Source organism: Achromobacter sp. Root565, assembly GCF_001427425.1.
Taxonomy (GTDB): Bacteria; Pseudomonadota; Gammaproteobacteria; order Burkholderiales; family Burkholderiaceae_B; genus Achromobacter; species Achromobacter spanius_D.
Map to the genome: position 1 here is coordinate 42,242 of NZ_LMGO01000001.1, position 115,343 is coordinate 157,584.

General features: G+C 67.3%; 98 protein-coding genes (1 of these 98 cut by a window edge). 55 read left to right on the plus strand and 43 right to left on the minus strand.

Features of this window, described 5'->3' with window-relative positions; all coding sequences use genetic code 11:
* Window positions 1–502: 502 nt before the first annotated feature.
* The gene (locus ASD71_RS00235) at window positions 503–1,030 is read right to left on the minus strand and encodes an MgtC/SapB family protein (RefSeq protein ID WP_056558329.1); all 528 of its coding nucleotides are present in this window, start codon (window positions 1,028–1,030) and stop codon (window positions 503–505) included.
* Window positions 1,031–1,356: 326 nt separating this feature from the next.
* Here ASD71_RS00235 and ASD71_RS00240 point away from each other — a divergent pair, with 326 nt between their 5' ends.
* The gene (locus ASD71_RS00240; protein ID WP_056566159.1) at window positions 1,357–2,139 is read left to right on the plus strand and encodes an SDR family oxidoreductase; all 783 of its coding nucleotides are present in this window, start codon (window positions 1,357–1,359) and stop codon (window positions 2,137–2,139) included.
* Window positions 2,140–2,240: 101 nt separating this feature from the next.
* On the opposite strand, the gene ASD71_RS00245 is transcribed toward ASD71_RS00240, so the two are convergent.
* Window positions 2,241–2,933 (minus strand): HAD family phosphatase, encoded by a 693-nt coding sequence (locus tag ASD71_RS00245; protein WP_056566162.1) that lies wholly within the window; start codon window positions 2,931–2,933, stop codon window positions 2,241–2,243.
* A gap of 174 nt (window positions 2,934–3,107) precedes the next feature.
* Here ASD71_RS00245 and ASD71_RS00250 point away from each other — a divergent pair, with 174 nt between their 5' ends.
* Window positions 3,108–3,752: a 2OG-Fe(II) oxygenase gene (locus ASD71_RS00250; protein WP_056566165.1), complete on the plus strand. Its 645-nt coding sequence runs from the start codon at window positions 3,108–3,110 to the stop codon at window positions 3,750–3,752.
* A gap of 24 nt (window positions 3,753–3,776) precedes the next feature.
* Here ASD71_RS00250 and ASD71_RS00255 read toward each other — a convergent pair whose 3' ends face one another.
* A complete protein-coding gene (locus tag ASD71_RS00255; RefSeq protein WP_056558332.1) occupies window positions 3,777–4,760 on the minus strand; it encodes a tripartite tricarboxylate transporter substrate binding protein in 984 nt (327 codons plus the stop codon).
* Between the two features lie 89 nt (window positions 4,761–4,849).
* On the opposite strand from ASD71_RS00255, the gene acnA reads away from it, so the two are divergent.
* The 3 genes from acnA to ASD71_RS00270 are packed head-to-tail and all read left to right on the plus strand — an operon-like array spanning window position 4,850 to window position 9,473.
* Window positions 4,850–7,480, plus strand: a complete 2,631-nt coding sequence (acnA, locus tag ASD71_RS00260; RefSeq protein WP_056558335.1) for an aconitate hydratase AcnA — start codon at window positions 4,850–4,852, stop codon at window positions 7,478–7,480.
* On the plus strand, window positions 7,477–8,373 hold the full coding sequence (locus ASD71_RS00265; RefSeq protein WP_056558339.1) for a GntR family transcriptional regulator: 897 nt from the start codon (window positions 7,477–7,479) through the stop codon (window positions 8,371–8,373). Before acnA ends, ASD71_RS00265 begins: the two co-directional genes overlap by 4 nt.
* A 50-nt stretch (window positions 8,374–8,423) precedes the next feature.
* Window positions 8,424–9,473, plus strand: coding sequence for a lactonase family protein (locus ASD71_RS00270; protein WP_056558342.1), 1,050 nt, complete (start codon window positions 8,424–8,426; stop codon window positions 9,471–9,473).
* Here ASD71_RS00270 and ASD71_RS00275 read toward each other — a convergent pair.
* From ASD71_RS00275 to ASD71_RS00285, 3 genes are all read right to left on the minus strand, one after another.
* Entirely contained in the window at window positions 9,470–11,929 is a 2,460-nt protein-coding gene (locus ASD71_RS00275) for a TonB-dependent receptor (RefSeq protein ID WP_056558345.1), read from the minus strand. The genes ASD71_RS00270 and ASD71_RS00275 overlap by 4 nt on opposite strands.
* A 94-nt stretch (window positions 11,930–12,023) precedes the next feature.
* Window positions 12,024–12,995: a FecR domain-containing protein gene (locus ASD71_RS00280; protein ID WP_056558349.1), complete on the minus strand. Its 972-nt coding sequence runs from the start codon at window positions 12,993–12,995 to the stop codon at window positions 12,024–12,026.
* Window positions 12,992–13,510, minus strand: a complete 519-nt coding sequence (locus tag ASD71_RS00285; protein WP_304438787.1) for a sigma-70 family RNA polymerase sigma factor — start codon at window positions 13,508–13,510, stop codon at window positions 12,992–12,994. Before ASD71_RS00285 ends, ASD71_RS00280 begins: the two co-directional genes overlap by 4 nt.
* Window positions 13,511–13,651: 141 nt before the next feature.
* On the opposite strand from ASD71_RS00285, the gene ASD71_RS00290 reads away from it, so the two are divergent.
* On the plus strand, window positions 13,652–15,295 hold the full coding sequence (locus tag ASD71_RS00290; protein ID WP_056566169.1) for an ATP-binding protein: 1,644 nt from the start codon (window positions 13,652–13,654) through the stop codon (window positions 15,293–15,295).
* Window positions 15,296–15,313: 18 nt separating this feature from the next.
* Here ASD71_RS00290 and ASD71_RS00295 read toward each other — a convergent pair whose 3' ends face one another.
* The 5 genes from ASD71_RS00295 to ASD71_RS00315 all read right to left on the minus strand — a co-directional run bounded on the left by ASD71_RS00295 (window position 15,314) and on the right by ASD71_RS00315 (window position 20,259).
* Window positions 15,314–15,661, minus strand: coding sequence for a hypothetical protein (locus ASD71_RS00295; RefSeq protein ID WP_056558356.1), 348 nt, complete (start codon window positions 15,659–15,661; stop codon window positions 15,314–15,316).
* Window positions 15,662–15,732: 71 nt separating this feature from the next.
* Entirely contained in the window at window positions 15,733–18,204 is a 2,472-nt protein-coding gene (locus tag ASD71_RS00300; protein ID WP_082578729.1) for a TonB-dependent receptor, read from the minus strand.
* A 164-nt stretch (window positions 18,205–18,368) separates the two neighbouring features.
* Complete coding sequence (locus ASD71_RS00305; RefSeq protein ID WP_056558359.1) at window positions 18,369–19,370, minus strand: FecR domain-containing protein; 1,002 nt, start codon at window positions 19,368–19,370, stop codon at window positions 18,369–18,371.
* Window positions 19,371–19,381: 11 nt separating this feature from the next.
* On the minus strand, window positions 19,382–19,858 hold the full coding sequence (locus tag ASD71_RS00310) for a sigma-70 family RNA polymerase sigma factor (RefSeq protein ID WP_235511986.1): 477 nt from the start codon (window positions 19,856–19,858) through the stop codon (window positions 19,382–19,384).
* A gap of 158 nt (window positions 19,859–20,016) precedes the next feature.
* On the minus strand, window positions 20,017–20,259 hold the full coding sequence (locus ASD71_RS00315; RefSeq protein WP_056558365.1) for a hypothetical protein: 243 nt from the start codon (window positions 20,257–20,259) through the stop codon (window positions 20,017–20,019).
* Between the two features lie 258 nt (window positions 20,260–20,517).
* On the opposite strand from ASD71_RS00315, the gene ASD71_RS00320 reads away from it, so the two are divergent.
* Window positions 20,518–22,623, plus strand: a complete 2,106-nt coding sequence (locus ASD71_RS00320) for a PTS sugar transporter subunit IIC/EAL domain-containing protein (protein WP_056558368.1) — start codon at window positions 20,518–20,520, stop codon at window positions 22,621–22,623.
* On the opposite strand, the gene ASD71_RS00325 is transcribed toward ASD71_RS00320, so the two are convergent.
* Both ASD71_RS00325 and ASD71_RS00330 read right to left on the minus strand, forming a co-directional pair.
* The gene (locus ASD71_RS00325; protein ID WP_056558371.1) at window positions 22,616–23,518 is read right to left on the minus strand and encodes a prohibitin family protein; all 903 of its coding nucleotides are present in this window, start codon (window positions 23,516–23,518) and stop codon (window positions 22,616–22,618) included. The genes ASD71_RS00320 and ASD71_RS00325 overlap by 8 nt on opposite strands.
* A gap of 244 nt (window positions 23,519–23,762) precedes the next feature.
* The gene (locus ASD71_RS00330) at window positions 23,763–24,398 is read right to left on the minus strand and encodes a DUF4375 domain-containing protein (protein WP_056566175.1); all 636 of its coding nucleotides are present in this window, start codon (window positions 24,396–24,398) and stop codon (window positions 23,763–23,765) included.
* A 194-nt stretch (window positions 24,399–24,592) separates the two neighbouring features.
* Here ASD71_RS00330 and ASD71_RS00335 point away from each other — a divergent pair, with 194 nt between their 5' ends.
* Window positions 24,593–25,657 (plus strand): M4 family metallopeptidase, encoded by a 1,065-nt coding sequence (locus ASD71_RS00335; RefSeq protein ID WP_056558373.1) that lies wholly within the window; start codon window positions 24,593–24,595, stop codon window positions 25,655–25,657.
* On the plus strand, window positions 25,654–25,986 hold the full coding sequence (locus tag ASD71_RS00340; RefSeq protein ID WP_056558376.1) for a protealysin inhibitor emfourin: 333 nt from the start codon (window positions 25,654–25,656) through the stop codon (window positions 25,984–25,986). Before ASD71_RS00335 ends, ASD71_RS00340 begins: the two co-directional genes overlap by 4 nt.
* Here ASD71_RS00340 and ASD71_RS00345 read toward each other — a convergent pair.
* The gene (locus ASD71_RS00345; protein WP_304438788.1) at window positions 25,907–27,199 is read right to left on the minus strand and encodes an MFS transporter; all 1,293 of its coding nucleotides are present in this window, start codon (window positions 27,197–27,199) and stop codon (window positions 25,907–25,909) included. The two genes, ASD71_RS00340 and ASD71_RS00345, sit on opposite strands and share 80 nt — an antisense overlap.
* A 142-nt stretch (window positions 27,200–27,341) precedes the next feature.
* Between ASD71_RS00345 and ASD71_RS00350 the strand changes: the two genes are divergently transcribed.
* Window positions 27,342–28,148 carry a helix-turn-helix domain-containing protein gene (locus ASD71_RS00350; RefSeq protein WP_056558383.1) on the plus strand — a complete coding sequence of 269 codons (807 nt, stop codon included), beginning with the start codon at window positions 27,342–27,344 and terminating at the stop codon, window positions 28,146–28,148.
* Window positions 28,149–28,168: 20 nt separating this feature from the next.
* On the opposite strand, the gene tam is transcribed toward ASD71_RS00350, so the two are convergent.
* Together tam and ASD71_RS00360 are read right to left on the minus strand one after the other, a co-directional pair.
* Window positions 28,169–28,942, minus strand: coding sequence for a trans-aconitate 2-methyltransferase (gene tam / locus ASD71_RS00355; RefSeq protein WP_056558386.1), 774 nt, complete (start codon window positions 28,940–28,942; stop codon window positions 28,169–28,171).
* A gap of 199 nt (window positions 28,943–29,141) precedes the next feature.
* Window positions 29,142–30,128, minus strand: coding sequence for a TerC family protein (locus ASD71_RS00360; protein ID WP_056566177.1), 987 nt, complete (start codon window positions 30,126–30,128; stop codon window positions 29,142–29,144).
* 108 nt (window positions 30,129–30,236) lie between these two features.
* On the opposite strand from ASD71_RS00360, the gene ASD71_RS00365 reads away from it, so the two are divergent.
* The 3 genes from ASD71_RS00365 (at window position 30,237) to ASD71_RS00375 (ending at window position 32,327) form a co-directional block, all read left to right on the plus strand.
* On the plus strand, window positions 30,237–31,130 hold the full coding sequence (locus tag ASD71_RS00365) for a LysR family transcriptional regulator (RefSeq protein ID WP_056558389.1): 894 nt from the start codon (window positions 30,237–30,239) through the stop codon (window positions 31,128–31,130).
* 86 nt (window positions 31,131–31,216) lie between these two features.
* Entirely contained in the window at window positions 31,217–31,615 is a 399-nt protein-coding gene (locus tag ASD71_RS00370) for a hypothetical protein (RefSeq protein WP_056558392.1), read from the plus strand.
* A gap of 52 nt (window positions 31,616–31,667) precedes the next feature.
* Window positions 31,668–32,327, plus strand: coding sequence for a hypothetical protein (locus ASD71_RS00375; RefSeq protein ID WP_056558395.1), 660 nt, complete (start codon window positions 31,668–31,670; stop codon window positions 32,325–32,327).
* A 73-nt stretch (window positions 32,328–32,400) separates the two neighbouring features.
* On the opposite strand, the gene ASD71_RS00380 is transcribed toward ASD71_RS00375, so the two are convergent.
* From ASD71_RS00380 to ASD71_RS00395, 4 genes are all read right to left on the minus strand, one after another.
* The gene (locus tag ASD71_RS00380; protein WP_056558398.1) at window positions 32,401–32,802 is read right to left on the minus strand and encodes a hypothetical protein; all 402 of its coding nucleotides are present in this window, start codon (window positions 32,800–32,802) and stop codon (window positions 32,401–32,403) included.
* Window positions 32,803–32,928: 126 nt separating this feature from the next.
* Entirely contained in the window at window positions 32,929–35,298 is a 2,370-nt protein-coding gene (locus tag ASD71_RS00385) for a TonB-dependent siderophore receptor (RefSeq protein ID WP_056558401.1), read from the minus strand.
* Window positions 35,299–35,524: 226 nt separating this feature from the next.
* The gene (locus ASD71_RS00390) at window positions 35,525–36,526 is read right to left on the minus strand and encodes a FecR family protein (RefSeq protein WP_235511987.1); all 1,002 of its coding nucleotides are present in this window, start codon (window positions 36,524–36,526) and stop codon (window positions 35,525–35,527) included.
* The gene (locus ASD71_RS00395) at window positions 36,513–37,067 is read right to left on the minus strand and encodes an RNA polymerase sigma factor (protein WP_235511988.1); all 555 of its coding nucleotides are present in this window, start codon (window positions 37,065–37,067) and stop codon (window positions 36,513–36,515) included. Before ASD71_RS00395 ends, ASD71_RS00390 begins: the two co-directional genes overlap by 14 nt.
* A gap of 77 nt (window positions 37,068–37,144) precedes the next feature.
* Here ASD71_RS00395 and ASD71_RS00400 point away from each other — a divergent pair, with 77 nt between their 5' ends.
* Both ASD71_RS00400 and ASD71_RS00405 read left to right on the plus strand, forming a co-directional pair.
* Window positions 37,145–37,723, plus strand: coding sequence for a YdcF family protein (locus ASD71_RS00400; protein ID WP_056558407.1), 579 nt, complete (start codon window positions 37,145–37,147; stop codon window positions 37,721–37,723).
* Between the two features lie 40 nt (window positions 37,724–37,763).
* Window positions 37,764–38,807: a histone deacetylase family protein gene (locus ASD71_RS00405; protein ID WP_056558411.1), complete on the plus strand. Its 1,044-nt coding sequence runs from the start codon at window positions 37,764–37,766 to the stop codon at window positions 38,805–38,807.
* A 577-nt stretch (window positions 38,808–39,384) separates the two neighbouring features.
* Here the strand turns inward: ASD71_RS00405 and ASD71_RS00410 are convergent.
* Window positions 39,385–40,719, minus strand: a complete 1,335-nt coding sequence (locus ASD71_RS00410; RefSeq protein WP_056566183.1) for an MFS transporter — start codon at window positions 40,717–40,719, stop codon at window positions 39,385–39,387.
* 221 nt (window positions 40,720–40,940) lie between these two features.
* On the opposite strand from ASD71_RS00410, the gene cyoA reads away from it, so the two are divergent.
* From cyoA to ASD71_RS00435, 5 genes are all read left to right on the plus strand, one after another.
* Window positions 40,941–41,984 (plus strand): ubiquinol oxidase subunit II, encoded by a 1,044-nt coding sequence (gene cyoA / locus ASD71_RS00415; protein ID WP_056558414.1) that lies wholly within the window; start codon window positions 40,941–40,943, stop codon window positions 41,982–41,984.
* Between the two features lie 63 nt (window positions 41,985–42,047).
* Complete coding sequence (gene cyoB / locus ASD71_RS00420) at window positions 42,048–44,051, plus strand: cytochrome o ubiquinol oxidase subunit I (protein ID WP_056558417.1); 2,004 nt, start codon at window positions 42,048–42,050, stop codon at window positions 44,049–44,051.
* Window positions 44,044–44,685 (plus strand): cytochrome o ubiquinol oxidase subunit III, encoded by a 642-nt coding sequence (cyoC, locus tag ASD71_RS00425; RefSeq protein WP_056558421.1) that lies wholly within the window; start codon window positions 44,044–44,046, stop codon window positions 44,683–44,685. The genes cyoB and cyoC overlap by 8 nt, the downstream gene beginning before the upstream one ends.
* Window positions 44,682–45,107, plus strand: a complete 426-nt coding sequence (gene cyoD / locus ASD71_RS00430) for a cytochrome o ubiquinol oxidase subunit IV (RefSeq protein WP_056558423.1) — start codon at window positions 44,682–44,684, stop codon at window positions 45,105–45,107. The genes cyoC and cyoD overlap by 4 nt, the downstream gene beginning before the upstream one ends.
* Entirely contained in the window at window positions 45,107–45,886 is a 780-nt protein-coding gene (locus tag ASD71_RS00435; RefSeq protein WP_056558426.1) for an SURF1 family protein, read from the plus strand. The genes cyoD and ASD71_RS00435 overlap by 1 nt, the downstream gene beginning before the upstream one ends.
* A 288-nt stretch (window positions 45,887–46,174) precedes the next feature.
* Here ASD71_RS00435 and ASD71_RS00440 read toward each other — a convergent pair whose 3' ends face one another.
* The 3 genes from ASD71_RS00440 to ASD71_RS00450 form a co-directional block, all read right to left on the minus strand.
* Window positions 46,175–47,875 (minus strand): nicotinate phosphoribosyltransferase, encoded by a 1,701-nt coding sequence (locus ASD71_RS00440; protein ID WP_056558430.1) that lies wholly within the window; start codon window positions 47,873–47,875, stop codon window positions 46,175–46,177.
* Between the two features lie 47 nt (window positions 47,876–47,922).
* Window positions 47,923–48,768: a ribose-phosphate diphosphokinase gene (gene prs, locus ASD71_RS00445; RefSeq protein ID WP_056558434.1), complete on the minus strand. Its 846-nt coding sequence runs from the start codon at window positions 48,766–48,768 to the stop codon at window positions 47,923–47,925.
* Window positions 48,769–48,870: 102 nt separating this feature from the next.
* On the minus strand, window positions 48,871–49,524 hold the full coding sequence (locus ASD71_RS00450) for an NUDIX domain-containing protein (RefSeq protein WP_056558437.1): 654 nt from the start codon (window positions 49,522–49,524) through the stop codon (window positions 48,871–48,873).
* 255 nt (window positions 49,525–49,779) lie between these two features.
* Here ASD71_RS00450 and ASD71_RS00455 point away from each other — a divergent pair, with 255 nt between their 5' ends.
* Window positions 49,780–50,886 (plus strand): porin, encoded by a 1,107-nt coding sequence (locus tag ASD71_RS00455; RefSeq protein ID WP_056558441.1) that lies wholly within the window; start codon window positions 49,780–49,782, stop codon window positions 50,884–50,886.
* A 53-nt stretch (window positions 50,887–50,939) separates the two neighbouring features.
* Here the strand turns inward: ASD71_RS00455 and ASD71_RS00460 are convergent, their stop codons facing one another.
* Window positions 50,940–51,623, minus strand: a complete 684-nt coding sequence (locus ASD71_RS00460; protein WP_082578731.1) for an ankyrin repeat domain-containing protein — start codon at window positions 51,621–51,623, stop codon at window positions 50,940–50,942.
* A 196-nt stretch (window positions 51,624–51,819) separates the two neighbouring features.
* On the opposite strand from ASD71_RS00460, the gene ASD71_RS00465 reads away from it, so the two are divergent.
* Entirely contained in the window at window positions 51,820–53,154 is a 1,335-nt protein-coding gene (locus ASD71_RS00465) for a ParB/Srx family N-terminal domain-containing protein (RefSeq protein WP_056558445.1), read from the plus strand.
* Between the two features lie 50 nt (window positions 53,155–53,204).
* Here the strand turns inward: ASD71_RS00465 and ASD71_RS00470 are convergent, their stop codons facing one another.
* Window positions 53,205–53,579, minus strand: coding sequence for a hypothetical protein (locus tag ASD71_RS00470; protein ID WP_056558448.1), 375 nt, complete (start codon window positions 53,577–53,579; stop codon window positions 53,205–53,207).
* A gap of 171 nt (window positions 53,580–53,750) precedes the next feature.
* Here ASD71_RS00470 and gvpU point away from each other — a divergent pair, with 171 nt between their 5' ends.
* Together gvpU and ASD71_RS00480 are read left to right on the plus strand one after the other, a co-directional pair.
* Window positions 53,751–54,197 carry a gas vesicle accessory protein GvpU gene (gene gvpU, locus ASD71_RS28155; RefSeq protein WP_200949347.1) on the plus strand — a complete coding sequence of 149 codons (447 nt, stop codon included), beginning with the start codon at window positions 53,751–53,753 and terminating at the stop codon, window positions 54,195–54,197.
* Window positions 54,198–54,202: 5 nt separating this feature from the next.
* Window positions 54,203–54,898, plus strand: coding sequence for a pentapeptide repeat-containing protein (locus ASD71_RS00480; RefSeq protein ID WP_056558451.1), 696 nt, complete (start codon window positions 54,203–54,205; stop codon window positions 54,896–54,898).
* 22 nt (window positions 54,899–54,920) lie between these two features.
* Here the strand turns inward: ASD71_RS00480 and ASD71_RS00485 are convergent, their stop codons facing one another.
* Entirely contained in the window at window positions 54,921–55,655 is a 735-nt protein-coding gene (locus ASD71_RS00485) for a DNA-3-methyladenine glycosylase I (protein ID WP_082578732.1), read from the minus strand.
* A complete protein-coding gene (locus tag ASD71_RS00490) occupies window positions 55,652–56,056 on the minus strand; it encodes a lysozyme inhibitor LprI family protein (protein ID WP_056558453.1) in 405 nt (134 codons plus the stop codon). Before ASD71_RS00490 ends, ASD71_RS00485 begins: the two co-directional genes overlap by 4 nt.
* Before the next feature lie 114 nt (window positions 56,057–56,170).
* On the opposite strand from ASD71_RS00490, the gene ASD71_RS00495 reads away from it, so the two are divergent.
* Complete coding sequence (locus ASD71_RS00495; protein WP_056566194.1) at window positions 56,171–56,992, plus strand: metallophosphoesterase; 822 nt, start codon at window positions 56,171–56,173, stop codon at window positions 56,990–56,992.
* Between the two features lie 514 nt (window positions 56,993–57,506).
* Here ASD71_RS00495 and ASD71_RS27380 read toward each other — a convergent pair.
* The 5 genes from ASD71_RS27380 to ASD71_RS00515 all read right to left on the minus strand — a co-directional run bounded on the left by ASD71_RS27380 (window position 57,507) and on the right by ASD71_RS00515 (window position 64,178).
* Window positions 57,507–58,583: a PAAR domain-containing protein gene (locus ASD71_RS27380; RefSeq protein WP_082578733.1), complete on the minus strand. Its 1,077-nt coding sequence runs from the start codon at window positions 58,581–58,583 to the stop codon at window positions 57,507–57,509.
* Window positions 58,584–58,867: 284 nt separating this feature from the next.
* Window positions 58,868–59,917: an NADP(H)-dependent aldo-keto reductase gene (locus tag ASD71_RS00500; protein ID WP_056566197.1), complete on the minus strand. Its 1,050-nt coding sequence runs from the start codon at window positions 59,915–59,917 to the stop codon at window positions 58,868–58,870.
* Between the two features lie 113 nt (window positions 59,918–60,030).
* Window positions 60,031–62,475 carry a TonB-dependent receptor gene (locus ASD71_RS00505; protein WP_235511989.1) on the minus strand — a complete coding sequence of 815 codons (2,445 nt, stop codon included), beginning with the start codon at window positions 62,473–62,475 and terminating at the stop codon, window positions 60,031–60,033.
* 220 nt (window positions 62,476–62,695) lie between these two features.
* Window positions 62,696–63,682 (minus strand): FecR domain-containing protein, encoded by a 987-nt coding sequence (locus tag ASD71_RS00510; protein ID WP_056558455.1) that lies wholly within the window; start codon window positions 63,680–63,682, stop codon window positions 62,696–62,698.
* A complete protein-coding gene (locus ASD71_RS00515) occupies window positions 63,669–64,178 on the minus strand; it encodes an RNA polymerase sigma factor (RefSeq protein ID WP_056566203.1) in 510 nt (169 codons plus the stop codon). Before ASD71_RS00515 ends, ASD71_RS00510 begins: the two co-directional genes overlap by 14 nt.
* Window positions 64,179–64,348: 170 nt before the next feature.
* Here ASD71_RS00515 and ASD71_RS00520 point away from each other — a divergent pair, with 170 nt between their 5' ends.
* Window positions 64,349–65,131 carry a hypothetical protein gene (locus tag ASD71_RS00520; protein WP_056558457.1) on the plus strand — a complete coding sequence of 261 codons (783 nt, stop codon included), beginning with the start codon at window positions 64,349–64,351 and terminating at the stop codon, window positions 65,129–65,131.
* A 26-nt stretch (window positions 65,132–65,157) separates the two neighbouring features.
* Here the strand turns inward: ASD71_RS00520 and ASD71_RS00525 are convergent, their stop codons facing one another.
* A complete protein-coding gene (locus ASD71_RS00525; RefSeq protein WP_056558459.1) occupies window positions 65,158–65,607 on the minus strand; it encodes a GNAT family N-acetyltransferase in 450 nt (149 codons plus the stop codon).
* A 6-nt stretch (window positions 65,608–65,613) separates the two neighbouring features.
* Complete coding sequence (gene uvrA, locus ASD71_RS00530) at window positions 65,614–68,250, minus strand: excinuclease ABC subunit UvrA (protein WP_056558462.1); 2,637 nt, start codon at window positions 68,248–68,250, stop codon at window positions 65,614–65,616.
* A 334-nt stretch (window positions 68,251–68,584) separates the two neighbouring features.
* Here uvrA and ASD71_RS00535 point away from each other — a divergent pair, with 334 nt between their 5' ends.
* From ASD71_RS00535 to ASD71_RS00545, 3 genes are all read left to right on the plus strand, one after another.
* Window positions 68,585–70,174 carry an FAD-dependent monooxygenase gene (locus tag ASD71_RS00535; protein WP_056558464.1) on the plus strand — a complete coding sequence of 530 codons (1,590 nt, stop codon included), beginning with the start codon at window positions 68,585–68,587 and terminating at the stop codon, window positions 70,172–70,174.
* 87 nt (window positions 70,175–70,261) lie between these two features.
* On the plus strand, window positions 70,262–70,723 hold the full coding sequence (locus ASD71_RS00540) for an SRPBCC family protein (protein ID WP_056558468.1): 462 nt from the start codon (window positions 70,262–70,264) through the stop codon (window positions 70,721–70,723).
* Window positions 70,724–70,886: 163 nt separating this feature from the next.
* Window positions 70,887–71,675, plus strand: a complete 789-nt coding sequence (locus ASD71_RS00545; RefSeq protein ID WP_056558471.1) for a hypothetical protein — start codon at window positions 70,887–70,889, stop codon at window positions 71,673–71,675.
* A 144-nt stretch (window positions 71,676–71,819) separates the two neighbouring features.
* Here ASD71_RS00545 and ASD71_RS00550 read toward each other — a convergent pair whose 3' ends face one another.
* A complete protein-coding gene (locus ASD71_RS00550) occupies window positions 71,820–72,584 on the minus strand; it encodes a class II aldolase/adducin family protein (RefSeq protein WP_056558474.1) in 765 nt (254 codons plus the stop codon).
* Window positions 72,585–72,751: 167 nt separating this feature from the next.
* Between ASD71_RS00550 and ASD71_RS00555 the strand changes: the two genes are divergently transcribed.
* From ASD71_RS00555 to ASD71_RS00570, 4 genes are all read left to right on the plus strand, one after another.
* A complete protein-coding gene (locus ASD71_RS00555) occupies window positions 72,752–73,411 on the plus strand; it encodes a glutathione S-transferase family protein (protein WP_056558477.1) in 660 nt (219 codons plus the stop codon).
* Between the two features lie 102 nt (window positions 73,412–73,513).
* Window positions 73,514–75,241 carry an alpha/beta-hydrolase family protein gene (locus tag ASD71_RS00560; RefSeq protein ID WP_235511990.1) on the plus strand — a complete coding sequence of 576 codons (1,728 nt, stop codon included), beginning with the start codon at window positions 73,514–73,516 and terminating at the stop codon, window positions 75,239–75,241.
* A gap of 18 nt (window positions 75,242–75,259) precedes the next feature.
* A complete protein-coding gene (locus tag ASD71_RS00565) occupies window positions 75,260–75,988 on the plus strand; it encodes a hypothetical protein (protein ID WP_056558483.1) in 729 nt (242 codons plus the stop codon).
* 55 nt (window positions 75,989–76,043) lie between these two features.
* Entirely contained in the window at window positions 76,044–77,231 is a 1,188-nt protein-coding gene (locus ASD71_RS00570; protein ID WP_082578734.1) for a hypothetical protein, read from the plus strand.
* A 74-nt stretch (window positions 77,232–77,305) separates the two neighbouring features.
* On the opposite strand, the gene ASD71_RS00575 is transcribed toward ASD71_RS00570, so the two are convergent.
* The gene (locus ASD71_RS00575; RefSeq protein WP_235511991.1) at window positions 77,306–79,879 is read right to left on the minus strand and encodes a carbohydrate-binding family V/XII; all 2,574 of its coding nucleotides are present in this window, start codon (window positions 79,877–79,879) and stop codon (window positions 77,306–77,308) included.
* Window positions 79,880–80,340: 461 nt separating this feature from the next.
* On the opposite strand from ASD71_RS00575, the gene ASD71_RS00580 reads away from it, so the two are divergent.
* The 19 genes from ASD71_RS00580 (at window position 80,341) to ASD71_RS00670 (ending at window position 103,849) form a co-directional block, all read left to right on the plus strand.
* A complete protein-coding gene (locus ASD71_RS00580) occupies window positions 80,341–82,623 on the plus strand; it encodes a phage tail sheath subtilisin-like domain-containing protein (protein WP_056558484.1) in 2,283 nt (760 codons plus the stop codon).
* A 67-nt stretch (window positions 82,624–82,690) separates the two neighbouring features.
* Window positions 82,691–83,215, plus strand: coding sequence for a phage tail protein (locus ASD71_RS00585; protein ID WP_056566211.1), 525 nt, complete (start codon window positions 82,691–82,693; stop codon window positions 83,213–83,215).
* A gap of 12 nt (window positions 83,216–83,227) precedes the next feature.
* Window positions 83,228–83,953 (plus strand): hypothetical protein, encoded by a 726-nt coding sequence (locus tag ASD71_RS00590; RefSeq protein ID WP_056558487.1) that lies wholly within the window; start codon window positions 83,228–83,230, stop codon window positions 83,951–83,953.
* Window positions 83,950–84,756, plus strand: a complete 807-nt coding sequence (locus ASD71_RS00595; RefSeq protein WP_056558490.1) for a hypothetical protein — start codon at window positions 83,950–83,952, stop codon at window positions 84,754–84,756. Before ASD71_RS00590 ends, ASD71_RS00595 begins: the two co-directional genes overlap by 4 nt.
* On the plus strand, window positions 84,753–86,045 hold the full coding sequence (locus ASD71_RS00600) for a DUF4255 domain-containing protein (RefSeq protein ID WP_056558493.1): 1,293 nt from the start codon (window positions 84,753–84,755) through the stop codon (window positions 86,043–86,045). Before ASD71_RS00595 ends, ASD71_RS00600 begins: the two co-directional genes overlap by 4 nt.
* Complete coding sequence (locus tag ASD71_RS00605) at window positions 86,042–87,985, plus strand: ATP-binding protein (protein WP_056558496.1); 1,944 nt, start codon at window positions 86,042–86,044, stop codon at window positions 87,983–87,985. Before ASD71_RS00600 ends, ASD71_RS00605 begins: the two co-directional genes overlap by 4 nt.
* Complete coding sequence (locus tag ASD71_RS00610) at window positions 87,982–88,224, plus strand: hypothetical protein (RefSeq protein WP_156395049.1); 243 nt, start codon at window positions 87,982–87,984, stop codon at window positions 88,222–88,224. The genes ASD71_RS00605 and ASD71_RS00610 overlap by 4 nt, the downstream gene beginning before the upstream one ends.
* Before the next feature lie 8 nt (window positions 88,225–88,232).
* Complete coding sequence (locus tag ASD71_RS00615; protein WP_082578735.1) at window positions 88,233–89,378, plus strand: DUF4157 domain-containing protein; 1,146 nt, start codon at window positions 88,233–88,235, stop codon at window positions 89,376–89,378.
* An 8-nt stretch (window positions 89,379–89,386) separates the two neighbouring features.
* Window positions 89,387–89,656, plus strand: a complete 270-nt coding sequence (locus ASD71_RS00620) for a hypothetical protein (protein WP_056558503.1) — start codon at window positions 89,387–89,389, stop codon at window positions 89,654–89,656.
* Complete coding sequence (locus ASD71_RS00625; protein WP_056558507.1) at window positions 89,653–90,306, plus strand: hypothetical protein; 654 nt, start codon at window positions 89,653–89,655, stop codon at window positions 90,304–90,306. Before ASD71_RS00620 ends, ASD71_RS00625 begins: the two co-directional genes overlap by 4 nt.
* The gene (locus ASD71_RS00630; protein WP_056558509.1) at window positions 90,303–90,644 is read left to right on the plus strand and encodes a hypothetical protein; all 342 of its coding nucleotides are present in this window, start codon (window positions 90,303–90,305) and stop codon (window positions 90,642–90,644) included. Before ASD71_RS00625 ends, ASD71_RS00630 begins: the two co-directional genes overlap by 4 nt.
* Window positions 90,637–91,764, plus strand: coding sequence for a hypothetical protein (locus ASD71_RS00635; protein ID WP_056558512.1), 1,128 nt, complete (start codon window positions 90,637–90,639; stop codon window positions 91,762–91,764). Before ASD71_RS00630 ends, ASD71_RS00635 begins: the two co-directional genes overlap by 8 nt.
* Complete coding sequence (locus ASD71_RS00640; protein WP_056558514.1) at window positions 91,761–92,276, plus strand: phage baseplate assembly protein V; 516 nt, start codon at window positions 91,761–91,763, stop codon at window positions 92,274–92,276. Before ASD71_RS00635 ends, ASD71_RS00640 begins: the two co-directional genes overlap by 4 nt.
* 13 nt (window positions 92,277–92,289) lie before the next feature.
* Entirely contained in the window at window positions 92,290–92,613 is a 324-nt protein-coding gene (locus ASD71_RS00645; protein ID WP_056558517.1) for a hypothetical protein, read from the plus strand.
* Between the two features lie 12 nt (window positions 92,614–92,625).
* Window positions 92,626–92,988 (plus strand): GPW/gp25 family protein, encoded by a 363-nt coding sequence (locus ASD71_RS00650; protein WP_056558520.1) that lies wholly within the window; start codon window positions 92,626–92,628, stop codon window positions 92,986–92,988.
* The gene (locus ASD71_RS00655; RefSeq protein WP_056558523.1) at window positions 92,985–95,441 is read left to right on the plus strand and encodes a hypothetical protein; all 2,457 of its coding nucleotides are present in this window, start codon (window positions 92,985–92,987) and stop codon (window positions 95,439–95,441) included. Before ASD71_RS00650 ends, ASD71_RS00655 begins: the two co-directional genes overlap by 4 nt.
* Window positions 95,438–98,599 (plus strand): putative baseplate assembly protein, encoded by a 3,162-nt coding sequence (locus tag ASD71_RS00660; protein WP_056558525.1) that lies wholly within the window; start codon window positions 95,438–95,440, stop codon window positions 98,597–98,599. Before ASD71_RS00655 ends, ASD71_RS00660 begins: the two co-directional genes overlap by 4 nt.
* Window positions 98,596–100,698, plus strand: a complete 2,103-nt coding sequence (locus ASD71_RS00665; RefSeq protein ID WP_056558528.1) for a phage tail protein — start codon at window positions 98,596–98,598, stop codon at window positions 100,696–100,698. The genes ASD71_RS00660 and ASD71_RS00665 overlap by 4 nt, the downstream gene beginning before the upstream one ends.
* Window positions 100,699–100,723: 25 nt before the next feature.
* The gene (locus tag ASD71_RS00670) at window positions 100,724–103,849 is read left to right on the plus strand and encodes a DUF6519 domain-containing protein (protein ID WP_056558530.1); all 3,126 of its coding nucleotides are present in this window, start codon (window positions 100,724–100,726) and stop codon (window positions 103,847–103,849) included.
* Window positions 103,850–103,860: 11 nt separating this feature from the next.
* On the opposite strand, the gene ASD71_RS00675 is transcribed toward ASD71_RS00670, so the two are convergent.
* A complete protein-coding gene (locus tag ASD71_RS00675; protein WP_162253539.1) occupies window positions 103,861–105,252 on the minus strand; it encodes a YadA C-terminal domain-containing protein in 1,392 nt (463 codons plus the stop codon).
* A 491-nt stretch (window positions 105,253–105,743) separates the two neighbouring features.
* On the opposite strand from ASD71_RS00675, the gene ASD71_RS00680 reads away from it, so the two are divergent.
* Both ASD71_RS00680 and ASD71_RS00685 read left to right on the plus strand, forming a co-directional pair.
* Window positions 105,744–106,964, plus strand: coding sequence for an MFS transporter (locus tag ASD71_RS00680; protein WP_056558534.1), 1,221 nt, complete (start codon window positions 105,744–105,746; stop codon window positions 106,962–106,964).
* Window positions 106,965–107,308: 344 nt separating this feature from the next.
* Window positions 107,309–109,390 carry a PIG-L family deacetylase gene (locus tag ASD71_RS00685; protein WP_056558537.1) on the plus strand — a complete coding sequence of 694 codons (2,082 nt, stop codon included), beginning with the start codon at window positions 107,309–107,311 and terminating at the stop codon, window positions 109,388–109,390.
* A 34-nt stretch (window positions 109,391–109,424) separates the two neighbouring features.
* Here ASD71_RS00685 and ASD71_RS00690 read toward each other — a convergent pair whose 3' ends face one another.
* Entirely contained in the window at window positions 109,425–110,216 is a 792-nt protein-coding gene (locus tag ASD71_RS00690) for an enoyl-CoA hydratase (protein WP_056558539.1), read from the minus strand.
* Between the two features lie 145 nt (window positions 110,217–110,361).
* Between ASD71_RS00690 and ASD71_RS00695 the strand changes: the two genes are divergently transcribed.
* A complete protein-coding gene (locus ASD71_RS00695; RefSeq protein WP_056558541.1) occupies window positions 110,362–110,976 on the plus strand; it encodes an ATP-binding cassette domain-containing protein in 615 nt (204 codons plus the stop codon).
* Window positions 110,977–110,997: 21 nt separating this feature from the next.
* On the opposite strand, the gene ASD71_RS00700 is transcribed toward ASD71_RS00695, so the two are convergent.
* The 4 genes from ASD71_RS00700 to ASD71_RS00715 all read right to left on the minus strand — a co-directional run.
* Window positions 110,998–111,774 (minus strand): hypothetical protein, encoded by a 777-nt coding sequence (locus ASD71_RS00700; protein ID WP_056558544.1) that lies wholly within the window; start codon window positions 111,772–111,774, stop codon window positions 110,998–111,000.
* 85 nt (window positions 111,775–111,859) lie between these two features.
* Window positions 111,860–113,314: a DUF1254 domain-containing protein gene (locus ASD71_RS00705; RefSeq protein WP_056558547.1), complete on the minus strand. Its 1,455-nt coding sequence runs from the start codon at window positions 113,312–113,314 to the stop codon at window positions 111,860–111,862.
* Between the two features lie 481 nt (window positions 113,315–113,795).
* Window positions 113,796–114,845: a hypothetical protein gene (locus ASD71_RS00710; protein WP_056558549.1), complete on the minus strand. Its 1,050-nt coding sequence runs from the start codon at window positions 114,843–114,845 to the stop codon at window positions 113,796–113,798.
* 201 nt (window positions 114,846–115,046) lie between these two features.
* Window positions 115,047–115,343, minus strand: the 3' portion of a protein-coding gene (locus tag ASD71_RS00715; protein ID WP_056566214.1) for a DUF6389 family protein. 153 nt of this gene lie beyond the right edge of the window; the window shows 297 of its 450 coding nt (coding positions 154–450); its start codon lies off the right edge, out of view; the stop codon is at window positions 115,047–115,049.

Here is a 115,343-nt window from a genome sequence, read left to right on the forward strand (position 1 = left end):
TGTCAGACACCTGCGCCGCACAGCACGCGGCGAGCGCACGCTGGTCCGGTGTCTGACACCCGCTGAGACACCGCCGCAGACCGAAGAGCATCTCCCTAGGGTGTCAGACACCTGCGCCGCACAGGACGCCGCGAGCGCACGCTGGTCCGGTGTCTGACACCCGCTGAGACGCCGCCGCAAACCGGAGAGCATCTCCCCAGGATGTCAGACACCTGCGCCGCACAGCACGCGGCGAGCGCACGCTGGTCCGGTGTCTGACACCCGCTGAGACACCGCCGCARACCGAAGAGCATCTCCCTAGGGGGTCAGACACCTGCGCCGCACAGGACGCCGCGAGCGCACGCTGGTCCGGTGTCTGACACCCGCTGAGACGCCGCCGNCACCTGCGCCGCACAGCACGCGGCGAGCGCACGCTGGTCCGGTGTCTGACACCCGCTGAGACACCGCCGCAAACCGGAGAGCATCTCCCCAGGGTGTCAGACACCGGAACAGCGTGCGCTGACTACGGTGACCCCTTGTCGTCCGTCGAGATCACGCGCTTTTCCTGGCTTGCGGAAATGCGCGCCTCGACGCGGCGCAGCACGGCCAGCACGAAGAGCGCCATCAAGGTGCTGACCACGGCAGTGGCCTCGCGGCCCATGCCGGCCGCCACGCCGATGGCGGCGGTCATCCAGATGCTGGCCGATGTCGTCAGCCCGTGGATTTCGCGCTCGGCGCCCAGCTTGATAATGGCGCCCGCCCCCAGAAAGCCGATGCCCGCGATCACGCCTTGCAGCACGCGGCTCAGGTCGCCGACTTCCATGCCGCCCTGCAACGGCACCAGCACGAAAATGGCCGCGCCCAGCGCCACCAGCATGTGCGTGCGCAGCCCGGCCGCCTTGCCGCTACGTTCCCGTTCGTAACCCAGCAGGCCGCCCAAGAGGACGGCCATGCTTAAGCGCAGCACGATGCGCGTAGCCTCTGCCACGTCGGGAATATCGGCAAATTCAGTACGCACCGCCGTCCAGATTTCCAGCCAGATTTGCGACATCGACGAGTCCTTGGAACCGAGGAGAGAACGAGCATAGCAGGCCGGCACGCGGACGCGGCACACCTGCAACGCCGGTGTCTGACACCCTTGAGGCACCCGTGCGATATGCGCAGGTGTCTGACACCCTTGAGGCACCCGTGCAATATGAAGCCGATCTCACCTGGGTGTCAGACACCTTCGGAGACACCTTCGGAGACACCTTCGGAGACACCTTCAGCACGCCGTCCGGTCTTCAAAAATTCTTCGTCAGGTCCCACACCGCCGCGCATCCGGTTTACAACGTCTGCAAGGCCGCGCCGATCGGCGCGCATCGACAGGAGCGCTACATGGATCTGGAGCTGGCGGGTAAACGCGTACTCATCACGGGTGCCTCCAAGGGCATCGGCCTGGCGTGCGCCATCGCGTTCGCGCGGGAAGGCGCCGAGCCGATACTGGTTGCGCGCGACGACGCCGCATTGCATGGCGCCACCGCCGCCATCCGCGAGCAAACGGGACGGCAGGCGGGCGCGGTCACGCTGGATCTGGCGCAGCCTGGCGCGGCCGAACGTCTGTGCAAGGAGACGGGGCCCGTCGACATCCTGGTGAACAATGCGGGCGCCGTGCCGGGCGGTGCGCTGGATCAGGTGCAGGACGAACGCTGGCGCGCGGGCTGGGAATTGAAGGTGCATGGCTACATCAGCCTGGCGCGCCACTGCTATCCGGCGATGCGCGATGCAGGGTCGGGCGTCATCGCCAACATCATCGGCATGGCGGGCTCGGCGCCGCGCGCGGATTACATCTGCGGCGCGGCGGCCAACGCCTCGCTCATCGCGTTTACGCGCGCGCTGGGCGGCGAATCGCCGCGCCACGGCGTGCGGGTGTTCGGCGTCAATCCGTCGCGCACGCGTACCGACCGCGTGCTGACGCTGGCACGGCAACGCGCGCAGGCGCGCTGGGGCGACGAATCGCGCTGGCAGGAAACGCTGTCGGATCTGCCCTTCGGGCGGCTGATGGAACCGGGCGAGGTGGCCGACATGATCGTCTTTGGCGCCTCGCCGCGCGCGGGTTATTTGAGCGGCACCGTGATCGATCTGGACGGCGGCGAACAATACGCCACGCACGGCCGCTGACGGCCGGCGCGGCGGCTGCACATCGGGTGGCGGCCGGCCTGGCCGCACATCAAACGGTGGCCGCGAGCCACCACGTCAGCCGGCGGCCGCGCACCCCCACGTTAAACGGCAGCCGCCCGCCAACCCGAAAGCAGCGCCGGCAATTCCCGCATGTCGGTGAACACGTGCGACACGCCCACGTTGCGCAGCGCCTGGGCGCCGCTGTGGCCCGGTTCGCCCGGGCTGTAGCCGAACACGGTGGCGCCGGCGGCCACGCCCGCTGTTGCGCCGGTGACCGTATCCTCGACGATCGCGCAACGCGCCGGATCCACGCCCAGCGCCTGCGCGGCCGCCAGGTACACGTCCGGGAACGGCTTGCTGCGCGGCATTTCGTGACCACTGAAGACACGGCCCTCGAAGCAGTCTGCAATGCCCACCTTGGCCAGTTGCAGCTCGACCTTGCGGCAGTCCGCGCCCGACGCCACGGCGATGCGTCCGCCCAGCGCTTCGTGCAGCGCGCGCACGGCATCGGGCGCGCCGGGGATTTCGACGAGATCGCGGTCCAGCGCATCGTTGCGGCGCTGGCGGAACTGGTCGAACCACGCTTGATCGATCGTGGCGCCGGTGCGCGCCTCGATCAGCGGCAGCTCGTCCTTGACCGCCTTACCGGTGAAGATCAGCATCGTCTCGGCGTGCGTGATGCCCCAGCCCAATTCGTTGAGCATCTCGGTCAGCACGCGGCTGGTGATGGGTTCGGAATCGACCAGGACGCCATCGCAATCGAACAGCACGGCGTCAAAGGGAAAATCAGTCATTGCGGGCAGCGGGGGAGTGTCGATGAAGCGGGTAAGCATACTGCACGGCAACTGACCGCCGGCTGGCGCGGCCCTGCGGACAGCAAACGGCGGAGTGCCGGGGCGCGCCGGCGTGGCTAAGCTGTGGATTTGTACGACGACGACCGCATCCAAGACACGCCCACGCCCAAGACCATGACCACGCCCGCCTCTCGCCCGCTAGACCAATACGACTGGATACGCATCGCGCAAGATCTGAACGCGCAGGGCTGGGCGCTGCTGCCCGCGCTCTACGCGCCGGCTGACGCACGCACGCTGGCAGGGCTGCAAGTCCTGCCCGATCCCTTACTGCCACCGCTGGCCAGCCTGCGCGCCGATCTCTACGCGCGCCTGCTGCCGGTGGCGCGCGCCTGGGCAAGCGCCCTGGACGTGGATGTCTCCTACCCGGACGATCTGCCCGCCTACATCCGGCAGAACCGCCAATCAGGTCAAACGCGCAGCCTCTCCACGATCCAGCGCCTGCACGCATCCGGCTACCAGCCGCTGCTGCAGCATGCCGACGGCGCCAGGGTGTTTCCGTTGCGGCTGACCGTGCTGCTGTCCGAGCCCGGCGTGGACTTTACGGGCGGCGAACTCGTCATGACCGAGCAGCGTCCGCGCATGCAGTCGCGCCCGATGGTGTTGCCGCTGGGCCTGGGCGATGGGGCGGTGATCGCAACGTCGCACCGCCCCGTATCGGGCGCGCAGGGCATCTACCGCGTCACGGAACGCCAGGCAATCAGCCGTGTGCGCAGCGGTGAACGCGTCGGCCTTGATTTGATGCTGCACGACTCGCCATAGCGCCCACCCGCCGCGCAACTCGTATCAGTTCTCCGCCGTGATGTTGCCGTCGGCCACGACCTTGGCAAAGACCGCCGTCTGGGCCTTGATGAACGCGCGGAATTCATCCTGGCTCATCGGCTGCACTTCACCGCCCAGCTCGCGAATGCTGGCCACGAATTTCTCGTCCTTCAGGCTGCGGTCGATGGCGGCGGCCAGCTTCTGCTGCACGTCCGGCGGCGTATTGGCCGGCACGAACACGCCAAACCAGTTTTCCAACGCGTAGTCCTTGAGCGGCGCGTACTCGGCCAGCGCGGGAATGTCGGGTGCGAACGACGCGCGCTTCGCGGACGTCACCGCCAGCGGCTTGACCTTGCCGCTCTTGATGAACGGCAAGGCCCCCGCCAGGCTGACGAACGTGAGGTCCACGCTGCCGGCCGCCACGTCCACCAGTTGCGCTGCGGCGCCCTTGTACGGCACGTGGACCATCTTGATGCCCGCCAGCGACTGCAGCAGCTCGCCGTTCAGGTGCTGCGGGTTGCCCACGCCGCTGGTCGCGTACGTCAGCTTGTCGGGATGCGCGCGGCCATACGCCACCAGCTGCTCGACATTCGCAACCGGCAGCTTGGGATTGGCGACCAGCACGTTCGGCACGCGGGCAATCAGCGCGACCGGCGCCAGATCCTTTTCCGGCTGGTACTGCATCTTGCTCTTGAAGACGAGCGGATTGATGGCCGTCTCGCCGGCCGATCCCAGCAGCAGCGTCGCGCCGTCCGGCGCGGAACGCACGACCGCCGTCGCACCCAGCATGCCGCTGGCGCCCGGCTTGTTCTCCACCACCACGCCCTGCGGCAGTTCGCTGCGCAGACGCTCGGCCAGCAGCCGGCCCATGCCGTCCACGCCGCCGCCCGCGGCAAAAGGCACGATCAGGGTGATGGGGCGGTTTGCCGGCAGGTCGGCGGCGTGGAGCGGGGTTGAGGCGGCAAGCGCCAGGGCCGCGGCGGCGGCCAGGGTACGAATGGGGGGCATGGTCTGTCTCCGATATGGCCTTGCGTCGATGCGCGGCCGGGTTTTTCCTTAATTGCATTTTATGCAGGCAATATGCAAAACTGGCAGCTATGGAAAACACCAATGCCCCGCTGCACTGCGCACACTTCACCCTGAACGGCGTGCCGTACACCTGCCTGGACCTGCCCGCCGAATACGGCGCGGACTACTTCCGGCTGCCGGTCGTGCTGCGCCTGCTGCTGGAGAACGCGCTGCGCAACATGCAGGGCGCCGAGCGCGACGCCGCCGTCGCCGCGCTGTTCGGCTGGCTGGCGCACGGCACCAGCGAATCCGAGATCGCCTTCCAGCCGGGCCGCGTGCTGATGCACGACACCACCAGCACGCCCGCCTTGGTCGACATTGCCGCCATGCGCGACGCGCTGGCCGAGGCCGGCGTCGATCCATCGGTGTTGAATCCCGTGCTGCCGGTGGACGTGTCGGTGGACCACTCGCTGGCCGTCGAGGCCTATGCGCGCGCCGATGCGGCGCAAGCCAATCTGGACCTGGAACTGCGGCGCAACGCCGAGCGCTACCGCTTTCTTCGCTGGGCTTCCAAGGCGCTGTCGAACGTGCGCATCCACCCGCCCGGCACCGGCATCATGCACACGATCAATCTGGAGCAACTGGCCACGGTGGTCTGCCAGCAGCCGGGTCCCGCCGGCACGGCCCTGTATCCCGACATGATGATCGGCACCGACAGCCATACGCCGATGATCAACGGCATCGGCGTGCTGGGCTGGGGCGTGGGCGGCCTGGAAGCGCAGACGGTCATGTTCGGCATGCCGACGATGCTGCGCATTCCCGACGTGATCGGCGTGCGGCTGACGGGCGCGCTCCGGCCCGGCGTCACGGCCACGGACCTGGCCTTGACCGTCACCCAGCGCCTGCGCGCCATCCACGTCTCCGGCGAGTTCGTTGAATTCTTCGGACCGGGCGTAGCCACGCTGCCCGCCGGCAGCCGCTGCGTCGTGGCCAACATGGCGCCCGAGTACGGCGCGACCACGGGCTACTTCCCCATCGACGGTGAGACGCTGGCCTACCTGCGCCAGACGGGCCGTCCTGAAGATCACATCGCGCGCGTGGATGCCTACGCGCGGTGCACCGGCATCGCGCTGGATCCGGACGCCGAACCCCGCTATACCCGAGTGGTGAACATCGCGCTGGATGCCGTGCAGATGCACGTCGCCGGCCCCAAGCGCCCGCAGGATCTGCATCCCTACGGACAGACGCGCGAGATTCTCGCGTCGATGGAATTCACGCCGCGCGCGCACACACCCCTTCCCCGCCACGCCATCGCCATCGCCGCGATCACCAGTTGCACCAACACGTCCGATCCGCGCCTGTTGACGGCCGCCGGGCTGCTAGCCCGCAAGGCCCGACAGGCCGGACTGCGGCCGCCGCACTGGGTCAAGACCTCGCTGGGACCCGGCTCGCCCGCCGCCGCCGAATACCTGGCGCGCGCCGGTCTGCTGGACGACCTGGCCGCGGTGGGCTTTGATATCGTCGGCTACGGTTGCACCACCTGCATCGGCAATTCCGGCCCGCTGCCTCCGGTGGTGCGCGACGCCCTGGCCGAGGGCGCCATACACCCGGTGGCGGTGCTGTCCGGCAACCGCAATTTCACGGGCCGGATCCATCCCGATCTGGACCTGGGCTTTCTGATGTCGCCGCCGCTGGTCATCGCCTTTGCACTTGCAGGCGACGCGGAAAGAGACCTGAGCCGCGAGCCGGTCCAGGTGACGTCCGATGGCCGAGCCGTGCACCTGTCCGAGCTATGGCCGACGGAAGCGGAGATCGACGCCGCGCTGGCCGCCGGGCAGCGACCCGACGACTATCGCGCCGCGTTCAAGATCGCCAGCGCGAACCCCGCCTGGCAGGCCCTGCAATCGCCCGCGTCGGCGCGGTTTCCGTGGGACGCCGCGTCCACCGCGTTGCGCCGCCCACCTTTTGCCAGCACCGAGGCCGGCAGCCAACTGGGCCGCTACACCGCGTATCCGCTGCTGGTCGTGGGCGACGACGTCACAACAGACCACCTGTCGCCCGCCAGCGCCATCCCGCCCGACAGCCTGATTGCGGACTTCCTGGTCGAACGCGGCGACGACCGCAACGACCTGAACGTGTTCGCATCGCGCCGCGGCAACTGGGAAGTCATGATGCGCGCCGCGTTCTACAGCAAGAGCCTGTCCAATCTGCTCTGTCCCGCTGCCCCCGTCGGCCATACGTTGCACGCGCCCAGCGGCCGGCTCGAACCCATCTGGGACGCCGCCGCGCATTACGCCAAGGCGTCGCAGCCCGTCGTGCTGGTGGCGGGCGCGCGCTTCGGCACCGGTTCGTCGCGCGACTGGGCGGCCAAGGGCCAGCGCCTGCTCGGAATTCGCGCGGTGCTGGCGGTCAGCTTCGAACGCATTCACCGGTCGAATCTGATCGGCATGGGCATCCTGCCGCTGCGCCTGCCCGACGGGGTTACGCCCGCGACCCTGCAGCTGCAACCGGGCGACAGGATCGAGATCGACGCCGAGGCCGCCACGCTGACGCCCCGTGCCGCCATCCCCGTGCGCATCCTGCGCGCCGATGGCCAGGCCGAGCCGCTGACCGCCACCGCCGCCGTCGAGACCCGGCTGGAGATACGCCTATTGCAGATGGGCGGCGTCATTCCCGCTATTCTGTCGGACACCATTTCATCGGCCGTCCGCCACCCATGAGCGCGCAAACCAATACCGTCACGAAGATTCTGGACCTCATCAAGGAAGACCGTCTGCAGGAGGGCGCGCACCTGCGCGCGCAAAAGATCGCCGACCGCCTGCGGCTGTCGCGCTCGCCGGTCAACGAAGCGCTGGGCATCCTGGAGCAACACGGCGTGGTGGCGCGCAAGCCCAACCGCGGGTACTTCCTGCTGCGCGACTTTGACGTCGCGGGCGAGGCCCCCACCGATATCGCGCCCCCATCGGCGGACGACATCGTCACGCAGACGTACTTTGCGCTTGCCGATGAACTGCTGCGCGGTGAACTGCCGATGCAGTGCAGCGAAGCGCTGCTGCGCACGCGCTACGCGCTGACCAATGCGCAGACCCAAGCGCTGCTGGGCCGCATTTCGCAAGAAGGCTGGGCACAGCGCCGGCCTGGTTACGGCTGGGAATTCTCGTCCATGATGACGACGCCCGACAGCCTGCTGCAGTCCTACCGGCTGCGCCTGGCGCTGGAGCCGGCGGCGCTGCGCGAGCCCGGATTTCGCATCGAAAAATCCGTGCTGGCGCGCTGCCGCGCCGCAGAAATGCACCTGCTGAACGGCGGCATCGCCACCGACACCGCCGACCAGCTCCACGATCGCGGCGTGCGCTTTCATGAATCGCTGGTGGAAGCCTCCGGCAATCCGTTTTTCATCGACACGATCAAGCGCGTCAACCGCGTGCGCCGCCTGCTGTCCTACCGCTCGATGCAGGACCGCAGCCGATACACGCAGCATTGCGACCAGCACCTGGCCATCCTGGATCTGCTGGAACGCGAACGCAACGACGAAGCGGCCGACGCGCTTTCCGCGCACCTGCGCAGCACGCTCGACAACCTGGCCCGCATCAGCGGCATCCTGACTTCGTAGGGCCGCGCGTGGCGCGGCTGTTTTCAACTGGCAGAAAAGAGGCTCGCGCCATGTATGTCTATATCGGCTCCCGGACCACCCGGGAACGCAATGCCCGCGGCGAGGGCATCAGCGTGTTCGACTACGCGCCCGAAACGGGAACGCTGACGCTCAAGCAGATCGTGGGGGGTCTGCACAATCCGTCGTATCTGCTGCCGCACCCGTCGCTGCCGATCCTGTACACCGTGCACGGCGACAGCAGCGAGGTCAGCGCGCTGCGCCGCGACCCGCGCGACGGCACGCTGACGCTCTGGCACATGCAGGACTGCCAGGGCCGCAACCCCGTCCATCTGGCGCTGGGGCCATCGGCGCGCTACCTGATGGTGTCCAACCACCTGACCGGCGCGCTGGCGGTGCTGCCCGTGGCGGCGGACGGCGCGCTGCAAGCCGTGTCGCAGACGGTGCCGCTGGCCGGCGAGCCGGGGCCGCACCGCAAGGAGCAGCCGTTTTCCAAGCCGCACTTCAACGTGCTCGACCCGTCGGGCCAGTATGTCGCGGTGCCGGACAAGGGGCTGGACCGGGTGTTTCTGTATCCCGCCGACGCGCACGGCATTGGCGCGCAGCCTGCCAGCGTCGCGGCCGCACGCGAAGGCGCGGGGCCGCGCCATGCGGTCTTTCATCCGTCAGGAAAATGGCTGTATGTCGTCAACGAACTGGACAACACCGTCACGGTCTATGACGTGGACGCGGGCGCGCTGCGCCCTTCACAGGTGCTGCCCACCCTGCCCGACACCTATACCGGCAACAGCCGCGCCGCCGGCATTGCGCTGGACCCCGATGGCCTGCACCTGTACGCGTCAAATCGGGGTGACGACAGCATCGCAGTGTTTCGGGTGGACGTCGCAACTGGCCGTCTGACCCTCGTGCAGCACGCCCACACGCACGGCAAGACACCACGCTTTTTCACGCTGTCGCCCGACGGCCGCTTTGTCTTCACGCTGAACGAAGACAGCGACACGCTGCAGCGGTTTCGTGTCGATCCGGCCAGCGGCACGCTGGCGCACGACGGCTATGCGCTGCCCGTCGGCAGCCCGGTGTGCATGGTGTTTGCCAGCCGTTAAAAGTCCATCGTCGCCGACAGCATGACGGTGCGCGGCACGCCCTGCGAGATCGTGCCGTACGACGCCACACCGGACCAATAGGCGCGATTGAACACATTGACGACGTTGGCGCGCAGCGTGACGTCCCGGCCCTGAACCTTTAGGGCATAGCGCGCGCCCAGGTCGAACGTCGTCCACGACGGCACGGACTGCGTGTTGGCCTGGTTGATGTATTCGCGACCGGTGTAGACCATGCCGCCCGTCAACGTCAGCCCGGTCACCCACGGCGTGTCCCACTCGGCGCCCAGGTTGACGGCGACGGTCGGCACGCCCACGGGCCGGTTGCCCTGCGTGGCCGCGCTGTTGGTGCGCGTCAGCTCGCCATCCAGGAACGTCACGCCCCCCAACAGGCGCAGACCGCGCATCGGTTCGCCGGACACGTTCAATTCCAGCCCGCGGTTGCGCTGCTCGCTATCGGCGGCGTACACCCCGTTCGTGAGCTGCCCGCTGGGCTTGGTGATCTCGAAGGCGCTCAGCGTCACCATCGCGCTGTCCAGCTCGACCTTGACGCCCACTTCCTTCTGCTTGGCCTTGTACGGCTTGAAGACCTCTCCCGCGTTGGTGGCGGTGGCGGGCGCCACGTCGCCCTTGCTCAGGCCCTCGATGTAGTTGGCGTAGAGCGAGACGTTGTGCCAGGGCTTGATGACCAGGCCCGCCAGCGGCGTGGTCGCGCTTTCGTCGTAGCTGACGGTCCGCACGCCCGTGGCGCCGTTGAAGTTGCGCGATTCGATGCGCTGGTGGCGCAGGCCCAGCGTCAACTGCGCGCGCTCGTCCAGGATGCTGAGCGTGTCGGCCAGCGCCAGTCCGGACAGGTCGGACGACGACACCTTGGGTACGTTGGCGGGCGCGGGAATGTGCTGTTCGGGACGCGTGATCGGGCGGTAGATGTTGGACGTGAGCGGTGTGCCGTTCACGCTGGCCTGCAGGTTGCGGTCGCTGTACAGGCTGCCCATGACGCTGATCGCGTGGCGCACCGGCCCCGTGTCCAGCTTGGCGCGCAACCCGGCGTTGTAGGTGCTGCGGTTGACCTGAAAACGGAAGTTGTTGGGCGTCACCACGGTGTCGCCGGCCTCGTTCACGATGGTGGGCGTCTGGTCCGACAGGCGCGACACGGTGGTGTCCGAGCCGCCGGCGTCCGCGAACACCGTCAGGCGGTCGCTGATGTCGTATTCCACGCGCAGCAGCGCCGATTGGCCGTCAGACTTCCACCAGCCCCACGGCTGCGTGGCGTTGCGGCGGCCGTCCGCGGCGCGCGGCACGGCAATGCCCGGCGCCACCAGGAATGGCCGCGTCGGGGCGTCGATCTTCTCGTGCTGCGTCAACAGGTCCAGCGAGGCGCGCAGCCGTTCGCCCTGGTAATCCAGGGACAGCGCGCCGATGGTCGTACGCGATTTCATGTTGTCCAGCGGCGTATCGCCCTGCCGCTGCATGCCGTTGACCCGCACGCCCCATTCGCCCGCGTCGCCAAACCGGCGGCTCAGGTCGACCCGGGCGCCGAACTGCGAGTCGCCGACGTAGTCGGCCGACACGCGGGTCAAGTCCTCGGGCAGCGAGCGCTTGGGCACCATGTTGATGACGCCGCCCACCCCGCTGTTGGGCGACATGCCGTACAGCAGCGCGGCCGGCCCCTTCAGCACTTCCACGCGCTCGATGTAGTCGGTGAAGACGTGATAGTTGGGCGCGACGCCATACACGCCATCAAAGGCGATTTCGCCGAGGTTGCCTTCGCCGATGGGAAAGCCGCGGATGTAGAACGAATCGGTCACGCCGCCGATCTGGCCGGTAAAGCGCACGGACGGCTCCACAGTCAGCGCATCGGCCAGGGTAACGGCCTGGCGGTTCGCCAGCAATTCCGACGTGTAGCTGGTGACATTGAACGGCGCGTCCATCACGTCGCGGTTGCCCAATAGACCCATCCGCGCGCCGCGAGCCACCTGGCCGCCCGCGAACTCGGCCGGCAACGCCGAGGGGCTGACGCCTGCCCCGTCCACCGTCACGGCGGGCAGCACGGTGGTCTCGCCAGCGGCTGCCGGCAGCTTGCGCAGCGAATACGCGCCGCCGCCCTGTTCGGCCAGCGCACCGGACCCCGACAGCAGCCGCGCGAACCCTTCCCGCACGGTGTAGTCGCCCTGCAGGCCGTCGCTGTGATGGCCCGCCACCAGGGCGGGATCAAACGACAGCGGCACGCCCGCACTGGCGGCAAACTGCGCCAGCACGTCGCCCAGGGGTCCCGGCGCAATGGCGTAGGACTTGCGCGGCGCGGCGCTGGCGGTCTCGGCCGCGAACGTGGGCGCCGGCATTCCCGAGGCCGCGAGTAGCGCCAGCCCCAGGCCGGCGGCCCGGACCAGCGACGCCGCGGGCGACAGGACGGCAATGCCGCGCGGCAGGCGGGGCGATCGGGAGAGTCGGGAAACCATGAAACGATCCTTCGTGGGTAGGGGTGGCGCGCATGTCGCGGCGGTTCACCCGGTACACCGGACGAAGCGGAAAAAAGTGTCAGCCGATCGGAGATTAATTTGTAACGGCGGCGCGCGGCGCAATCGTCGTCCACCACGGGGTCACGCGGCTCACCCGAACCGGCAGCGTCTTTTGCAGCAGACGCAGACTGGCTTCGATGTCGTTCAACGGAAACGCCCCCGACACGCGTAGCTCGGCCACGGCGGGATCGCAACGCAGCACACCGTGGCGATAGCGGCCCAGTTCATCCACCAGATCGGCCAGCCGCCAGTTGCGCGCGGCCAGCATGCCGTCCGCCCACGACGCCGCCAACGAATCCGCCGGGACCCGCGCCGCGGCCCCGCTGGCCGTGAAGACGGTCTGCTCGCCCGCCGCCAGCACCAGGGCGCTGGCGTCCGCCCGGGCCGGCCGGACCTCGACCGCGCCTTCGTAAACCGCCACCCGGACGCTGGCCCCTTCGTCGCGGACCATGAATCGCGTGCCCAGCGCCCGCAGCACGCCCTGCGTCGTCTGCACCAGGAACGGGCGCGGCGCCGGCGCGGGATCGCGTCCCGTCGTCAGCAGGATTTCGCCCGCGCGCAGCCACAGCACGCGTTGCGTCGGGGTGTAGTCGACGTCCACGGCGCTGGCCGTGTTCAGCACCAGTTGCGTGCCATCGGCCAGTTCGACGCGGCGCTGCTCGCCGGTCGCCGTGCGCAGGTCCGCGCGCCATTCTCGCCAGGGCAGCTCGCGCACGCCCAGCCAGGCGGCCGGTCCCAGCACCAGCAACCCCGCCAGCGCGCGCACGGCCTGGCGGCGTCCGGTGCGGTCTGCCTGCCGCAGCGCTTGCCTGCCAATCCGCGGCGGCACCTGGCCAAAACCGCGCAGCATCGCCTCGGCGCGTTGCCAGGCGGCTTCATGATCGGCGCTGCGCGCCCGCCAACGGGCCAGCGCCGCGCGATCCGCCGCCGACAACGTCTCGGACTGCAGACGCACCAGCCAGCCGGCCGCTTCGTGGAGGATGGCGGGGTCAATGGCCGCGTTCACGCGTCCGCCTGATAGGCGAGCAGGCACGCGGCAAAGGCAGCCTGCATATGGCGCTTGACGGTCGACAGCGACACGCGCAGCTTGCGCGCGATCTCGTCATAGCCCATGCCGTCGAACTGCGACAGCAGAAACACCTCGCGTGTGCGGACGGGCAGCGAACGCAGCGCGGCGTCGATGGCGTGCAGCGTTTCCAGGATCAGGGCGCGCGCTTCCGGCGACGGGGCTTCAGCCTCGGGCACGTGTGCCACGGCCGCCAGGTAGGCGTCTTCCACCGCGCGGCGGCGCCAATGGTCCGCCACCAGGCCCTTGGCGATGTGGGTCAGCAGCGCGCGCGGCTCGGCGCCGGTCTCTTCGCGGCGCCGGCCCGCCATCAGCCGCACGAAGGTGTCGTGCGCCAGATCCGCGGCGTCGAAGGAACTGCCCAGCTTCTTGCGCAGCCACATCGAGAGCCAACCGTGGTGCTCGCGATAAAGCTGGGTGACGTTGTCGGCGGATGGGGATAGCGGCGCAGGCAAGGCGCACCTCGGCATATATGCAAATAGGAATTGTTTTTATTCTATACGAGCCGCCTGTCCGCGCGCACGCGCCCAGGCGCTGGGATAGAATCGGTCACATCCCCCGCCCCCCTATCGAGCGCCATGCAGAACGACCCGTCCATGCCTCTGTTCCTTGCCAGCGGCGGGGAAATGGGCGCACGAGTCAGCCGCCACGACTGGTCGGCCACGCCGCTCGGTCCCATCGCTTGCTGGCCCGCCTCGTTGCGCATTGCCGCGAGCATGGTGCTGTCATCCCGGTTCCCGTCCTGTCTGGTCTGGGGGCCCGAACTCATCTCGATCTACAACGATACGTTCGTACCCATCCTGGGCGCCAAGCCTGACGCGCTGGGCCGCCCGTTCGATGAGATCTGGCGCGAAGCCTGGTCGCTGATCGGCCCGTTCGCCGAACGCGCCTACGCCGGCGAGGCTACCTTCATCGAGGACTATCCGCTCGTCGTCCACCGATCCGGCCGCGCCGAGATGGCCAACTTCACGTTCTGCTATAGCCCCGTGCGCGATGAAAACGGCGATGTCGTCGGCATGATCGACACCGTCATTGATACCACCGCGCGGGTCGGCGCCGAAAAGGCGCAGGCCGACGCGCTGCGCCTGACCGAAGATGCCTTGCGCCAAAGCCAGAAGATGGAAGCCATCGGCCAACTGACGGGCGGCGTCGCGCATGACTTCAACAATCTGCTGACGGGCATCTCCGGCAGCCTGGATTTTTTGTCGCAGCGCCTCGCGCAGGGGCGGACCGATGACCTCGGCCGTCATATCGCGGTCGCAAAAAGCGGCGCCGACAAGGCGGCCGTCCTGACGCGCCGCCTGCTGAACTTTTCGCGCCGCCATCCGCTGGAGCGCAAGGCGGTGGACATCAATGATGTCATCGCCGACATGGAGGCGCTGATCGCGCGCAGCGCCGGATCGGCGGTCACGCTGGACTTGGACTGCGCCGCCGGGTTGTGGCCGGTCTGGGTAGACGCGCACCAGCTTGAAAATGCGCTGCTGAACCTGTGCCTGAATGCACGCGACGCGCTGTCCGCCAGCGGCACGCTGCGCATCGCGACATGCAACGTGACCCTGGACGCCGAGATCGCGCGCGAGCGCGGTCTGCAACCGGGGGACCACGTGCGGCTGCGCGTGTCCGACACAGGGTGCGGCATGTCGCCCGAAACGATACGCCGCATGTTCGAACCCTTCTACACCACCAAGCCGGCCGAGCGCGGCACCGGCCTGGGACTTGCGCTGGTTCACAACTTCGTCCGTCAATCCGGCGGACATATCCAGGTGCGCTCGCAACCGGACCGGGGCACGGATATCGACCTCTACTTTCCGCGCCATGGCAGCGCCCGCATCGAGGTCGCCGCCGACACGGCATCAGCCCTGCCGCCGCGGGCCCTGCAGGGCGGGACGGTGCTGCTGGCCGAGGACGATCCGGCCGTGCGCGAAGTCACCGCCGAACTGCTGAAGGAAATCGGCTTCGACGTGATCGAAGCGACGGACGGCGCCAGCGCGCTCAAGCATCTGACCACACAGGACCGGATCGACCTATTGGTCTGTGACCTGGCCTTGCCGGGCGGCGTGAACGGGCGGCGGGTGGCGGAGACCGGCAGGATATTGCGGCCGGGAATGAAGGTGCTGTTCATCACGGGCTACGGCGAAAGCGCCGAGGGTGACAACGCGCCGGCGGCAGGTACGCCCGTGTTGCAGAAGCCATTCACGCTTGATGACCTGGCGAGCCAGGTGCATGCGCTGATGCGCTGAAACGCGGCCGGCGGGTACTCACGCGGACGGCAGGCGCCGGGTCGTGCGGATCCAGAACAGCCCCGCCCCCGACAGCAGCATGGCGAACAGCAGATACGCAAAGCAGATCAGCAGGCCGAAAAAATAATAGCGGTCATAGACGCTGGCCGCCCACCACGCCACGCCGCCATACACCGCCATGACGATGAACGGCAGCCACAGCACCGCCACGCCGGCGCGGCGCCAGCCCGGGGTGTTCAAGCGCGGAAAGCGATGCGGCCGGGCGCGCAGAAGCAAAGCCAGCGCCGACAGCGCCGGCAGCACAAAGGCCAGCACCGCCAGCACCAGCAGGCCGGCATCCAGGAACGTCGCCACGGACTCGCGCAAAATCAGCTCCTTGCACGGCGCGCACGGGTGGCGCCGTCCCGGACGTTATACACGAGCCCCCGCGCGCGTCCTTACAGCTTGGGCGCGTAGCGCACGGTCAGCATCACATTGCGAGGCTCGCCGTAGTAGTTGTTGCTGGACAGCGTGTTGTACGAAGGCACGTAGTACTTCTTGTCGAACACGTTGTTTACGTTCAGCCCGAAGCTCAGTTCCGGCGTGGCCTGGTAACCCACCCGCGCGTTCCAGATCGTGAATCCCGCCAGCTTGAATTCGCGGTCCGAGCTGATCGTCGACGTCTGCGTATTCACGCCGGCGCCCACGCTCAGGCGGTTCCACGTGCCCGGCAGCCTGTAGTTGGCCCACAGGCGCAGCATGTGCTTGGGCGTCCAGGTGTTGAAGACCTTGCCCTGGTTGTCCGGATCTTCCAGGAACTTGGTGGTGTTGTAGGCGTAGCCGGCATACAGCTCCAGCCCCTTGACCACCTCGCCGGAAATCTCGGCCTCGACGCCCTGGCTGCGGACCTTGCCGGCCGCGCGCGAGCAGTACCAGCCGTTGCAGGCGAACCCGGCGTCGTAATCGTTGACCGCACGGTTCTTGTGGTCGTAGCGGAACAAGGCAAGCAGCGTATTGACCCGGCCGTCCGCCAGTTCACCCTTCACGCCGACCTCGTAGTTGTTGCCCTCGATCGGCTTGAGCAGGCTGCCCGACACCGTGCGCTCGGTCTGCGGTTCAAACACCGTGGTGTAGCTGCCATACACCGACCAGTTGTCCGTCAGCGAATACACGATGCCGGCGTACGGAATGAACTTGCCCGAGGTCGACGACGTCGTGGTATCGCCTCCGCCGCTGTAGCTGTAGTCGAACCAGCCGACGCGGCCGCCGCCGATCAGCGCCAGGGATTGCGTGGGCTTGACGCGCCACGTGCCGTAGATGCCCTTCTGCCGGATGTCGTAGGCGCTGCGCGAATCGTAGCCGCTGGCGGCGACGATGGAATCGATGTCCTGCCACGGACGGTGATGGTCCAGATCGAAGATATTGCCGCCACTCTCCCACGAGCGGGTGAACCGGTCATTCGTCGTGAGCTTGGAGTAGTTGGCGCCGATCACCACTTCCTGCGCCATGCCCCAGGCGTTGAAGTCACCCGCCACCGACATGTCCATGCCGCGCTGGCGGCTCGTGAAGTCCACGCCGAAATTGCCGTAGTCCATTCCGCTGCCGTCACGCTGCACGGGTCCGGTGACGCGCTGGTGCACCGTCGTGTTGTCTTCGTCCATCGCCACGCCGGCAAGCCGGAAGCGCCACGAGGAATTGAAGCGATGCGTGACGTCGGCGTTGAAGATGGTCTGGTCGTTGGTGGCCCGGTTCCAGGTCGAGCCGGTGAACGTCGAGCGCGGCAGGTCCAGGCTGCCCCCATCTTCATAACGGGGATAGCCGACGAACATGGGCCGCGACCGGCTGTACCGGTTGCTGACACCCAGGCCCACCGTCGTGTTCTCGGTAATGTCGTAGTCCAGCGCAGCATACAGGTTGCGCGTCTTGTCCCACACGTAGTCGATGTACGAATGGCTGCGGTCTTCATCCAGCACCACGCGCCCGCGCAGCGTGCCCGATTCGTTGAGCGGGCCGCCTGCATCCAGCGTCAAGCCATAGTGATCCCACGAGCCCACCTTGCCCGTCACGACCACCGACGGTTCCGTGCCGCCGCGCTTGCGCACCAGGTTGATCGCGCCGCCGGGGCTGCCCGCGCCTTGCAGCAGGCCCGCCGCGCCGCGCAGGATCTCCACGCGGTCATAGAACACCAGCGAATCCTGTTCCCAGTTGCCCAGGCTGTAGCTGTTGCGCAGCAGGGACACGCCGTCGTATTGCAGCAGATCCACGGGGAAGCCGCGCGAATTGATCGCGACGCCGGCGCCCACGCCCTGCACGCCGACCATGCCCGCGGTGTTGTTGACGGCGTCGGGCAGGCTGGTCATGTCCTGGTCGTCCATCCGCTGCCGCGTCAGCACGGTGATGGATTGCGGAATGTCTTTGAGCGCCTGCGCCGTCTTGCCGATGGTGACCGCCGGCGACGTGTAAGAACCCGTGCCGTCCGTCGTGGTGTTGTAGGTGCCCGTCACCGTCACGGGCGCCAGCGTCGCGGCCGCCTCGGCCGGCGCCTGCCGCAGGCGATAGCCGCCCTCGGCGCGCGCAACCGCTTGCAGGCCCGTGCCTGCCAGCAGGCGCTCGAGCGCGGCGTCCACGGCGTACGTGCCCGTCAGTCCCCGCGTCGTGGCACCGGCCGTCAGGCCGGGATCGGACGCCACCATCACGCCCGCCTGCACGCCAAACGTGCCCAGCGCCGCGCTCAAAGGACCCGCGGGAATGCTGAACGCAACGGCACGCGGCGCCTGGCCCTGAGCCTGGGCATGCACCGCCACCGGCGCCAGGACGGCAACCGCGGCAAGCGGCGCGGAACGCCGCAATGCGGCGCTCAGCGCCGTGCGGCGCAGGGGGAGACGGACAAGCGCCGCAGCGCTCGCGGCGCGGACAGGACGAGGTGACATGAAAGGGTTCCCAGGCTCATGAAAAGTCGGCGCAGCCTCGACATACCGGGCTGCTTTCCTTACATGAAGCGCGAGATCGGGATATCCGCCGTTGCTGTTACAAAAAAGCCGGCGATGAAGGAACTGCGACTCGCCGAGGGATGAGAATCACAGGGCAACGCGGTTCACACGTGGCTCACCGTCACCCAGTAGCGGGTGTAGCGGCGCACCTGCACCGGCAGGATTTCTTCAAGCATGGCCAGCACCTTGTCGGTGTCGCCCAGCGGGAACGCTCCCACCACGCGCAGCCCGGCGGCCGCGTCCGTGCAATGCAGCAGGCCCGGGCGGTAGCGGCCCAGTTCGTTCAGGAAGGCCGACATGGGCATCTCGTCCGCGATCAGCATGCGGTCCAGCCAGGCGGACACGCCGGGTTCCAGCGTCCCCGCCGCAAAGCTGCCGCCCGCGGTGAATTCCGCCTGTTCGCCGGCCCGCACGCGCCGCGGCGCCGTGTCCGGCGCCAAGCCGCGCACGTCCACCGCGCCTTCCAGCACCGCCACCCGCATGCGTCCGGCCTCCAGATCGCGCACCAGAAAGCGCGTGCCCACCGGCGTCACCACGCCCCCGCGCGTGCGCACGCTGAACGGCCGGCCGTTGGCATCGCGCGCCGTCGCGATCAGGATCTCACCTTGCAGCAGCACGAGTTCGCGCTGGCTCGCGGTATAGCGCAGATCCACCGCGGTGCCGGCGTTCAATTCGACCTGCGTGCCATCCGGCAGCGTCACTGACCGGCGTTCGCCCGTGCCGGTGCGCAGGTCCGCCGACAAGCGGCGGATCGCGTCGCGCTCGCCCACGGCCCAGGCGCCCAGACCGACACCAACGGCGGCGAACATCAGGCGCATTGCGGTACGGCGGGATTGGATCAGCGGCGCCTGCAGCAAGGTGCGCGACGCCACCGACGGCCCCGCCTGCGCCACGCCCGCCGCCACGTCGCGCGTCAATGCGCCCAGCCGTTGCCATGCCAGTTCGTGGGAAGGTTCCGCCCGCCGCCAGCGCTCGAAACGATCGCGGTCGGCGGGGCTGGCGTCTTCGCGCAGACGCGCCCACCAGTCCGCGGCCTGCCGGATCACTTTGGGATCGATGGCGCCGGCCTCGGGCGCGTGGGGCCGCAGCAGCTTGGCGTTGTCCATATATCCGGGGATCAGCCGTAGACGGCCGTGTAGCAGTGCACCAGCGCGCGCGCCAGCGACTTCTGAACGGCGTTGGGCGTCAGGCCCAACTGCTGGCCGATCTCGGCATACGACAGGCCGTCGATCTGCGCCATCAGGAAGATCCGGCGGCTGGTCATCGGCAAGGCGTCCAGCAGTTCGCAGACTTCCGCAAGCGCCTCCAGGATCAGCGCGCGGGCCTCGACCGAGGGTTCGACCGCCACGGGCTGCAGCGACAGCGTCTCGGCGTAGGCGGCTTCCAACGCGGCGCGGCGCGCCCGGCCGATCAGCAACCGGGTGGCGATGGTGCGCAGGTAGGCGCGCGGTTCATTGAGCGGTTCGCGGACATTGGCGCGGATCAGGCGCTCGAACGTGTCGTGCGCCAGGTCGGCCGCATCCGACGCATTGCCCAGCTTGCGGTGCAACACGCCCCGCAGCCATTGATGATGGGCCTGATAAACGGACTGCACCTCTGCACGAGAGGCAAATGAGGAGGATGGCATGGCGGTGCGGCCCGGCGTCGCCGCCTGAGAGCAAGACGAGATGAAAATGATTCGCAATTATAGATGCGGTTTCCGTCTTTGCAAGGCTCTGCCCCACACGCCAGCCGTCTGGCGGCGTGGCGCCGCTAGTAGTCCATCGGGATGTGGCTCTGCGCGGCGCGTATCTCCTGTATATGGCGTTCGGCTTCCTGGCGTTCGACGGCGGGGGGCAGCGCGCGCCAGCTCACCAGGTTGCCCGGCGTCTTCAAGGGCATCCAGCCCAGTACGCTATACAGCGAAATCGCGGTGCTGCCGGTATCGAGCCGCGTCTCGTAATAACCCTGGCGGTCCGGCACGGTGTCGCCGGGCGTCCAATCCAAATGAGGCATCCAGGTCTCCTCCTGGTGAAGCTTATGTGCAAGGACGCGCTGTCCTCGCAGGGTGGATCACACCGATCGTATAGCGTCCGGTCCCGCTTGTCCCCTGTCAAAAAGACCGAGTTTCCTATTCTTGACAGAGGGGAATCCCTAGGCAGCCAACACGTTTTTGCATTGCTAAAGCCCAAACACAGGCGCTAGCATGCGGCAACGGATTTTTACCCCCGGACAGACACGAATCGCCCGGGCCCCTTGCGTCACACGACGGCCATGCCGAAATCGATCTTTCCGCAGTACCCAAGAGATCGGCTGGCCGCCCTGGCAAGCGCCAATTCCCTGCGCGCCATCCGCGAAGGCCTGCTGTGGGCCATGCCATGCCTGCTGGTCTCCGCCTTGTTCCTGGTGCTGTCGGTCTGCGCGCGGCTGCTCGGCCTGCCCGACGGCATCGCCGACCTGCTGGCCGGTCTGCACCGCGCACTGTCGGGCGTCATGCCGCTGCTGACCGGCACGGCCATCGGCTACATGTTGTCGATCCGCCACCGGCTTCCGCACCTGCCCACCGCGCTGCTGTGCCTGTGCTTTGTCGTCATCGCCGAAACCCTGCTGGCGCCCTACCCCCGCGCGGCCTCCACGCTTACCTTGTTCATCGCGATCGCCGCGCCGATCGCGGCCGTGCCGACGATGGCCTGGCTGCACCGGCGCCGCTGGACGCAACTGGCGCCTGACGGACTGATCGGCGAAAACGTCCGCGACTCGCTGAACATGATCGTGCCGGGCTTGCTGACGGCCGGCCTGGTGATGGCGGCGCTGTCGGCCGCGTTGCGCATCCCCGCGGTGGCGCAGGTCGACATTCCGCTGAGCCTCGCGTCGCTGGACAGCCCCTACACGTCCGGCGCGCTGGTGGCCGCGCTCAATTCCCTGTTCTGGTTCTTCGGCATACACGGCGCGCAGGCCATGGCGCCCATCATGGACGTGATGGACCAGGCGACCCGGCTCAACGCCACGAGCGTGGCCGCGGGCTACGAAGGCGTCTACGCGCTGAACGGCACGCTGCTGGGCGCCTTCGTCTTCATTGGCGGTTCGGGCGCGACATTGTCGCTGGTGGTGGCCATCCTGCTGTTTTCGCGCAGCGATTCGCTGCGGGTGCTGGCCCTGGCCAGCATTCCGGTGTCGCTGCTGAACGTCAACGAGATCCTGCTGTTCGGCCTGCCGCTCATCCTGAATCCCCGCCTGTTGCTGCCCTTCGTGCTGACGCCCGTGGTCAACGTGCTGATTGCGCTGGCCGTGGTGCAGCTTGACTGGCTGACCCCCGCCACCGTGGCGCTGCCCTTGACGTCGCCCGTGCTGTTCAACGCGTACCTGGGCGCCGGCGAGCACCTGGCGGGGATCGTGCTGCAGTGCGCGCTGGTCGCGCTGGGCGCCTGCATCTATGTGCCCTTCCTGATCGCGCTGGAGCGCCAGCGCCAGGCCGACGCCACGGTGTACTTCAAGTCGCTGGACACCACCTTTCCGCAGTTGCAGGAAGAATCCCTGCTGTATGCGCATGACCCCGTCGCGTCCACCTACGCCACGCGGGCGCGCCGCCAGGCCGAGGTCGCGCGCATCCGCGCCATCAGCGAATACGATTTCTACCTGGAGTTCCAGCCGCAGGTCTCGCTGCGCACGGGCCTATGCACCGGCTGCGAGGCCCTGCTGCGCGCCACCGGCCCTGAAGGCACGCAGCAGGCGCCGCTGGAATTCTTGCGCTGGCTGGCGCGGGCAGACCTGATGCGTGAAGTCGATCTCTGGGTGGCGCGGCAGGCCGTGCTGCAATGCCTGGCGTGGCACGCGCAAGGCTTTACGATGCCGATGACCATCAACATCACGAGCGGCACATTGACGTCGCCGGCCTTTCTGGACCGGTTGATCAAGGTGCTGGCGCAGGCGCAGGGCCAGGTCTCGGTCGAGCTCACGGAAGACGCGCTGGTCGAGGACGCCGACGCATTGCACACGGCGTTTGACCGCCTGCATGGCATCGGCGCGCGCATCTATATCGACGATTTCGGCACGGGGTATTCGGCGCTGAGCTATCTGCACCAGTTCCAGATCGACGCCGTCAAGATCGACCGCAGCTTCGTGATGGCGCAGAGCCACGACCGCGGCGCGCTGGTGATGAGCGGCCTGCTGCGATTCTGCGAGGCGCTGAACCTGCAGATCATCGTCGAGGGCGTGGAAACCGAGGGGCAGTTGTCCGCGCTGGCGTCCAGCGCGGAGATCGTCGTGCAGGGCTGGTATTACAGCAAGGCGGTGTCCGGAGAACACATCGTGGACTTCGCGCGCCGGCGGCGGGAGCTCTCCGCCCTGCCGGCGCATCCTGCCAGCGCGGCCGCTATTTGATGCCGATGAACGGCAGCGCGGCACCCGGCACTTGGGTGGACGGCAGCACGCCATCCCACTTTTCCACAGCGTTCAGGCTGACCAGATTGGTGTTGGCGGCCAGCGCCTCGGCCTTGGCGCGGATCGACGCCGCTTCCGCCTCGCCGCGCATGCGGATGCCATCGGCTTCCGCGGTGAACTGCTGACGGCGCGCATCGGCTTCGGCCTTGGCCTTGACCACCTGGATCTCAGCGGTGATCATCGCCGTTTCCTTTTGCTGACGCGTCGTCTCGATCTGCACCTGCGCCAGCATGCGCTGTTCGATCGAATGCTCGTAAGCCTGCGAAAAACCCACCTCTTCGATCTGCACACCCACCACCTGCACCGGCGCGCCTTCCATCGTCTTGAGCACGGCGTTGTTCACGTCCAGGCCCAGCTTCTGGCGTTCCTGAATGGCGCGCACGGCCGTGTACTGGCCAAACACGTTCTTCACCGCGTCCGGCGTCTTGCGTTCCAGCACACGCATTTGCAAGTTGGCGATGGTGCCGTACTCGGAATAGAGCTCGGCCACGTGCTCGGACGGCACGCGGTACGTGACCGACACGCGCAGCGTCGCGGGCTGCTGGTCGTAGCTGTAGGCCTCAAGCTTTTCGAACACGAAGGTGTGGTCGCGCACGGACACCGTCATCACGTTGTCGATGAAGGGCGTCTTGAAATCCAGGCCGGGTTCAGCCACGCGCACGAGCTTGCCGTTGCGCAGCACCACGCCGCGTTCGCCTTGATCCACCTGAAACCACGATCCGAAGGCGATGAACAGGATCAGCAGGAAGATGAGTGCGGTGCCAACGGCGAATTTCAGGTTGCGCGGCTTGACCGCGCCGATCGTCTTGACCATCTGGATATCTGTCGGCTTCATCTTCACTTCCAATCCCTGTCTGTTCTTTTGCGTTTACGGTCCGAGAGCACCGCAGCGATGCCGCGCGCGAGCAGATAGGCGATCACCGCCGCCCCCACCAAGATCAGGAAATACCGCATCGAGCGTCCCCCCCGGGAAAGAAGGACGGGATTCTATCCCGCAGCAGGCGCGCCGCCGCAGGCGTGTATCGACGTAATGTGGCGATACGTTTCTGAAAGTTTCTGTGGCGGAGATCGAGACGGACTTACGCGCCGTACCACCGCAATCCCAGCCGCGACAGCGAGTCCGGATATTCCCAGAATGCGTGGTCCAGCGCCTCCATCTGTTCCTGCTCTTCCTCGGTCATCGCGCCGTAGATGTCGTTGAGCTGGACCACCTCGGGCGAGGCCTCGAAACGGTCGATCAGTCCGCGCATGCGCGACAGCACATCCAGCATGTGCACGGCGCCGATCTTGCGCAGCGCCTGCAACGCCAACTGGCAGGTCTGGTCGCCCCAATTGCACAGAAACTGCATGAAGCCGCCATTATTGATGTCGGCCTCCATGCGCCACAAGGCCACCAGTTCCTGGTCGGTTTCCGACAGCCGGTCGAGCTTCCATTCCGCAGCTTGGAGCGTCGCCATGGCTTGCTCGTAGCGCAGATCCCACAGCAGATCGTGCACGTTCAGCATGCCTTCCGGCACGGGTGCGGCCAGCGCGGGCCACACGACGCCATGCCCATCGTCCACGAGCTGCCATTGCGCGCGCGCCTCGGGTGCCGCCTCGTGCAGGCGGATGTGCCGCCGGATTGGCTCCTTGACCTCGCGGCCGTCGGCAAGCGTCAACAGCACGTGCGTATCGGTCAACGACAGGGAAGTGATGCGGTAATCGGGAGTAGGCATGCAGCGGTCCGGCAAAACGGGAAAGCGCAAGACGCTACCGGATCGGCGCGGCGCTGTCGAGCCGCGCCCGTCGTCGCAGCGCATTGCGCCGCATCCTGCGCGGCGCATCCTGTTACCGCACGCCGTCCACCCATCTGCTACGTTAACCAGGCACGCGCCGGGGTCCCCTCCGGCGCCCTTGCCGGAGACCGACCATGCCCCGCCCTTCCGAGTCCGCTCCATTGATCGGAGTGGTCCCGCCGTACATGCTGGACCGGCTTGCGCAGCACACCGATGCGCGCGTCAGCATGCCCGCCGTCAAAACGATGATCATCGATCAGCAGCAACGCAGCCTGCGCGAGATGGCCGAGCAGCCGCCGCGCGCAACGCTCGCGCCGACGCGCCAGATGGCGCCGGCCGGCACGCCCGACCGCGCCGTGCATGACGCGGGCAACAGCACGTCGCTGCCCGGCAAACTGGTGCGGGCCGAAGGCGCGCGGCCCAGCGGCGATGCCGCGGTCGACGAGGCCTACGCGCACCTGGGTTCGACCTACAAGCTTTTCTGGAACGTCTACAAGCGCCACTCCATCGACGCGCACGGCCTGCCGCTGATCGGCACGGTGCACTACGGCGAGGACTACGAAAACGCCTTCTGGAACGGCGCGCAGATGGTGTTTGGCGATGGCGACGGCGAAATCTTCAACCGCTTCACGGTCGCTGTCGACATCATCGGCCATGAGCTCACGCACGGCGTGATCGACACCGAAGCGGCCCTGCTCTATCAGGGCCAATCGGGCGCGCTGAACGAATCGCTGTGCGACGTGTTCGGCGCGCTGGTCAAGCAGTATTCGCTGGGGCAGACCGCCCGGCAGGCGGACTGGCTGGTGGGCCAGGGCCTCTTCACGGAAAAGGTGCGGGCGCGCGCGCTGCGCTCCATGGCCGCGCCGGGCACCGCGTACGACGATCCAGTACTGGGCAAGGACCCGCAGCCCGCGCACATGCGCGATTACGTCGATACGCCGCGCGACAACGGCGGCGTGCACATCAACTCAGGCATTCCCAACCGCGCGTTCCATCTGGCCGCCACGGCGCTGGACGGCAATGCATGGAACGGCGCCGGCCAGGTCTGGTACGACACACTGTGCGACAAGCGTCTGCGTCACGACGCCGGGTTCAAGGATTTTGCGGGCCTGACGATTGAGATCGCGGGCGAGAAGCACGAGGCGGCCGTGCGGCGCGCCATCGAAGAGGCCTGGAAGGCCGTGGGAGTGCTGCCATGATTGAACTGCCCTCGCTCGATCTCGCCCAACTGGTGCGCCTGACCCGCGAGGGCGGCCTGGCGTATCTACCCGGCCTGGCGCAGCCGCGCCACATCGACATGACCGCCTGCCCGCCGGGCGTGCGGCAGGAAGTGTGCGAAGCGCTGCTGCATGCCGCGCCCAAGGCCGTGTCCTGCGGGCCGGATGCGCGCGGCGACCAGCGCTATTTCCACGTTGAAGTGGAGTTCGCAGGCGCGCACGCGCCGCGGATCACTTTTGACGTGCCCGAAGCGGATGCGCCGCAGACGCTGGTGCAGCTGTGGAAGCGCCAGGCCGGCCAATCTGAATAGCGCGCCCGGCGTACAGCCCGGCCAGCGCCATCAGCGCGCACAACGCGGCGCACACGCCCAGCGCGACGCCCCAGCCGCCCAGCGCGTCATGCACGCTGCCCACCAGCGTGGGGCCCGTCGCAGCGAACAGATACCCCACACACTGCGCCATGCCCGACAGGGCCGCCGCCTGTTGCGCGTGGCTGGCGCGCAGTCCGACAAACGCCAGGCCCAGGATGATGCCCGCGCCGGTGCCCAACCCCAGGAACGCGATCCACACCACGCCCCATGCGGGCGCGGCGATCAGCCCCATGAACGCCACGAACGACGCGCCCGCCGCGCAGAACGCCGCCGCGCGCTGGTCCTTCAACCGGCGCAGCAACGGCGCCAGAAACAGCGCGGGCGCCGCGGACGCCAATTGCATGAAGCCGTGCAGCGATCCCGCGCGCTCGGCCGAGAAACCCGCGTCTTGCAGGATGGCGGGCAGCCAGCTCACCGCCACATAGAACACGAACGAATTGATGCCCAGGTACGCCGTGACCTGCCAGGCCAGCGGCGAGCGCCACAGACGCACGCCGTGCGGCGCATGCGCGGTGGTGGCGGCGGGCGGCGTATGGTTGCCAAGCTGCGGCAGCCACAGCAAGAGGCCGAGCAGCGGCAAGGCCAGCATGCACAGCGTCGAAAACCGCCATCCGCCCAGTTGAAAGCCGGCCAACGGCAGGTCGGCCAGCGGAATTGCAATGGCCGACGCCAGCCCGGCTGCCAGGCCCATCGTCAGCACATAAGCCGACGTCAAGCCCGCCAGGCGTTGCGGAAAATCGCGCTTGAGCAGGCTGGGCAGCAGCACGTTGCCCAGCGCAATGCCCGCGCCGATGATGGCCGTGCCCGCGTACAAGCCCACGGCGCCGCCCAGCACGCGGATCCCGATCCCGCCGGCAATCAGCAGCAGCGCCGCAAACAGCGTGCGTTCCAGCCCGAACCTGCGGGCCAGTCCGGCGGCAAACAGCGACACCACGGCAAAGGCCAGCAGCGGCAACGTGATGAGCATTCCCGCAGCCGCCGACGACAGACCCAGCTCGGCGCGGATGAGGCCGATGAGCGGCGGCACGCCGGTGAACGGCGCGCGCAGGGCCATCGCGATGCAGAGGATGCCAAGGATCAGCAGCGCGGGGCGGCTGGCTGTGGGGTGGCTGAATGTGGGGTGGCTTGGCATCGGGTGGCGGGAGGCTTGCATGGGGTCAGCGTGGAAATTCTTCAGGCATGGAGGCCCTATTCGATCCCGCCAGCTTACGCATCGGCCGCTTTACCGAATTTCGAGATAATGACAAACTCTCTCGCAATCCGGCCAACTATGCCCTGCTCCCCGGCCGACGCCCATGCGCACGCCCGACACGCCCCCCGCCCCTTTTGATCCCGATAGCCCCACGCAATGGGCATTCGCCATGCCCGTGCACGCGGCCGAGCGGGACAACGAATCGCCCACGCATCAGCATCAAATGGGCCAGCTCGTCCTGGCGCTGCGCGGCGGGGTCACATGCTCGGTGGCGCAGGGCCTGTGGATGGTGCCGCCGCAGTGCGCCGTCTGGATTCCCGGCGGCGTGCCGCACAGCAATCGCGTCACCGCCAATGGCCGCGTGTGCTTCCTGTTCGTGCCGGCCGACGCACCGCGCCTGCCCACGGCTTGCTGCACGCTGTCGATCACCCCGCTGGTGCGTGAGCTGGTCGTGCACCTGGCCCACCTGACGCCCGACGAGGCCGCGGCAGGCGCCAACCGCAAGCTGGCCGACGTGCTGCTGGACCAGTTGTCGCACATGCCCGCCGAGCAGCTGCACCTGCCGATCTCCGACCATCCGCGCCTGCGCGAAATCGCCGGCGCGCTGAACGCGGATCCCGCCGACCGCAGCACCGTCGCGCAGTGGGGCAAGCGCGTCGCCATGAGCGAACGCACGCTGGCGCGGCTGGTGCAGCAGGAGGTCGGCATGAGCTTCGGCCGCTGGCGCCAGCAGTTGCACATCATCCTGGCGCTGCAGCGGCTGTCGGCGGGCGTGTCGGTGCAACGCACGGCGGAGGACCTGGGCTATGAGTCGGTCAGCGCCTTCATCACCATGTTCAAGAAAACGCTGGGCAAGACGCCCGCGCGTTACTTTGCGGACAAGACCGACGGGCAGGCGGGCGTGCAGTAAGGGGGCCAGGCGTTGCGCCACTACGCCTGTTTGGCGCTCGCCACGATGAAAAGCCGCGGAAACGGCAGCAGCACCGTGCCGTCCGCCAGCGCGGGATAGGCCGCTTCGATCAGCGACTGATAGCGCGCCAGAAAGCCCGCCTGCTCATCGGCGTCAAGCTTGTCCAGATACGGCCGCAGCGCCGTGCCCTTGAACCATTCCACCACTGCCGCGGCGCCTGCCAGCGGATGGTGATAGGTCGTGCGCCACACATCCAGCGTGCCGCAATGCGGCTTGAGCAATTCGTAGTACCACGCCGCGCTGTGCCGCGGCGGATGCTTCACGCCGCCGGTCTTGGCAGCCCAGGGCGCCTCGCCGGCCACCTGCCGGGCAAGACGGTGCGCGGGCTCTTCCAGGTTGTCCGGCGTCTGCACCGCCAAGCTGCCGCCGGGCGCCAGCTTGGCCACCAGCGCCGGGTACAGCGTGGCGTGGTCGGGCACCCACTGCAGCGCGGCATTGGCCAGGATCACGTCGAAGGCCTGCGGCGGATTCCAGCTGGCGATGTCGGCCAGTTCGAACGACAGCGACGGCATGCGCTTGCGAGCGGCGTCGATCATGTCCTGCGAACTGTCCATGCCTGAAATCTCCGCATCCGGATAGCGGCTGGCCAGCACTTCGGTGGAATTGCCCGGCCCGCAACCCAGGTCCACGGCGTGCTTGACCACCAGGTTGGGCAGCGCCGCCACCAGGTCCCGCACCGGACGCGTGCGTTCGTTTTCAAAAGCGGAATACTGCTTGGCGGACCAGGTGTTCATGATCGTTCCTTGGTTTCGACTGACTGGCGCTGAGTGGCGCTGACTGGCCACTCATTAGCCGCCGACTGTACGCCTGGCCCTCTCCTCTGACAAATCCACAAAGCCGCAATCTGCCATATCCCGCGCATATGGCGCCCCACAAAGAAAAACCCGCCCGCCGGATTTGCCGGCGGGCGGGTTTGCAGGGCGGGAAGCCTGATTACTGAGGCTTCAGCTCATCCGTGCGGGTCTTCCACAGCGAGAACAGCACGCCGCCAAGGATCAGGCTGAAGGTCACGCCCAGCGAGATCGCGGGAGGCACCTTGCCGATGAAGCCGACCAGGAAGATCTTCGTGCCGATGAACACCAGGACCAGAGCCAGGGCGTACTTCAGGTAATGGAAGCGGTGGATCATCGCCGCCAGGGCAAAGTACAACGCACGCAGGCCCAGGATCGCAAAGATGTTGCTCGTGTACACGATGAACGGGTCGGTCGTGATGGCGAAGATTGCCGGCACCGAGTCCACGGCAAACACCAGGTCGACGAACTCGATCAGCACCAGGGCCAGCAGCAGCGGCGTCGCATAACGCACCTTCTTGGACGTCGCCGGATCGGTCTCGGTCACCATGAACGCGTTGCCGCGCAAGCCGTCCGTGACACGCATGTGACGCTTCAGGAACTTCAGGATCGGGTTGGTCGCGATGTCAGGCGTCTGGTCCGCAATCATCCACATCTTGACGCCCGTGAACACCAGGAACAAGCCGAACAGATACAGCAGCCAGCCGAAATTGCTGACCAGCGCGGCGCCCAGGCCGATCATCGTGGCGCGCAGCACGATCACGCCCAGGATGCCCCAGAACAGCACACGGTGCTGGTACTGGCGCGGAATCGCAAAGAAGCTGAAGATCAGCGCGATCACGAACACGTTGTCCATGGACAGCGATTTCTCGATCATGAAGCCCGTGTAATAGGCCATGCCGCTCTCGGCGCCCATGTTCCACCAGACCCAGCCACCGAACAACACGGCGGCGGAAATGTAGCCGGCGGAAAGCAGCAGGCTTTCACGCACGCCGATCTCGCGGTCTTCCTTGTGCAGCACACCCAGGTCAAAGGCCAGCAGGCTGACGACGATGCTGATGAAGAGCAGCCAGCTCCAGGTTGGCGTGCCGAGGAAATCGGCATTGAAGAAGGTGATCAAAGTGTCCATGATTGCCCCGCTAGATTCGAAGGTGCCCATGATCCGGATCCGGCGCAAATGGAGAAATCAGCCTGAAAGTGAGTTAAGGTTCGAAAAAACCGAAGTGAGCCGACACCCATGCTGAACTACCGCCACCTGTACTACTTCTGGATGGTCGCCAAAGAGGGCGGGTTTTCCCGCGCCGCCGAGCGCCTGGACATGGCCATCCAGACCATCAGCGCGCAGGTCCGCGAACTGGAAAAGAACCTGGGACATCAGCTGCTCAAGCCGGCCGGCCGCGGCGTGACGCTGACCGATGCCGGCGAAGCGGCTTTCGCCCGCGCCGAAGAAATCTTCCAGATCGGGCAGGTTTTGCCACAGGAAGTGCGCGCCGCCGCCACCAAGCCCGTCGTGCGCCTGTCCGTGGGCCTGTCGGACGGCATCTCCAAGCTGGCGGCACACGCTTTGCTGGGGCCCGTGCTGCACACGCCCGATCTGCATTTGACCTGTCATGAAGGTGAAGTCGAGGAGCTGCTGGGCGAGTTGGCGCGGCATCACCTTGATCTCGTGCTGGCCGGCCAGGGCGCCCCCGCCAACCCCAACCTGCGGCTTACCAGCGACCGTCTGGTGTCGTCGCCGGTGGACTGGTACGGCCCGGCCAAGCTGGTGCGCAAATCGGACACGCTGGACTTTCCGGGCTGTCTGGCGCGCCTGCCGGTGCTGCTGCCCACCGGCCACTCGGTGCTGCGCCAGACGCTGGACCGCTGGTTCGCCGAACAGGTCGTCTATCCGAACGTGGTCGGCGAGTTCGAGGACAGCGCGCTCATGTCGGTGTTTGCGGCGCGGGGCCTGGGCGTGTTTCCCCTCAGCCGGCTGGGCGGGGACGATGTCGCCCTGCTGCGCGGCCTGCGTCCGCTGGCGCGCTGCGACGACGTGCACGAGGAAATCCATGCCATCCGCAACCGCCGCGGCCAGCATCACCCCCTGGTCCGGCAGATCCTCGCACAGGCGAAAACTTCGGTTTTATCTTAATGTTTGTCACATCCACTCTGGTTTTTCAGAAATAGAATCCCCGGTATCGTGGCCGTTCTTTTTGAGTCATCGGAGTACCTAATCAAATGAAGAAAATCATCTGGCTCGTTTTTGCCGTTCTTGCGGCGCTCTGGACCGGGCTGGTGGCGCTGACCCTGCAACTGACCGACTGGGTGCTGGTCACCATCGCCACGGCGCAGGTGCCCGGCACCGCCATCGACACCTCGCAATGGGTGGCGCCGGCCTGGGCGGCGCCGTGGGTTGACCCGGCATGGCTGCAATCGCTGCAAGGGGGCCTGGTCTGGGCCGCGCAAGGCCTGAACCAGGTCCTGCCCTTTGCCGGCAGCCTGGGTTCGCTGATCACCGTGCTGGGCTGGATCTGCTGGGGCTTCATCATGGCGGGCCTGCTGGTGCTTGCGCTGATCCTGCACTGGCTGGCGGGCAAGCGCGAGCAGCAGGCGGCCCCGGGCCGTCAAGTGGTGTAAAAAGGGGCAGGCGACGCGCCGCCCGGCACGCTGCCCTCAACCGGAGCGTGCCGTGCCCTCTCGATCTACCCGCCGTCTGATCCTGCCGTTTGCGGCGCTGCTGGCCAGCGCCGCCGCGACGTCCGGGCAGGCGGCGCCTTCGCAAACCCCATCAACGCAGGCCACATCAACGCAAACCGCGTCCCCCCACGGCATCGAAGTGTGCACGGTGACGGGGACCTCGGGGCAATACAGCGTGCGGGTGCGAAACACCAGCGACAAGGCGCTATCCCACGCGGACGTCGTGGGCGTGCATCTGAACGCCGCGGGCCAGGGCGGCGACACCGTCACCGTCAACCTGCAGGACGTGCCGCCAGGCAAGTACAAGACCGCCGTCCTGGCGCGTCACGGCGAATCGGCGGCCCTGGTCAGCATCGCCACCTACCAGACAGTCAACGGCGTCGACACGCCGCAGCAGGAGCTCTACGCCGGCAAGGTCGCCCACGTGGCGCCCGGCTCGGCGTTGCAATACACGCTGGCGCCGCTGGCCCTGCGCGGCTGGACCGTGGCCTATGGCACGGCGCAGAGTCCCAAGCTGGAACCCGGCAGCGCCGTGCTCCTCATCTATCCCGCGCGCACCGGCAAGAAGCGTGACGTCACGCGGCCCGATGCCGGGCGCACGCCGGCAGATGTGGTGCCATTGCATTCCTGCGCGACGCCCCGCAAACACTGATCGCGTTCATTTACCGACGCGGAACCGCTCTGGTGCCGCGCGATCGCCGTCCAAAATCCGCCTCGATTTCCCCTTACGTACCGCTCAGCAGGTCGCGCTCGTTCAGCAATGCGTACACAATCTCGGGCCGGTTGTCGAAACCGCGACGGATGGCGGCGGGCAGCGACGCCCGCGTCTTGCGGCACAAGCCCGGAAGTTCTTCAAGCTGGATCGAAATGCCGCGCGAGGTCCGCACCTCGTTTTCGCTGGGCGTGATGAGGATCACGATGCCAAGCTGCGCCTGAATGCGCCCCTGCATCGCCCGCAGGTCGTCCAGGCTGGTGATGTTTTCCAGCCGCGCCACCAGGCGCTTTTCTTCCTCGCGCGTCAGCCGCAGAACGCGCAGGTCCGACGCCGGATTGGCCAGCAACTGCTCCCGGTCGCACACACAGGCGCCGGGAGGACATTCTTGGCGGATGGGAAACGGCAGGTTCATGGGGACGGTGCGCCAGCCAAAACGGCGCGGGACGGTATCTTCCGGATTCTAACCAGGATGAACGACCGCCCGCGGGCGCGCACTGCTCGTTTACCCGCAAGCGCGGGCCGGCCCGTCCCTCTCCCGCTACCAGTAATAATTCAGGCTCAGCATCGCCTCGCGCTCCATGCCGCGGAACGTGTAGGTGTAGTAGCGCTTGTCGAACACGTTGTTGACGTTCAGCGCGATGCGGTAGCGCGGCGTCTCGTAGGCGATTGCCACGTCGGCCAGCGTGAAGGCCGGGTTGTATTGTGTGGTGCCATCGGCCGCGGTGTTCAGCGGCGCCTTGCCCCGATAGCGCAAGCCGCCGCCCAGCATCAGGCCCTGCACCTGCTGCGGCCGGTAGTCCAGCCACAGGCTTGCCGTCTGCCGCGCGGTCTGCGTGAGCTGGCGGCCCACGTCCTGCAGGCGGTTGCTCTTGGTCGTGCGCGGGTCGATGTAGGTGTAGCCGGCCATCACGCTGAGTTCACGCGATAGCGGAAACTTGGCCTCCAGTTCGACGCCGGTGGAACGCACCTCGCCCGTCTGGACGCTGAAGCGCGGATGGTCCGGGTCCTGCGTCGTCACGTTGGTCTGGCGGATGTCGAAGACCGCCGCGGTAAAGAGCGCATCGGTGCCGGGCGGCTGGTATTTCAAGCCGACTTCGTACTGCTTGCCCTCGCGCGGCTTGAACGCCGTGCCGTCGAACTGCTTGCCCGTGATCGGATCGAATGCCGTCGAATAGCTGACGTACGGCGCCACGCCGTTGTCAAACAGATAGAGCAGGCCCACGCTGCCGGTGGTGGCCGAGTCGCTGATGCGCGGTTGCGTGGTGCTGGTCTGGTTGGTGCGCACGAAGTCGCGCCGCAGGCTCACGTTGCCGACCCAGTTGTTCCACTTGAGCTGGTTCAGCGTGTAGATGCCCGTCTGCTTCAGATCCGTGCGGGACGGATCCAGCTCGGGATACTCGATGTTCTGACCGTAGACCGGCGCGTAGATGTCGAGGTTGGGCACATCCCAGCCAAAGCCCAGTGCGTCGTTCTCCTTGTAGCGCAGGTAGTCCACGCCCAGCGCAAAGGTGTGCTGCAGGTCGCCCCACTTGAAGTCGCGCGACGCGCGGCTGTCCACGGCGAACGTCTTGCCGTTGGTGCGTTGGGCCAGGCTGCCGCGCGTGACCGTGCGGCGGTCGTCCAGCAGGTCCATCGCGTAGATGTGCCGGTAGTCGATGTCGATCTCGGAATAGCGCAGGTTCTGGCGCAGACGCCAACCGTTGTCCGTGTCGTGCTCAAAGGCGTAGCCGATGGACTTCGTGTCGCGGTCGAAGCGGTCGAAATCCGGGTCACCGGCGGTGCGGCTGAGCGGCAGGTCACCGATCTCGGGATAGGTATACAGATTGGGCCACCAGCTCTTGGGCGTCGCGCGCTCCTTGGAATACGTGCCCAGCACGGTCACCCGGGTCTGGTTCGTGATGTTCCACAGGATCGACGGCGCCACCGAGATCCGGTCGTCGCGCGAACCGTCCGTGCGGCCGTCGCTGTCGCGGCCCAGCACGTTCAGGCGATACAGCACCTTACCTTCGGCGTCGAAAGCGCCACCCAGGTCCGCCGTGAGCTGGCGCCGGTTGTACGTGCCGTAGCTGGCGCCGACGCTGTTGACGTGATCCGCGGAGGGCCGTTTGGAGACCACGTTGATGACACCGCCCGGCCGCCCCTGGCCGAACAGCACCGACGCGGGTCCCTTCAGCACTTCGATGCTGTCGAGCTCTTCGATGTTGTCGTTCCAGGACGCATACGTACCGGTCGACAGTTGCTTCAGGCCATCCTTGAAATAGGCGCTGCCGTCGCTGAACCCGCGAATGACGGCGCCCGTCATCCGTGCGTCGCTCGACCCCGACACCTCCGTCTGCACGCCGGGCGTGTAGGCCAGCGCGCTTTCCAGGTTGCGCGGCGCCTGCACCTTCAACTGCTCCTGCGTCACGATCGACACCGAACGCGGCGTCTCGATCAGCGGCACGTCCAGCTTGCCGCTCTGGCTGGACAGCGCCACGTAGCTGTCCGCCGTTCCCACCGCCACGCCGTGCACCGTCACCGGCTCGAGCTGGGCGGAGCCGCCGGACGGCGCGGTCAGCGACACATTGCGCCCATCACGCTGGAACGCGATGCCGGTGCCCGCCAGCAACCGGCGCAGCGCCTCGTCCGGCGTCAGCTGTCCCGATACCGCAGGCGCGGTGCGGCCGCGCACGGTTTCGGGCAGATAGAAGATCACCAGCGACGCCTGCTCGCCCAACTGGAGCAGCGCATCGCCCAGCGGCTGCGCCGTGATGCTGATCTGCACCGGTGCGGTCTGCGCCACCGCATCGTTGGGCATGGCGCCCCACGCCAACGCCAGGGAAATCGCCAGCGCGCCGCAGGCGCCATGCGCACCGCGTTTGGCGGCCTTGCGCGCCGATGCACGCTGCTTAACTTGCTTGTCCATCATCAGTAGAAAATTCCGGTACAACTGCCCGCGCATTGAGCGCCCGACACCCTTGGCCAAAGGTTGCTTCCAGGGTCGATCGGCTTCGCGCGTACGGCCCCTTTCATCGGATAGACGCCGCAGGCCGGAAAAAACCGGAATGATTCTCGATAGAATATTTGAAACAAAATGATTCAGGCTGGCGGCGGTCGCCTGGCGGCTTTCCGCGCGGACTTGGCCGGGACCAGCCCTAGCGCGGCGCCAGCACCGCACCGCCTCCGGCGGGATACAACACGATCACCGGGGCGATGTGAGGCAGCACGTCCAGCACCGATTCGGGCTCATCGATCGGCAGGGTGCCGGCGACGCGCAGTTGCGCGAGCTTGCGGTCGTCGATCCGCAACGGAATGCGCAGATACCGGTTCAACTCGGCCACCACCTGCGCCAGCGGCGTATCGCGGAACACCAGCCGGCCACGCTGCCAGGCCGTGATCGCAGCCACGTTTTCCTGATGCGGCGCGTCCAGGGGCGCGCCGGGCGCGTAGCGGGCGGCGAAGCCCGCCGTCAGGTGGCGCGTGGTCCTGTTCCACCATGAACCTGCGGAAAACGCCACGCTGCCCTCGTCCACCGCCAGCGCCACGGCATCGCCCTCGCGGCGGACGTTGAAACGCGTGCCCGTCACCCGCACCTGCGCCGCGCCCGCGTTCACCGTGAAGGGCCGCGCCGCATCGGGGCTAACCGTGAACAAGGCCTCGCCCGCCAGCAGTTCGACCTCGCGCCGGTCTGCATACAGCGCGACATGGAGCTGCGTGTCGGTGTTCAGCTCCACCAGGGATCCATCGGGCAAGGCCACGCGCTTGCGCTCGCCCCGGGCGGTCGCCAGCGATTGCGTGAAACCGGGCGACGGCGACCACAGCCGCGGGGCGATCACACCGGCGGCAAGCGTCAAGGCACAGGCAGCCGACAGCCCCACGGCGAACCTGCGGCGGCCCGGCCGCGCGGGGCCCTCGCCGGATCGCGCCAGGATCTCGCGCATCTCGTCTTGCGGCAGACTATCCGCCACACGCCACAAGGCCTGCATCGCGCGGTACTGGCGCGCGTGCTCCGGGTCCGCCCCCAGCCACGCATGGAACGCGCGCCGTTCGGCCTCGTCCAGCGCGCCCAGTCGCTCGCGCGCGAACCAGTGCGCCGCCTGGTCCCTCGGCGACGCAGGCGTGCGGGAGGCGTTCACGCGGGAATCAGTGCGGGGCATGATCTTGCAACCGGTCATGGATATGGGTCAGCGCGCGCTTCATGTGTTTTTCGACCGAGCTTTGCGTCAACCCGAGTTTGTCGGCGATTTCGGCCTGGGTGTAGCCCTCGAGCTTGTTCCACAGGAACACCTGCTGGCATTTGAGGGGCAGCTCGGACAGCGCCGACTTTAGCGCATCGGCAAGCTGCGCCGCGCGTATGGAGGATTCGGGATCCGCGTCGACGGGATGCTCGGCATCCGTCAACGTGTCCAGGCTCAGCACCTCGCGCCGCGACTGGCGGCGGAACTCACCGTTCAGGCGGTTCTGGCTGGCGCCATACAGGTAGGCCTTCGGGTCCAGCACCGCGGATTCGCCATTGCGCAGCATGTTGGCCACGACATCCTGCGCGGCATCCTCCGCGTCGTGCCGGCTCGTGCTGCGCCGGGTCCACGTCCCGATCAGCTCGCGGTAATGCGCGAGCCAGCCTTTTTCGGAGGGCGGTGGACGGGACATGGAGAGCAGCGGGAAGTTGCAGGCGGAAAGGGCCGCATTATCAATCATGATTCTCATTACGACAAATGCGGCAGCAACGCCTTTTGCCGTAAGCTCCTGGCCTCGTCTTCTTTCCCACACACGACATGACGTTTTCGATCTGCCGATTTGCGACCCGCGCCGTGTTGATTGTGGCGGCGCTCGTGCTACTGGCGGCCGTCGCACTGGCCGCGACGGGCCTGTCGGCTAGCGCGCGGAACGCCGACGTGGCGGTCGTGCTGGGCAACACCGTGCAACCCGGCGGCAAGCCTTCGCCGCGCCTGGCCGCGCGGCTGGACCGTGCGTTCGACTGCTACGCCGCATCGACATGCCGAATCCTGTTCGTCAGCGGCGGCGTGGATCCGGCGGGCACGGACGAGGCCGCCGCCATGCGCGACTACCTGCTGGCGCGCGGCGTGCCCGCCGACCGCATCGTCGTGGACAGCGCCGGCGTCGACACCTGGGCCACCGCCCGCCACGCAAGCGCCTACATGCGCGAGCACGGCTACACGCGCGCGCTGGCCGTGACGCAGTACTTCCATGTGCCGCGCACGATGCTCGCGCTCAAGCGCCAGGGCGTCGCGGACGTAAGCGGCGGCTATCCGGCATTCTTTGAATTACGCGACGTCTATTCCGTTTTGCGCGAACTGCCCGCCGTGGCGCTGTATATTTTCCGGCCACTGTAGCGGCGCAACCGCCTGCCCTACCCTTCCAGGACTTTCCATCGTGCTGATCTTCCACAACCCCGTTCACGACAAACACAGCGGCCGCCAGGAGATGTTCCGCGGCAAGCTGGTGCCCTGCCACGAAACGCCGGCAAGGCTGGAATACGTGCTGGACGCGCTGCGTCAGCGCGGCATCGGTGAATTGCGCGCGCCCTCCGCGCCCGACATGGATCTGATCAAGCGCGTGCACACGCCGCGCTACGTGGACTTTCTGGCAAGCGCCTGGAGCGAATGGATTGCCCTGGATCCGGCCAACGCTGCCCTCGACGTGCTGCCTTCGATCTGGCCCGTGCGCGGATTCCGGCACGACATCGAACCCACGAATTTTGCCGCGCGCGTCGGGCTGTTCTCGTTCGATAGCGGCTGTCCGCTGACGGCCGGCACCTGGGAGGCAGCCACCGCGGGCGCCGCCTGCGCCATCGACGCCGCGCGCGCCATTTCCCAAGGCCAGGGCCAGCGCGCCGCCATGGCGCTGACGCGCCCGCCCGGCCATCATGCCGGCGCGGACTTCTTCGGCGGTTACTGCTTTTTGAACAACGCGGCGCTGGCGGCCCAGGCGCTGCGCGACGCCGGCGCGCAGCGCGTTGCCGTGCTGGACGTGGACTATCACCATGGCAACGGCACGCAGAGCATCTTCTACGACCGCGGCGACGTGCTGACCGTATCGGTCCATGGCGACCCGACCACCGAGTATCCGTTCTACCTGGGATACGCCGACGAGCGCGGCGACGGCGCAGGCCAGGGCTGCAACGTGAACCTGCCGCTGCCTGCCGGCAGCGACTTTGCAGCATGGACGGCGGCCTTGCAGCAGGGCCTGGACGCGGTCCGCGCGTTCAAGGCCGATGCGCTGGTCGTTGCGCTGGGCGTGGATACCTACGAGGGCGATCCGATATCCAAGTTCAAGTTGAAAAGCGCCGACTATCTGCAGGTCGGCCGCCTGCTGGCCGGCCTGGGCCTGCCCGCGGTGTTCACGATGGAAGGCGGCTATGCGGTCGCCGACGTGGGCGTCAACGTTGCGAACGTATTGGAAGGATATCTGGGCTGAACGCCGGTGCGGCATGTCAAACACCGGGGCCAGGTCATCCGCAGCAGGTGTCTGACACCCTAGGTACAACGCAGCAAACCCAAGGCCATCTCACCAGGGTGTCAGACACCGGGGCAGCAAGGTCTTCCGCAGCAGGTGTCTGACACCTTAGGTACACCGCAGCAAACCCAAGACCATCTCACCAGGGTGTCAGACACCGGGGCAGCACGGTCATCCGCAGTAGGTGTCTGACCCCCTAGGTACACCGCAGCAAACCCAAGACCATCTCACCAGGGGGTGTCAGACACCGGGGCAGCAAGGTCATCCGCAGCAGGTGTCTGACACCCTAGGTACACCGCAGCAAACCCAAGACCATCTCACCAGCGTGTCAGACACCGGGGCAGCAAGGTCTTCCGCAGCAGGTGTCTGACACCCTAGGTACACCGCAGCAAACCCAAGACCATCTCACCAGGGTGTCAGACACCGGGGCAGCAAGGTCATCCGCAGCAGGTGTCTGACACCCTAGGCACACCGCAGCAAACTTAAGACCATCTCACCAGGGTGTCAGACACCGGGGCAGCAACTCGCTGCCCCACATTCAATCGCGGGTTTCAAGCACCTTGTTGATGCGCAGCGCAATCAACGTGCAAGCTACGCCGGACAGCAAATACACGCTGACCGCCACCAGCCCGAACCGCGCCGACAGCCCCAGTGCCACGACCGGCGCGAACGCCGCGCCGACCAGCCACGCCATGTCGGACGTCAAGGCCGCACCGGTATAACGGAACCGCCGCGTGAAGTTGGCTGTGACCGTGCCGGATGCCTGTCCATAAGACAGACCCAGTAGCGCGAAGCCGATCAAAATGAACGCATCCTGCGCCTTCGGCCCGCCGCCCAGCAGCCAAGGCGACACGATCGCAAACACGCCGATCAGCATGGCAAGCAATCCCAGCGTGGTACGCCGCCCGATGCGATCAGCCAGCCACCCGGACGCGATCGTGCCCAGGATGCCGATCACCGCGCCGATGATCTGAACGATCAGCACATCCGAAATCTGTTGCGTGCCGCTGACAGCGATCCACGACAGCGGAAAAACCGTGACGAGGTGAAACAGCGCATAGCTGGCCAGCGCGGCGAAGGCGCCAATGAAGAGGTTGTAGCCTTGCTGGCTGATGATCTCGCGGATGCCGATGGGCTCGAGTTCGCCTTCTTCAAGCAGCTGCGTGTATTCCTCGGTGACGACCAGCCGCAGCCGCGCAAACAGCGCCACCACGTTAATCGCGAACGCCACGAAGAATGGATAGCGCCAGCCCCATTCAAGAAAATCGGCCTGCGTGAGCGTCACATGCAGATAGAGAAACAGCGCACTGGCCACCAAGAAGCCGACGGGCGCACCAAGCTGACCCATCATCGAATACCAGCCGCGGCGATTGGGCGGCGCGTTCAACGCCAGCAGCGACGGCAGGCCGTCCCACGAGCCGCCAAACGCCAGGCCCTGCAGGCACCGGAACACCGCGAGCAAGGTGATGGCGTGCACGCCAATGGATTCATAGCTGGGTAGGAACGCCATGCCCACGGTCGCAGTGCCTAGCACGAACAAGGCGACGGTCAGCTTGGTTGCGCGGCCCCATCGGCGCTGAACCGCCATCGACAGCGCGGTGCCGATGGGACGCATGATGAAGGCGAAAGAGAAGATGATGAAGGCCGACAGCGTGCCTTCCAATGGGCCTTCGAAGGGAAAGAACACCTTCGGAAAAACCAGCACGCACGCAATGCCGAAGACGAAGAAATCGAAGTATTCAGAGGCGCGTCCGACGACCACCCCCACGGCGATTTCACCGGGCGCCACCTTGGCGTGGCTGGCTCCGCCGCTGATCGCCCCGGGACCGGATCCGGGAGCGGGATGACCAGGATACTGCGTGGTGGTCGACATGGGTTCGCTCGCAAAAGAAGGTTCTGGATACGCCTTGTCTACGATCTTGCAACACACCAGCACCACGGTACGCGCATCATGCCGGACGCCGCAAGCGTTTTGGCCCATGACTGCCCCGCACGCGTTCCCGTGCATACTTTTGCTCTTTTTACCCTAGATTTTTCGCGGCTTCCAGCGTAGTGTTTCGTTTACTTCGCACGGTTACGTTTCGGGGTATGACTATGTCGTCCTTCGCAAGGCTCCGCGGATTGATCCTGTTTGCCGCCCTGCCGCTGCTCGCCGGGTGCAATGCGGTCCTGCTGTCGCCATCGGGTGACGTGGCCGTGCAACAACGCAACTTGATCATCATCTCCACCGGCTTGATGCTCATCATCATCGTGCCGGTCATCATCCTCACGCTGCTGTTCGCATGGCGCTATCGCGCCAGCAACAAGGAAGCCGCCTACGATCCCGACTGGAACCACTCCACGATGCTGGAGCTGCTGATCTGGGCCGCGCCGCTGCTCATCATCATTGCGCTCGGCGCGCTCACATGGGTCAGCACGCACCAGCTCGATCCCTACCGGCCGCTGGCGCGCCTGTCCGAAGGCCGCGAAGTGCCGCCCAACACCAAGCCGCTGGTCGTCGAAGTGGTTGCGCTGGACTGGAAGTGGTTGTTCCTCTATCCCGAGCAAGGCGTGGCCGCCGTCAACGAGATGGCCGCGCCGGTGGACCGTCCCATCCAGTTCAAGATCACCTCGTCGTCGGTCATGAACTCGTTCTTCGTGCCCGCGCTGGCCGGGCAGATCTACGCCATGCCCGGCATGCAGACCACACTGCACGCGGTCATCAACCACCCCGGCGAATACGAAGGCCTGTCCGCCAATTACAGCGGCTCCGGCTTTTCGGGCATGCGATTCCGCTTCCATGGCCTGGATCAGAAGGGCTTTGACGACTGGGTCGCGCAGGCCCAGAAATCGCAGGCCACGCTGGACCGCGCGGCTTACCTGAAGCTTGAACAACCCAGCGAGCGCAACCCGGTGCAGCTTTACGCCACCGTTGCGCCGGGCCTTTTCGACGCCATCGTGAACCGCTGCGTCGAACCCAACCGCATGTGCATGCGCGATGCAATGGCCATCGACGCGCAAGGCGGCGCCGGCATACCGGGCGCGCACAACCTCACCACCCTGGACCCGCAAGTGCGCGAGCAGTTGGGACTTACGGAAACGCCGCCGCGCAAGTATGTCGGCGCCATGTGCACGGCCTCTGAAGGACTGGTGCTGTAGCGCGGCAGGTTTTTCGGCACGCGACGTGCTCCATGTAAACGCGGTTTTTTTGCTGGAATCGAGATGCCTGATCAACCTGACCTCACCAAGCTGATCTTCGGCCGGCTTACCTGGGACGCCATTCCTTTTCACGATCCCATTCTGCTGGGCACCTTCTTCGTGGTGGCGGCGGGCGGCATCGTGCTGCTGGGCTCCGTCACGTACTACAAGAAGTGGGGCTATCTGTGGCGCGAGTGGTTCACCAGCATCGACCACAAGAAGATCGGGATCATGTACGTGATCCTTGGCATCGTGATGCTGCTGCGCGGCTTTGCCGACGCCATCATGATGCGTTCCCAGCAGGCCGTGGCCTTCGGCGACTCCACCGGCTTTCTGCCGCCCCACCACTACGACCAGATCTTCACGGCGCACGGCGTCATCATGATCTTCTTCGTGGCGATGCCGCTGGTCACGGGACTGATGAATTTCATCGTGCCGCTGCAGATCGGCGCGCGCGACGTCGCGTTTCCGTTCCTGAACAATTTCAGCTTCTGGATGACCGCGGGCGGCGTGATCCTGGTGATGATGTCGCTGTTCGTGGGGGAATTCGCCCGCACCGGCTGGCTGGCGTATCCACCCTTATCAGGCATCCTGCACAGTCCGGACGTCGGGGTCGACTACTACATATGGGCATTGCAGATAGCGGGCGTGGGAACACTGCTATCGGGCGTGAACCTGTTGGTCACCATCGTGAAGATGCGCGCGCCCGGCATGAAGATGATGCGCATGCCCATCTTCACGTGGACCGCGCTGTGCACCAACGTGCTGATCGTGGCGGCGTTCCCCGTGCTGACGGCGGTGCTGGCGCTCTTGTCCATGGACCGCTACGTGGGCACCAACTTCTTCACCGCGGACTTCGGCGGCAACGCCATGATGTACGTGAACCTGATCTGGATCTGGGGCCACCCCGAGGTCTACATCCTGATCCTGCCCGCATTCGGCATCTTTTCCGAAGTGGTGTCCACGTATTGCCGCAAGCGCCTGTTCGGCTATGCGTCCATGGTCTACGCCACGGTCGTGATCACCGTGCTGTCGTACCTGGTGTGGCTGCACCACTTCTTCACCATGGGATCCGGGGCAAGCGTGAACTCGTTCTTCGGGATCACGACAATGATCATCTCGATCCCGACAGGCGCCAAGATCTTCAACTGGCTGTTCACCATGTACCGCGGGCGCATCCGCTTTGAAGTCCCCATGCTCTGGACGCTCGGCTTCATGGTCACCTTCGTGATCGGCGGCATGACGGGCGTGCTGCTGGCCGTACCGCCCGCCGACTTCGCGCTGCACAACAGCCTGTTCCTGATTGCGCACTTTCACAACGTGATCATCGGCGGCGTGCTGTTCGGGCTGATGGCCGGCATCACGTACTGGTTCCCGAAGGCGTTCGGCTACAAACTCGATCCGTTCTGGGGCAAATGCTCGTTCTGGTTCTGGCTCGTGGGCTTTTACGTGGCCTTCATGCCGTTGTACGTGCTGGGCCTGATGGGCGTGACGCGCCGCGTGAACCACTTTGAAGACATGTCGCTGCAGATCTGGTTCCAGATCGCGGCCTTCGGTGCGCTGCTGATCGCATGCGGCATCGCCAGCTTCATCATCCAGCTCGTGGTCAGCTACCGCCGCCGCGACCAGTTGCGCGACACCACCGGCGATCCTTGGGATGGCCGCACGCTCGAATGGTCCACCTCGTCGCCGCCGCCCGTCTACAACTTTGCATTCACGCCGCGGGTGCATGACCTGGACGCCTGGTGGCAGATGAAGCAGCATGGCTACCAGCGTCCGCAGCAGGGCTTCATTCCGATTCACATGCCGAAGAACACCTGGGCGGGCATCGTGCTTGCCGGGATCAGCGTGGTGCTGGGCTTTGCCCTGATCTGGCACATGTGGCCGCTGGTGGTGTTGTCGTTCGCGGCGCTGATCCTCGTGTCGATCATCCATACCTTCAACTACAAGCGCGACTACTACGTGCCGGCCGCTGAGGTCGTCGCCACGGAAGACGCCCGTTCAAGGCTGCTAGCGCAACATGTCTGATACCCTCGCCCACCCCATGCCCGGCGGCGCCGCGCCGTCCCAGGAACCGGTCTTCTACGTTCCTGGCGAACATCATCCCAAGAACGGTACGCTGCTTGGGTTCTGGGTCTACCTGATGAGCGACTGCCTCATCTTCGCGTGCCTGTTTGCGGTCTACGGCGTGCTGGGCCGCAGCTTCGCGGCGGGCCCGTCCGGCGCGGACCTGTTCGACCTGCCGCTGGTGGCCGTGAACACATCGCTGCTGCTGCTGTCGTCCATCACCTACGGGTTCGCGATGCTGGAGATGCGGCGCAACCGCATCGGCGCGACGCAGTTGTGGCTGGCAGTGACCGGCATCCTTGGCCTGGGCTTTCTGTCGCTGGAAATCTACGAGTTCTGGCACCTGATCCATCAAGGCGCCGGCCCCCAACGCAGCGCCTTCCTGTCGGCGTTCTTCACGCTGGTCGGCACGCACGGGTTGCACGTGACGTTCGGCATCGTGTGGCTGGTGACGCTGATGCTGCAGGTGCGCATGCACGGCCTGATCCCTGAAAACCGCCGCCGCCTGATGTGCCTGTCGATGTTCTGGCACTTCCTGGACCTGATCTGGGTGGGCGTGTTCACCTTCGTGTATCTGATGGGAGTGCTGCCATGACGTCGCACATGGATAACCTGGCCGACACCGGCCACGGCGGCCACCACGGCCACGATCATCACGATGGCCACCATGACGATGACGACGGCGCCGGCCACGGCACCTTCAAGAGCTACATGACCGGCTTCGTGCTGGCGGCCATCCTGACGGCCATTCCGTTCTGGCTGGTCATGGACCGCGTCATCGACAGCTCGCGGGTCACCGGCCTGGTGATCCTGGCCTTTGCCGTCGTGCAGATCGTGGTCCACATCATCTACTTCCTGCACCTGGACACCAAGTCCGAAAGCGGGTGGAACATGTTGGCGTTAATATTCACGCTCGTGCTGGTCGTCATCACGCTCAGCGGATCCATCTGGATCATGTACCACTTGAACTCCAACATGATGCCCATGTCCCCGCATGACATGCGCAAGATGCCCTGATGGCTGTAGTCAAAGACATTTCTTCACGCGACACCTCCCGTAATCCGCGCAGCAAGGCAACCCTGGTCATCCTGGGGTTGCTGGCTGTTGCCATCTTCGCCGGGCTTTGCGCCCTGGGAACCTGGCAGGTACACCGGCTGGCCTGGAAGCGCGCGCTGATCGCGCAGGTGGATCAGCGGGCCCACGCGCCCGCCACGCCCGCCCCCGGCAAGAACGAATGGGCGCAGTTGACGCAGGACAACGCCGAATACCGCCACGTCACCGCGTCCGGCACTTACCACTTCGACAAGCAGACGCTGGTGCAGGCCGCCACCGAACTGGGCAGCGGCTATTGGGTCATGACGCCGCTGCAACTGGCGGACGGCGGCACCGTGCTGGTGAACCGAGGCTTCGTGCTGCCGGCATGGCGCAAGGACGCGGCCAATAGCGCCCAGCCGCCGGCGCCGGGCCAGGTCACGGGATTGCTGCGCATGGGCGAACCGGCCAGCGGCTTTCTACGCAACAACGACCCGGCCGCCAACCTCTGGTATTCACGCGATCTGCCCGGCATCGCGGCGGCGCGCGGACTTGCCGACGTGGCGCCCTACTTCATCGACGCCGATGCGGCATCCAGCCCCGGCAAGGATCCCGCCCGGGAGCCGGTGGGCGGGCTTACGATGATCAACTTCCCGAACAACCATCTGACGTACGCCATCACCTGGTATGCGCTGGCGCTGATGGTGATCGTGGGCGTGGTGATCTTCGTGCGCGAGGAAAAACGCGCGCGCCGGCCGGGCTGACCTGCTGGCACGCAAACATAACGGCGCCCCTCAAGGCGCCGTTACTGTTTCCAGGACGGTGTCAGACACCCGGCGAAGATGCCGTCAGCTTGGGGAGCGGAGCAGTGGGTGTCAGACACCTTGGGTCCGCTCTGCAAGGTGTCTGAGACCCGTCAGCAACGACCGTCAAGTTGAGCAGGCGCCACAAGGGTGTCTGACACCTTGCCCCACGAAGACCGGTCTCGCCAGCAACAACGGCGCCCAAAGGGGCGCAGTTGTCGTTTTATCTGCCGGCAAACACCTGCGGGATCAGCAGGCCGGCCAGCGGATGCTGCCGGGTTCGGGACACACCCACGATCCCTGCAGCCGCGCCCGGATTTCCGCCAGGCTTTGTTCCACCAGCAGCTCGCCATCGCGGAACACCGGCGCCAGCGCGCCGCCCGCCGCCTGCTCGGGCGTCTGCTGGTCGTGCAGCACGAAGCCGTCCGGCGTCTCGTCCACGCGCAGCAAGCCCTTGGCGGACTTCTTCACGCCGGAATCGGTGACCGGGTCCTTGACCAGTTCCTGCGGCTCGCCGTTGACCTCGGCGTACGTGGCCTTCAGCGCCCAGCCGAACGTGTCGCGGGTCAGGTACTGATAGGTGTACGACCCGATGCCCAGCACCACGTTGCCCGACGCAAAGCCCTTGCGTTCCAGGCGCACCAGGATGTCGCGCGCCCGGGTCAGCGTGATGGAATCGCCGTAGATCAGGCCGACGTGCGGATCCAGCAGCTTGTACCCGCGATCGGTCTCTACGCCGCCGAACGTGTCCCACAGGCATTGCACAGCGCCCTTCACCTCGGGCGCGCGCAGCGTCTGCTGGGCGCTGGCGTCCTCGCCCAGCAGCCAGTACGTCCCCGTGGCCGCATCGCGCACGGCCTCGAAGCCCGCGGCCTGCGCCGCTTGCAGGGCAGCGCGGTCCTGCACGCCCGGCACATCCGTGCAGAAGTAGCCGGTCAGGATCTTCACGGGGTCGCCGGAATCAGGACGGAACACGACCTTGGCGTTGCCCAGCGCATCCGGCTGGCGGCTCATGATCTCGGACTTGAGCGCCGCGGCAAAGTCCGTCACCACCTGCCAGAAGTCCCAGGTGTCAGACACCACCGACACGATGCCCGCCGGATACACCTGCTTGACCAGGCGGCGGATGGTCTCGATCTCGCCTTCCTTGCTGCCCAGGCACATCACGGAGTGCTCTGTCGCGGGCACCGAGCCGCCGATGAGTTCCCGGTCGGAATCCGCGTTGTAGATGTCTTCCAGGTAGTCGATGGCCGGGATCGTGTCGGTGCCGGTGAAGGACAGCAGGTGACCCGCGCCGCACTTGCGCGCGTCGTACAGGCCGGCCATGCCGCGCATCGAAAAGTCGTGGCCCTGCCAGTCCACGAACGCCATCGGACTGCCGGTCAGTTGCGCGAAATAGGTCAGCAGCTTGCGGTATTCGAAGGCGATGGTGGCGACGGTGGACGGCTTCCAGGACTCGCAGCTGAACAGGGTTTCGATGTAGGTCACCAGCCAGGCGAATTCCGGCCGGGTGTTGATGAAGGTGACTGGCGGCACGCGGATGTCGACGCGCGCGCCTTCGGGCACCGAGCGGATTTCCAGCGGCAGGTAACCCAGGTCGTGCAGCGCCTGCAGGTGATCCACCGTGACGGCGCCCTTGCCCAGGGCGTTGTCCACGCGGCGTTGGTACTGGCGCACGGCCGTGGTGGCGGGTTTGGCGAAGAACTCGCGGTTGAACAGGCCGATCAGGATTTCCTTGATGAAGCCCTGCAGGCCGAACCAGACGATCTTCTCGTCGAACAGTTCCGGTAGCACCGGCGCCAGGCGCGCCGAACGCGGCGTGAAATTGGCCAGGATCTTGTTCGTGCCCTTGGGGTACTGGAACGGGTGGCCGGTCTTGTAGAAATCCGCCTGCAGGAAGGGATTCAGGCCGTTCTTGAGCGCGGGGGCCAGGGTGTCGGGGGCATTCATGGCGGGTTCCTTCTTAGTTGACCAGCATTGTTCGTTGACCGGAATTCTCAGTTGACCAGCACGGCGGCGGCGCCAGGCGCGGCGGCCGCTTCCGTGCGGGTCCAGTCGTAGGCGGTGAAAATCTCTGCGTAACGGGCCTTCAGTTCCGTCAGGCCCTTGCTGAAGATGCCGTGCGTGACATACAGGTAGAGCGGCTGGCGGGTCTTGCCGGCCAGGGCGGCGGCCAGTTCCAGGAATGTGCGTCCGCCGTCGCAGATGTCGTCGACGACCAGCAGTGGCTGGTCCGGGATATCGTCGGGCACGCGGGTTTCAGTGATGCGGCCGGTCTGCGGGTCGCGGACCTTTTCCGCGTAGCGGACGTCCGCGACGCCCAGTGCCTTGGCCAGCGCCTGCACCCGCTTGCGAGCGCCGGCGTCCGGGGCCATCAGCGTGACGCCCTGGGCAAAGGCCGACGCGGCCAGCGCATTCTTCAGGAACGCGGCGGCGTCGACCACCCGCACCCGCTGCAACAGCGCCGGCGTGACGTCGCTGTGCGGTTCCACGATGGTGACGGTGGCGTACTGCTGGTCGTTGATGAGCTTGCAGAACACGGAGGCGCCCAGCGCCTCGCCCGGGTTGCAGACGCGGTCCTGGCGGGCGTACGGCACGTAGGGCATGTCCAGATGCACGGGCGCGGCGGGGTTCAGGCGGCGCAGCGCGTCGGTCAGCAGTAGCAACTGCATGATGTCGTCGGCCGACTTCAGCAAGGCGTGGATGCGGAATTCGCGCGCGGCGTCGGCTTGTTCGCGCAGGCCGGCGGGAATGGTGACCTGCATCTCGCCGCCCGGAAACCGGAACGCGGCCGGCGTGTCGGTCGTGCGTTGCCCTTCAATGACTGCGGTGATGGTGAACATGTTCGCCCCTTAGTGGCATTTCAAAACTAAGTGACGCCAGTATAAGCTCACTTATTGTCGTTATGCAACTATCTTTGCATTGGAAAGGCAGCGGCCTCGGCATCAGCCGACGCTACGATCGAAAAACGTGAAATCCTTCAACCGGTAAAGGCGCGCCGGGCGCTGCGCGCCTCCGACCACTTCGCCGGTGGCCTCGAGCGCGCCCCACGCCTCCATCTTGCGGCGGAAATTGGACTTCTCCAGCCGGGTCTGCAGGATCGCCTCGTAGGTGTGCTGCAGTTGGGTCAGCGTGAAGCGCTCGGGCAGCAGGAAGAACGGCAGCGTGGAATAGGTGGACTTGCTGCGCAGCCGATCCACGGCCGCCGTGACGATGTCGGCGTGGTCGAACGCCAGCGGCGGCAATGCGTCCACGCTGACGAAACGAAACGCCGCGCGCGTGGCGGCGGCCAGTTCGGCGGCGGGCACCAGCGCCACATAGGCCACCGACAGCGACCACTGCCGGGGATCCCGGTCCCGGCCGGAGAACACCTGCAATTGCTCCAGATAGCGCGGCTCGAAGCCGGTCTTGTCGCGCAATACCCGCCGGATGCTGTCTTCGGTGGACGTGTCCTCGTCGGCGTGCACCACCCCGCCGGGCAGCGCCATCGCGCCTTGATAGGGATCGCGGTCGCGCTGGTGCAGCGCGACTTCCAGACCGGATTCGCGCAGGGTGAGAAGGACGGCGTCGACGGTGACGAGCGGCTGGGGGTAGTCCAAGGCGCGGCTTCCAGGAGTTCAGGTTTTGGGCAAGATGCCACTATGAGGCGGCGCGGTCAAACCGGCACCCGTCGCCCCCCGCGGGCTCACCCAAAGTGCGTCACTAGAAAGTGTTCGAATTTTGCCAAGAATTGACGGCGGATAACGACAATTAACGCATTGTTCTACACTATGCGCCGAGGAACACCGTCGGGTTGATTGCCTGGCGTCGTGTTCCTTTTGCTTTTCTTCAACTGCTACACAGGAGTTTTCCGGATGAAAAAGACGCTGCTCGCCGCGGCAATGCTGGCTTCTTTCGCAGGCGTTGCCCAGGCAGAACCGTCAGTCACTCTTTACGGTGTCATCGACACCGGCCTCGGCTACAACAAGATCAAGGGCGATGGCTACAGTGGTTCCAAAGTCGGCATGATCAACGGCATCCAGGCCGGCTCCCGCTGGGGCCTGCGCGGATCCGAAGATCTGGGCGACGGCCTGCGCGCCGTCTTCAAGCTGGAAAGCGGCTTTGACTCCGCCAACGGCGGCCGCGGCCAATCCGGCCGCCTGTTCGGCCGCCAAGCCACCATCGGTCTGGCCAACGACGCCTGGGGCTCGCTGGAATTCGGCCGCCAAGCCACGGTCGGTTCCAACTACCTGGCCGACATCGATCCCTTCTACACCAGCTACACCCAATCCAACCTGGGCCTGGGTTTCAGCGCGGCCAACACCATGCGCTGGGACAACATGGTCATGTACCGTACCCCGTCGGTGAACGGCTTTGAATTCGCCATTGGCTATTCGTTCAATGCGGACGACACCACGGCGGACCAGACGGGCTTCCGCACCGCGGACAACACCCGCGGCATCACCACCGGCCTGCGCTACGTGCAGGGTCCGCTGAACGTGACGCTGACGTACGATCAGTTGAACGGCGCCAACCGCAGCACCATCGACAATGGCGCCACGCCGCGTCAGTACGCCTTGGGCGCATCGTATGACCTGGAAGTGGTCAAGCTGGCTGCCGCCTACGGCCGCACCACCGACGGCTGGTTCGTCGGCCAGGACCTGCCGGCCGGCACGCCGTTCAGCGATGAATTTGGCACCAACCGCTTCGTGGACGGCTTCAAGGCCAATTCCTACATGTTGGGCGCCACCTTCCCCGTGGGCGCTTCCGGCAGCCTGTTCACCTCGTGGCAGCACGTGGCTCCGTCCAACGACAAGCTGACGGGCGGCGACGCCAACATGAACGTCTACAGCGTGGGCTACACCTACGACCTGTCCAAGCGCACCAACCTGTACGCCTACGGTTCGTACGGCACGGACTACGCGTTCATCGACGGTCTGAAGAGCACCGCCGCCGGCGTGGGCATCCGCCACCAGTTCTAAAGTTGTCCCGGGCCGGCCGCCCTGCGGCGCCGGCCCATCTTGCCGCCCGGGTGCTACCGCGCCCGGGCGCGCTCCAGCATCTGCACGATTTCCGTCTGCCCGCGCTGACGCGCGTGGTGCAATGGGGTGCGCCCCTCCTTGTCGGGCAGATTCACGTCCGCTCCCCCCTCGATCAGCAACGCCACGATCGCCTGATGGCGCGGTCCGCCGTCGCTCAGGATGATGGCCTCGAGCAGCCCCGTCCAACCGAGCCGGTTGACATGGTTGGGATCCACGCCGGCCGCCAGCAGCCGCTTCACGACCTCGACATGGCCCCGCTCGCACGCGGGAATCAAGGCCGTGCCGCCATAGCGGTTGGTGCTTTTCAGGTCGGCGCCGTGCGACAGCGTTAGTTCTAGGATGTCGCGATAGCCCTGCGCACCCGCCAGCAGATACGCGCTGTCCTGCATGCGGTTCTGGGCGTTCACGTCGGCGCCGGCTTCGATGAGCGCCGCCGCGGCCTGAGCGTGGTTGCCCTGCGTGGCGCGCAGCAGCGGCGTGTTGCCCTGCCCGTCCCGCGTCTCGATCGGCGCGCCCTCGGCCAGCAGCTGGCGCACGCGCGCCGTCTCGCCGCTACCTGACGCCTCCAGCAATTGCGCACCGCGGCCATTCGCGGCCCGATCGTCCGCCGCGGCGCCAAAACCGATTGCGCTCAGCGTCAGCACGACGCAGGCGCGCCAGAAGTTGATGTAAGCCATTGCCGGCAGCCTCCTTGGTGTTATTTGAACGAGCCGCCCGGTGATGGGCCGGGCGGGCGCGCTGCCATTATCTCCTTGCCCACGGCCGTGCGAGCGCCCTATGCTCGGTCAGATTCTCGGTGACGTGCAATGCGCAGGAAACACGCGTCCGGCATGATCGGCCTCCCTTACTGATCGCAGCCCCCCAAGAACTGCCATGCCCTCTCGTTCCGATTCCGAGCTTTCCCCCCTCGTCCGTCCCGCGCGCCTGATGCGCGCCCTGGCCTTGGCTTTGTTGCCGCTGGCCCTGGCTGCCTGCAACGGTGGCGGCGATGACGACGACGATGCCGCCCAGCCGCCGGTCGCCGAAACCCCGGCGCCGCAGCCCGCCCCGGAGCCGGAACCCGAAACGCCACCGCGCAACACCGCCTATCTGCAGAAAAAGCCGGGCGACGTCATTCAGGTCCGCATCGAGGAACTGCATCCCACGCAGGCCGCGATCGGCTATGACCAGATCTACTACAAGCTCGGCCGCTGGCAAGGCGATTTCGACCGCGCCACCTGGGCGGCCGATCCCGTGCTGCAACTGGATTACCTGAACCGCACCGTCGGCAAGAAGTTCGATGACTACTGCGAGGACGTGGGCGGCGCCGAGCGCGCGCAGAAGTTCCAGAGCATCGCCGAGGCCCGCGCCGCCCGCCTGGACCAGCCCAACACATTCACGTGCATGGACGCGCCGGGCACGAACACGGCCAACCTGAAGACGGTGGTCGTGGGCTGGGACGGCAATCTGTACCTGACCGACGGCCACCACACGTTCTCGTCGCTGCGCGAGATCTTTGATGGCGGCCCGAAGCTCCCCGTTTGGGTGAAGGTCGACGCCAACTACAGCGACCTTACGACCGCGACGGCCTTCTGGCAGCGCCTGGTGGACGAGCGCCGCGCCTGGCTGCGCGACGGCCAAAACCAGCCGATCACCGTCGACCAGCTGCCCACGCGAGTCGGCCTGCCCCATGCGCAGGAACCGGGCGGCATGCAGGAAGACCGCTACCGATCGCTGGTGTACTTCACGCGTGATATTGCCTACAGCAACGGCAACCTGCCCGAGTTTGCGGAATTCCTGTGGGGCGACTGGCTGCGCCGGCAGGCCGCGGCCGGGCAGCTGCTGGGCCTGGACCAGTACAAGATGCAGGCGCCAGCCACGGCCGCCGAAATCCTGGCGGTCAGTACGCTGAACAAGGACATCCTGCCGACCGGGGCCAACGACAGCTACGCCGCCGCCGTGCGCGATGCGTCGCTGAAGATGAGCGCGTTGACTGACACGGATATCGTGTTCGAAGACCGCGACGCCGCCAGCCTGGGCCGCATCACGCTGGAAGCCAACGCCGCCAGCGGCTCGCCCACCAAGACCGCGCGCGACACGCTGGAAGAGCTGCCGCGCAACGACGTGAAAACGGCGGACTCCACGCCGCGCGGCGCGGGCAAACTGTGGTTCGCCGTCAATTACCGCACCTGCGGCAAGCCCGCGGCCGGCACCTGCTGGGGCTGGTAATGTGAAAAGGCCCGCGCAAGCGGGCCTTTTTGCATGGGGCGGTCAGCGCCTCAGAGCACTTCCTGCGTGTTGTCGGCCTTGGCCAGTTGCTGCATGGCCAGGGCGACTTTCTTGGCGACTTCCAGGCGTTCGGCGGCCGACATGGCGTCGTATTCTTCCTTGGAAATGCCCAGGCTCGCCAGGGCCGCGTAGAACATCTTGTCCTCGATCGACATCCCTGCGTAGTCCATGAATTCCTTTTCGGCCTGCGAGGGTGCGGCCTGCGAGGCGCCGGACACGCCGTGACCCATGGCCGAACGATTGCGCTCGGTGGCGTCGGCGAACGCCGCGCGGAAGCTGGCGCCGGCACTGGCGTTTGCATGTCGGGCGGCCGAGCCGGGCTGGCCGTCGCCGGCGTTGATACCCAGGAAATTCACACTGCTCATGGATGCTCCAAAGCGATTGACGGTCAGGGTGCCAACATACTCCCCGCACTCCCCGCCGGAAGACCCGGTCAGGCGCCCGAACGGCCCGTTTCTCTCCGAATTGCGGCGCGACCATTTTTAGCGCCCTTCGAGTATCTTGTGCCTCTTGCAAATCTTTCAGAGACCCCGCTCATGAGCATCGACACCACCCCCGGCCAACCCGCCGCCGCTGCGCCCGCCGCAGACGCCTTTCTGCAGTTCCTGGTCAACCTGGTCAACAACGGCAGCCAGATCGAAAGCATTGGCGTGACCCTGCAGATGGGCGGCATGCTGGTGTCCGGCTCGATCGTCTCGGGCGCCGAGTACTTCGACACCTTCGCCGCCAGCTTCTCGGGCTCGCTGGCGTCGCTGGACCCCGACACGCGCCAAACCGTGCACGCGTCGCTGGCCGAACTGGGCGACGTGTTCCGCCTGCCTCAGCCCATCGATCCGCTGCCCAACTACATTCACCTGGCCGACGCTCTGTTCTTCACGGCCGACGGCACGCCCATCGCCGGACAGCCGACCCTGTGGCGCGGCCGCACCAGTGCGGTGGATGGCTTCATCCTGGGCCGTCTGCAGTCCGACGCCTCGGCCTGACCCGCATGACGCAACCGGTTTCTCCGCCGATCGAAGGCCAGGACATCGACCGCAAGGCCATGCAGGCCTTCATCGAGACGGCGGCAGGCAAGGCGCTGTCATTTGTGGATTGCGACTTCCAGGAGGCGGATTTTTCCCGCCTGGAGCTGCGCGGCTTTCAGTTCAGCGGCTGCGCCATCGCGGGTGCCTCCTTCCAAGGCGCGGATCTGACCGACACCCAATGGCTCCGCTGCCGCGGCGGCTCGGCCAGCTTTGCGTCGGCGGACGCCAGTGAGGCGACCTTCCAGAGCTGCGATCTGAACAACGCCAACTGGCGCCGCGCGCGGCTGGCCAGCGCCCGGTTCCGCGCTTGCAAGCTGACGGGATCGGACTTCGACGGCATCGCTTGCCTGGGGTGGTCGCTTGAGGAATGCCTGCTGGTCGGGGCCCTGCTGCGCGGCGTGTCGTTTCGAAAGTGCAATCTGCTGCAGTTGGATTTCTCGGACGCGGACCTGTCGGGAAGCGATTTCCGCGAGACGGTCTTTCACGGCGGCAGCCTGCGCAATGCCACGTTGAAAAACGTCCATTTCGAAGGCGCGGACCTGCGGGAAGCGGACCTTGGCGGATTGGATCTGACGGCGGCCGCCCGGCTGGCCGGCGCCACGATTTCCAAGACCCAGGCGGCGGCGTTGCTGGCTGAACTGCGGATCAGCGTGGTCTGACGGGGTTTAGCCGGTCAGCTGTTCAGCCCGGCCGCCGGATGTACTTGCGCGCCGCCTCGATCTGCCCATGGCAGACGCAGCCGCTCATGTGCTCGTTCACCATGCCCACGGCCTGCATGAAGGCGTGCATGGTCGTCGGACCCACGAACGTCCAGCCGCACCGCTTCAGCGCCCGCGAAAGTTCTTTCGACGCCTTGGACGTGGGATTGTTGTCCCAATAGTGCCGGTCCACCGTCGCCGGACGATCCTGCGGCGGCGGCTCATGCGCCCAGAGCCAGCCGGCCAGCGAGCCGGTCTCGTCGGCCAGTTCGCGCGCGCGCTGCGCATTGTTGATGGCCGACACGATCTTGGCGCGGTTGCGCACGATGTCCGCATTGGTCATCAGGCGCTCGACGTCGCGCTCGGTGTAACGAGCCACCCGTTCCATGTCGAAATCGTCGAAGGCCTCGCGAAACGCCTCGCGCTTGCGCAGGATGGTGATCCACGCCATGCCGGCCTGAAAACCTTCCAGACAGATTTTTTCGAACAGGCGCCGGTCGTCAACAACCGGCCGGCCCCATTCATGATCGTGATAGTCCGGCATGGAAGGCTGCCAAAAGCAGCGCGGCTTGCCATGGTCGTCGACGATCAGGCCGGTGTCGGGGATGCCGGCGGCCGGGTCGGCGATGTCCGGGTGGCTGGTGCCGGGGTTGCTGGTGTCGGGGTTGGTGACTTCCGGGCTGGCCTGGTGTCCGTCAGTCTGCGCGGCAGCCTTCATGGCTTGCGGGGCACCGGGCAGCTCGTGTCGCCTTCCTCGCAGGCGAGATACGCGCGCAATTCCTTGGTACGAGCCTTCGTGAGCTTGTCCAGACACATGCTCAACACCATCGGATAGGCGCTGCCGCCCGTCACGCCTGTTGACGAAAACGCGCATTCGGCATCGCGAAAGAACAGCCACGCTTTCTGCGCCGCCTGCAGTTGCGTCAAGGCGTCCTTGCTGTCCTTCAGGCGCTCCGTCGCTTCCTTGTACGCGGCGTTCAACTCGGCGTCGGACTGGCGATACGCCTGATCCGCGCACAGGTTCATGTCGGTCTGGGTGGACGCCTGGTCACACTTGAGCACTTGGGCCTGCGCCCCCGCTGCAAGCAGGAGCGCGGCGGCGGCAAAAACAATACGCATGGGAGTTCCTCCTTATCCGGTGGGTGGGTTTGGGGTGGGTCAACGCTTGGGGGAAAGTGTCGCATGGATGCCAGCGCGGCGCAGCGCGCGCGTCCGTCGCCTAAGATACGCCCCATGAAGATCCAATTGCTTTCCGACTTGCATCTTGAAACCGATCCCACCTTTGTGGCACAGCCTTTGGCGGGCGCCGACCTGCTCGTGCTGGCCGGCGACATTGGCTCGTACCGTCAGGGTTCGCGGCTGGAACGGGACGACTTCGGCCTGGGCGACTATTCGCCGCGCCACGGCTGGCCAACGCCCGTCCTGTACGTGCCGGGCAACCACGAATACGACAACGTGGATTTCGACGAGACACATGCGCGCCTGCAAGACCTGTGCAACGCGCTGGACATCCAGTGGCTGGAACGGGAGACGGCAGTCATCGGCGGCGTGCGCTTCGTCGGCACGACCTTGTGGACGGACTTCGACGCGCTTGCGGCGCCGGACGACACGATGGGTGATGCGCTGAAAAAGCGTGCCAAGGCGTTCAGGGCGGCGGACTTCTATCTGGAGAAAGCCGAGATGCGCCGCCATGGCGCGCCCTTCATGGCCGAGCAGATGCGCGAGCAGGGTCTGGCCTGTCAGCAATGGCTGGACGCCGCCCTGCGCGTGCCGTTCGACGGCACGACGGTGGCCGTCACGCACTTCGCCCCCACATTGGCCAGCGCCGATCCGCGTTACGGCGTCACACCGGGCACGGCGGGCTTTTGCAATGCGCTGGATGGGTTGCTGCCGCTGGCCGACGTGTGGATCCACGGGCATCTGCATTGTGCGCAGGATTACGTGAAGGATGGCTGCCGGGTGATTGCGAATCCGCTGGGGTATGCGAAGAAGGGGGAACAGGCGGATTATGCGCCGGAGAAGTTGTGGGAAGTACCGGTGCGTCGACAGATGTGAATGCGGGGTCTGGGGGGATTACGACGGGCGGATTCTCGCTTGCGTGGCCAGAACCGTTGCTCGCACGCTCTGATTTTGCGACTAGCAGCCGGCCTTTTATCGCTCGTGATCAGAATCCTTGCATGACTCAATTGGCGACGTGAAGCGCGCGAAATACTGGTGCCTTGTGTGGGCGCTAAACCGCGCTTGTGCACTGATGCACACATCGACTCGACTGAATTTGCCCGTGATTTCCACGCCTCCGCGATTGACGAATGGCGTGCTGACCTCAATCCACGATTCCGGCGACGCGAACATCGTGGTCGAGAATCTGACTGACTCGCCGGGATGAATGGTTTCCCTCGTGAGGCGATGGTTGTCATTGAAGTAAACCACCACAGGCGCTGCGGCGTCCTGCGCATAGTGGAGTACAACAGTAGGCGTCAGCGAGCCCCAAAGGACGAGACTTGCACACAACCCTCCTAGCACGGCAAGCAGGATGCAAATTGACCTTTCGAGACTCCGCATATTTCGCCTAACGCTTGCGTTCACAGTCGTGCAATTCTTTTGAACTTCCCCGGCTGTTTCCCCAAGGCAACGGTACAGCTTCAACGGTTCCAAGCAGGATGTCCGGGGTCAGCGCATGAGGTTTGACGTCTGTATACAAGTCACACTCCAACTGAATTGAAATGTGATCCGGCCTATCATCTGCGCTGGCGGGCCAATTGCCATTTTCGGGATGATTCTGCATGGTCGGCATTCGGCGTCTGGCCAACGCCCCCAAAGTGTCATGCAATGCCTGAGCGATCCCTGCTCCGTTAATCAGTTCATCAGGGGTGAATCCGACCGCCACACCAACATAGCCGTAATGAATGTTCGACCAAATGTCGTAGAAATATTCATAGGCGCCAGATTTGTGCCAGCCTGAATTCCAAACATCTTTAAGCATTTTTTGCAGCACCGGCTTGTGATCCCACGGCTGCCCAGGTCCGACAATATCGGCCCAAAGTGCATATGCGCGGAGTTTTTCTTCGGCCAGCGCCTCCACGTAGGTAGGGCGCGAAGATAGTTTTCCGTACCAAGGAGATTCGCGCCACTGCTTGTGATATGCCCCAAGGTCGAAGTGATTCGAGTCATGAATTTGCCGCCCCCGAATCGAAAAAGGATTGGTCTTCATCTCTCGAACGATGTACTCGGCAGGGATCATTGCCGTGTCCGCGTGTTCACAACCAATCTGCCGCACGCTGTTGGACAGCAGCCAATCTGACCCTGCTCCGCCCTCAGAAAAGCCTTTTGAGAGAGCGCCCCCATTGCTGGAAACTCGAGCGGTGCCACTCGCATCCGGAATCACCAATGCAATATTCTGACTGGCGATCAACGTTGCCCCGCAGGCCGTCCTCATCCCCTCAATGGCGACGTATCCATCGTCGATAGCGAAGCTCCCAACCCCCTCTACGATGGGGAATACCCCCTTGCATTTAGGGCAGTCCACCATGTGGCCCAGGCCTGCTGCCGCTCGGCCGTCGATGTCGTAGGACGAAAACCCCTCCAACACCGTTCCGCCATGGGTCGTCTTGTCACCAACACGAATGATCGGGCGCGCTGTCATCATTGCTCCAGGCAATTACTGATGCGCGAAAGTCTGAGCGTGGCAGAAACCGACTTGAATCAAATAAACGTGAAAATCGTCTGACGCACTTTCACCCGGTGATGCAACGCACGACTTGAAGCCGTCCACCTTGAAACATGCATGCCAGCGGTTGCCTTCCAGGAAAAGCCCCGGACAAACAAAAAGCCCACCGCTTTCGCAAGTGAGCTTTTCGGATGTCGACCTCCAAGGAGATCAACCGCTTTCCATCAGGCCGCGAACGTCTTTCCCGTCCTGCCCCGAACGCCTCAAGGCGCCGGATTCGGATGACGCACGTGAATCTGGTTGATCGCGTCCAGCACCTCAGCCGGCAACGTCACATCAACACTGTCGATGTTTTCCTTCAACTGCTCCAATGACGTCGCGCCGATCAGGTTGCTGGTGACGAACGGGCGTTGATTCACCCACGCCAGCGCCAGGTGCGTCGGCGAAATCCCATGCGCGCGTGCCAATTCCACGTATTCGCGCGTGGCGGCTTCGGCCTGGGGGTTGCTGTAGCGGGTGAAGCGCGAGTACACCGTCAGGCGCGCGCCGGCCGGCTTGGCGCCATCCAGGTACTTGCCGCACAGCATGCCCATCGCCAACGGCGAATACGCCAGCAAGCCCACGCCTTCGTGGTGCGTGAATTCCGACAGGCCGATCTCGTACACGCGGTTCAGGAGGCTGTAGGCGTTCTGGATCGACGCGATGCGCGGCAGGTCGGCGTTCTGGGCATGGCGCAGGAACTGGCTGACGCCCCACGGGGTTTCGTTGGATACGCCCACGTGGCGCACCTTGCCGGCACGCACGAAGTCCTGCAGCACCGACAGCGTCTCTTCGATCGGCACGGTGTGCTCGTCTTCGACCCACGGGTAGTTGAGCTGGCCGAACGTCGCGGTGGTGCGGTCGGGCCAATGCAGCTGATACAGGTCCAGATAATCCGTCTGCAGGCGCTTCAAGCTGGCGTCCAGGGCTGCGGTCAGGTTCTTGCGGTCCAGGAAGGTCTTGCCGTCGCGGATGTGGCCGGGGCGCTTCGGATCGCGCACGGGGCCGGCCACCTTGCTGGCCAGCACGATGTCCTGACGGCGGCCGGTCTTGGCCAGCCACGTGCCGATGTACGTTTCGGTCAGCCCCTGGGTCTCGGGCTTGGGCGGCACAGGGTACATCTCGGCCACGTCGACCAGGTTGACGCCGCGCTCCAGCGCGTAGTCCAGTTGCTGATGCGCGTCGGCTTCGGTGTTCTGCTCGCCCCAGGTCATGGTGCCCAGCCCGATCAGGCTGACATCCAGGTCGGTACGGCCGAGTTTGCGGTATTTCAAGTTCTGCTCCGTGCGGGTCTTGGGGTTGGGATGCGACACCTTACTCCAAGATGTTGGCGTTTCGCTGACAGGATCGGCCTGGGGGCCGGCCGATCCTGCCGGCGCGCCCGCCCTTAGAACGTTCCCCGCAACGTCAGCATCGCATTGCGCGGCGTGCCGTAGACGTTGTTGCCGTTCAACGTGCCCACCTGCTGGTAGTAGACGCGGTCGGTCAGGTTGTTGACGTTCAGCGTCATGTTCCATTGCGGCGTGAGCTGGTAGCGCACCATGGCGTTCAGGATGGCGTAGCCGCCCTGGTTGAAATCGAACGGCGCGAAGGCGCCGCTCGCATCGCGCGCCGTGCCGGACACGTAGCTTGCGCTTTGGATGAGCATGCTGCCGCCCACCGTCCACTTGGTCCAGTCGCCCGGCAGACGATACGCGGTCGCCAGCTTGAACAGGTGCTTGGGGGTCACGCTGCTGTAGACGCTGTCGGTGCTCTTGTCCTTGGTGGTGTTGAACGTATAGCCCGCGGTCATCTGCCAGCCCGTGGCGAGCTCGCCGCTGAATTCGACATCGACACCCCGGCTCACCACCTTGCCCTGCGCGGTGTAGCAGCAGGCGCCGTCATAGGCGCTGCTGCTGCTGTCGTACGTGGGATCCAGGACCGCGGTGCCGGTGCGCTCGACATTGAACAAACTGAGCGTGGCATTGGCGGCGCCGTCGAACAGTTCGCCCTTGATGCCGGCCTCGAAGCTCTTGCCCTTGATGGGCGGCAGCGAACTGCCCGGCGGCGGGCCCTGCATGACCAGCGGCTGGGGCTTGTAGATGGCCGAATAGCTGCCGTAGACCGACCATTGGTTGTTCAGGTCGTAGATCAGGCCGCCGTATGGCGTGATCTCGGTGGATTCCTTGAACTGGGCGTCCTGGAACAGCTGCCAATCGGCCGCGCCGCGCTTGGTGCGGATGAGCTGCGAGAACTCGTAACGGCTGACGCGGGCGCCGGCCACGACGCTCAGGCGGTCGGTGGGATGCAGGCGCAGCAGGGCGTACCCGCCAACCTGTTCCTGGCCCCACGGGCCGTAATGCGCGCTGTAGTTGTAGTCAGCGTCCGTCCTGCTGGGATTCCATGCGCCGGGATTGAATGGATCGACGGGATCCTTGTAATTGATCGCGAGGTTGGAATTTACCCAGTCGCTGCGCACGCGCTGCCAGTCCGCGCCCACCACGAATTCGTGCGTCTGGCCCAGCAGATCGAAGGCGCCGCTGAGGTTGGCGTCCACCATGTCCTGCTTGTTCTCGGAGTTGGCGCGGCCGGCGCCCCACGTCAGTCCCTTGTAGGTGATGGGATCGACGGAACCGGAGGTGTAGTTCCAGATGCGATCGGTCTTCTGGTCGGTATGCGTCGCGTTGAGCTTGGCGATCCAGCCATTGCGGAACCGATGCTCCAACTGGCCGAACACTTCCCAGCGATCGGTGTCGTCGTACGCCCAGGGTTGCGATAGGTTCGCGCTGCGCGACAGGCCCAGATCGGCGCCGTTGCTGTAGCGCGGCAGTGTCGGCGGCGCGCCGTCATTGTTGATCTGGCTGTAGTTGCCGCCCACGGTCAGCAGCGTATCGGGACCGAGGTCGGCTTCCAGCACGCCGTACAACGCGGGCCGCTCGGTGCTGCGGTGATCGATGTAGGAGCCGCTCTTCTGATAACTGAACACCCCACGGGCGCGCACCTTGCCGTTTTCGGTAAGCCGGCCGCTGGCGTCGATCTCGCTGCGGTAATCGTCCCAACTGCCGGCGCCCAGCGTCACCTTGAGCTGATCCTGCGCCAGCGGCTTTTTGCGCACCAGATTGATGATGCCGCCGGGATCGCCCACGCCGCCCAGCAGGCCCGAGGCGCCGCGCATCACTTCCACGCGGTCATAGAAGGCCATCTGCTGCTGCGGATCGTAATTGTAGGAACCCAGCGCCAGCGGCGCGCCGCCGTCGAGCTGCATGCTGGTGATGGCGAAACCGCGCGAAAAGAAGTCCACGCCGTTGTACGTGATGCCGGGCACGGCGAGCAAGGCCTGGCGCACGTCGGTGATGTTCTGGTCTTCCATCTGCTGCCGGGTCACGACGGAGACGGATTGCGGAATCTCGCGAAAGCTCTGCTCGGTCTTGGACGCGATGCTGGTGATGCGCGTCGTGTAGGAACCAGTGTTCTCCGTCATGCTGCGCCGTTCCGCCATGCCGATGACGGTGACCGCGTCCAGCACGTCGGCGCCGCCTGCCGACAGCAGGTAGCGATCGCCCTCACGCCGATACTGCAAGCCGCTGCCCTTGAGCAGCGCAGCCAGCGCCTGATCGGCGGTGAAGCTGCCGCGCAGCGCCGGCGCGGCCTTGCCGGCCACGAGGTCCGGCGCGAACAGGATCTGCAGCCGCGTCTGCTCGGCCAACTGGAGCAGCGCTTCGGACAGGGGTTGCGGAGCGATGTCGACCTGGACCGCGGCGGGCTGGGCGTGAACCGGGGAAGCGCCCAGTCCGCCGGCCAAGGCCAGCGCGACCGACAGCGCCAGGCTGCCCACGGTCAATCTGGCCGGCAAGGGACGCCTGCGCGGCGCATGAAGGGTGATACGGGAATGTGGATTCAAGACAGGACTCGTTCGATGATTGCAGCGGGCGCTTTGCGCCCGATCCCTTGGCCAAGGATCGTGACGGGCCGGCCGGGTGCAAATCGGCGGCCTGCCATGTACTACGAATCAGCGAGCAAAAGTCCTGAATGATTTCCGCGGCACAATTGTTTCTGTTTGAAACAACGCAGCATCAGGCCGATTCCGGCTTGAGATCCAGCAGGATTCCGCCTGCCGGCAGGCGGTGCAGCACGACGGGCAGCACGCCCGGCAGACCCTCTACGATGCCTTCGGGATCATCAAGCCTGAACGAGGCGGTCAGGCGGAGCCTGCCGACGCGATCGTTGGCCAGCCGCAAGGGTTGCTGCAGATAGCGGTTGAGCTCTTCGACCACGGCCGCCAAGGGCGCATTGCGAAACACCAGCCGGCCGTTGACCCACGCCAGTTCGGCAGCGAGGTTGACGGCCTGCGGGCCGGGCTGGCGGCCGTCGCTGTCAACGAGCGTGCCCTGCCCCGCGCTCAACAGGTTGCGGCTGCGATGCCACCAGGGTCCGCTGCGGACCTGCACCGCGCCCTGTTGCACCGCCACGTGCACGTCCTGCGCGCCCCGCCGGACGTTGAATCGCGTGCCGGTGACCTGAACGGTTGCGGGACCGGCTTCTACGTAGAAGGGCCGAGCGGCATCGGGCCTGACGTCGAACAGCACCTCGCCGCGCGTGAGCGTCACGACCCGTCTGTCCTCGAAGAACGCCACGGCAGCCTGGGTGTCCGTATTGAGTTCAAGCACGCTTCCCTCGGCCAGGGACACGCTGCGCCGTTCGCCCTTGCGCGTGGACCATTGGGCGGCGTATTCCGGCCGGCCGGGCCCGCCGCCGAAAGTGAAAGCGGCGGCGCCCGCTGCGCCCGCGCAAAGCAGCACGGCGCCGGCGCGCATCGCCCTGCGACGCCCCAGATTCGGGCGTTCGGGCAGTTCTCCCCCGTATAGCCGGCGAACCGCGTCGTCCGGCATCGCCAGGACCGCGCGGCTCACCATCTGCTGCGCCTGAAACTCGGCCTCGTGTTCAGGCCGGGCGCGCCGCCACGCCAGCAACTCGGCATGCTCTGCAGCGCTCATGTCGCCAGCGTGCAAGCGCGCGGACCAGCGGATCGCCTCGGCGGCGACGGGGCTATCGCCAATCATGGGGATTCAAGGCGGCCCGCACATGCTGACATGCCTGCATCACGTAACGCTCGATGCTGTTGACGGATAGCGCCAGCGTCACGGCGATCTCGCGGTGCGTCCAGCCTTCGATCCGGTTCAGCACATAGGCGCGCCGGCAATTCAGCGGCAGTTGCACCAGTGCGGCCTCGACGGCGGCCATCAGTTGCCGCGCCCGAACGGTCGCCTCGGGGCTAGGCACGCAGGGCTGATCCTGCTCGGGCAGATCCTGCCACGCGATATGCGGATTGCGCGTATCCCGCCGCCACGCGTCGATGCGCCGATGCGCCGCCACGCGGAACAGGAAGCGCCGGGCGTGTTCGACCGTCGTCACGTCGCTGCGCGACAACAATTGCTCGATGGCATCGTGCGCCGCGTCCTCCGCATCGCTGCGATTGCCGAAGCGATGCGCGAACGCCTGCATGAACTCGCCATACAACGCGAGCCAGCCGGAAAGCTGGGAGTGAGCCTGAGACATGTCGGATGCGGGATCGAAAGCAATCGGCAATTATTGCAAATCATTATCATTTCTTCAAACCTGATACGTGCGCAATACTTGGCAAGCGCGCCGCACATCCTTTGGCTGACTCTTGTCGCCGCGGGGCAATCGGCATACTCTGGACCGCCCCATCCGCGCCAGGAAAAACCATGCTCAGGGAACTCGACGAGGTCATCCTCTTTTTCGTCGTGCTCATCATTTTCCTGGGCGTCATCGAGGTCGGCTACCGCCTTGGCCGCCGGCTGCGCAAGCCGGCCGACGAGGCCGCCAAGACGCACATCACCGCGCTGCAGACCGCCCTGCTCGGCCTGCTGGCCCTGCTGCTGGGGTTTACGTTCGCCATGTCGGTCACGCGATTCGAAACGCGCAAGAACCTGGTGCTGGAAGAGGCCAACGCGATCGGCAACGCCTACTGGCGGTCGCAGCTCATCCCCGCCGAGCACCGGCCGGTGGTGGCAAAGATGTTGCATGAATACACGTCGGCGTCGCTGGACTACCACTTGGCCGACCAGGATTCGCCGCGTTTCGCCACCGCGAACGCCACTGCGCGCCGCATCGAACGCCAGATCCGGGCGGCGGTGGCGGCGCGGGCCGAGAATCCGCCCTCCATCTCCACGATCATGTTCATCCAGGCCATCAACGAGATGGCGCAGATCAACGAAAAGCGCCGCGTCGCGCTGGAAAACCACGTGCCCGAGCCTGTGTACTACCTGCTGTTCATCGTGGCGGGCGGTTCGATGGGCTATATCGCGTACGGCACGGGCCTGTACGGACGGCGCCGGCCGATTTCCACGGGGATGTTTGCCGCGCTGATTGCCCTGGTGCTGACTTTCATTCTGGACATCGATCAGCCGGGCAGCGGCTTGATCCAGGTGGGCCAGGAAAGCATGGAGCGCATGCAGGCCACGCTTGCGCAGGAAATGCAGCAGTAGGAGTGCGGGCGTTCACGGCACGAGTTTCAGGCAAGCAGCTCCAGCACCTCGTCGCCCCGGTCGTCGAACTTGCCCGTGGACGTCCAGCCCAGGTGCCGGTAAAAGCCATACGAGCGGACGGCGGGGTCGCTCGCGCATCCCAGGAACAACCGCCCAAACCCCAGCGCCTTCAGATCGCGCACGACCAGATTCAAGAGCGTTTTGCCCGCGCCATGCCCCTCGAAGTCGGGCAGCAGCGCCAGCACCACGATTTCACCGGCCTCGGTGTCGCCAAAACAGTATCCGGCAACCTTGCCGTCGACGGTTGCCACATAACCGGGCAGCGATCCGTCCTGCACCGCCGCCGTCCATGATTCGAGCGTGACGCCGGCCTCGGCGAGGTCCGCCGCGGAAAATGCGTTCTCGCGAGTCTTGCCGCGGATGTCGATACAGGCCGCCACGTCCTCGCCGCGCGCGGGACGGTAGATGAATTCCATGTTTCCTCAGTCAAAAAAACGCCGCAGGAACGGGGCGGTGACGCCCGCATTGCCGCGGCTGACGGTCTCCGGCGTGCCGGCCGCGACGATCGCGCCGCCTTCTTCGCCAGCGCCCGGCCCCACGTCCAGCATCCAATCGCTGCCAGCGACCACGCGCAGGTCGTGTTCGACCACGACCACGGTATTGCCGGCATCGACCAGGCCATGCAGCTGCGTCATCAGCTTGTCCACATCCGCCGCATGCAGGCCGGTGGTGGGTTCGTCCAGCACGTACAGCGTGTTGCCGCGCTGGCTGCGCTGCAGTTCGGTGGCCAGCTTGATGCGCTGCGCTTCGCCGCCGGACAGTTCCGTGGCGGGCTGGCCCAGGCGCAGATAGCCCAGGCCGATCTCTGCCAGCAGCGTCAAGGGGCGAGCCACCACGGCTTCGTCGTTGAAGAAATCGCGTGCCTCGTCGACGGTCATGTCCAGCACCTGGGCGATGTTGCGGCCATTCCACTCGACTTCGAGCGTCTTGGCGTTGTAGCGGCTGCCGTGACACGTGGGGCAAGGCGCGTACACACTGGGCATGAACAGCAGTTCGACGTGGACGAAGCCTTCGCCCTCGCAGGTCTCGCAGCGGCCCTGGGCGACGTTGAAGGAGAAGCGTCCGGCGCTGTAGCGCCGGGCGCGCGCGGCCTTGGTGCCGGCAAACAGCTTGCGCACGTGATCGAACAGGCCGGTGTAGGTGGCCAGATTGGAGCGCGGCGTGCGGCCGATTGGCTTCTGGTCCACGTTGACCAGCCGCTTGATGGCCTGCCCGCCCGCGTGCAGCCGGCCCGTGGTGCGCGGCAGGTTGCCGGGCTGCGGCAGGTCGCTGTCGCGTTCGTCGGCCGGCAGTTCCTGGCCCAGGTGTTCGCCCACCAGTTCGACCAGCGCCTGGCTGACCAGACTGGATTTGCCCGATCCGGAAACGCCCGTCACCGCTGTGAACGCCCCCAGCGGAAAGCGCGCGTCCACGCCATGCAGGTTGTTGCGGTGAATGCCGCGCAGCTCGAGCCACCCGGCGGGTTCGCGCGGGGTGCGCCGGCTGGCGGGGCGCGTGTCGAAGAGGTATTGGGCGGTGATGGAATCCTTTACCTTGCGCAGGCCTTCGGGCGGGCCGCTGTACAGCACCTGGCCGCCGTGCTGGCCCGCGCCCGGTCCCACGTCGACCAGCCAGTCGGCGCGGCGCAGCGTGTCCAGGTCGTGCTCCACGACAAAGAGTGTGTTGCCGCCGGCCTTCAACTGGTCCAGCGCGCGGTGCAGCGCCTGGCCGTCCGCGGGGTGCAGGCCGGCCGACGGTTCGTCCAGCACGTACACCACACCGAACAGGTTGGAGCGGATCTGCGTGGCCAGCCGCAAGCGCTGCAACTCGCCCGGCGACAGCGTGGGCGTGGACCGGTCCATCGCCAGATAGCCCAGACCCAGCGCCTGCAGCGTGCCGATGCGTTCGACCAGATCGTGCGCGATGCGCTGCGCTGCGATGCGTTTCTCGGGCGACAGATCCGGCGTGCGCCGCACGTCGCTGCTGCCTGCGTGCGACAGCCCGCCCGCAGCCACGCGTTTGGCGTTGGCGCGCACGCCCGCGGCCTTGCTGCGCGTCGACCCAGCCTGTGCCGCGTGCTCGTCGAACCGGCCTTCGGCGGCGGGCGTCAGCACCTCTGCGATACGGGCAAGCGGCAGTTGCGACAGGCTGCCGATGTCCAGGCCCGCGAACGTCACGGACAGCGCCTCGCGCTTCAGGCGCCGGCCGCCGCATTCCGGGCAGGGCGCGCCGGTCATGAAGCGCGCCACGCGCTTTTTCATCATGGCGCTCTGCGTGGTGGCGAATGTGTGCATGACGTACCGGCGCGCGCCGGTGTAGGTGCCCATGTAGCTGGGCTCGGCCTTGCGGCGCAGCGCCGCGCGCGTCTCGGCCGGCGTGAAACCGGCATAGACCGGCGCGGTGGGCTGCTCGTCCGTGTAGAGGATCCAGTCGCGATCCTTCTTGGGCAGGTCGCGCCACGGCTTGTCCACGTCGTAGCCCAGCGTCACCAGGATGTCGCGCAGATTCTGGCCATGCCAGGCGGGCGGCCACGACGCAATCGCGCGCTCGCGGATGGACAGCGACGGGTCCGGCACCATGGATGCCTCGGTGACGTCGTACACGTAGCCCAGGCCGTGGCAATGCGGGCAGGCGCCCTGCGGCGTGTTGGGCGAGAAGTCTTCGGCGTACAGCATGGGCTGGCGCGCCGGATAGGTGCCGGCACGCGAATACAGCATGCGCAGCATGCTCGACAGCGTGGTGACACTGCCGACCGTGGATCGCACGTTCGGCGTGCCGCGCTGCTGCTGCAATGCCACGGCGGGCGGCAGGCCGTCGATGGCGTCGACGTCGGGCACGCCCACCTGGTCGATCAGGCGGCGGGCGTATGGCGACAGCGATTCCAGATAGCGGCGCTGCGCTTCGGCGTACAGCGTGCCGAACGCCAGCGACGATTTGCCCGATCCGGACACGCCGGCGAACACCACCAGCGCGTCGCGCGGGATGCTGACGTCCACGTTCTTCAGATTGTGTTCCCGCGCGCCTCGCACGCGGATGCAGGCATCGGGGCCCGGCTTCGAAGGATTCTTGCGCTGGCTCATGGCTGAAATAGTAATGGACTGGATGGCGGATGCCCCGTGCGGGCCTGCCCAACCGTCGACGAGGCGCCTCATCCCATCGAATGAGGCTGCTTGCACCAATGCCTGCATACCGCTCAATCGCCTGCCAGCTGCGCGCGGCCCCCAGGCCGCGCAATGCCGTTGACGGCGCCACGGCGCTGCTTTAATTTCGCATCACGCGAAATGGCAGGGGCGGCGCAATGCGCCGCCTTTGTCGTGCTGCCGGCTCCATCGGCGCGACCGCGCTGCTTCCGACTGCCGGGCAGGCTGCATCCCTTGCGGCAGGACTTGATGACCACATTGCTGAGGGCAAGACATGGTGATCTCGATTTCCGTCCTGGTCGTGGGCGCGGGCCCGGCCGGCCTGTTGACCGCGTCCGAATTGCAGCGCCGCGGCGTCGACTGCCTGCTGATCGACGCGCACGAACGTCCGCTGGATTGGGACCGCGCGACCGTCGTGCATCCGCGTTCCCTTGAAATCCTGGATGCGCTGGGCATCATTGAACCCCTGCTGGCCGCGGGCGTGAAGCAGCGGCGCGCCCGCATTCACGCGGGCGGCAGCGAACTGGGCATCATCGACCTGGAGCTTGCCGGCAGCCGCTATCCCTTCAACATCGGGATCTCGGAAGAAGTCACCGAGACGGTGCTGGCCGACCATCTGGGGCGGCTGGGCGGCAAGGTCACCCGCGCCACGAAGCTGGTGGGATTGCAGGAACAGGACGACGGCGTGCTGGCCACCGTGGAGCGCGGCGGCAAGCTGTCGCAGGTGCTGGCGCAATGGGTCGTGGGATGCGACGGGCACCACAGCACCGTGCGGATGCTGACGGGCATCGAGCAGGACGGCCACGACATCAACCAGCCGTGGGCCGTGTTCGACGCGACCATCCCCGACTGGCCGGAGGCCTTCGAGGCAAATTACGCCTATCTGGACAAGATTCCGGTGATTCTGACCGCGCTGCCTGGCGAGCGCTGGCGCGTCTACCTGCGCCCCAGTTCCGCGGAGTCGGACCTGGTCGAGGACGCGCTGTCCACGCTGCGGCGCTACCTGCCGGACGCCAGCTTTTACAACGTCTCGCACCCGGCGCGATTCGAATGCCACACCAAGGTCGCGCGCACGTTCCGGTCCGGCCGCGTGCTGCTGGCGGGCGACGCCGCGCACACGTGCAGCCCGGCGCAGGGGCATGGCATGAACACCGGCCTGCAGGATGCCTACAACCTGGGATGGAAGCTGGCGCTGGTCTGCCAGGGGCATTGCTCGCCCGCGCTGCTGGACAGCTATCACGCCGAACGGCGGCCGGTGGCCGACATGGTGATGGCTTCGGGCGATGTGGCTGAAAGCGCGCAGATGGCGCAGGGCGCGCAAGAGCGGCGCACGCGCGATCTGGCGATCCGCGCGGCTTTCGGCAACGCCGAGGCGCGGCACCGCGAGGCAGTGTCGGAAGCCGAGCTCGACATCGACTACGCCGGGTCGCCCATCGTGATGGGAGACCGGCACGCCGCCATCTGGCCCGGCCAGCGGCTGCCGGACCATATCGACGTGCGGTTTTCCACCGGCGGCCGGGGCAAGCTGCATGACTACGCCAAGCGGCGCGGGCACACCGTCCTGCTGATCGGCGGTCCCGGCACGCCGCAGCAGCCGCTGTCGGACCTGCGTCGCGAACTGGCGGCCCTGTCTGACGGGTACATCATCGAGGTCGTCGTGGCGCTGACCGCCAGAGATGGGGTGACCGACGTGGACGCCTACCTGGAGCCCGCCGCGGCGGCCAGGCTGGGCGTGGGCGACATGGTGCTGCTGGTGGTGCGGGCAGACGGCCACGTGGGCCTGCGCGCCGAAGCGCGGCACGCCGAAACGCTGTCGGCTTACATCGAACGGCTGCGCCAGCCCGGGCAAGATGCCGCGACCTAGGGAAATCCCTAAAAGGATTCATGTCGATTCGGGTGCCGGCGGTTCGTCGTAGTCATGCACCCACCCTCATTCAAGGCGGACTACACCATGACTACCGGAACCGTACGACACCTGCGCGTCCTGCGCGCGCCCCCCGACCGCGTCTATCGCGCCTTTCTGGAACCCGATGCCGTCGCCAAGTGGCTGCCGCCGTATGGCTACACCTGCTCGGTCCAGGAACTGGACGCGCGCGTGGGCGGCAAGCACAGGATGGCGTTCCGCAACTTCGCTACCGGCCACCTGGAGCCGTTCGGCGGCGAATACCTGGAGCTGGTTGAAGGCGAGAAGATCCGCTACACGGACCGCTTCGACGATCCCGCCCTGCCGGGCGAGATGACGACGACCATCAGCTTGAGGCAGGTCTCGTGCGGTACGGAACTGACCATCGTGCAGGAGGGCATTCCCGAGGTCATTCCGACCGAGATGTGCTACCTGGGCTGGCAGGAATCGCTGCTGCAACTGGCCCGGCTGGTCGAAACCGATGCGCCGGATGGTCCGGTGCGCGACTGACGCCGCCGGCGTGGACCGAATCGTCGCCGATACGTTTCTTCATGTTTTGACACCATCAGGTCGCGCGCAACGGCGCGACTTGCTACAGAATGTGGCGCGCTCATGCAGCGCTGCGCGGGCCGTTACAAAGGGGCCCGCGCGCATCCCACAAGAAGGAAGAACCGTGTCAAAAGTGTTTGCCCTGCTGCTCTGCGCCGCCCTGCCCGCCACGGCATTGGCCGCCCCCAATACCGAGCCCCTGAAGCTGAACGCGGACAACAAGCTGTATTGCAACGCCCAGACCGACTGGTGCGTGGGCATCAAGACGGACGGCGCATTCGGCGAAAACGGTCCCTTCGCGACCAGCCGGACCCTGCGCGCCGACTACCGGTTCTGGGACTCGCCCGATGTGCCGGACTTCAAGCATTTCACGGTGTGGCCGGAACTGATCCGCCTGAGCGAGGAGCGGGCGCTGGTGGGCGTGGTCGGCCCGGCGGAACCGGACTTCAAGGCGTCGACGCCGTTCTCCGGCGGCGGATTCGAGCGCCGGGATCTGTATCTGTATGACGTCAACCTGGGCGAGCAGACCGGCGCCAACCTCGTGCTCGTCATGCCGTACACGGCCGACGCATCCATCCGGGCGTGCTTCAACGAGGCGGATCAGGAGAAGCGTGCCGGGCAGTGCAGCGATGTCTATCAATTCACGGCATCGTTGAAGGCCCTGCCGGGCAAGGAATTGCCGGATCTGCAGGTGCAGACGCAGGCGACCCGTTCGCCCGCGGGGGCTAGCCGTTTCGCGGATTCCAGCGCGCGGCCCGCGCTGACCAAGGCGCAGCTTGCGCCGCAGGCGGACAAGCAGTGCAGCTACACCGTCACCTACACATGGAAAGCCAGCGACGCGTCGTACCAGCCGGCCACGCCGCTGCCCGACTGCGCGGAATTCTTGTCAGCGGATCCGGCGGCGAAGAAATAAGCGGTGCGCTGTTGAACGGTGTCTCTGTTGAACGGTGTCTGACACCCAAGGGAGAGGATCTTCAACGCGTTGCTGCGTCTCCGTGGGTGTCAGACACCTCGCAAGGCGGTGCTATCGGCCGGTGTCTGACACCGGCGCTTCCCGTTACTCCGCGTACCCAGGATTGCGCCGATCCAGTCGGCGCAGCAGGCCCGGCCAGGCGAGCTGGGCCTTGTGCGCCCGGTCAGCCGGTGATTCCACCGCGGCGCGAGCCAGGATGTCTGCGGGGATGTGGGTCAGTTCGCCGCCCGCCTGCGCGCGCACCTGCACCATGCAGGCGGCTTCAAGACGATGCATGGCCTGGAAGGCTTCGGCCATGCTTTGGCCCACGGTCAGCAGGCCGTGGTTGCGCAGGATGAGATAGTTGTTGGCGCCCAGGTCGCGCACCAGGCGCGGCTGCTCGTCGGGATTGAGGGCCAGGCCTTCGTAGTCGTGGTAGCTGAGCGAGCGCAGCACGATGAACGCGAACTGCGACAGCGGCAAGAGACCGGCCTTCTGCGCCGACACCGCCACTCCGTTGATCGAATGCGTGTGCAGCACGCACATCGCATCCTTGCGGGCCGCATGGATACAGCTATGGATGGTGAAACCGGCGGGATTGATGTCGTATTCCGAGTCCATCACCTTGTTGCCGTGCAGGTCGATCTTGACCAGGCTGGACGCGGTGATCTCGTCGAACATCATCCCGTAAGGGTTGATGAGGAAATGCTCCGTGTCGGGCACCTTGGCGGTGATGTGCGTGAAGATCAGGTCGTCCCACCCAAAAAGCGCCACCAGCCGGTACAACGCCGCCAGGTCCTTGCGCACCTGCCATTCCGTTTCGCCGACCTGTTCGCGCACGCTGGCGCCCTGCTTGCCTGCCGTATCCATCCTGTCTCCGTATTGTTGGTGTCGGCCCCGAGCCGTTGCGCCGGGATCCGTCATGCACTGTATTCCTTTTCGCACCCGGCGCGCACGGCGGCGCCGGGCCGGCGTCCGTCTGGTGAAACAGCCCGAGACCCATTAACCTGTGAGCCACGTCCGAGGAGACTCCGAGAATGCTGCCTGCACTTTACGGTCATCCCTTTTCGTCGTACACGCAAAAGGCGCTGGTCGCGCTGTACGAAAACGCCACGCCATTCGAGTTCCGCAGCGTCGGGCCCGAGACGCCCCAGCATGCCGCCGACTGGATCGAGCGCTGGCCGCTGCGCAAGTTTCCGCTGCTGGTGGACGGCGAACGCAACGTCGCCGAGTCCAGCATCATCATCGAATACCTGCAACTGGCCCATCCCGGGCCGGTCCGCCTGATTCCCGCCGACTCGATGGCCGCGCTGGACGTGCGCTTTCTGGACCGTTATTTCGACCTGCATGTCATGTACTGGATGCAGCATGCGGTGAACGGCGCGCTGACCGGGGACCCGGCCAAGCGCGACGCGGCGCGGGCGCTGGCCGCGCAGAAGCTGGAACTGGCCTACGCCTGGATCGACGCGCAGCTTGCCACCCGGACATGGGCGGCGGGCAGCGACTTCACCCTGGCCGACTGCGCCGCCGCGCCCGCGCTGTTCTACGCCGATTGGACCCATCCGATCGGCGACGGCCATCCGCATCTGCGGGCCTACCGCGCGCGGCTGCTGGCGCGGCCGTCGTTCGCGCGGGCGGTCGACGAAGCCCGGCCCTACCGGACGCTCTTTCCGCTGGGCGCACCCGACCGCGACTGACAGAGCCGCCCATATCGGCACCCGCCGACATCGAGACCCGCGACCATCGCACGGCAACGTGCGAGAATCCCCGCCATTCCCTCCCGGATGAGGACGCCCACCGTGCAGCAGACCTTGCCCCGCCACCTGCCTACCTTCCTGCGCTCGCATCTGGAGTCCCTGTCCGGCGTCGGCCTCATGCTCGGCACGCTGTTCTTTGCCGCGGCGCTGACGCCGACCCTCATCCCCCGCACCCACGTCACGCAGGGCGTGCTTGCCGGCACCTGCCTTGCCGCGGGATATGGGCTGGGCGTGCTGTGGCATTGGCTGTGGGCCTACATGGAACTGCCCGAGCCGCGCGGCCGCGCCGCGCGCATCATCAATGCCGTCATCGGCCTGCTGTGCGTGTCGGTGGCGATCGTGTTCCTGGGCCGCGCGGCCGAATGGCAGAACACCATCCGTGCGCTGATGCAGATGGAGCCCGTGACCAGCGCGCACCCCATCAAGGTCAGCCTGATCGCCCTCGCGACCTTTGCCGTGCTGCTGGCGCTGGCGCGGCTGTTCAAGCTGATCGCCCGTTATCTGTCCAGGCAGGTGCGGCGCGTGGTGCCGAGGCGGGTCGCCAACGTCACAGGCGCGGCCATCGCCATCCTGATCTTCTGGCTGCTGGCGACCGACGTGTTCTTTCGCGGCGCGCTGCACGTGCTGGATGCGTCGTTCCGCGAATTCGACGCGCTGCTGGAACCCGAACGCCCGCAGCCCACCGCCGACCTGAAGACGGGTGGACCCGCGTCGCTGATCCGCTGGAACGAACTGGGTCGCGCGGGCCGCGAATACATCGCGTCGGGCCCCACGGCCAGCGAGATCACCACGCAGTCCGGACGCGAGGCGCTGGAACCCATCCGCGTCTACGTCGGCCTGCGCGGCGCGGCCACCCCGCAGGCGCGCGCGCAGCTTGCACTGGACGAGATGAAGCGCGTGGGCGCCTTCGACCGCTCGGTGCTGGTCGTGATCACGCCGACCGGCACGGGATGGGTCGATCCCGCCGCCGCGGACTCGCTGGAATACCTGCTCAACGGCGACGTGGCCAGCGTGGCGATGCAGTATTCGTACCTGTCCAGTCCGCTGTCGCTGCTGGCGCAGCCCGAATACGGCGCCGAGGCGGCGCGCGCGCTGTTCCAGGCGGTGTATGGCCACTGGACCACGCTGCCCAAGGACAAGCGGCCTCGCCTGTACTTGCACGGCCTGAGCCTGGGCGCCATGAACTCCGCCGGATCGGCCGAACTGTTCGAGATGATCGGCGACCCCATCCAGGGCGCGCTATGGAGCGGCCCCCCGTTCGAGAGCCGGGTTTGGCGCAAGATCACGGACGCCCGCAATCCCGGCTCGCCCGCGTGGCTGCCCGAGCTGCGCGACGGCGCCTTCGTGCGCTTCATGAACCAGAACGGATCGCCCGTGCCGGCCGACGCGCCGTGGGGGCCGATGCGCGTCGTCTACCTGCAGTACGCCAGCGACCCGGTCACCTTCTTCGACTATCGCGACCTGTACCGTCCGCCCGCGTGGATGAGCGCCCCGATGGGTCCGGACGTATCGCCCGAGCTGCGCTGGTATCCCGTGGTGACGATGTTGCAGCTGGCGCTGGACATGGCGGTGGGCACGGCCACGCCCATGGGCTATGGGCACGTCTATGCGCCGCAGCACTATGTCGATGCGTGGGTCGCGGTGACCGGCGTGTCGGACTGGACGCCCGATGGTCTTGAGGGCCTGAAGCGCTATCTGCTGGAACGCGCCCAGGCCGCGATGGAAGACGAGGACGGCGACGAAGGCGCCTACGAAGGACGCGGAGGATAAGCGCGGCAGGCGCAGCTCATGAATCACCCATTGCAGGATCGATTGACGTCGTTCTTTTATTCGCGCAATGACGTCATGCGCAGCCGCAGCGTCAGCAGCCGGCTGCTCGCGGGCCACCTGGACGTGCCTGCGCCGCCGGCGCGTCTGCTTGCCGATTGGGATCGCGAGATCCGCACACGGCTGCAACTGGAACCTGGCGACGTCGAGCAGATGCCCCTGTCCCGCACCCGCGCTCGTTGGCCGGAATTCGGCCTGTGCGTGCAAGCGATGCGCGACTGGACGCGCGCGCTGGGATTGGGCGAGGTGCTGGCCGACAGCGACATGGCGCTGATGGCCTGCCGCGGCGCACGGTATCACCACGACGGCAGTCAATACGGCGGGGCGGCGTTCTGCAATCTGTTCCTTAGCGACGACAAGGGTCTGGACGTGCATTTTCCCGGAACGGGGCATCGCATTGCGCTCACGCGCGGGGTGGCCATCGTCTTCGACACCTGCCAGCCGCACGCCGTGATTCCCCGCCAAGCAAGCGGCTACGACGACGCGGACTTCGCCGATGCACAGGATCTGTCGCAACTCTTTCTGACCTGGGAGCTGCCGATCGAGGACCCGGCGGTCGCGCAGGCGCTTGGCATTGAACTCGACATCGACCCGTCGGCGGCCTCGCGATTGGACGAGGAACAGGTCTGGGCAGAAGGCGCGCGCGTCGGCGTGGACCCCGGCGTTGGACGGTGGCGGCCAGCGGATTGAACGCCTGATGCGTCGGGTATATTGACCGGCCAACGTCTCAGGGTCCACTACGCAGATGCCTTTTCCCTTTGCACGCCCGCTTTCGTTTCCGTTAGGCGCCTTGGCGCTGGCCATGCTGCTGCAGGCGCCGGTCCTGGCCGCCGAGCGCACCGTCTACACCGGCACGCTGCAAGGCGCGGGCGACATCGTGATGGAGCTGGACAGCGCGACAACCGATGGCGCGCTGACCGGACGCTACTTCTACCCCAAGAACGGTGTCGACATTCCGCTCAAAGGCACCGCCAAATCGCTGGCCGAGCCGCTGACGTACCCGGCCGCGAAGGAGCCGGGCGCGCTGCCTGCCGCCACCTGGCAAGGCACGCGCGACGCGCAAGGCTATCGCGGCGTCTGGATCGACATGCGCACGGGCAAGCAGCGCAGCTTCACGCTGCAACGGGTCGCGCAGTACGACGCGAGCGCGCTGACGCCCGACGGCGGCATCGGCTTCGACGTGGACATCGATGCGACCCGCGTCCCCTACGACACCCTCAAGCTCGCGGGCCATGCCGAGCCCGTGGGCGACGACATCGGCAGCGCCACGGCGGCCTATCGCATGTGGCGCGATCCGCGCACGCAGTTCAGCTATCCGCGTCTGTCGCGGCATCCGGACAAGGCGGTGATGGCGCGCGTCAATCATCTGCTGGAACAGCGCCACTGGCGCATGAGCCACGCGGCGCTGGCCTGCAAGGCCTCGGCCTACACCAGCGACGGCCCGTCCGCAGGCACGCTGGGCAACTACGAGGAAGAAATCGTCAACGTGCCGTGGCTATCCAGCGCGATGATGACGGTGACCGAATCCGGCAGCCTGGATTGCGGCGGCGCCCATCCCAACAACCACTTCGATCCCTACACGCTGGACCTGCTGCGCGGCGAAACCCTGGATTGGAATCGCGTGTTCGATGCCTACGCGCCGAACTCCCGCGAACCGCGCCCCGCGCTGAAGGAGCTTGTCGGCCAGGTACAGAAGACCCTGGCGGCGCGCGACGAGGCGGGCCTGACGGAAGACCGGTCCAAGGAAGGCTGCTGGGATCTGTGGCCCGGCTACCTGGCGTTGGGCGCGGCCGCGCCCGGCGCGCTGAGCCTGTCGGTGTCGGGCGTGGGTCACGCGTCGGGCGTGTGTCTTGGGACGCTGGCGCAGGTGCCGTTTGGCGATCTGACGGCGTATCTGAAGCCTGGCGGTCAGGCTTACCTGGTGCAGGACTGACCACAAGCACCGCGCGTGCCGGCCGCCGGACCGGCACGCGTTGCGCGCCACGCAAGCGCGCTGCCCGGACACGCCTAGCGCCGGAAGCCGCCGCCGCCCCTGAACCCGCCAAACCCGCCAAAGCTGCGCCCCTCCATCCCGCGGCCTTGCCAGCCGCCCTCCCCGCGTCCCTGCCACCCGCCTTCCCCGCGTCCCTGCCAGCCGCCATCGCTGCGGCCTTGCCAGCCTTCGGCGGACGCGTTCGTGCGGTTCTGCCAGCCGCCGCCATACGAATCGTCCGTGTGCGGCGTCGAATAATCGCGCGCCTGGCGCTGCGCGTTCAGGTAGTTTGACTGCGTGTTCGGCTGAACCGGCTGCCAGCCCGACGACGTGTGCTGCTGCCAGCCGTTGTCGTTGTGTTCGTAGACATTGCCGTTGTGGTCCGCATACACGTTGCCGTTGTTCCACGCCGCGCCGCTGCCGGTGTTGCGGTCGTACGTGGCGCCCCGCCGGTCGACGCTGTCGGCGCCCTGTCCCGCCGTGCCCGTCGCGCCTGCGGCGGAATACGTGGTGCGGCCGGTGTTGGGGTTGGTGCGCACGTTCTGCCGGCCGGCGGCCCATTGGCCATCGTCGTTCTCGACCGCGCCCGCCCGCCCCGCGCCCGACGCGCCCGTGACCGGGTCGGTATAGGCGCCGCGGCGTCCGGCGGCGGCGTTGCCGGTGTATTCGTTGTACGCCGCGCCGCGCGTGCCTTCGAACGCGGCGCCGGTTTGCGGGTTGTAGCCTTCGGCGTGCGCGCCCTGCCATTCGGTGCCCGTCCAGCCGTTCCAGCCGGCCGCGTGCGTGACCGTGCCGGAGCCGCCCCAAGCGCCGTAGACATCGACCTTGTTGACGTCCACGCCGCCCCAATGGGGCGCGCCATAGTACGGCCCCCAGTACGGCGCCGCGCCGCCCCAGGCCTCGGCGGCGGCAAACCCGAAGGCAAAGCCGGCGGCCGAATCGAAGGCGGCGTTGTAGCCATAACTGGGCGGATAGCCGACCCAGGTGTTCTGCACGATCGTGGGCGGATAGGAATAGCCCGTGCCGTAGACGACGGTGCCGTCGGGTGCGACCACGACGCCCATGTAGCCGGGTGAATAGCCGAACACCACGCTTTGCGGCGTGGCGCCGTAGACCTGCACATAGGTCACGTAATGCAGCGGGGAGCTGGCGGGGATGGTGTAGATGGCCGCCGGCACATGGTCGGCCACGCGCCACGGTCCGGTGGGCGAATCCGACACAAACCACACCGCGTTCGACAGCGCGAAATAGCGGCCGTCGGCCTGAATGACCGGCACCGGCGAGTTGGCCGCATAGTGCAGGGCAGTGCCGTCGATGGGCCGCAGCACGGGCGCCCCGCCGGCGTACTCGACCTGCAGCTTGGCCGCGCTGCGCGACACGGTGGCGGTCTGCGGAATGGTCGATGCAATGACGGCTTCGCGGGCCTGCGGCGTGCCGGGCACCGACACCAGCACTCCGCCCTGCGGATCCTGCGGCGGAATGCGCGCGAAGTCGCGCGGCAGGTCCTTGCCCGGCACATACGTCCACGGCCCTTCCAGCCGCGCGCCGCGGAACCAGCGGCCGGACACCAGCAGGTAGTAGCGGTTGTCGCCCGGGTTCATGAACACGGCATGGTCGGCGTTGGTGACCGACAGCAGCGACGTGCCGGACACCGGCCGCAACTCGGCCTGGCCGATCGTGATCAGCAGCTCCGCCGGCACGGTCGACACCTCGATGTCGGGCGCGCGATGCGGCGCCTTGCCGTCATGCGGCATCAAGGGGTCCGCCGCCGGGCCGCGGCGCGCGGCGTCGGCCGCCGAGAGCAGCGCGGGCGACGGTTGCGCAACGGTGCGCCAAGGTCCGTTGATGTCGCCCGCTTCGTACCAATGTCCCGCGGCCTGCAGGTACAACCGCCCGGCGTTGTCCCCCAGGATCAGCGCGCGCGAGTTGACGACGCGGCGCCAGCCCTGCGTGTCGGGCAGCGGCGTCCACGCGGGCGCGCCATCCACCAGCACCAGGATTGCCGGCACCGTGCGGTAGATGATGCGCGGCGGCGTGTTGTTCACGGGCACGGTCTTGGCGGCCGGGTTGTTCTGCGACAGCGCATAGCTCAGCTGCAGCGCGTCCAGCGGCGTGACCACGCCATTGGCGGGGATGCGGGCTTCGAGCGCGCTGCGCAGGCGCGCGGCCTCTTGCGGCGCGGTGGGCACCTGCACGCGTTCGACGCGGATATCGGACAGGCGCACCAGTCCGGCGGATTTGTTCACATCGGCGCGCGCGGAGAATTCGGCCACGCCATAGGTCGGGTTGCCCTTGGCCGGTCCCACCGCCACCGCCATGCGGCCAGTCAGACGGTCGGCGGTCCAGGTGTCGATCTGCGGCTGGTAAAGCTCCACGCGCTGGCCGTCGGGCGCGGAGAAGCTGCGCGGCCACTGCAGCGCGCGCGCGGCGGACGTGTCGGGCTGGCCGGCGCCGGACTGCGCGCTGGCGGACTGCGGCGCGGCGGCGGACTGGTTTGGCACCTGCGGCTGCGCCGCGGCGCCGAACGCCAGCGACGTTCCCGCCGCCACGCCCAGGACGATGCGCGAGAGGCGCAAGCGGCGGCCGGTGTTGCCGGAGGTGGCAGGCAAGCGGGAAAACCAGTCATGCAAATGCAGCAATCGGGACACGCAATTCATCTCACGCTCCTTGAGGTTCGGACCGCCTGCCTGGCCGGCTTGGGCGCACCGCCGCCCAATGGATAGCGGACGGCGCCGCTTCGGGTTATACGCCAGCGCGCCCTCGGGTTCAATTGCCGGAAGACCGGAGCTGACCGCCCCCTGAATAAGCAACAGATGGTTAATGCCGTTAAAAAGCTATTGATCGCATCAGGCAGAACTTCTATAACTCGTTCCTACCAGGGCTTGCTGCTTTTGCCCGATTGCCTTTCCGCTGCAATCCAACTAGAGCGGCGTAACGCCCGCCACCCCGCGCAAGCCTCGCGCGAATCGCCAGCCTTTTCCTGCCCCTCTCCCGTGGCGCGCTGGCGGCTCTCTAAGCCTCTCCTACGGCAAGGACACCACGTCCAGACCGCCGTCTGAAGGAGCAGCTCATGGCCCTTACCCTGTCCCATCCCGGGGTTTATATCCAGGAAATCCCCAGCGGCGTTCGCACGATCGCGGGGGTTGCGACCTCGGTTGCCGCCTTTCTTGGCGCGGCCCCGCGCGGTCCCGTCAACAAGGCGGTCCGGATATTCAGTTTCTCCGACTATGAACGCGCCTTTGGCGGGCTGGCCGACGATTCCGAGCTGGGCTATGCCGTGCGCCAGTTCTTCGTGAACGGCGGCACGGACGCCTGGGTCGTGCGCGTGGTCAAGGAAGCGTCACCCGCGCAGCGCACTTTGCGCAGCGCAACAGCGGTGGACGTGCTGACGGTGCGCGCGCTGGATCCGGGTGTGTCCGGCAACAGCATCCAGGTCCGCGTGGACCACGCCACCGCCGTGCCCTCCAGCACCTTCAATATTCAGTTCATCCGCGGCAGCGACGGGCGGGCGGAAAGCTACGCCAACGTTTCGTTGAACGCCAAGGATCCGCGGTATCTGCTGGATCTGGTGCAGGGCGTGTCGCAGCTCGTTCGCCTGGAGCGGATGCTGTCGCAGGGCGCGCTGGATGCGCTGCCGGCGGGCACCAGCGTCAGCGGCACGCTGGGCGACGTGCAGACGCTGCTGGATGCGACGCACACCGATTTCCGCGTGGCCGTGAACGGGCTGGAACCCGTGGGCGTCAGCATCGCGCTGCCCGGCGACATTGCCGGCGGCACCGCAACGCAGCGCCTGACCGCGCTGGCCGCGGCCATCCAGGCCAAGGTGCGGGCGCAGGCGCAGGGCCGGCCGGCGCTGGCCAACTTTACCGCCGCGCGCAACGGCAACACGCTGGTGATGACATCCGGCGCGGGCGGTGAAAACGCCAGCGTCCGCGTGCTGCCCGGCGCACGCAACAACGCCGCGGGCGTGCTGATGCTCGGGTCGCTGGCGGGCGGCATCGAAACCGACGGCGCGGCCATCATCCGCCCCGCGCCCACGCCCGACGCGGCCACGCTGACCAGCGACGCCTTTGGCGCGACCGACCTGGACGCACTGCCCGACGCCACGCACACCAGCCTGCGCATCACGCTGGACGGTCTGGGCCCGGAACTCGTGAGCCTGGGCGACGCGGGGGCTGCGGGCGGCTCGCTGGCGGCCAAGCTGGAAGACGTGGCGGCGCGCCTGCAGGCCGCCGTGCGCGCGCTGCGGCCGGGCACGCCCGCCTTCCGGGACTTCACGGCGCGTGTGCAGGGCAGCACGCTGGTGCTGGCAAGCGGCTCGCGCGGCCTGGGCTCGACCATCGCGGTGGCCGCTGCGCCGGCCAACGATCTCGCCGCTTCGCTGCACCTGGTGACGGGAGCCGTCGCCTCGCCGCCGCCGGTCGATGCGCTGCTCGAAGGCGGCACCGAAACGCCTTACGGACCGGACGACGTCTATGCCGCGTTCATCGGCAGCCGCGCGCTGCGGCAAGGTCTGTATGCGCTGGAAGACGCCGACATCTTCAACCTGCTCTGCCTGCCGGCCATCACGCACAGCGGCGTGCTGGCAGATGCCGCGTCGTACTGCGAAGAGCGGCGCGCCTTCATGATCGTGGACGCCCCGCCCTCCGCAACCGATCCGGCGGCGATGGTGGCGGTGGCCAACGGCACGGCGCTGCCCAAGTCGGATCACGCCGCCGTCTACTACCCGTGGACTTATGTGTCCGATCCGCTCAAGAACGGCAAGCCGCGTCTTGCGCCGCCGTGCGGCACCGTCGCCGGGGTGTATGCGCGCACCGACGGCAACCGGGGCGTGTGGAAGGCGCCCGCGGGCACCGACGCCAACCTGACCGGCGTCATCTCGCTGGCCACGACGCTGACCGATGGCGAGAACGGCAGCCTGAATCCGCTGGGGGTCAATTGCCTGCGCACGTTCCCGGTGTATGGCGCCGTGTGCTGGGGCGCGCGCACGCTGCGCGGCGCGGATCAGCTCACCTCGGAATACAAGTACGTGCCCGTGCGGCGCCTGGCCCTCTACCTGGAAGAATCGCTGTATCGCGGCACGCAGTGGGTAGTGTTCGAGCCCAATGACGAGCCGCTATGGGCGCAGATCCGCCTGAACATCGGCGCGTTCATGAACACGCTGTTCCGGCAGGGCGCGTTCCAGGGCAGTTCGCCGCGCGAGGCCTATCTGGTCAAGTGCGACCGGGAAACCACCACGCAGGACGACATCAATCGCGGCGTGGTCAACATCCTGGTGGGGTTTGCGCCACTCAAACCCGCCGAGTTCGTCGTCATCAGCATCCAGCAACTGGCCGGCCAGATACAGGCCTGAGCCCGGCCCGCGCCGGCGCCGCATGCGGCCCGGCGCGTTTGCCGACCACGGTTACCAGGAGATTGCCATGGCGCAGTTCACCGTCAATCCGCAGCGCTTCGACCCCTACAAGAACTTCAAATTCCGGGTGAAGTGGGATGGCCGCTACGTGGCCGGCGTCAGCAAGGTGTCGGCGCTCAAGCGCAGCACCGAAGTGGTCGAACACCGCGAAGGCGGCGACCCATCCAGCGGGCGCAAATCTCCCGGCCGCAGCAAGTTCGAAGCGGTGACGCTGGAGCGCGGCGTCACGCACGACCGCGAGTTCGAGCAGTGGGCCAACAAGGTGTGGAACTTTGGATCGGGCCTGGGCAGCGAAGTGTCGCTCAAGAATTTTCGCAAGGACCTCATCATCGAGGTCTACAACGAAGCCGGACAGCTCGTTCTGGCCTACAAGGTGTTCCGCTGCTGGGTGTCGGAATACCAGGCGATCCCCGATCTGGACGCGAACGCCAACGCCGTCGCGATCCAGACCATCAAGCTGGAAAACGAAGGATGGGAACGCGACTACGAAGTCGCCGAGCCATCCGAACCGAGTTTCGTCGAGCCGGCCTGATGGAGCGTCGCAATGACCGCCCTGATCGAATCGCAGATTCTGGCGCTGTGGGAGTCAGGTCGTGACTGCCACCCGATAGACCGCGGCCTGCGCGCGCTTGCCGTGGCGATGCCTGACGTGGATGCCGCGTCACGGCCGGTCGGATGGCGGACCCTGGCGTTGCTGCGCCTGCGGCAAGCCACGTTCGGGCCGCGGCTGGCGGCGTGCGCTGATTGCCCGGCGTGCGGCGCAGCGATGGCGTTCGACCTGGACGTGGCCGCGCTGCTGGAGACGGTGTCCGCGCCGCCGGAGCGCGCATCGGCCGAACCCATGTTCGACGCGCACGGCGCCGCCTGGCGTCTGCCCAGCAGCCGCGACCAGGTGCAGGCCGCGATGGCCGCCGACAGCGACGCGGCGCTTGCGCTGCTGCTGCGCGCGTGCCGGGTTGGCGCACCGCCCGACGCCCGCCTGCCGCAGGGCGCGGCGCTGGAGGACATCGAAGCGCGCATGGAAGCGCTGGACCCCGCCGCCAACATCGAACTGTCGCTGCGCTGCGCGGACTGCGCCCATGCGTGGACAGTGGCGCTGGACGCCGACGCCTGCGTGTGGGACGACATCAGCCTGTGTGCGCGCGGTCTGCTACGGGACGTGCATCGTCTGGCGCGCGCCTACGGCTGGACCGAGCCGCAGGTGCTGGCGCTGGGGCCCGAGCGGCGCGCCGCGTATCTGGAACTGGCCGACAGCGAGGCGCTGCCATGAGCGGCTTCCTGCGCCAGCTTGCTAGCCGCAGCGTGGGCACGGCGCCGCGCCTGCGTAGCGCACCGTCGCCGCGGGCGGTGGAGGTTCTTGGGGCCGGTCTGCGTGATGCCTGGCGGGGCGATGCGCGGGACGCGGCGGCCGCTGCGGAAGCGTTTGACCGAACCGCCCGCAACGACGCGGAATCCGGTGGCGCGCGCTCGTTGCAGACGCCGTCGCGCGCGCCGTGGTCTGCCGGGCTTGGATACGCTGAATGGAATGCGCAAGCGGCCGGTGCGAATGGACGCGGCGCTGCGGACGTCGCCAGCGTGCATGTTGTGCATGCCAGCGTGACGCCGCCGCTATCCGAAGCAGACCGGCTAACGCGCAGCGCGGAGCAGGCCGAGCGAGTCGCGCTTTCGCCGGAGCGCCACCTGCGCGCGCTTGGCCCCATCGAGGCCGACAACGACGCCGCCGAAGCTCAGCACACCCGCCCGGCAGCCGTGTCGCCAATCACACGGCCCTTGCCGGCGGCGGCACGCGGCGCGCATGACGTCACGGCCCTCGCCCGCCCGGCTACCGCGCCCGTCTCGGCCTTCGCCGCCGATGCACGTGTCCTCCCCGCACGCAATGCACGAAGCGCCCCCGCCGATGCCGCCTCCACCACCAATCGCCTCGCACAGCCGCCCTCCCCGCCCGACGTCCACATCACCATCGACCGCCTGGAAGTCGCCCCCCCGCCCCAGCGCGCGGTCCCGGCCGCCCCGCGCTCCTGCGCGCTGTCGCTGCGCGCCTACCTGACCGCCAGACGCACGGGGCTGCCATGAGCAACGCGCTGGCGATCGCGGCGGTGACCGCCGTCATCAAGGACCTGCTCGACTCGGGCATGATCGACCACGCCGTCACGGACGCGCTGGGCGCGGGCGTCAAGGTGTCCGCGCTGGCGCCCGACGCGGTGTCGCTGGACAACCAGGAAGACCCGCAACTGAACCTGTTCCTGCATCAGGTCACGCCCAACGCCGCGTGGCGCAACGCCGCGCTGCCGTCGCGCGATCCGGCAGGCGAGCGCATCGCCAATCCGCCGCTGGCCCTGGACCTGCACTATCTGCTGACCGCGTATGGCCGCGCCGAACTGCAAGCGGAAGTGCTGCTTGGCTATGCGCTGCAACTGCTGCACGAATCCGCCGTGCTGCCGCGCGAGGCCGTGCGCCGCGCGCTGGATCCGGACGTGGTCGATGGCGCCATCCTGCCCACCGTGTACCAAAGCCTGCGCAGCGCGGACCTGGCCAGCCAGATCGAGCTGTTGAAGATCACGCCGTCAGCGCTGGGCGCCGAAGAGATGTCGCGCCTGTGGTCCGCGCTGCAGGCGCACTACCGGCCAACCGCCGCGTTTCAAGTGTCGGTGGTGCTGATCGAATCCCGGCGGCCCGCACGCGGCGCGCTGCCCGTGCTGACACGCGGGGAAGCCATCCCCGGCACGCCGCGCGACCGGGGCGTGCTGGTGTTCCCGGGCCTCACGCCGCCGCTGCCCACGCTGTTGTCCGTGCAACCAGCCGGCAAGCAGCCGGTTGCCGTGCCGGGCGGCGCCGTGACGTTGCTGGGCCATCATCTGGACGGCCTGGCGCGCGCCGTGACGCTGCGCCATACGACGCTGGACGCCGAACGCACCATTGCCGTCGAGGCGGGTACGGACGCCTGGGTGCGGCTGACGATGCCCGCGGACCTGCCGGTCGGCATGTACCGCGTGCATGCCACGATGCAGGCCACCGATACCGGCCTGCGGCGCGACAGCAATCAGTTGGCCCTGGTGCTGGCGCCCGAGCCCGTGCTGCCGCCGGCAGCCGCGACGCGCAACGCGGGCACGGTGCGCTTCACGCTGGGGATCGCACCGCCCCTCCTGCCCGGCCAGACGGCCAGCCTGCTGCTGGGCGACCGGGAGCTGCCCGCTGAACCCGCCGCCGCGCCCGCCAGCGCGCTCATCTTCGAATGGCGCGACGCGCCGCCCGCCGGCACGCGCTTTCTGGCGCGGCTGCGGGTGGACGGCATCGAAAGCCCGCTGGTGGACCGCGAAGCGGTCCCCGTCCGATATCTAGACCGCCAGATCGAGCTGCCATGAACGCGCGCGCGCCCACCGACTGGATCGAAGCCAACCAGCAATTGATGGCCGCCGAGTTCGCGCGGCTGCGCACACGGCTGCGCAAGCCCGGCAGCCGGCCGCCGCGCCACGGCGCGCAGCAGCTTGCGCAGGCGCGCGCCGCGCTGGACGGCGACTCGGCCATCGACCAGTTGACGGCCACCTTCGGCCTGTCGGCGTTCGAGCGCGACCTGCTGCTGCTGTGCGCCGGCATCGAGATGGACGCAGTGCTGGCCGACCTCTGCGCCCACGCGAACGGACGGACCGGAAACCAGCGCCATGCCAGCTTTGCGCTGGCCCTGGCCGAGCTGGAAGGCGCGCATTGGAGCGCCCTGTCGCCGCAGCGTCCGCTGCGCCGCTGGCGCCTGCTGGACGTGGACGACACGGCGGATCTGAGCACCGCGCGGCTGCGCATCGACGAACGCGTGCTGCATTACCTGGCCGGCCTGAACGAACCTGACGCGCGTCTGCGCCCGCTGTTGCGGCCGGCGCTGCCCCTGCCGCACGCCGCGTCCGCGCACGAGGCGGCGGCGCAGCAGATCGCCGCGCAGGTCGCCGACGCGCAGGGCACGCCGCTGCCGGTGTTCGTGCTGGAAGGCGACGACCCCGGCGCGCAGGAAGACGTGGCGGCGCGCGCCGCGCATGCCGCGGGCCTCGCGTGTCTGACGCTGCAGGCCGAAGACGTCCCGGCGGACGCCGCCGAACGCAATGCGATCCTGACGCTCTGGCAGCGCGAGGCCGTGCTGCTGGGCGCCGCCCTGTACGTCGACGCCTCGGAGGGACTGACGCCGGCGGCGCGGCATCTGGTGGAACAGGCCGGCGGATTGTGCCTCGTGGGCGTGCGCGAGCCCGTCACGCTGCGCGTGGCCTCGCGTCCGTGCGCGGTGTCCCGGCCGCAAGAGGCCGACCGCAGAACCCTGTGGCGGCAGGCCTTGGGCCCGCAGGCAGCCGCGCGCGTGGGCGATGCCGTGGACCAGGCGGCCAGCCAGTTCGGCCTGGACTCGCGAACCTTGCAGCGCACCGCCGCCGCGCTGGCGCCGGCGTTGCAGGAGACCGGCGCCGATCCGGCCGCCTTACTGTGGCAGGGCTGCGCGCAGGCCAGCCGCCGCAAGCTGGACGGCTTGGCGCAGCGCCTGACACCGGCGGCAGGCTGGGACGACCTGGTGCTCCCCGAGCCGCAGCGCGCGGTGCTGCGCCAGATCGCGGCCCATCTGCGCCAGCGCTATCGCGTCCACCAGGATTGGGGCTTTGCGGCTGCGCAGTCGCGGGGCCTGGGCCTTGCCACCCTGTTCACCGGCGAAAGCGGCACGGGCAAGACCATGGCCGCCGAGGCCCTGGCCCGCGAGACCGGGCTGGACCTGTACCGCATCGATCTATCCGCCGTGGTCAGCAAGTACATCGGCGAGACCGAAAAGAATCTGCGGCGCCTGTTCGAGGCCGCGGAAGACGGCGGCGCGATCCTGCTGTTCGACGAGGCGGACGCGCTCTTCGGCAAGCGTTCGGAGGTCAAGGACAGCCACGACCGCTACGCCAACATCGAAATCAGCTACCTGCTGCAACGCATGGAGTCGTACCGGGGCCTCGCGGTGCTGACCACCAATCTGAAGTCCAACCTGGACAGCGCCTTCCTGCGACGGCTGCGCTTTGTCGTGCAGTTTCCGTTTCCTGACCTGGACCAGCGCGCGCGGATCTGGCGCGGCGTGTTCCCGGCCGCCACGCCGACTCGCGATCTCGATCCGCGCCAACTGGCGCGCCTGAACCTGACGGGCGGCAGCATCCGCAACGTCGCGCTGAACGCGGCCTTCCTGGCCGCCGATGCCGGCTCCGAAGTCACCATGGCTCACGTGCTGCAAGCCGCGCACGCCGAAGCCGCCAAACGGGAACGGCCGCTGGCCGACGCCGAAACGAGAGGATGGCCATGAAATCCGCAATTCACCTGCATATCCGCGCGCTCAGCCTGCCGAGCCATGACGCGGCTCAACGCAACGCGTTCGTTGCCGCCCTGGTCCACGAGCTGGTCCGGCGCGCGGCGCTGAACGGCGGCGCGGTCACCGATGCCAATGTGGAGCAGGTGCGCACCGTGGCGGACGGCGCGCAACCGGCGCAAACCGGCACGCAGGCGGGCCGCGCCATCGCCGACACGTTTCATCTGAAGCATTGAGCCGTGCCATGAGAACGTCTTTGTTCACGCCCCGGCCCGACACATCGCCGCCGCGCTCGCGCCTGGTGATGCGGCGATGCGCCTGCGGTTGCGGCGGCAAGTCGAAGTGCGCCTCGTTGGCTGCCGGCCGTGCAAGGACGGCCGTGCCCGAGCAGGTCGAAGACGTGCTGCGCAGCGCGGGCCAGCCGCTGGCCACCGCCGACCGGATGGAATTCGAGCGGCGCTACGGCCACGATTTCGGGCGCGTGCGCATCCACGCCGATGCGCGGGCGGCGGATTCGGCGCGCGCGCTGGATGCGCAGGCCTACACCGTCGGCCCGCATGTGGCCTTTGGCGCCGGCCGCTACGCGCCGGGCACACGCCAGGGCCGCGACCTGCTGGCGCACGAACTGGCGCACGTCGTGCAGCAGCAGGGGCGCTACCGCCCCGGGCTGCCGCTGGAACTGGGCCCGTCGCACTCGCCGCTGGAAGCGGAAGCCGACCGCGCCGCGCGCAGCCTGTCACGGCCCAATGCGGCGCCGGGCATGGCGCAGACCGTGCAGCGCGCCGGCATGGGAGACCTGCGCGTGGCCGAAGCCGAAGCGCGCAAATGTCCCACCACGCACACCATGCCGGATGACGTGTATGCCGCGGTCAACGAGGCCTGGTCCAAGTCCGGCCACGGCGGCGACACCGTGCAGGAGCACGGCGGGCGCATCGTGTCCGACAAGGACGGCAAGCGCGTCATCCGCACCGGCTCGGGCGGCGGCGGCAGCATCAGCCTGCCCGCCGAGAAAAAGGGCGACTACACCCTCGGCACGTATCACACGCATCCGTACAGCAGTTCCGAAGGGTCCAAGCTGGGCGTCGCATTCTCCGGCGCCGACGTGGCCAACTTCATGGCCGGCAGCCAGGGCTGGGTGAAGTACATCGGCGCCGGCAGTTGCAACTACGCGCTGAACATGCAGGACTACGAGGCCGTGTACGACTGCCGCAAGCGCAGCGTCGATTTCAAGACACGCTGGAACGACGCGTTTGCCGCGGCCACCGGCACGTTCCAGGCCAAGGTCGAGACCGCGGTGCGAGCCTCGGTCGACGGCTGCGGCATCTGCTTTTATCGGGCCTGCCGGCCGGATGAGGCCAGCGCCGTGCCCAAGAACATGAACCTGATCTAGGAGCCGCCATGGAAGACTGGATTGGCAAGACCGTGGGCGAGGTGCTGGATCTGTGCCAGACGCGCTACGCCGACGTCACGATGGTCGACGAACCGCCGGGCAAGCTGCGCGCCGTCGAACTGGACTGCGTGGCGCGGGTGCCGGTGTCACGCTTCGTGCTGGAATTCGACTACCGCCCCGACCTCTTCAGCGCGGCGCGCCACTGGCCGGAAGCGCTGGTGGGCGCGCAGCGCATCACCGCCGTGCGCAACGCCGCGGAACCGCAGGCCTACCCATGAGCGGACCGCTTTCGCCCCGCCTGCTGCGCGGCGGCATCATCCTGATCGATCCCGCCAGCGGGGCGGTGCAGCGCGTGATTTCGCTGCAATACAACCCCGAGACGCTCACGCGATCGCTTCAGCCGCAGAGCGTGGACGACGGCGGCGCGGCGGGCGAGCCGTTGCGCCTGAAAGGGCCGCCCGCGGAAACGATCCGGTTGGACGCCGAACTGGACGCCACCGATCAGCTCGAATTTCCCGACGACCATCCGCAGGCGCGCGACACCGGCATCCACGCGCAGCTGGCCGCGCTGGAAACAATTGTCTATCCGGACAGCGCTGCCCTCATTCGCAACAACCAGATTGCCAACCTGGGAACGCTGGAGATCGCGCCCACGGTCGCGCCGCTGAGCCTGTTCGTGTGGAGCCGCGAACGCGTGGTGCCGGTGCGCGTGACTGATTTCTCGATTACCGAAGAGGCCTTCGACGCGCGGCTCAATCCCATCCGCGCGAAGGTGTCGCTGGGCTTGCGCGTGCTGCACGTGGGCGATCTGGGCTTTGGCGACAAGGGTGGCCATCTGTACCTGGTGTATCAGCAGCGCAAGGAACGGCTGGCTGCGCTGGCCGGTCTTGGCGACCTGGGTTCCGTCGGACTGGAGTCCCTGCCATGAGCGTGCAGCGTTTTCCCGCCAACAGCCGGTACCACGACGTCCCCACGGCGGAAATGCCCGGGCCGGACGGCCGGCCGCTCGTCTACCTGCGCCGCCGCTTTCTGCCGGACCCGGCGGCGCTTACCGCGGTGGGCGAGGTCGCGGTGGCCCCGGGCGACCGGCTGGACCGGCTGGCGGCCGCCGCGCTGGGCGATCCGCTGCAGTTCTGGCGCCTGGCGGACGGCAATGACGCACCGCGTCCGGCAGCGCTGGAAGTGCCCGGGCGCAGCCTGCGCGTGACGCTTCCCGCCGCGTTGGGTGCTGCATTCGGCGCTCCATTCGGGGGCAGCGATGCTTAGCGGCGTACACCTGACGCTGCTTGTCGGCCCCGGCCTGCCGGTGCCCGCGCCCCGTCCCATCATGGACGGCCTGGAGCGCGTCGAGGTGTCGTCGTCCGCGGACGGCCCGGGCGGATTTCAGCTCACGTTCTCCGTCAGCAACCGTTCGCCGCTGCATACGCTGCTGGTGATCACCGGCGGCCAGGTGCCGTGGCTGCGCGTCATCCTGATCGCCACGCTGAATGGGCTGCCCACCGTGCTGATGGACGGGCTGGTCACGCGCCAGGAGATCACGGACGGCAACGCGCCCGGCCAATCGCGCCTGACCGTCACCGGCGAAGACCTGACCGTGGCGATGGACAAGCAGGACATGAGCGGCCTGCCCTACCCCGCCATGCCGCCGCCCGCGCGCGTCGCTGCGATCATCGGCCGCTACGCGCTGTACGGCATGCTGCCGCTGATCGTGCCGTCGCCCTTCACGGACGTGCCGATTCCGGTGGAACGCATTCCGCTGCACGAAGGCACGGACCTGGCGTACGTGCGCCAGCTTGCGCGGGAAGTGGGCCACGTGTTCTACATCGAGCCCGGTCCGCTGCCCGGCGCCAACGTGGCGTACTGGGGACCGGAGATCCGGCTGGGACCGGTGCAGCCCGCGCTCAACCTGGGCATGGACGTGCACAGCAATGTCGAGTCGCTGTCGTTCGCGGTGAACCAGTCGGATGCCGCGCTGCCGGTCATCTTTATCCAGAATCCGCTGACCAAGTTTCCGATTCCGCTGCCCGTCCCCGACGTCAGCCTGACCAGTCCGCCGCTGGGCCTGCTGCCGCCGCTGGCCAAGGGGCTGACGCTGCTCAAGGACACCGCCAAACTGTCGCCGGCCGCCGCGCTGGGCCGCGGCCTGGCCATGGCCGCCGGCACCACCGCCGACGCGGTGACCGCCGACGGATCGCTCAACGTGCTGCGCTACGGCCACGTGCTCAAGTCGCGCCAGCTGGTGGGCGTGCGCGGCGCGGGGCTCGCGTTCGATGGCCTGTACTACGTCAAGCGCGTCGACAGCTCGCTCAAGGCGGGCGAATTCCGGCAGCAATTTTCGCTGGCCCGCAACGGCCTGATCTCGACCCTGCCCCTGGTGCCCCCATGACAGAACCCCAACGCCACTACGGCAAATTCCGCGGTGTGGTGATCAACAACGTCGATCCCATGCAGATGGGCCGCATCCAGGTGCAGGTGCCCGACGTGCTGGGCCTGGGCGTCTCAAGCTGGGCGATGCCCTGCGTGCCGTTCGCCGGTCAGCAGAGCGGCGTGTTCGTCGTGCCGCAGGTCAGTTCGGGCGTGTGGGTGGAGTTTGAACAGGGCAAGCCCGACTACCCGATCTGGGTCGGCGGATTCTGGGGATCGGCCGCCGAAGTCCCCGCGTTGGCGCTGGCCGGCCTGCCTGTGTCGCCCAGCATCGTGCTGCAGACCGGCGGGCAGAACACGCTGATGATTTCCGATCTGCCGGGCCCCACTGGCGGCATCCTGCTCAAGACCAAGACGGGCGCGATGATCTCGATCAGCGATGTGGGCATCACGCTGTCCAACGGCCAGGGTGCGACGGTGATGCTTGCCGGCCCGGCCGTCAACATCAACCAGGGCGCCCTGACGGTGACCTGAGGAGGCTAAGAGCATGCCCGGACCCCTGCTGCATCTCGGCGCCACCGTGCAGTGTTCGCACGGCGGCCAGGCCATTCCGACGTCGCCCAATCCGCGTGTGCTGCTGTCGGGCCAGCCGGCCGTGACCATCCTGTCGACGTATTCCATCGCCGGCTGCACGTTTCCGCCGCCACCGTCGGGCAACGGCCCCTGCATCACCGGCATGTGGCTCGCCGGCGCGACGCGCGTGCTGATCGGCGGGCTGCCGGCCGCGCTGCAGGCGGGCTCGTCGATCTGCATGCCCACCGGCACGCCGATGCTGGCGCTGCAGGCGCAGGCGCGCGTCGTGGGCATCTAAGGACGAAGCGCCATGGCCATCCTGCGCTTTCCGTTCGAACCCGACGCGCGCGGCCGCAGCCGCAACGCCGACGACGCCACGCACGTGCGCGACATGATCGAGCAGGTGCTGTTCACCGTGCCGGGCGAGCGCGTCAACCGGCCGGACTTCGGCTGCGGGCTGCTGCAACTGGTGTTCGCGCCCAACAGCGACACCCTGGCCGCCGCCGTGCAGATGAGCGTGCAGGGCGCGTTGCAGCAGTGGCTGGGCGAGCGCATCGCGGTGGAATCCGTCAACGTCGCGCACCGCGATGCGACCCTGCAGGTCGACGTGCAGTACGTGCTGCGCCAGGGCCAGCAACGGCGGCTGGCGCGCTTTACGCGGGATCTGCCATGAACCGCCAGTTCCGCAGCGCCAACCCGCGCCGGCTGCAACTGCTGCGCGCCCAGCAGCCGCCCGGCGACAACGGCATTGCCTTCGTGGAGATCGACGCGGCCGACCAGCGCACGGTGCGCGTGGTGTGCGCGCATCCGGTGTCCGGCATCGGTCGCGCCCACGTGCGTATCGAAGGCGGCGCGCGCATCCGCGGCATCGCGCTGGCCGCGGACCCGGTGCTGTCGGGCAACGAGATCCGGCTGACCGTGGACAAGGCCGGCGACTTCTCTTGGTACACGCTCGCCCTCGTCAACCCGGCCGATCCCGATGCGCCGGCGCCGGGCTTTGACCTGTGCCTGTCCACCATCGAGATCAACTTCAAGGCGGGCTGCCCGTCGGAATTCGACTGCGCCGATGCGCACACGTGCGATGCGCCCGCGCAGCCAGAGCCGCTGCTCGATTACCTGGCCAAGGATTACGAGAGCTTCCGGCGGCTGATGCTGGACCGCCTGTCGCAGAGCATGCCCGACTTCACCGAGCGCAATCCCGCCGATTTCACCGTGGCGCTCGTGGAAACGCTGGCCTACGTGGCCGACCATCTTTCCTATGCGCAGGACGCCGCCGCCACCGAGGCCTATCTGGACACCGCGCGCCGCCGGACCTCGCTGCGGCGCCATGCGCGTCTCCTGGACTACCCATTGCATGACGGCTGCAACGCGCGCGTGTTCGTCGCCGTTGAAGCGAATGCGCAGGGCGACGGCAAGGTCATACCGGCAGGCACGCCGCTTTTGACCAGCGCGCCCGAAGCCGCGCTTGCCGCGCCCGTGCGCCGCCGCGACGCGCTGGACGGGCTGCCCGCGGCCGGCATCGAAGTGTTCGAGACGCTGCACGACCTGACGCTGCACGCCGCACACAGCCGCATATTTCTGCATGACTTCGCCGATCCCGCCTACTGCCTGCCGCGCGGCCAGACGCAGGCGGCGCTGATGAACGATCCGCCGCTGGCGCTTGCCCCCGGCGACGTGCTGGTGTTCGAGGAAACGATCGACCCGTTGACGGGCCGCAAGGCCGACGCGGACCGCACGCATCGCGTGGCCGTGCGCCTGACCGAAACCCGCGCCGGCCGCGACGACCTGACCGGCACCGACCTCCTGCTGATCGCCTGGCATCCGGACGACGCGCTGCCGTTTCCGCTGTGCGTCAGCCGCGAATTCGACGACGGCGGCGCGCTGGTCAAGCGGGCGGTATCCGTGGCGCGCGGCAACGTTGTCCTGGCCGACCACGGCATGCAGCGCGACTGGACGCCGTTGCAACCGGACACCGCGACCGCGCGCGACGCGCCCGCCTCGCGGCCCTACCGCCCCCGCCTGCCTGACCCGGGCCTGGCCTGCGCCGAACCCTACCGGCATGACCTCGCCGTGTCCGCCCTGCTGCCCGCCGGCGCGGCGCTGGCGCAGGACCCGCGCCGCGCGCTGCCCAGCGGCATGTCGCTGCAGGCGGACGACGCCAATCAGCCCGGCGACGTGCCCGCCCCCGCCAGCCCGGCGTGGTCGCCTCAGCGCAGCCTGCTGGCCAGCGCCCGTGACGCGCGCGAGTTCGTCGTCGAAACGGAGACCGACGGTGCGGCGTGGCTGCGGTTTGGCGACAACCGCTACGGCGCCACCCCCGTTGCGGGCGAACGCCTGCTGGCGCGCTACCGGCTGGGCGGCGGCTCGGAGGGCAACGTGGGTGCCGAGGCCATCGGCGCGCTCGTCACCGACGATGCGGACCTGATGCTGGGCGTGGCGCGCGTGCGCAATCCGCTCCCCGCGCAGGGCGGCGCGGCGCCGGAACCGGCCGACGCCATCAAGCTCAACGCGCCCGAGGCCTTCCGCGTGCAAGAGCGCGCGGTCACGGCCGACGACTACGCGCGCCTCGCGGAGCGCCATCCGCAAGTGCAGCGCGCGGCGGCCCGGCTGCGTTGGACGGGCAGTTGGCACACCGTGTTCCTGACCGTGGACCGGCGTGGCGGGCTCGCGGTGGACGCGCCCTTCCGCGCCACGCTGCGCGCCTTCATGGAGCGCTTCCGGCTGGCCGGGCAGGACCTGGAATTCTCCGATCCCGTGCACGTGCCGCTCGACATCCTGGTGCGCGTCTGCGCGGCGCCGGGCCACTTTGCCGCGGACGTCAAAGCGGCGCTGCGCGATGCCTTCACCGCGGGCTTTGACCGCGCGGGCCGGCCGGGCTTCTTTCATCCCGACCGCTACACCTTCGGCACGCCGCTGGCGCTGTCGGCGCTGATGCGCGCCGTCATGGCGGTGCCGGGCGTGGCATCTGCGCGGGCCGAACGCTTCCAGCGCTGGGGCCGCGACCCCGCGGGCGAGCTGGACACGGGCCGCCTGCTGGCCGCGCCACTGGAGGTGCTGCGCGCCGACGGCGACCCGAACTTTCCCGAGAACGGCCGCATCGACTTCATCGTGGAGGGCGGATCATGACAACCCCCGCCGATTGCGGCTGCTGCGCCGGCCAGCCTGCGCTGACGCCATCAGACCTGGACAACCCGCCGGGCCAGCCCGCCTTGCGCCTGCGCATCGGCACGCATGGCCGCTTTCTTGCCAGCCTGACGGCGGACCTGGCGCGATCGCCGGCGCTGGCCGCGCTGACCACACGCGACCGCGACGACCCCGTCATCGCCCTGTTCGACGCGTGGGCCGCGGTGCTGGACGTGCTGGCGTTCTATCAGGAGCGCATCGGCAACGAGGGCTATCTGCGGACCGCGACCGAGCGCCGCTCGGTGCAGTCGCTGGCGCGGGCCATTGGCTATGAACTGCGGCCCGGTGTGGCGGCAACGACGTGGCTCGCGTTCTCGCTGGAAACCGCGCCGGGCGCGCCGTTGCGCGCGCGGGTCGAGCCCTGGACGCGCGCGCAAAGCGTGCCCGCGCAGGACGAACGCGCGCAGACATTCGAGACCCTGCAGGCGGTCGAGGCGCGCGCCGCCTGGAACGCGCTGGAACTGGCGTGGCTCGAACCGGCGGCGCCGCGCTTCGGCGCGCGCACACTATGCCTGGCCGGCGCCGCCACGCGCCTGAAGGCCGGCGACGCCGTGGTGATCGTCGGCGACGAACGCGCGCGCGACCCGGGCAACGAAAACTGGGACTTCCGCCGCCTGACGCAGGTTCGCGAGTACGTGCCGGGCCCCGGCGAAGACGGAGCGCCCGCGTACACGCTGATCTCGCTGGAGCGCGGCTTGGGCAGCGCGGCCCCGCACGTGCAGCCCGCCCGCCGCAATCCTCGCTGCTACGCGCTGCGCGCGCAATCGCGGCTGTTCGGCTACAACGCGCCCGACTGGCGTGCCATGCCCGCCACCCTGCGCGCGGCCTATCTGGGCATGGCCGACGACGCAAAACCGTCCTTCGGCCAGTTCCCGCAATGGCCGGGCTACACGCTGGCCGAGATCTCCGATCCGCCGGGCGCAAGCGGCGCGGGGTCGGGACTGTACGGCGAGTATTACCGCGGCCGCAGCTTCAGCGAACGGGTAATGACGCGCACCGATCCGCAGCTGGATTTCCGGTGGGCCGCGGGCGGCCCCGGCGATGGCATGCCGGCGGACAACTTCTGCGTGCGCTGGACCGGATGGGTGCGCGCGCCGGGCAGCGGCAGCTACACCTTCCACGTCACGGCCGACGACGGCGTGCGACTGTGGGTGGACGGCAACCTGCTCATCGACCAGTGGCGCGAGCAATCGCCCACCGAATACAGCGCCAGCGTCCGGCTCACGGCGGGACGCAAGCACGACATCCGCATCGACTACTACGAAGCCAGCGGCGACGCCACCCTTGCGCTCGCATGGTCCGGGCCCGGCCTGGCGCGCCAGACGATACCCGCGGCCAGCCTGTTCCCCGGCGACGTGCACGGCGTGCATCTGGATGCCGTCTATCCGAAATGGGTGGCCGGCGGCTGGGCCGTGCTGTCCATGCCGGGGTATGAAGAGCTTTACCGCATTGCCGACGCCGGGCCCGACGCCCGGACGGGCTTTGCGCTTGCCGGACCGACCACCCGCCTGACCTTGCGGGGGGAACGCCTGCGCGAACAGTTCAACGACGCCGTGCGCGAGACCACCGCCTATGGCGAATCCGACGCGCTGGATTGGGGCGTGCGCCCCGCGTCCGGCCTGACGCAGGGCCATGCGCTGGTGCTGGCCTCGTACGAGCCCGACCTGCCGCACGAGCGCGTGCTGGCGGTGTCGGGGCTGATCCTGGACGAGAGCGACGCCGCCAACACCGCGCCGCGCGAGCGGCTGTTGCGCGGCGACGCGCTGGCCAGCGTGCGCGTGGCGCGCGACCGCGCCAGCGCGGATCTGGAATTCGAGGACGGTGCGCGCGCCACCGTCACGCTTTCTGACGCCAGCGACATCGTGCGCATCCAGCGCAACGACAGCGCCGGCGGCCGCACGTCGCTGCTCTTGGACGCCGATCTGGCGCACGCCTATCTGCCCGCCACGGTACGCATCAACGCCAACGTCGCGCCGGCCAGCCACGGCGACAGCCGGCAGATGCGCATCCAGCCCGAGGTGCTGGGCAGCGGCGCCGGCAACCGGGCCTTCCAGCGCTTCACGCTGCAGCAAAAGCCGCTGACGTTCGTGCCCGCGCCCACGGCGAGCGGCGCGGCGAGCAGCCTGGAGGTTCGCGTGGATGGCCTGCTGTGGACCGAGGCGCCGCGCATCACGGAACTGGCGCCGGACGATCGCGCCTATCTGCTGCGGCTGGACGACAGCGGCGGCGCCACCGTGCAGTTCGGCGACGGCCTGCACGGCGCGCGCCTGCCATCCGGCTCCGGCAACGTGGAGGCGCGCTATCGCGTCGGCCTGGGCCGCGAAGGAAACGTCGCGCCCGGCCAGTTGAGCGTGCTGCTCACGCGAGCGCCCGGCGTCAAGGCGGTCGTCAATCCGGCGCCCGCGACCGGCGGCGTGGATCCCGAAGCCGGCGACGCCGCCCGCCGCAATGCGCCGCTGCGCGTGCGCACGCTGGACCGCATCGTCTCGCTGCGCGACTTCGAGGATTTTGCCGCCGCGTTCACAGGCATCGGCAAGTCGCAGGCGGTGTGGCTGTGGGATGGGGAACAACGGCTCGTGCATCTGACCGTCGCCGGCGAGGATGGCGCCGCGCTGGACCCCGCCGGCGCGCTGTACCGCAACCTGCTCGCCGCCATCGACGGGGCGCGGCCGCCCTATCAGCCGCTGCGCGTGGCGCCGTGCCGCTACTTGGATTTCGGCCTGCGGGCCGGTCTGGGCATCGATCCCCGCTACGAGACGCCCAAGGTATTGCAGGCGGCAGGCGCCCGCGTGCTGGAGGCCTTTGGCTTTGCCGCGCGCGCATTCGGCCAGCCGGTGCACGGCGCGGAAGTGCTGTCCGTGCTGCAAGGCGTGCCGGGCGTGCAGTGGGTGGACCTGGATTCGCTGGTGCTCGATGGAGGACTGGATGCGGGGCTGAGCGCGGGGCCAGGTTCGGCGTTGTCCCGTTTCACCGCGCGGCGCAGCAACGGGCCCGACGCCACGCTGCCCGCCCGCACCGCGCGGTGGCAGCAAGACAGCCTGCAACCGGCCGAACTGCTGCGCCCGAACCCGGCTGGCATCCTGTTATCGGAGCGCACATGAACACCCGCCTGGATGCCGATGCGCTGATGGCCTTGCTGCCGGCCTTCTACCGCGAGCGCGACGCGGCGGCCGGCGGCCCGCTGCGCGCGCTGCTCGACGTGCTGGCGCGCCAGGGCGCGCTGGTGGACGCCGACGTGGACCGGCTCTACGACAACTGGTTCATCGAAACTTGCGACGACTGGGTGGTGCCGTACCTGGGCGATCTGCTCGGCGTGCGCGCGCTGTACCCCGTAGGCACCGCCTTCTCGCCTCGCGCGCTGGTGGCCAATACGCTGCGGCTGCGCCGCCGCAAGGGCACCGCGCTGGTGCTGGAAGAATTGGCGGCCGACGCCACGGGCTGGCGCAGCCGCGTGTCCGAGTGCTTCGAGCGCGTCGCCACCACGCAGCACGTCAACCACCCGCGCCCGCACGCGCTGCGCACACCGGACCTGCGCGATTCCCGGGCGATGGAGCGGGTCGATGGCCCCTTCGGCGCCGAGCTGCACACGGCCGACGTGCGCGCGCTGCCTGCGGGGCGCTACAACCTGCCCAACGTCGCGCTCTTTCTGTGGCGGCTGCAGTCGTACACCGTGCAGCGCGGCAACGCCGCCCCCGCCACGACGCGCGACGGCTTCTATACCATCGACCCTTTGGGCCGCGACCAGCCCCTGTTCAACCGGCCCCGCACCGAGACCGACATCGACCATCTGGCCGAGCCGGTCAACGTGCCCGAACCGCTGTCCTGGCGCGATCTGCATGCCGAACTGCAAGCGCGCCGCCAGGCCCTGACCGACGGCGACGCGCCGCCGCAAGGATGGTTTGCCGCGGGCGGCGGCGGCCCAGTTGTGCAGGTGTGGCTGGACGGACAGGCCGTGCCGCCCGAGCATCTGGTCCTCTGCAACCTGGCGCCCATTCCCGGCGTCGCCCCCGAGGACTGGCGCCGGCCCGACGCCTCCCTGCTGGTCAAGGCGCGCAAGCCCGGGCGCCCGGACCGCAGCTTTCCCGCTGCGGGCGGCGTGCTGGTGGGACTGGACCCGCGCCGCGGACGCCTTGCGCTGCCCGCCGGCGTCACGGCGCAATCGGTGCAGGTGCGTTATGCGTATGGCTTTCCCGGCGACATCGGCGCGGGCCCGTACGACCGCAGCGTGCCGGCTGGCGACGATGCAGACGCGGCATCCGAAGACGCCTTTGACATCGAACTGCGCGTGCCCTCGGCGGCAACGCCCACGCTGGCAACGGCGCTGGCCGCCGTGCAGGCGGGCCAGCGGATGCGCATCGTGATCGACCACGATGGCTCCGAAGACATCGCCCCGGATCTGGTGCTGCCCGACACGCATCTGTCGATCGAGGCAGCCCCGCTGCGCCGGCCCGTGCTGCGGGGGGATTGGCGGCTGCGCGGCAATGCCAGCACGCGCGTGCGACTTGACGGGCTGCTGGTGGACGGGCGCCTGCGGCTGGAAGGCGCGTTGCGTGCCGTGGCGCTGCGCCACTGCACGCTGGCGCCCGCGCGCGGCGGCGTGCGACACAGCGGCGCGGCACCTGAACTGGAGCTGAGCCTTACTCGCTGTCTCTGCGGGCCGGTGCGCTGCGCCACGCCGCTCGCCTCGGTCGAACTCGACGCGTGCCTGATCGACGCGCAAGGCAGCGCCGCGGCTGCCGTCGACGTGGACGACAGCGCCTTGCGCGTCCTGGCCTGCACACTGTTTGGGCGCGTGGCGGCCGGACGGCTCGACGCGTCCAACACGCTGTTCGGCGGGCCGCTCGCCATCAACCGTCGCCAGGAAGGGTGCGTGCGCTATTGCCACGTGCCCATGCCGTCAGTCACGCCGCGGCGCTACCGCTGCCAGCCGGACCTGGCCATGCAGGACCTGGGCGCCGCCGCCGCAAGACGCGCGGCGGCGCGCGTGGCCCCGTCGTTCACGTCCACGCAGTTCGGGTCGCCCGCGTACGGCCAACTGGCGCGCGGCTGCGCGCTTGAGATCCGCGAAGGCGCGGACAACGGCGCCGAAATGGGCGCCTGGAATTTCCTGCTGCAAGCCCAGCGCGAAGCCAATCTGCGGCAAGCGCTGGAAGAGTATCTGCGCTTCGGACTCGAAGCGGGATTGATCCCCGTGAACTGAGCCCCCTGTCTTCGGGAACAACACCATGAAAGCCGATCTCAGCCGCCTCACATTCGACCCCGTCCGGCGCTACCGGGCCGTCCGCATGCAGCAGGGCCGCGTGCAGATGGATTCGGACTGGAACGAGCAGCAGGACATCCTGAACCGCCGCATCGAAACCGAGACGGCGGACATCGTCGGCCCCGTGGGCGTGCCGCTGGAGGCGCCGGGCTTTGCGCTGGCCCCCGCGGGCAAGGACCTGTCGCTATCGGCCGGCCGCCTGTATCTGGACGGGCTGCTGTGCGAAAACCCGCAGCCCGCCACCGTGGCCAAGCAGCCCGACATGCCGCCGACGGCTTCGCCGGTGCTGCCGGCTGGCGCGTCCGTCCTGCCGCTGCCGCCGCCCGCCCTCACGCCGGCCGACATCGACGGCGTCGTCGTCTTCGGATCGGGCGGACAAGCCGCGCCGCCGCCGGAGGGCATGTACCTGGCCTACCTGGAAGCGTGGCAGCGCCACCTGTGCACGCTGGATCTGCCTGCCGGCGACACCAGCATGCGCGAAGTCGCGCTGGGCGGCCCCGACACCGCCACCCGCGAAAAGACGGTGTGGCAGGTCAAGCTGATGCAGGTGGGCGCGCCGGACGCCGCCCTCACCTGCCTGTCGGCGTTGCCGGCGTGGGATGCGCTGACCGCCCCGCCCGATGCGCGCATGGCCGCGCGCGCCGAAGCCAGCGTGCCGCCCAAGACACCCTGCCAGTTGCCGCCCGACGCGGGCTACCGGCTGCTGGAAAACCATCTTTACCGCATCGAGATCCACCACGACGGCGCCGGCGCGGGCAAGGCACGCTACAAGTGGTCGCGCGAGAACGGCAGCATCCTGTCGCGCGTCGTGCGCTGGCTGGACGACCCCGTGGCCAACGAATTCGAGGTCGCCAGCATCGGCCGCGACGACGTGCTGGCCATCACCGCGGGCTGCTGGGTCGAGTTCCTGGACGACACGCACGAGCTGCTGGGACAGCCGGGCCCGCTGGCGCAGGTGGTGCGCACCGACGGCAACACGGTCACCATCGACCCGGCCAGCCTGATTGGTCATCCGCTGGACGCGGCGCGTTTTCCGTCCAATCCGCGTGTGCGTCGTTGGGACGGCGTCGCGGAAATCACGCCCGCGCCCATCAACAGCGCCAACGCCGGCTGGGTGGAGCTGGAGCAGGACGGCGTCGAGATCAAGTTTTCCCCTGGCCGCCTGCGCGTGGGCGACTACTGGCTGATTCCCGCACGCACCGCCACCGCGTCGATCGAATGGCCGCAGATGCCCGACGGCAAGCCCGCCTTCAATGCGCCCGCCGGCGTCCTGCGGGCGTTTGCGCGGCTGGCCCTGCTGCGCTGGCAGGGCGGCGCATGGACCGCCGTCAGCGACTGCCGCCCGCTCTTTCCCGCGTTGACGGAACTGACGCAGCTTTACTACGCGGGCGGCGACGGACAGAGCGTCAAGCCCAATCCCGCCATGACGCCCGACGTGGTGCCGCTGCCCGCCGAATTGCGCGCGGGCGTGGCCAACGGCAGCGTGCCGGTGACAGGCGCCGTGGTGCGCTTCACCGTGGACGCCGGCCGCCTGCCCAATGGCACAGCCACACAGGACGTGGCCACCGGCGCGGATGGCGTGGCATCCATTGCCTGGTCGCTCGCCTGCGATGCCGCCCGCCCCGTGCAACGCGCCACCGCGCAACTGCTGCGCGCGGGCCTGCCCGTGTCCGACCGCTACCTGCCGCTGCGTTATACGGCGACCCTGGCGCTCGCATCCGAGGTGGCCTACGACCCCCGAAACTGCGCGGACCTGCTCGCGGAGCAAGCCTATTCGGTGCAAGAAGCATTGGATGCGCTGTGCCGGCGCACGCACGGCGGCGGATGCTGCCTCACCGTTGGCCCGGCAGGCGATTTCCCGACGCTGGACACCGCGCTGCGCACGCTCATCGGACAGGACCGCATGGACATCTGCCTGTGCCTGACGCCGGGCGAACACAAGCTGGATGACGACCTCATCATCAAGGGGCCGCGCGTGCGCCTGATGCTGCATGGGTGCGGAGCCGCCAGCCGGCTGTTGCTGGAAGAACGCATGTTCAGCCTGGACGGCTTTGCCAGCGTTTCCATCGCCGACCTGGTGATCACGCGGCGCGGCCAACCCGGCGCGATCGCCTTCAACCAGTGCGCCGATCTGCGGCTGTCGCGCGTCGATTGCGCGGGACCGGCCGGCCCCGGCAACAGCCTGGTGCGTGTCGACGGCAGCCGGCGCGTGCACATCGAGACCTGCCGTCTTTATGCCGCGGGCCGCGGCAATGCCGAACGCTTTGACCAGCTCTTCACCCGCGCCCCGACGCTGGCCGCGCTGAAGCGCGCGCTTTCCCCCGATACGGTGCTGGACGATGACGACGATCGCGCCGCCTCGGCGCTGTCGCGCCAGCCCATGGACGTGCGCAAGGCCATGACCACCGAGATCGCCGCGCTGTTGCGCGCCGGCGCCGCCGGCAATGCGTTGACGATGACGCCACGTATCCAGTCGGCGCTGACGACGCTGGCCACGCAACTTGGCCGCGAAACGCCCGCAGCCAAACGCTTGCGCCCCGCCATCGCCGCGCTTGCCGCCGCGCTGCTGGCCGATCCGCTGTCCTGCGCGCTGGCGCTGCTGGACAACGACGCCGACACCACGGTGCGCGACAACCGGCTGCGCGGCGGCATCGCGCTCTTTGCGGAGTCAGGGGATTTTCCGGAGCTGACGACAGATCAGTTGAAGCTGCTGGGCGGCGGCATCCGCACGGGCAAGATGGTGCCGGAAGGCGACGGCACGTTCATGCTGCAAAGCAACCAGCTGTCCAGCCTGCGGCTCGGGGCCGAGGCGGCGCGCGCCATGCTGAACATCATTCAGACAGGCGGCGAATTTGCCGCGTGGCGCTGCCTGCGCGCGGCCGACAACGCGCTGGAGGCCTACAGTCATTTCCCCGCGTTCGACGCCGCCGTCACCGGCAACAACCTGCTGACCAACGGCGACGCCGGCGCCCTCATCGCCACGCAGGCCAAGGTGATCGGCAACTTCGCGCATAACGATTTCCGGTTGTTCGTGTCGGGCGCGAATCCGGAAGTCCTGGCCAATGGCGGGTTGAATGTGGTGACGGTGTGATCCCGCGATCATCACCACTGCATCGAAGCCCCGATCCCCGCCGTGGGTCCGCCCGAGGCCATGCCCACGCCGGCCTTCAGCTTGACGCGGTCGTTGACACGCGCCGACGCGCCCACCGCAACCGCTTGATAGCCGCGATACGTGGCCGCGCCCACACCCAGTGCGAACCGCTTGCCCGGGTCGACTTCCGGAATCATGGTCAGCGCCGTGGTGGCCGCAATGCCCGAATAGGCGTTGCGCGCGACTTCGTCGATGGCGCGGTTGGTCTGGTCGATGCGGTTATCCAGGCGGGCCAGCCCTTCGCGGTTGCGCTGCACGGTGGTGTCCAGCGAGCCGAGCGCATCGCCGACGTTGTAGTACGTCTGGCCATCGAGCTGATACGCCGGGCCGGTGACGGCGCCGGTGGCCGCGTCGATATGAGCGCCGCCGCCCAGGCCGGCCACCACGGGGTTGAGTTGACCCACATTCACGGCATCGGTGCTTTGCGTGCCCGCGGACACGTTGGTCACCTGGCGCTCGGCGCCTTGCGCACCCACCGAGACCGAGTTGGCGCGGTCAGCCACCGAGCCCCCACCCAGCGCCACGCTGTTGGCCGCAGCCGCCGATGCGCTTGCGCCGATGGCCACGCCGTTGGACGCGGTAACCGTGGCGTTGGCTCCAACCGCCGTGCCCATCGTGCCCGCGCCTGCAGCGGCGTTGTCGCTGCCATCGCCCGCCCCATCGACGCTGACGTAGGCATTGGCGGCGTTCAGTTGGCCGACCTGTTGCGAAAGGGCGTAGAGCTGGCTGCCATTGACGGCGTCCGTGCTGGTCGCGGAGATGACCCCGCTGGCGACGCCCGTGATGGTGCGCGTGCCGTCCGTGCCCGCCATGTCGATGACATTGCCGCCCGTGGAGGCGGCCACGGAGATGGCGCCGGTGACCGCATCCTGCCGGACCAGGCCGACGGTGCCGTTGTTGAGGTTGGTGGTCAGCGTGTTCAGGTTGGCCGTGTTCTGCGCGACTGTTGTGCCCAACGTCGTGATGGCCGCGCTGTTGGACTGCACTTGCTGGTTGGTGGCGTAAAGCTGCGATCCATTCACCGCCTCCTGACTGGTGGAAGACAGCACACCCGCGCCAACCTGCGTGATCCGGTTTCCGTTCATGTTGACGCCGTTCAGCATGAAGATGCCGTTCTCGCCCTTCAGTTCCAGCGTGCCATCGGCGTAGCCGGTGATCCGGACCGTCGCGGCGGTCAAGCCTTCCTCCGTATTGAGGCTACGGATGTTTTGCAGGGTGAAGGACGGGCTGCCGTCGGGGCAGGGCAGCAAAGAGTTCGGGCTGCCGACATTCAGCGCGTTCCCGAACGCCGTGTCGGGACTGCATAGCTGCAATTGGCCGCTTGCGTGGGTATTCGTTGCCAATCCCAGGCTGCCCGCGCAGGCTAGCGCAACCGTTGCGACAGAGGCAGCGCACCGCGCCCTGCAGGGAGTGCCCCGTCGGCGCATGGCGGAAGACAAGGCCTGATGCGGGCTTTGCGCGGGGATCGGGGTTGTATTCGGTACGTACGTAAAGATGTCATTCATGACGATTCCACCCAGCGCCGGAGCGCGCTCATTGCCGAAAACGCGGCTTTAAGAAAGCCCCTTAACCACTTGAGGTATAAGGTTTTTTTCAATCTACTTTTCGACCAGCGACGCAACCATCGAAGCTTTCTTATTGTTTGGGCGAGCGATGCGACAAATATCAACAAACGTCAAGATCGTCACTCGCGCCCCCGACAAGACCTTTCCACGCATCGCCGTTCGCACTGGGTGACCATGTCCGGATTGCCCGACATGCAAATGACAGGTTCGGCCCTCTACAATGGCCCTGTTGCATCGCAGCATTCCGCAATCCTCTCTTCGTAGTCTCCATGTCCCATTCCGTTTCCGCGCAGCACCGGCCCGCCCTGGTGCTGCTGGCGCTTGCCGTTGGCAGCTTCGCGATCGGCACCACCGAATTCGCGACGATGAGCCTGCTTCCCTATTTCGCCCAATCGCTGGGCATCGACGCCCCCACCGCCGGCCACGTCATCAGCGCGTACGCGCTGGGCGTCGTGGTGGGCGCGCCCATCCTGGCCGTGCTGGGCGCGCGCATGCCGCGCCGACGCCTGCTGATCGCGCTGATGGGCCTGTTTGCCATCGGAAACGGCCTCAGTGCCATCGCGCCGAACTACCACTGGATGCTGTTTTTCCGGTTTCTTAGCGGCCTGCCGCATGGCGCCTACTTCGGCATCGCGTCGCTCGTGGCCAGTTCCATGGTGCCGGCCAACCGGCGCACCGTGGCCGTGGGCCGCGTGTTTCTGGGCCTGACCGTAGCCACCATCGTCGGCGTGCCGCTGGCCAACTGGCTGGGCCAGGTCATCGGCTGGCGCTGGAGCTTCGGCCTGGTGTCGCTGCTGGCGGTGCTGACCATGCTGAGCGTGCGCGCGTACGCCCCGGACACCGCCGCCGATCCCAACGCCAGTCCGCTGCGTGAACTGAGCGCGCTGGGCCGCGGCCAGGTCTGGATCACGCTGGCGATTGGCGCCGTCGGATTCGGCGGCCTGTTCTCCATCTATACGTATCTCGCCGACACGCTGACCGCCGTCACCCAGGTGACGCCCGCCATGGTGCCGCTGGTGCTGAGCGCCTTCGGCGTCGGTCTGACGGTGGGCAACATGGTCGTGCCGGTGTTTGCCGATCGGGCCGTCATGCGCACCGCGGGCCTGCTGCTGCTGTGGTCTGCCGTGGTGCTGGCCCTTTTCCCGTTCATGGCGCACAACGTCTGGCTGATCACGCTGAACGTGTTCCTGGTGGGCGTCGGCGGCGCGCTGGGCACCGTCTTGCAGACGCGCCTGATGGACGTCTCGGGCGATGCGCAGGGGCTGGCCGCGGCGCTCAACCATTCGGCCTTCAACACGGCCAACGCGCTCGGGCCGTTCCTGGGCGGCCTTGCGATTGCCGCCGGATTTGGATGGACGTCGACCGGCTGGGTCGGCAGCCTGCTTGCCATCGCCAGCATGCCGCTGTGGCTGTGGGCGGTGATGCTGGAACGCCGCACGCGTACGGCGCGGGCGGACAACCTGACGGTCAGCACCGAATCGGCTCGCTGAACGAATGGGGGACACCATCAACGGTGTCCCTTTTTTATTGGCCCGTTCCCCTCGGCGTCGCGCTCTGCAGGTCGTCTCCAAGGGGTATCAGACCCCCGCGCGAGACACCTGCGCGTGCTTGGAAGGTGTCTGACACCCAACGAGAGCAACGTCATCCTGCAATGTCGTCTCAAGGGTGTCAGACACCTTCTTAACGCGTCCCCCATTTATCCTGTCACAAACCGTCGGCCCCGCGCCACACCGGGCAAGCGCCTATTGCAGCCCGCGTCCGCGCGGCAGCTATACTTTCCGCACTCTTTACCACCTCAAGACGCGCTGCACCTTCAACATGCAGCGCTTTTTTTATGCCCGCTTTTACTGCCTTGCTGCGCCCGCTGTGCCAGGCGCTTTGCTGCCTGGCCGCAGCCCTGATCTCCACCCAATCCTTGGCCGCGCCGCCGTCGCTGGCCGAGTGCCACGGCATCAAGGACCTGGCCTTCGTCGCCCATCTGGATGACGACCTGCTCTTCATGAATCCGGACGTCGCCTCGAACATCGAGGCGGGCGGCTGCGTGCGCCTGGTGTACCTGACCGCCAGCGACGCTGGGGAAGGCGAAGGCTACATGCTGGGCCGCGAGCGGGGCGTGCGCGCTGCCTACGCCTACATGGCGCACCAGCCCGACGCATGGAAGGAAGACACCGGCATCGTCGCGGGCCGTCAGATTGCACGCTTCACGCTCACCGGCAACCCACGCGTGCAGCTCTGGCACATGCGCCTGAAGGATCCGTGGCTGGGCAAGGGCTGGGGCAGCCTGACGCCGCTGAGCCGCACGGAATCCGAACCCAACCAGAACGTGGACACGCTGGGTCCGCACGCCGAGGTCTACACCCGCGAGCAGCTGGTGGACACGATGGCCGAACTGATCCGCCAATACGGCCCCACCACCGTGCGGCACCTGGACGACACGATCAGCGTGCCGTACACCCAGCTCTGCTGGCGCTGCGCGGGCCACGGGCACCCCGACCACATCGCCAGCGCAAGGCTGGCGCGCGAAGCGATGCTGCGCGCGCCCGGCAACTATGCCGAGACCGGGTACATCGACTACCCCAGCCAGGAACGCGCCACCAACCTGGCCGACGCGGAAATCGCCAGCAAGTCGGTGATCTTCCAGCACTACGCCTGGAACGACTACCACTATTGCGCCGGCCCCAAGGGCTGCCAGGAACCCGCCGGCCCTGCGGCCGCGTGGGTGCAGCGCGCCTATTACGTGTCCCGCCACGACATCGCCCCGCAGCTTTACCCCGACGGACGCGGCGGACTCGTCGTGTTTGCCGCAGGCGAGACCAACGCCGCCGTGAACAGCTGGGATTCCGGCGAAAAGCGCTGGCACAGCCTGGGCGGCCGCACGACCGGTCCCGTGGTGTCGTTTGCCCACGCCGACGGCACGGCCGGCTTGATGGCGCGCGACCCGCTGGGCGGCGTCTGGGCCAACAAGCAGCGCCATGACGGCAGCTGGCAGGGCTGGCAGGCGCTGGGCGGCCTGCGTGTCACGCAAATTCCGGCCGTCGCCCCCCGCGGCGAGGCCGCCGCCGTCGCGCTGGGCTATGACGGCGTGCTGCACTGGATCGCGCCGTCCGGCATCGACGGCAGTTGGAGCACTTGGCAGGCGCTGCCGCCGCTGGAGGGCGCCTCGGGTTCCCCCGCCGCCGCGCGCGGTTCAGATGGGCGCTACGTCGTGTTTGCGATCGCCGCCAAGGGCGAACTCTTCTATACCCGCCAGCTCCCGGCCGCCAAGGGTCAGCGCTCGGAATGGCAAGGCTGGCGCCGCGTCGCCGCCCCCGAGGCCGCCGGCGGACTGGCTGCCATCCGCAACCACGAAGAGCGCGTCGAGCTTTACTTCCGCCAGCGCGCCAACAACCACCTGACCAAGCTGGTCGAAGCCGGCGACACCACCGATCTGGACATGGACTGGAGCGCACCCGCGGACCTGGGCGTGCCCTACATCGGCCGCCCCGCCATTCACGCCGACAACACCGGCAACGTCGTGCTCGCCATCCTGGAACGCGCGGGCGGACAGCTCTGGCTGCTGGAACACGGCAAGCTCGGCAAGCTGGACGCCGAAGCCGCATCGCCGCCCGCCATCAGCCTGGTGGACGGCACGCTGTACGTCGTTGCGCGTGCAGCGGGCGCGCCGCAGCGCTATCAGGTGCTGTCGCGCCGCAGCGGCACGTGGGCCGCCAACCTGACGCTGGACGGCGTCCCGGCCAGCGGCGGCGGTCCGTTTACTGCCGTGGCCGCGCGGCCGACCGACCTGCCCAATCTGGGCGCAACCAGCGCGAACAAGGCCGTGGTGGTCCGGCCGTCCACGGCTGAACCGGATGCGCTGACAGTCGAACGCATGCCCGCCCAGACCTCGCGCGTGGCAACACCGACCCGCGTGCAATGAACGGCGGCGTGGCCCCACCCGCGGGACCACGCCTTCAAGCCTTGTGACGCCCCTTGCGCGCCAGGAAAGGCGCCATGCACCGACGCGGTTCATCCGTGGTGAAAGCCTCACCAAAGGCCTCCACGCTACGGTCCAAACCCGCCTGGATCGACGATTCGGTCCAGTCACGCAGCAGGGCCTTTTGCGCGCGCACGGCGCGCGGGCCGCTGGCGGCAATCGGCGCCACGGTCCGCTCGACCAGCGCGTCCAGCCCGCCCGGCTCACACATGAATTCCAGAAAGCCCCAATCCCGCGCCTGCGCCGCATCCACCGTTTCGCCGGTAAGCAGCAGCCAGTTGGTCCGGCCCTGGCCGATCAGCGCGGGCAACAGCAGCGCATGGATCACCGAGGGAATGCCAACGCGCACCTCGGGCATGCCGAAAACACCGTCCGCCGAGCCCAGCCGGATGTCGCAGGCGGCCGCCAGCTCCATGCCGGCGCCCAGGCAGAAACCGGGCAAACGCGCGATGGTCGGCACGGGAATATCCGCCACCGCCTCGCACAGGTCGCGCAGCCGCGTGATGAACGCACGCGCGCCCGGCGGATCCAGCTCGGCCATTTCATAAATGTTCGCCCCGCCCACGAATGCCTTTTCGCCGGTCCCGCGGATCACCACCGCGCGGGCGTCATCCTGCGCCGCGATCCAGCGCGCCGCCTCGGTCAGGCTCAGCGTGACAGCGGACGCCAGGATGTTCAGGCTCTTGGCATCGTGGATCTGCAGGGTATAGACGCCGCGGGCGTCGCGCGTCACGACGGCATGGGTGAATTCAGGAATGGGCGCAGTCATGAAGTCTCCGGTTCTTTTTTTGGCGGGTAGCCGCCGATGCTAACGGCCGGGTCCGGACACGACAACCCATGGCCCGCTCGAACCGATCGAATACGGCCTCGCCTTCCAATGGCCGCGGGACGCGTTCCTCTCGTACACTTGCCGCATGCTACGCATCGAAAACCTCAGCAAGCGCTACGGCGACTACATCGTGTTCCAGGGCCTCACGCATACCTTTGCGCCGGGCTGCGTGGCGCTGTGCGAAGAAGACAGCACTGGCAAATCCAGCCTGCTGAACATCATCGCGGGGACCCTCGCGCCGGACAGCGGCGACGTGCTCATCGGCGGCCATTCGCTGCGCGACGCGCCGCAAGCCGCACAGTCCCGCCTGGCCTACGTGCCGGACAACTGCATGGCGTTTCCCGAGCAGACCGGACGCGGCCTGCTGGAACAGGCGGCCCAGGCCAAAGGCGTGACGCTGGACGACTCGATCTGGGAACTGGCCCGCCAGCTGGGTCTTGAGCCGCATCTGGACAAGCGTTTCGAACAGATGTCCACGGGCACGCGGCGCAAGGTCTATCTGACCGCGGCCGCGCTGGGCAATCCGGCGGTCGTCGTGGCCGACGGCCCCAGCAATGGGCTGGACGCGCAGGCGCGCGGCGTGCTGGCGGACGTGTTCAAGCGCTGGGCGCAAGATCGCGTCGTACTGTTTGCCAGCCACGACCCTGAACTCGTGCAGGCCTGCGGCGCCGCCACCGTCAACGTCGCCGACCTGCGCTGAGCGCACCGCGGGGCACGTTGCTCAAAACCGGATCGTCAGCCCCGCGATCGGTCCCTGCAGCACCACGTCGTACTTGAAGCCATTACGCTCGTAGTCGACGCCCATCGCGCGGTAACCCACCGTGGCCGAAACCGACTTGTTGAAGTTGTAGCCCACGCCAAGCCCCAGGTCCCAGTCGGCTTGAGCGCCCCCTGCCCCGATCATGCCCCAGCCCGTCAGATAGGCTTTGGAATGAAAGTTGTAGGTGCCGCGAACGCCCACCATGGCGTCCACCCACGTCGCGCTGTCGCTGTACTTTGTGCCGCGTGTCAGCCGGCCATTGAACGTGATGCTGTTGTCCACCGACCAGACCCGCAGCCCGCCCACCACGTCCAGGCTGTGTTCCGACCGGTCCAGCACCGAATAGCCCGCGCCGATCATGCCCGTGAACGACTCGTTCTTGACGTCCGCGCTGTCGGCCAGGATGCCCCGTGGCGTATTGCCTTGCGCGCCGACCTTCACGTACAGCAGGTCACCAAAGATGCTGTACCGGCCCTTGCGCGCATCGCCCATCAGCATGGCCGCGAAATCCAGGTTGTCGAAGATCTTGTCAAAGCTCGCATCGACGTCCACGGGCGGTAGCCGCCGATGCGTGATCTTTCCCGACAGCGCGGGTGCCCACAGATAGGGCGACACCGAGAACTTCCATTCGTCGGAAGCCCCCGCGTCGATGGCGGCTGCCGCCTGCGGCTCGGCCGCGATCGCGGTCCCGGCATGCAGCACCGTGCATGCCAAACAAACAATGACGTGCATTTTCATCGCGCACCCTCCGGCCCGAAGGCCTATCGAGACATGAGAGTGCGCCCCGGAAAGGCCCGGGGCGCACCCTGCCGCCATGACTGCGTCAGCTCACGCGCCGCACCGGCGGCACCGTCCACGAGCCATTGATGATGGAAGGATCGCTTTCATTGGGCCAATACAGACGCATCATCAGAATGAACCGCCCCTTGGGCGCCGGCAGCCAGTTCGACTCCATCTCCGGACCCGGCGATTCGTTCTGGATCAGCAGATCAATCGACCCATCCGGCTTGCGCTTGAGCGGCTGGCGTTCGCTGATGGAATAGCGGTTGAGCGGGTTGTCGACAAAGAAGTAGTTCTGGTCATACATGGTCAGCGACCAGAACCCCGACACGGGCGGCGCCATCCCCTTGCGGAAGGTCAGCACGTACTTTTCCGAGCCGTTGTACTCGCGCTGGATCGTGCCGTTGGATGACCGCAGCGAGGTCGGATAAACGGCGTCCTGCGGCCGGTTCGCGCCCAGCCCGATCGCGGTGACCAAGGCCCGCTGCAGATAGTTCGTGCCATAGATCCCCGTCTTGGTCGTGAAGCCCCAGCCGTCGATGTGCTGGATGTCGCCGTCGTTGGAACGGAAGTGCGCCATGATCCGCGCGAACCCGGTCTCGGGAACCCGCTTGGCAAAATCGGCGGGCAGTTTCGACTTGTCGAAATCCTGGCCCGGCACGATGCCGATCGTCGCCAGTTTCTCGACCATGGGCGCATCGGCCACGGTCGGCGGATTGCGCTTGAGCAACTGCGCGAACAGCGAGAAATACTCGGTCGCATCCATGTTGTTGACTTGGTCGCGCACCGGCGTCTTCATGTCGATCGCCGAATCGACCTTACCCTGCGGCGCCTTCCAATCCTTGCCCCACCCGCTGAGCGGCGCGAGCTTCACCTGGTCCTGCAGCTTGTGCACCTCGGCGTAGTCTTCGGGCGTGCCCGTGCAATAGATGCGGCCCAGCAGCCAGACGATGCTCGTCGGCGACTTGTACTGCTTCATCCCTTGCGGCACGGTCCCTTCCCAGCCGGGCCCCGTCACGATGAAGGTCTGCGCGCCCGTGCCCGTCGTGCGCTTGCCGGGCACGTCGAACACGGTGGTCCAGCCGTCCAGCAGCGGAAACAGCGCGTAGCGGCCGTTCAGGTCCGGCAGGCTGACCACCCAGGGCTCGTCGCCCACATCAAAGAATGCCGTCGTGTACAGCGTGTCGGCATTCGGCGCCGTCACGTCGCGGAACTTGGCGTCCGGATACTGACGCAGCTTGATGAGCTGGCCCATCGGCGCGCGCGTGCCCTTGGGTTCCGCGACGTTGGTGATCACCCGGCGGGTCATCTCCATGGTCACCAGCGGGTAGGCGTAGATGTAGGCGTCGGTGGCCAGGACGAAACGGTCATCGGCTTCGGGCAGATTGGCCACCAGCCCTTCAGAGGCGGCGGCCGAGGCCCGGAACGCCGGTCCCAGCGATCCTGCAGCCAGCAGGGCCAATCCCCCTGCGTTCAGTTTGCGGCGAGTTAGCTTCATTGTTGTCGCTCCCAATGGATGTGTTTGGCGAAGTTCACTAAGGGGACTTCCAACATGCACGACGATGTTTTTTCTAGCTAATGCGCATTCGGTGTCGTTGTGGCGGGCACGCTCCGTGGATCAAGGCCAGAGGGAAGAACGGGATTCGGGCGGCAGTCCGCCGCCACCGCACGAGGCGGCGGCATCATTTGGCGCGAACGGGGATAGACGGCTTGTGCATGAGGCGCACAGGTATGCAAGAAGGGGGGGGACGTCCAAGAATGGGCTCCCTGAAAAAGACAAAGGAAACGCACCACTGAAGGCATTCGACTGCGGACCACCCATGCGGCCATTCAGCACGAGGGCAAAAGGCCTTGGTCAATCTATGCGCAGTCATTCGGCTGCTCAAGTAGCCGGAATGACTACGACCATCCGCCGTTGGTAGCAATCCGGCAAACCGCCCGCGGCACTTGACCAGCGGCGCGCAGCTTTCGGAAGCGCCCTACTTCCCTTTGCCCAGCGACAGCGGCACACCCCACACCGGGTCCTGCATGCCCTGCTTTCCCAGCGGCGTGATCTGCATCGGCTTGAGCTTGGCCAACAGCTCGCGCTGCGCGTCGGTCAGGTTCGTGCGCTGCGCGAAATATTTCTGCGCAAAGTCCATCGGCGCCGGCCACGTGTACACCGTGAAGTCCTCCAGCGGGCACTCAATCATCTTCGGATCGACCGCGCGGCAGGCGGACTGCTTGAACTTGTAGCTGGGCGTCCTCATGTGCATGCGCTGGCTCAGCACCAGGTCGCCGCCCTTGAGCGTGAAGCTGGCCAACGCCAGCTTGGGCACCACGCGCGACTGCACCTTGATGGCAGGAATGTCGCGCGATGTGGTGTCTTCGTAGTAGCCGGCACGCGATCCCGGCGTGGTCTCGGTGATCTGCTGCTCGCCCCAGGCCACGCAGGCGCCGGACGCGCGGTGCACGGCCGTGCAGACCTTCTCGGTCCTGGTCTGGCTACCCGTCGTGCCTTCGTGCCAGTTGGTCTCTTTGTAGAACTCGCGATACAGCTCTGGCGACAGATACGTGGTGCCGTTGGCGCCTCGGCCCGAGCCAACCGGTCCGGCTTTCGCGCCGATCTGATTCAGCGTGGCATTGAGCTTGTAGTCGTCCCCGCCCGTCAGCAGGTACTTGCCGGGCGGCAGGATGTGGACCTCGAAGGCCTTGAACAGGTAGGTCGTGTCCTTGTCGCGTTGCAGCGAGTTGTTCTGGAACTTGCGGCCGAACGTGATGCGCGGATCGGGTTCGAACATCCAGACGGTGTTGCCGGTCCATGTCGTCATCTTCATGGCGTCCTTCAGCGTGGCATGCGGCATCAGGTCCGCCACCAGCACCACCGACATGCCGTCCTTCAGCGCCTCGCCGATCAGATCGACCAACTGCCCATAACGCTTGTCGTCCGCAGTGCCCTCGCCGTTCGAATCCGGAATCGTGACGCAGCCCGACAGGGTCAGGGCAAGCGTCAGGGCAGAGAGGGCAAGTCGCGAGCGCGGCAGGGACATGGGATCGATCCTTAAGGGATTGGACTGGAGCAATGTGCGCGCATCCTACCGGCTCTGGTACGGTTCGCAATATTCGGTTTGTCCGCTGAAACACATGGTGATGCGTCCAACACTGTGGGAAGCGCATCTGCTCGTCGATCCGGGACCAAACAGGCGTAATTTATTGTTGCGATTGTTTCTGACACCCGGAATGAAACCCGGTTATGCCCCAGGCAATGCGCGCGGCAGATCCGTGCCGTAATCGTCGTGGGCATAGACCATCGCCGGCAAGGGCGACACGAGGCGGCCGCACTGCGCCCATAGCGCTTGGACCCAATCGGCTGCCACGTCGGCAATCGCGTCCTGCACGCAGAACGCCGGCTCGCTGGAGAACATCGGCACCGGCGGCTCCAATCCTTCTTCGCCGTGCACGACGTCAAAGAGATCGCGATAGCCCTCGATGGCCTTGTTGAGCACATACAGATCCGGCCCTTCCAGGCCGATCACCACCGAGAAGGT

Excerpts from the sequence above, each read along its gene's own strand:
- ASD71_RS00520 (WP_056558457.1), top strand. The coding sequence starts at position 64,349 with ATGCTCAGGGAACTCGACGAGGTCATCCTCTTTTTCGTCGTGCTCATC.
- ASD71_RS00620 (WP_056558503.1), top strand. The coding sequence starts at position 89,387 with ATGGAAGACTGGATTGGCAAGACCGTGGGCGAGGTGCTGGATCTGTGC.
- ASD71_RS00495 (WP_056566194.1), top strand. The coding sequence starts at position 56,171 with ATGAAGATCCAATTGCTTTCCGACTTGCATCTTGAAACCGATCCCACC.
- ASD71_RS00320 (WP_056558368.1), top strand. The coding sequence starts at position 20,518 with ATGCCGAAATCGATCTTTCCGCAGTACCCAAGAGATCGGCTGGCCGCC.
- tam (WP_056558386.1), bottom strand. The coding sequence starts at position 28,942 with ATGAACACCTGGTCCGCCAAGCAGTATTCCGCTTTTGAAAACGAACGC.
- ASD71_RS00440 (WP_056558430.1), bottom strand. The coding sequence starts at position 47,875 with ATGAATGCCCCCGACACCCTGGCCCCCGCGCTCAAGAACGGCCTGAAT.
- ASD71_RS00695 (WP_056558541.1), top strand. The coding sequence starts at position 110,362 with ATGCTACGCATCGAAAACCTCAGCAAGCGCTACGGCGACTACATCGTG.
- ASD71_RS00245 (WP_056566162.1), bottom strand. The coding sequence starts at position 2,933 with ATGACTGATTTTCCCTTTGACGCCGTGCTGTTCGATTGCGATGGCGTC.
- ASD71_RS00485 (WP_082578732.1), bottom strand. The coding sequence starts at position 55,655 with ATGAAGGCTGCCGCGCAGACTGACGGACACCAGGCCAGCCCGGAAGTC.
- ASD71_RS00255 (WP_056558332.1), bottom strand. The coding sequence starts at position 4,760 with ATGCCCCCCATTCGTACCCTGGCCGCCGCCGCGGCCCTGGCGCTTGCC.
- ASD71_RS00645 (WP_056558517.1), top strand. The coding sequence starts at position 92,290 with ATGCCCGGACCCCTGCTGCATCTCGGCGCCACCGTGCAGTGTTCGCAC.
- ASD71_RS00345 (WP_304438788.1), bottom strand. The coding sequence starts at position 27,199 with ATGCAAGCCTCCCGCCACCCGATGCCAAGCCACCCCACATTCAGCCAC.
- ASD71_RS00535 (WP_056558464.1), top strand. The coding sequence starts at position 68,585 with ATGGTGATCTCGATTTCCGTCCTGGTCGTGGGCGCGGGCCCGGCCGGC.
- ASD71_RS00540 (WP_056558468.1), top strand. The coding sequence starts at position 70,262 with ATGACTACCGGAACCGTACGACACCTGCGCGTCCTGCGCGCGCCCCCC.
- ASD71_RS00680 (WP_056558534.1), top strand. The coding sequence starts at position 105,744 with ATGTCCCATTCCGTTTCCGCGCAGCACCGGCCCGCCCTGGTGCTGCTG.
- ASD71_RS00710 (WP_056558549.1), bottom strand. The coding sequence starts at position 114,845 with ATGTCCCTGCCGCGCTCGCGACTTGCCCTCTCTGCCCTGACGCTTGCC.
- ASD71_RS00240 (WP_056566159.1), top strand. The coding sequence starts at position 1,357 with ATGGATCTGGAGCTGGCGGGTAAACGCGTACTCATCACGGGTGCCTCC.
- uvrA (WP_056558462.1), bottom strand. The coding sequence starts at position 68,250 with ATGAGCCAGCGCAAGAATCCTTCGAAGCCGGGCCCCGATGCCTGCATC.
- ASD71_RS00655 (WP_056558523.1), top strand. The coding sequence starts at position 92,985 with ATGAACCGCCAGTTCCGCAGCGCCAACCCGCGCCGGCTGCAACTGCTG.
- ASD71_RS00565 (WP_056558483.1), top strand. The coding sequence starts at position 75,260 with ATGAATCACCCATTGCAGGATCGATTGACGTCGTTCTTTTATTCGCGC.
- ASD71_RS00385 (WP_056558401.1), bottom strand. The coding sequence starts at position 35,298 with ATGATGGACAAGCAAGTTAAGCAGCGTGCATCGGCGCGCAAGGCCGCC.
- cyoA (WP_056558414.1), top strand. The coding sequence starts at position 40,941 with ATGTCGTCCTTCGCAAGGCTCCGCGGATTGATCCTGTTTGCCGCCCTG.
- ASD71_RS00490 (WP_056558453.1), bottom strand. The coding sequence starts at position 56,056 with ATGCGTATTGTTTTTGCCGCCGCCGCGCTCCTGCTTGCAGCGGGGGCG.
- ASD71_RS00590 (WP_056558487.1), top strand. The coding sequence starts at position 83,228 with ATGACCGCCCTGATCGAATCGCAGATTCTGGCGCTGTGGGAGTCAGGT.
- ASD71_RS00510 (WP_056558455.1), bottom strand. The coding sequence starts at position 63,682 with ATGATTGGCGATAGCCCCGTCGCCGCCGAGGCGATCCGCTGGTCCGCG.
- ASD71_RS00360 (WP_056566177.1), bottom strand. The coding sequence starts at position 30,128 with ATGGACACTTTGATCACCTTCTTCAATGCCGATTTCCTCGGCACGCCA.
- ASD71_RS00580 (WP_056558484.1), top strand. The coding sequence starts at position 80,341 with ATGGCCCTTACCCTGTCCCATCCCGGGGTTTATATCCAGGAAATCCCC.
- gvpU (WP_200949347.1), top strand. The coding sequence starts at position 53,751 with ATGAGCATCGACACCACCCCCGGCCAACCCGCCGCCGCTGCGCCCGCC.
- ASD71_RS00315 (WP_056558365.1), bottom strand. The coding sequence starts at position 20,259 with ATGCCTCATTTGGATTGGACGCCCGGCGACACCGTGCCGGACCGCCAG.
- ASD71_RS00390 (WP_235511987.1), bottom strand. The coding sequence starts at position 36,526 with ATGCCCCGCACTGATTCCCGCGTGAACGCCTCCCGCACGCCTGCGTCG.
- ASD71_RS00465 (WP_056558445.1), top strand. The coding sequence starts at position 51,820 with ATGCCCTCTCGTTCCGATTCCGAGCTTTCCCCCCTCGTCCGTCCCGCG.
- cyoB (WP_056558417.1), top strand. The coding sequence starts at position 42,048 with ATGCCTGATCAACCTGACCTCACCAAGCTGATCTTCGGCCGGCTTACC.
- ASD71_RS00235 (WP_056558329.1), bottom strand. The coding sequence starts at position 1,030 with ATGTCGCAAATCTGGCTGGAAATCTGGACGGCGGTGCGTACTGAATTT.
- ASD71_RS00350 (WP_056558383.1), top strand. The coding sequence starts at position 27,342 with ATGCGCACGCCCGACACGCCCCCCGCCCCTTTTGATCCCGATAGCCCC.
- ASD71_RS00700 (WP_056558544.1), bottom strand. The coding sequence starts at position 111,774 with ATGAAAATGCACGTCATTGTTTGTTTGGCATGCACGGTGCTGCATGCC.
- ASD71_RS00330 (WP_056566175.1), bottom strand. The coding sequence starts at position 24,398 with ATGCCTACTCCCGATTACCGCATCACTTCCCTGTCGTTGACCGATACG.
- ASD71_RS27380 (WP_082578733.1), bottom strand. The coding sequence starts at position 58,583 with ATGATGACAGCGCGCCCGATCATTCGTGTTGGTGACAAGACGACCCAT.
- ASD71_RS00570 (WP_082578734.1), top strand. The coding sequence starts at position 76,044 with ATGCCTTTTCCCTTTGCACGCCCGCTTTCGTTTCCGTTAGGCGCCTTG.
- ASD71_RS00640 (WP_056558514.1), top strand. The coding sequence starts at position 91,761 with ATGACAGAACCCCAACGCCACTACGGCAAATTCCGCGGTGTGGTGATC.
- ASD71_RS00650 (WP_056558520.1), top strand. The coding sequence starts at position 92,626 with ATGGCCATCCTGCGCTTTCCGTTCGAACCCGACGCGCGCGGCCGCAGC.
- ASD71_RS00380 (WP_056558398.1), bottom strand. The coding sequence starts at position 32,802 with ATGAACCTGCCGTTTCCCATCCGCCAAGAATGTCCTCCCGGCGCCTGT.
- ASD71_RS00555 (WP_056558477.1), top strand. The coding sequence starts at position 72,752 with ATGCTGCCTGCACTTTACGGTCATCCCTTTTCGTCGTACACGCAAAAG.
- ASD71_RS00365 (WP_056558389.1), top strand. The coding sequence starts at position 30,237 with ATGCTGAACTACCGCCACCTGTACTACTTCTGGATGGTCGCCAAAGAG.
- ASD71_RS00455 (WP_056558441.1), top strand. The coding sequence starts at position 49,780 with ATGAAAAAGACGCTGCTCGCCGCGGCAATGCTGGCTTCTTTCGCAGGC.
- ASD71_RS00395 (WP_235511988.1), bottom strand. The coding sequence starts at position 37,067 with ATGATTGATAATGCGGCCCTTTCCGCCTGCAACTTCCCGCTGCTCTCC.
- ASD71_RS00595 (WP_056558490.1), top strand. The coding sequence starts at position 83,950 with ATGAGCGGCTTCCTGCGCCAGCTTGCTAGCCGCAGCGTGGGCACGGCG.
- ASD71_RS00705 (WP_056558547.1), bottom strand. The coding sequence starts at position 113,314 with ATGAAGCTAACTCGCCGCAAACTGAACGCAGGGGGATTGGCCCTGCTG.
- cyoC (WP_056558421.1), top strand. The coding sequence starts at position 44,044 with ATGTCTGATACCCTCGCCCACCCCATGCCCGGCGGCGCCGCGCCGTCC.
- ASD71_RS00410 (WP_056566183.1), bottom strand. The coding sequence starts at position 40,719 with ATGTCGACCACCACGCAGTATCCTGGTCATCCCGCTCCCGGATCCGGT.
- ASD71_RS00325 (WP_056558371.1), bottom strand. The coding sequence starts at position 23,518 with ATGAAGCCGACAGATATCCAGATGGTCAAGACGATCGGCGCGGTCAAG.
- ASD71_RS00305 (WP_056558359.1), bottom strand. The coding sequence starts at position 19,370 with ATGGACAACGCCAAGCTGCTGCGGCCCCACGCGCCCGAGGCCGGCGCC.
- ASD71_RS00460 (WP_082578731.1), bottom strand. The coding sequence starts at position 51,623 with ATGGCTTACATCAACTTCTGGCGCGCCTGCGTCGTGCTGACGCTGAGC.
- ASD71_RS00370 (WP_056558392.1), top strand. The coding sequence starts at position 31,217 with ATGAAGAAAATCATCTGGCTCGTTTTTGCCGTTCTTGCGGCGCTCTGG.
- ASD71_RS00515 (WP_056566203.1), bottom strand. The coding sequence starts at position 64,178 with ATGTCTCAGGCTCACTCCCAGCTTTCCGGCTGGCTCGCGTTGTATGGC.
- prs (WP_056558434.1), bottom strand. The coding sequence starts at position 48,768 with ATGTTCACCATCACCGCAGTCATTGAAGGGCAACGCACGACCGACACG.
- ASD71_RS00610 (WP_156395049.1), top strand. The coding sequence starts at position 87,982 with ATGAAATCCGCAATTCACCTGCATATCCGCGCGCTCAGCCTGCCGAGC.
- ASD71_RS00340 (WP_056558376.1), top strand. The coding sequence starts at position 25,654 with ATGATTGAACTGCCCTCGCTCGATCTCGCCCAACTGGTGCGCCTGACC.
- ASD71_RS00600 (WP_056558493.1), top strand. The coding sequence starts at position 84,753 with ATGAGCAACGCGCTGGCGATCGCGGCGGTGACCGCCGTCATCAAGGAC.
- ASD71_RS00685 (WP_056558537.1), top strand. The coding sequence starts at position 107,309 with ATGCCCGCTTTTACTGCCTTGCTGCGCCCGCTGTGCCAGGCGCTTTGC.
- ASD71_RS00435 (WP_056558426.1), top strand. The coding sequence starts at position 45,107 with ATGGCTGTAGTCAAAGACATTTCTTCACGCGACACCTCCCGTAATCCG.
- ASD71_RS00615 (WP_082578735.1), top strand. The coding sequence starts at position 88,233 with ATGAGAACGTCTTTGTTCACGCCCCGGCCCGACACATCGCCGCCGCGC.
- ASD71_RS00335 (WP_056558373.1), top strand. The coding sequence starts at position 24,593 with ATGCCCCGCCCTTCCGAGTCCGCTCCATTGATCGGAGTGGTCCCGCCG.
- ASD71_RS00605 (WP_056558496.1), top strand. The coding sequence starts at position 86,042 with ATGAACGCGCGCGCGCCCACCGACTGGATCGAAGCCAACCAGCAATTG.
- ASD71_RS00525 (WP_056558459.1), bottom strand. The coding sequence starts at position 65,607 with ATGGAATTCATCTACCGTCCCGCGCGCGGCGAGGACGTGGCGGCCTGT.
- ASD71_RS00265 (WP_056558339.1), top strand. The coding sequence starts at position 7,477 with ATGAGCGCGCAAACCAATACCGTCACGAAGATTCTGGACCTCATCAAG.
- ASD71_RS00665 (WP_056558528.1), top strand. The coding sequence starts at position 98,596 with ATGAACACCCGCCTGGATGCCGATGCGCTGATGGCCTTGCTGCCGGCC.
- ASD71_RS00250 (WP_056566165.1), top strand. The coding sequence starts at position 3,108 with ATGACCACGCCCGCCTCTCGCCCGCTAGACCAATACGACTGGATACGC.
- ASD71_RS00470 (WP_056558448.1), bottom strand. The coding sequence starts at position 53,579 with ATGAGCAGTGTGAATTTCCTGGGTATCAACGCCGGCGACGGCCAGCCC.
- ASD71_RS00275 (WP_056558345.1), bottom strand. The coding sequence starts at position 11,929 with ATGGTTTCCCGACTCTCCCGATCGCCCCGCCTGCCGCGCGGCATTGCC.
- ASD71_RS00480 (WP_056558451.1), top strand. The coding sequence starts at position 54,203 with ATGACGCAACCGGTTTCTCCGCCGATCGAAGGCCAGGACATCGACCGC.
- acnA (WP_056558335.1), top strand. The coding sequence starts at position 4,850 with ATGGAAAACACCAATGCCCCGCTGCACTGCGCACACTTCACCCTGAAC.
- ASD71_RS00550 (WP_056558474.1), bottom strand. The coding sequence starts at position 72,584 with ATGGATACGGCAGGCAAGCAGGGCGCCAGCGTGCGCGAACAGGTCGGC.
- ASD71_RS00630 (WP_056558509.1), top strand. The coding sequence starts at position 90,303 with ATGAGCGTGCAGCGTTTTCCCGCCAACAGCCGGTACCACGACGTCCCC.
- ASD71_RS00585 (WP_056566211.1), top strand. The coding sequence starts at position 82,691 with ATGGCGCAGTTCACCGTCAATCCGCAGCGCTTCGACCCCTACAAGAAC.
- ASD71_RS00660 (WP_056558525.1), top strand. The coding sequence starts at position 95,438 with ATGACAACCCCCGCCGATTGCGGCTGCTGCGCCGGCCAGCCTGCGCTG.
- cyoD (WP_056558423.1), top strand. The coding sequence starts at position 44,682 with ATGACGTCGCACATGGATAACCTGGCCGACACCGGCCACGGCGGCCAC.
- ASD71_RS00300 (WP_082578729.1), bottom strand. The coding sequence starts at position 18,204 with ATGTCACCTCGTCCTGTCCGCGCCGCGAGCGCTGCGGCGCTTGTCCGT.
- ASD71_RS00270 (WP_056558342.1), top strand. The coding sequence starts at position 8,424 with ATGTATGTCTATATCGGCTCCCGGACCACCCGGGAACGCAATGCCCGC.
- ASD71_RS00690 (WP_056558539.1), bottom strand. The coding sequence starts at position 110,216 with ATGACTGCGCCCATTCCTGAATTCACCCATGCCGTCGTGACGCGCGAC.
- ASD71_RS00290 (WP_056566169.1), top strand. The coding sequence starts at position 13,652 with ATGCCTCTGTTCCTTGCCAGCGGCGGGGAAATGGGCGCACGAGTCAGC.
- ASD71_RS00400 (WP_056558407.1), top strand. The coding sequence starts at position 37,145 with ATGACGTTTTCGATCTGCCGATTTGCGACCCGCGCCGTGTTGATTGTG.
- ASD71_RS00635 (WP_056558512.1), top strand. The coding sequence starts at position 90,637 with ATGCTTAGCGGCGTACACCTGACGCTGCTTGTCGGCCCCGGCCTGCCG.
- ASD71_RS00670 (WP_056558530.1), top strand. The coding sequence starts at position 100,724 with ATGAAAGCCGATCTCAGCCGCCTCACATTCGACCCCGTCCGGCGCTAC.
- ASD71_RS00625 (WP_056558507.1), top strand. The coding sequence starts at position 89,653 with ATGAGCGGACCGCTTTCGCCCCGCCTGCTGCGCGGCGGCATCATCCTG.